The sequence below is a fragment of the Salipiger sp. PrR007 genome (genome assembly GCF_010499845.1).
In the GTDB taxonomy this organism is placed as follows: Bacteria; Pseudomonadota; Alphaproteobacteria; order Rhodobacterales; family Rhodobacteraceae; genus Salipiger; species Salipiger pacificus_A.
In genome coordinates this window covers 1-109942 of the sequence record NZ_JAAGOZ010000008.1, presented here as the reverse complement: position 1 = coordinate 109942, position 109942 = coordinate 1, and the positions used below count along the sequence as shown (strand labels likewise).

Here is a 109942-nt window from a genome sequence, read left to right as displayed (position 1 = left end):
CGTGCAGTCCACCGAGATTCTGCGCGGGCTGCCAGTGCGCACGGCGGTCGCTGGCGCCCCCCTGCGCATCGGCCTCAACGTCACCGGCTTCGACCTGCACAACCCGCGTTTCACGGGCGATTTCGGAAGGCTGCTCTCGGACCTCGGGCTGCCTTGGCAGGCGATCGTGATCGAGGTGCCCGAGACGGTGATCCTGGGAGAGACAGGGGGGCGCGTCTTCGAGTCATTGAGTGAGTTGCGCGCCTGCGGGGCAAAAATCGCGCTCGACGACTTCGGCACGGGCTACGGCAGTCTGCGCCATCTCGGCGCTTGGCCGATCGACATGCTGAAAATAGACCGTCAGTTCGTACAGGGCCTCAGCGCGCATCCGCGCGACCGCGCCGTGGTCGAGGCGATCCTCGGCATGGCGCGCCGCTTCGGCTTCCGCGTCGTGGCCGAGGGGATCGAGACGCCCGGCCAGCTCAGCTACCTCAGGGCCATGGGCTGCGACGCCGGGCAGGGGCATATGATTTCTCCCCCGCTCTGCGGCGAAGTGCTGGCGCAGGCGCCGCTGATCTACCCGATCGGCGAATGGGCTCCGGACGAGGGCTAGTCGCGCAAGAACCGGCGCCGGGCCTCCTCGGCCATGGATTGCTTCATCTGCAGAACGGCAAGCTCGGCCATGGCCGCTTTGCGCGCCTCGGGGTCGGTCAGTCGGGCCAGACGCTGCTGCTGCGCGGCGACCTGCTTCTTGAGGGTGATTTCCTCGGGCAGGGCGCCGGCCTCGGCCATCAGTCGGAACCCCATGGCCTCGCCGGGGTCGAGATGCGCCTCGCCGCTGCGATCGGGCAGGGGACGCCCCTCACCCTCCAAGCCCTGCAGCTTGCCCTCGACCAGCGATTTCAGGATCCGGCGTTCCGTGAGCCGGTTCAGCCAGGACATGACAAGGCCCACCCTTTCATAAAAAAGGATGGGCCCTTGGATTGCCTGAAGCAAGAGGGGTGCGGCGATCAGTAGCCGCGCCAGATCCAGCCGCCACCGAAGATGCGGCTGCCTTCGGGAGCATAGAACACGCAGGCCTGGCCCGGGCTGACGCCTTCCTCGGGGGTCAGAAGTTCGACCTCGGCCGTGGTGTCGCTGAGCGGGCGGATGATCGCGTCGCGCGGCGGGCGGGTGGAGCGGACCTTGACCTTCAGGTGCCATTCGTCGCGGCTGGTGAAGAGCTCATCGCCGAGCCAGTTGATCTCGCGGACCGGGATGACGCGGGTTGCCAGCATCTCCTTAGGGCCGACCACGACCTGTTTGGCGTCGACGTCAAGTTTCACCACGTAGAGCGGCTCGTCGAGCCCGCCGATGCCGAGGCCGCGGCGCTGGCCGATGGTGTAGTGGATGACGCCCTTGTGGGTGCCGAGCTTGCGCCCGTCTGCATGCACGATCTCGCCCGCCTCCGCGGCACCGGGGCGGAGCTTCTCGATCACCGAGGCGTAGTTGCCGTCGGGCACGAAGCAGATGTCCTGGCTGTCGGGCTTGTCGGCCACCGAAAGCCCGTACTTGGCGGCCAGCGCACGGGTCTCGGCCTTGCTCTTGAGGTGCCCCAGCGGGAAGCGCAGGTAAGAGAGCTGCTCGGGGGTGGTCGAGAAGAGAAAATAGCTCTGGTCCCGGTTCGCATCGGCAGCCGAGTGCAGCTCGGCACCGTTCGCACCATCCATGCGCTGAATGTAGTGACCAGTGGCCATGCAGTCTGCATCGAGATCCTTGGCGGTCTCCAGCAGGTCCTTGAACTTCACCCGCTCGTTGCAGCGGATGCAGGGCACTGGGGTGGCCCCGCCAAGGTAGCTCTCGGCAAACTCGTCGATCACCGCGTCCTTGAAGATGTTCTCGTAGTCCAGCACGTAGTGCGGGAAACCCATCTGCTCGGCCACCCGGCGCGCGTCGTGGATGTCGACGCCGGCGCAGCAGGCGCCCTTCTTGGCCAGCGCCGCGCCGTGATCGTAGAGCTGCAGCGTCACGCCGACCACGTCGTAGCCTTCCTCGGCCAGCATGGCGGCGACGACGGAGCTGTCCACGCCGCCAGACATGGCGACGACCACCCGCGTGTCGGCGGGGGATTTCGCAAAGCCAAGCGAGTTCAAGGTCTGGGTATCGAGGGCCATCATCAATCTCCGGGAGTCCGGGGGAATATAGGAAAATGCGTCATACTAACAAGGGCGCGTTTTAGACAGCGTTAAATCGCGCAAGGCCATTATGCGTCACCCCCATAGCTGGGTCGCGCTGCGAAGGGGGGCGGTGGAGGTGCTGGAATCCTCCCGACGGGAGGCGCCGAAGAGACCCGCAAAAACCCGGCATCCTGCGCGACAGCAGTATGGCCGAAGCGCCGCCCCGATGAAACTGGTGCGGCAATGGCCGGGCCATGGGAAAGCCCACGATGAAGGGCCACGATAGAGGGCCATGGACGCAGGCATGGGACGTGAGAACAGGGGACACTCGCACGAGGGTGGCGACCGAATGGGGGGCCACCAGCCGGAGCGATGACGACGAGGGGCGAGGACCACCCGAGGAGACGACCTCACGGTGCGATCATACCGGACGAGCACACGGGACGACGACCATGTACCTCAAGAAGATCGATGGCCCGCGCGCGGTGACGTTGCCTGATGGTTCGATCATGACACGGGCCGATCTCCCACCGCCAGAGACGCGGCGCTGGGTGGCCTCCCGCAAGGCCGCCGTGGTGCGCGCCGTGCGTCACGGGCTCCTGACGGACCAGCAGGCGATGGAGCGCTATGCGCTCAGCGCCGAGGAACTGGCCGAATGGGTTAAGGCCGTCTCCAGCCACGGAGAGGAGGCGCTCAAGGCCACGCAGGTGCAGCGGTTCCGCTGAGGGGCGAATGGCGACCCATGGGGCTCATGGAGCTCATGGGGCTTTGGGGGGCTCGCGAAACGCCCGGCATCGCTGGCTTTACCTTGGGGACGGTGGACGTCCTGCCTGGCACGCAAGGTCAGGATCACCTCGGGGCGGAAATAGGCGCGACCTATCCTTATGAGATTCTTTCGAAAGTTGATTGCCCACTCAAGTTCTCTAGACTGATCTCGGCTGGGGTAAAGAACCATTAACTAAATTGGGACAGGCTCGGCGCAGGGGTAGAGATTAGCGGAGACGGCCATGCGCATCCTTTTGGTTGAAGACGATCCGACCACGTCGAAGAGCATCGAGCTGATGCTTAACCACGCGAACCTGAACGTCTACGCCACAGATCTCGGGGAAGAGGGCATCGATCTTGCGAAGCTCTACGACTATGATCTGATCCTGCTCGACCTGAATCTGCCGGATATTCACGGGCACGAGGTGCTGCGCCAGCTGCGCATGGCGCGAATCAATACGCCGATTCTGATTCTGTCCGGAGCTGACGACACCGAGAACAAGATCAAGGGATTCGGCTTTGGCGCCGACGACTACCTCACCAAGCCCTTCCACCGCGACGAGCTGGTAGCACGCATCCATGCGATCATCCGCCGCTCCAAGGGACACTCGCAGTCGATCATCCGTACCGGCAAGGTGTCGGTGAACCTCGACGCCAAGACCGTCACTGTCGGCGAGCGCTCCGTGCATCTGACCGGAAAGGAATACCAGATGCTCGAGCTGCTCTCGCTGCGCAAGGGCACGACGCTGACCAAGGAGATGTTTCTCAACCATCTCTACGGCGGGATGGATGAGCCCGAGCTCAAGATCATCGATGTCTTCATCTGCAAGCTGCGCAAGAAGCTCTCGGAAGCCACGGGGGACGAGAATTACATCGAGACCGTCTGGGGGCGCGGATACGTGCTGCGCGATCCCGAGCCGCCGGTTGGCGCCTTGGCGGTGAACGCCTGACTCTGGACGTGCTCCGCCGCGCGCCCTATCACGTCTGCTAAAAGGCGTGAGCAAGGAATGCGGCAATGGCCCAGAACGTGGCGGAGAAACCGGTAGAGGCACTGACCGAAACGGAGGCACGGGACGAGCTTGCCCGGCTCGCCGATCTGCTCGCACAGGCCAACGTCGCCTACCACACCGAGGACGCGCCCGAGATCTCGGACGCCGACTATGACGCGCTGAAGCGCCGCAACTTCGAGATCGAAGAGCGGTTTCCCGAGCTCAAGCGCAAAGACAGTCCCAGCGAACAGGTCGGCGCTCCGCTGGCCGAGGGATTCTCCAAGGTTCGCCATGCGGTTGCCATGCTGTCGCTCGGAAATGCCTTCGAGCCGGAGGAGGTCGAGGAGTTCGACGCCCGCATCCGCCGCTACCTTGCTCTCGAGGGCGGCGCTGGGCTGGCCTATACCGCCGAGCCGAAAATCGACGGGCTCTCGCTCTCCCTGCGCTATGAACAGGGCGAACTGGTGCAGGCCGCCACCCGCGGCGACGGCACCGTGGGGGAGAACGTCACCGCCAACGCCCGCACCATCGCCGATATCCCGCAGAGCTTGACCGGCGCGCCCGACGTTCTGGAGGTGCGCGGCGAGGTCTACATGAGCCACGAGGATTTCGCCGCTCTGAACGAACGGCAGGAGGCTCGCGGCGGAAAGCTCTTCGCCAACCCGCGCAACGCCGCCGCCGGCTCGCTGCGCCAGCTCGACGCCGAGATCACCCGCGCCCGCCCGCTGCGCTTCTTCGCCTATGCCTGGGGCGAGCTTTCGGGACCGCTGGCTGAAACACAAATGGGCTCCATTGAACGGCTGCAGGCGCTGGGCTTCCAGACCAACCCGCTCACGCGGCTTTGCGACGGCCCGCGCGAGATGATCGCGCACTACCGCAGGATCGAGGAACAGCGCGCCACGCTCGGCTATGACATCGACGGCGTGGTCTACAAGGTCAACGATCTGGCTCTGCAGGGGCGGCTGGGCTTCCGCTCGACAACCCCGCGTTGGGCGATCGCGCATAAGTTTCCGGCCGAGCTGGCCTGGACCCGGCTCGAGGCGATCGACATCCAGGTCGGCCGCACCGGCGCGCTCAGCCCGGTGGCGCGGCTGACCCCGGTCACCGTGGGCGGTGTCGTGGTGTCGAACGCCACGCTGCACAATGAGGATTACATCGCCGGGCGCGACGCCAAGGGCGAGGTGATCCGCCCCGACCCCGACGGGGGCGCCAAGGATATCCGCGTCGGCGACTGGGTGCAGGTCTACCGCGCCGGCGACGTGATCCCCAAGGTGGCGGACGTCGACCTCGGCAAACGCCCCGAGGGCGCGCAGCCCTACGTCTTCCCCGCGACTTGCCCGGAATGCGGCTCCGAGGCGATCCGAGAAGAGGGCGACGCCGTGCGCCGCTGCACGGGCGGGCTCGTCTGCCCGGCGCAGGCGGTGGAGAAGCTCAAGCACTTCGTCTCGCGCGCTGCCTTCGACATCGAAGGGCTCGGCGCCAAGCAGGTCGAGCAGTTCTATCGCGACGGCTGGATCAAGGAGCCGGCGGACATCTTCGAGCTGAAGACACGCTACGGCTCGGGCATGCAGCAGCTCAAGAACCGCGAGGGCTGGGGCGAGAAAAGCGCCTCGAACCTTTTCGACGCCATCGACGAGAAGCGGAAGATCGAGCTCAACCGGGTGATCTTTGCGCTTGGCATGCGCCACGTCGGCGAGGTGGTCGCCAAGGACCTGGCGAAACACTACCTCGGCTGGGCCGCGATGATCTCTGCCGTCGACGAGGCGGTCCCGGCGGTCGAGCGCTACCGCAAGGCCGAGGCCGCCGTCGAGGCCGAGCGCAAGGCCGCCGCCGCAGAAGGCCGCCGCGCCCGCATCAAGGAGACGCAGGACGCGGTCTGGGCCGAGGAGCCGAAGGTGCCGCAGGAGGCGCGCGCCGCCTGGGATGACCTCGTCGGTATCGACGGCATCGGTGCCATTGTCGCGGTCTCGCTGGTGACCTCGCTGCACCAGGAGGCCGAGCGCGCCTCGGTCAACCGGCTGGTTGCGCATCTCGACATCCAGGACGCCGAGCGCCCGGCGACGGAGGGCAGCCCGGTCGCCGGGCTCACCGTGGTGTTCACCGGGTCGCTGGAAAAGATGACCCGGGCCGAGGCCAAGGCCCGCGCCGAGGCGCTGGGGGCCAAGGTCTCGGGCTCGGTGTCCAAGAAGACCGACATCGTCGTCGCCGGGCCCGGCGCGGGCAGCAAGGAGGCCAAGGCCAAGGAACTCGGCGTGCGGCTCATGGATGAGGACGCATGGCTTGCGCTGATCGGCGGATGAGCGCGGCATGAGCCAGCGCCCCGAGGCCCTCTGGCCGCTCTTTGCCGAGCTCAAGACGCTGGACGGCGTCGGTCCCAAGACCGCGCAGGCGATGGAGGGGCTGGAGGTTGTCGCGCCGCGCGACCTGCTGCTGACGCTGCCGCATTCGGTGATCGACCGCCGCCCGCGGCCTTCGGTGCAGGGGGCCGACCTTCCCGGCACGGTGACGGTCGAGGTGCAGGTGCTGCGTCACATGCCGCCCGCGGTGAAGGGGCGGCCCTACCGCATCCAGGTCGAGGACGCCGAGACGACGTTTCAGCTGGTGTTCTTCCACGGTCGCGCCGACTACCTGACCCGCGTGCTGCCCGAGGGATCGCGGCGACTGGTCTCTGGCAAGGTCGAGTTTTTCGACGGCTTGGCGCAGATGGTCCACCCCGACCACATGCTGCCGCCCGAGGAGGCGCACATGCTGCCGCTCTTCGAACCGGTCTACCCGCTGACAGCCGGGGTCACGCAGAAACTCATGGCCCGCGCCGTGGCCGGGGCGCTCAGCCGCGCGCCCGAGCTGGCGGAATGGATCGACGGGCCGTTGAAGGACCGTGAGGGCTGGCCCGATTGGCACGCCGCGCTCGAGGCGGCCCATGCCCCCGACGGTATGTCTGCGCTCAGCCCCAGCGCGCCGGCCCGCGCCCGGCTTGCCTATGACGAGCTGCTGGCGCATCAGCTGACCCTGGGCCTCGCGCGGATCAACCGCCGCAAGGGCAAGGGGTATCCCACCATGGGCGACGGGCGCCTGCGCCGCCGCGTGCTCTCGGCGCTGCCCTACCGGCCCACCGGCGCGCAGCTGAGGGCGATGGACGAGATCGCCGAGGACATGGCCGCCGAGACCCGGATGAACCGTCTGCTGCAGGGCGACGTGGGGGCGGGCAAGACGCTGGTCGCTTTCATGGCGCTGCTCGTCGCGGTGGAATCCGGGGGGCAGGGCGTGATGATGGCGCCGACCGAGATTCTTGCACGCCAGCACCTTGAGGGGCTGCAGCCACTGGCCGAGAGCGCCGGGGTGGTGGTGGAAATCCTTACCGGCCGCGACAAGGGCGCCGAACGCAAGGCCAAGCTCGCGGCGCTGGCGGAGGGGAATATCCACATCCTCGTCGGCACCCACGCGGTGTTTCAGGATGATGTAGTGTTCAAGGCGCTGCGCCTTGCCATCGTCGACGAGCAGCACCGCTTCGGCGTGCGCCAGCGGCTCGAGCTGGGCCGCAAGGGGCAGGGCGCCGACGTGCTGGTGATGACGGCCACTCCGATCCCGCGCAGCCTCGCGCTGGCGCAATACGGCGACATGGACGTCTCGGTGCTCGACGAAAAGCCGCCGGGGCGCAAGCCGGTGCAGACCGCGCTGGTTTCGACCGAGCGCATGGGCGAGGTCTTGGAGCATCTGCGCAAGGCCGTTGCCGAGGGGCGGCAGGCCTATTGGGTCTGCCCGCTGGTCGAAGAGAGCGAGGTCTCGGACCTCACCGCCGCCGAGGAACGCTTCAAGCGCTTGCGCGCTGAGCTTGGCGAGGGGGTGGTGGGGCTGGTGCACGGCCAGATGCCGCCCGCCGAGAAGGACGCCGCCATGGCGCGCTTCGTCGCCGGCGAGACAAAGGTGCTGGTCGCCACCACGGTGATCGAGGTCGGGGTGAACGTGCCCAATGCTTCGATCATGGTGATCGAGCGGGCCGAGATCTTCGGGCTGGCGCAGCTGCACCAGCTGCGCGGGAGGGTCGGGCGCGGCGAGGCGGCCTCCACCTGCCTGCTGATGTACCAGCCGCCGCTCGGCGAGAGCGGCTCGAAGCGGCTCACGACGCTGCGCGAGACCGAGGACGGCTTCCGCATCTCCGAGGTCGACCTGCAGATGCGCGGCGCGGGGGACCTCATCGGCACCGCGCAATCGGGCCTGCCACGTTTCAAGGTGGCGGACCTCGAAAGCCAGGCCTCGCTGATGGCGATGGCGCAGAGCGATGCCCGGCGGCTGCTGGCCGAGGATCCGGAGCTGCAGAGCGACCGGGGCAAGGCGGCGCGCATGCTGCTCTGGCTGATGCGGCAGGACGAGGCGATCAAGCTGATCAGCGTCGGGTAATCGATGCGTCAACCGTGTAACTCTCTGTAAATTAGAGAAAATATAAAAGACCCGGCGCGCAGCGGCACGCGCCGGGTCTTTGTGTTCCTGCCTTATGTTCTCAGGTGTTCGCAAATGTTCTTAAAAAGTTCTTTACTCGACTCGCATCACGTGAGAACAAAAGGGCAACAAGAGAACACGCACAGCACGCACACAGGGAACGCCAAGATGATTGAGACCATCCGCACCACCATGAGCCGCGCCGACAACAGCTCGCTGGTCACCGACATGATCGGGGCCGTCTCGCTGATCGTGATCCTTGTCGGGGCGCTGCATTTGCCACTTCTCTGAGCCTTCGAATTTCTGCCTGCGGTCTTGCTCCGGGTGCCGCCGCATCACTGTCCCGATGCGCTGCATTGTTTCCCCAACTCCGGGTCGCCTGATCCCCGGATACGCAAAGCGGCTCTTCCGGAGTCCACAAGACACGCCACTGCCGCCGCCTCCCATCCCCGGAGTGCGGCGGTTTTTTTGTCGGGTGTTCTGATCTCTGGGCTCGACCGGGGCCGGGGTGCCGTCAGGCGCGGCGCGCCGCGACGATTTCCTCGGCGGCTTCGGTCGCCGCCTCCAGCGCCAGCATGATCGAGGCGTGGCGGTTCTTGTAGGCCGCCGCCGGGCGCAGCACCTCGAGCCCGTCGAAGGGGGCAGGCGGGGTCGGCCCGTCCTCCTTGAGCATGGCGCGCAGCGCATCGCGCGCCTGTGCCAATTGCTCGGGGGTGCAGCCGATGATCGCCTCGCCGACGACCGAGGCCGCCGCCTGGCCAAGCGCGCAGGCCTTCACGTCCTGGCCGAAGTCGCTGACCCGCCCGTCCTGCAGCGCGAGATCGACGGTCACCGTCGAGCCGCAGAGCGGCGAGCGCTTCTTCACCGTCGCATCGGGATGCTCCAGCCGCTCGGTCCGGGGAATATCCGCCGCCAGCGCAAGAATGCGCGAGGAGTAGAGCTTGATCAGGTCGGTTTCGGCAGAGGTGGTGGCGGACATGGGTTTCCCTTTCGGCTCGCCCCCCATAGATAGGGTGCGCGCCCGGCACCTGCAAAAGGGAATTTCACCATGAGCTTCGATCCCGCCACCTTGGTCTATGACGCAAACGGCCTGATCCCCTGCATCGCGCAGGAGGAGGCGACGGGCGAGGTGCTGATGATGGCCTGGATGAACGCCGAGTCGGTGGCCCGCACGCTCGAGACCGGCCGTGTCACCTACTGGTCGCGCTCGCGTCAGAGCTTTTGGGTGAAGGGTGAAAGCTCGGGCCACGTGCAGGAACTGGTCGAGCTGCGCGTCGACTGTGACCGTGACTGCCTGCTGGCCCTCGTGCGCCAAACCGGCCCGGCCTGCCACACCAACCGCCGCAGCTGCTTCTACACCGCGCTGCGCGATGGCGAGGAAGTCGAAATCCTGCAGCCCATGGCGGGCTGACGCCGCCGTACGGCGCCGTCTTCTCTCTTCCAATATGCCGGGTTGAGGCGTGCGGCGCCGAGGGGCGGAACCCCTTATCTCTGGATGCCGACTATCCGCCTTATGTCCTCGGGGCTGGCCCCTTCTGCGCGGTAAGTCACGATGGCCCGCGCGTCGTCGCGCTTGGCGAGCCGCTTGCCTTCCTCGTCGCGGATCAACTCATGGTGGTGGTAGACCGGCGTCGCCAGCCCCAAGACGCGCTGCAGCACCACATGGATCGCCGTCGCCTCGAAAAGATCGCGCCCCCGCACCACGTGGGTGATCGCCTGCGCCGCATCGTCCAAAACCACCGATAGGTGGTACGAGCCGGGGAAGTCGCGGCGTGACAGAACCACGTCGCCCACTTGGCGGAGCAGTTGATCGTGGGAGAGCGCGATGCGCCCGGTGTCGCCGTCCGGACCCGCGCCGCTTTCTTCAAAGCACAGCTCCGGCCCGGCCTCGTCCAGCGCCCGCGCCATGTCGAGGCGCAGCGCGGCGCCGCGCGGTCGCGGCGTCGCGCCGTAGCCGGGGGCGAGCAGGTGCCGGCAGGTGCCGGGATAGACCAGCCCGTCGGGGCCATAGGCGGGCTCGGTGCCTTCCTGCGGCGCCGAGGCGGCGGCCTGGATATCGCGGCGGGTGCAGTGGCAGGGGTAGATCAGCTCTCGGGCCCAGAGCGCGTCGAGCGCCGCCTCATAGGCGGGCAGCCGGTCCGACTGGCGCATCGGCGTCTCGTCCCATTTGAGGCCGAGCCAGCGCAGATCGTCGTAGATCTGCGCCTCCCAATGGGCGCGCGAGCGGGTGCTGTCGATGTCCTCGATGCGCAACAGGAACGCGCCGCCCGCCGCCCGTGCCATGCCCTCGGCCAGCAGCGCTGAATAGGCATGGCCCAGGTGCAGCGGGCCGGTGGGCGAAGGGGCAAAGCGCGTGCGCACCTCAGTCCTCGCGGCGATAGGCTTTCTCGATCCGCCGGGTGCGCCGCTCCTCGCCGGACTGGTAGATCAGCACCCAGGCCAGAAGGATGAACATCGGATGGGTGAGCCCGCCCGAGAAGATGATCGCCGGCACCCAGATCACGAAGACCACGATGCCAAGGATCGGCCTGCCGGTCAGCAGGATCGAGAGCGGCGGCAGCAGCAGGGCGAGGACGTAGTTCACGCGGGCACCTCCTGTGCGGCGAGCCACTCCTGCCAGACGGTCTTGGCGCGGTCGGTGTAGCCCTTGTAGCGGTCCTTGCGACCGCGGCGGCCGCCGCGCAGCCCTTCGAGCGGGCGGAAGAGGCCGAAGTTCACGTTCATCGGCTGGAAGGTCTTGGCCTCGGCGCCGCCGGTGATGTGGTGGATGAGCGCGCCATGGGCAGTGTCCTGCGGCACCTGCGGCAGCTCATGCCCGAGGATCTCCGCCGCCGCCATCCGGCCCGCCAGCAGACCCATCGAGGCGCTCTCGACATAGCCCTCGACGCCGGTGATCTGCCCCGCAAAGCGCAGGTTGGGCCGCGAGCGCAGGCGCATCTGCGCATCGAGCAGGGTGGGCGAGTTGAGGAAGGTGTTGCGGTGGATGCCGCCGAGGCGTGCGAAGCTGGCGTTCTGCAGCCCCGGGATGCGGCGGAAGACCTCGGTCTGCGCGCCGTATTTCATCTTCGTCTGGAAGCCCACGATGTTGTAGAGCGTGCCGAGCGCGTTGTCGCGGCGCAGCTGCACCACGGCGTAGGCCTTTTCCTCGGGCTTGTGCGGGTTGGTCAGGCCGATCGGCTTCATCGGCCCGTGGCGCAGCGTCTCGCGGCCACGCTCGGCCATCACCTCGATCGGCAGGCAGCCGTCGAAATAGCCCGCTGTCTCGCCCTCGTGGAACTCGGTCTTCTCGGCGGCCAGCAGCGCGTCGATGAAACCCTCGTACTGCTCCTTGGTCATCGGGCAGTTGATGTAGGCCTTCTGCTCTTCCTCGGTCTCGCCCTTGTCGTAGCGGCTCTGCAGCCAGGCCGTGTCCATGTCGATCGTGTCGAAATAGACGATGGGGGCGATAGCGTCGAAGAAGGCCAGCGCCTCGGCGCCGGTCTCGGCTTGCAGCGCCTTGCCGAGCGTGCCCGAGGTCAGCGGACCGGTGGCAAAGATCCAATGCCCGTCCGAGGGCAACTCGCAAATCTCCTCGGCGCTCACCGACACGTTCGGCAGCGCGAGGAGCTTGGCGGTCACTGCCTCGGAGAAGGGATCGCGGTCAACCGCCAGCGCGCCGCCCGCGGGCAGCCGGTGTTCGCCCGCCGTCTGCATGATCAGCGAGCCCGCCTGCCGCATCTCCCAATGCAGGAGACCAACGGCATTCTGCTCGTGATCGTCCGAGCGGAAGGAGTTCGAGCAGACCATCTCGGCGAGGTTGCCGGTGCGATGGGCGAAGGTTTCCACCTTGGGCCGCATCTCGTGGATCACCACGTCGACACCCAGCCGCGCCGCCTGCCAGGCAGCCTCGGACCCGGCCATGCCGCCGCCCACGATATGAAGAGTTTTGTCCATGTCGGGCAGATAGGCGATCCGTGCGCCGGTGTTAAGGGGGCGCGGGGCTGGAGCGGTCGAAAAGCGGGCGGCTGACCCGCTTGCCCATGGCGGAGTCCTGCAGGAGCCTTGTTCCGAGACATCAGCCACGGAGCTGGCAACTTCTTCTCTTTTCAAACAGGCAAATCCCGCCGTTGCCCGCGGCGCGGCGCCGGATCAGTCGGCGGCGGGTGCAGGCAGCGCCTTGACGTAGGTGGCGACGGCGAGGCGGTCCTCGGGCGAAAGCTGCGCGAAATTGGCGATCACCTCGACCATGTGGCCACCAGCGCTGTCATACTCGGGGGTGAAGCCGGTCTCGAGGTAATAGGCCACATCCTCGGCGCTCCAGCTCAGCTTGTCCGGGGTGAGGGCGGGGATGCTGCCATTGCCGCCCTGTGCAGGGGCGCCGGCGAGCCACGCGGTCCGCTCGAGCCCGCCGAAGCCGTCGCGCGGGGTATGGCATTCGCCGCAATGGGCCAGCGCCTCGACCAGGTAGCGGCCGCGGCGCATCTCGCCAGGTTCCGCGCCGGGCACGATCCAGGCGGGGTCGAGGTAGACCTGCTTCCAAAGGCCGAGGCCGCGCCGCAGGTTGAAGGGAAAGCTGACCTCATGCGGCTGGCTCGGCGTGCTGGCGGCGGGCAGGGTGCGCAGGTAGCTCCAGAGGTCCACCACGTCCTGCGGCTCCATGCGGATGTAGGAGGTATAGGGGAAGGCGGGGTAATAATGCCGGCCCTCGGGCGAAACGCCACGCAGCAGGGCATTGGCAAAGTCGTGCAGGCTCCAGGCGCCGATGCCGTCCTGCGGGTCGGGCGAGATATTGGGAGCAATGAACGTGCCGAAGTCGGAGGGAAACCGTTGCCCGCCGGCCAGCACCAGCTTGTCCTCGCTTTCCGGGGCATGGTGGCAGGAGGCGCAGCCCGCGGCGGTGAAGACCGCCTGGCCGCGGACGGGATCGCCCCCCGTGTCATCGGCGAATTCACCTGCAGGCAGCGGATCCGGGGCGCTGATCATCCACAGCGCCCCGGCAGCGAACAGCGCCACCAGGGCCAGGAAGCCGAGCAGGCGGCGCATGGGTTACTCGGGTGCCCGATAGGTGTCGTGGCAGGCCTTGCAGGCGCCGCCAAGCTGGCCGACCGCCGGACCAAGTGCCTCCTGCCCGGTGGCCGCGACCTGCTGCAGGCTGGCGGCGGCCTGGCCGAGACCGGACCACTTCTCGGCAAAGCCGTCCCAATCGTCCCAGATCTCGGCTTTGGCGCGGGTGCCGTCGATGTCCATTTCCGAAGTGCCCTCTGGGAAGAGCGGCGCCTCGTTGATCATCGAGACGGCGACGATCGTGTCGGCGGCGCCCTGCGCGGCCTCGGCGTCATAGGGGGCCTTGCCACGGGCCATGTCGCCGAGAATGCCGAGGTTGATGGCAAGGATGTTGAACTGGCCCTGCCGTGCCTTGACCGGTGCGGGCAGGTCTTGCGCGAAGGCGGCAGTGCCAAGAGCGGCGACGGCGGTGGCCATCGCGAAACTGGTTGCGGTGAACTTCATAAGAAACTCCCTTTCCTCCCGAAATCGGGGTTTTCGAAAACCGTATCCCGGGGCGGAGGGTACCCGAGGTCGGATTTCGATCAAGAGGGCTATTGGTACGGGTTTGCGGACCGCCGCCGTGCGCCCCCTGGCAGGGATCCTCAAGAATACGTAATTTTGATCAGTGAATTACGAGGTAAACGTGAGGCGATGGATCACGCTGCCCAACGCGGGGCATCACGGAAAATCTCACGCAGCCTGACGGAGATGGGAAGGGCCTCTCGCGCGTCGTAGACCCCTGTGCCCGGTCCTGCGGACGCGCATCCCTTGTCGCGAGCGCCAGCATTTTCGGCTGCGGATGGCGCAAGCTCCACGCCATCCGCCTCGCAGGTGCGCGGCTCAGCCGGCCGCGGCGTCCTCCGGGAAGCGCACCTTGCCGATGAATGGCAGGTTCCTGTTGCGCTGCGCGAAGTCGATACCGTAACCCACGACAAACTCGTCCGGAATTTCGAATCCGATCCAGTCTGCCTTGAGCGGGACTTCGCGCCGCACGGGCTTGTCGAGCAGCGCGATGGTACGCAGCTTACGCGGCTTGCGGCTCTCCAGCAGGTGGATGACGTGGCTGAGGGTGAAGCCGGTGTCGACGATGTCTTCCACCAGCAGCACGTCGCGGCCCTCGATCGGCGAGCGCAGGTCCTTGAGGATGCGCACCTCGCGGCTCGATTCCATGCCGTCGCCGTAGGAGGAGGCCTCGAGGAAATCCACTTCCACCGCGAGGTCGAGTTCGCGCACCAGATCGGCGATGAAGACGAAGCTGCCGCGCAGCAGGCCCACCACCACCAGCTTCTCGGTGTCGGCGAATTCTTGCTCGATCGCGTGCGCGAGGTCCTCGATCCGGGCGGCGATCGCCTTGGCCGAAATCATCTGGTCTACCACATATGGCTTTTCTGCCATGGTTCTCCCCTTGAAAATCCGCGCGCAGCATAGGAAATGTCCCGGCATTGTCACGCGATAAAGGGGCGACATGCCGACCCACTCCGAGACGAAGCGCCTGCCGTACACGGCGCAGCAGATGTATGACCTCGTGGCGGATGTCGCGAATTACCCGAAGTTCCTGCCGTGGACGGCAGCGGCGCGGATTCGTTCGCGCGACGACATGGGCGATCACGAGGTGATGCTGGCCGACCTGGTGATCAGCTTCAAGGTGTTCCGCGAGCGCTTCGGCAGCCGCGTGACGCTCTGGCCCGAAGAGAAGAAGATCGACACCGAGTATCTCGACGGCCCGTTCAAGCACATGATCTCGAAATGGCACTTCGAAGATGCGCCCGAGGGCGGCGTCGACGTGCATTTCTTCGTGGATTTCGAGTTCAAGAACCGCCTGCTGCAGAGCGCGGCGGGGATGTTCTTCTACGAGGCGATGCAGCGCATCGTGCGCGCCTTCGAGCGGCGGGCGGCAGAGCTCTACGGCTGAGCCGCCGGGCCTCGAGGCGCGTTTCAGCCCAGGGCGTCGCGCAGCAGCGTGAGCGCGTGGCGGGTTGCCGCCGTGCGGACCTCTGCGCGGCCGAGCGCGCCGAATTCCACGGTTTCGGTCCGCGTGCCACCGACCGTGGCAAGGCCGAAGCAGACGCGGCCCTCGGGCTTGTGCTCGGAACCGCCTGGCCCGGCGATGCCCGAGACCGACACCGCCAGATCGGCCCCGGCGCGCGCCCGCGCCCCCTCGGCCATCTCGGCGGCGACCTCTTCCGAGACCGCCCCATGCGCCTCCAGCGTGGCGGGGCGCACGCCCAGCAGGTCGACCTTTGCGGCGTTGGAGTAGGTGACCACGCCGCGCTCGAAGATGGTCGACGAGCCGGCGATGTCGGTGATCGCGGCGGCGACCATGCCCCCGGTGCAGCTCTCGGCGGTGGTGACGGTGACGCCCGCCGCCATGGCGCGGGTCAGGATGTCTTGCGCAAGCTCTTCAGTCATCTCGTGCCTCACATCAGGAAGCCATGCGCGATCCCGGCGAGCACGATGCTCACCAGCGCCGCGAAGACACCCGCGATGACGTCGTCGAGCATCACGCCCATCGCGTCGCCGCGGCGGTCGGCCCAGCCCACCAGCCAGGGCTTCCAGATGTCGAAGAGCCGGAACAGCACGAAGCCCGAGACCCAGCCCGGCCAGAGCCGCCAGACGTCTACGCCCATCATCATGGCGCCGTAGCCGACTGGGAAGAGCGCGATCCACATGCCCACCACCTCGTCGATGACGATCCATGACGGATCCTCGTCTTCGCCGCTCGCGGTCAGGGCCTTGGTGGCGATATAGCCCAGCACGAAGGCGACGATGCTGGCGGCCAGCAGCAGCCAGAAACCGCCCAGCACCAGCAGCAGGTAGGCGGCGGGCAGGGCAGCCAGAGAGCCCCAGGTGCCCGGCGCGGGGCGCAGCAGCCCCACGTAGAAGAAGGTCGCGATCAGTCTCATGGCTTCACCAGCGTTGCGGTTGCGATGGCGGCGATGCCCTCTTCGCGGCCGGTGAAGCCGAGCCGTTCCGAGGTGGTCGCCTTGACCGAGACGCGGTCGCTCGCCAGCCCCATGATCCGGCCCAGCTCGGCCATCATCGCCTCGGCATGGGGGCCGATCTTGGGCTGCTCGCAGACCAGCGTCACGTCGACATTGGAGATGGTGTAGCCCTTCGAGGTGGCAAGCTCGACCGCGTGGCGCAGGAAGATCTCCGAGGCGGCGCCCTTCCACTGTGGATCGCTCGGCGGGAAGTGGCGGCCGATGTCGCCTTCCGCCAGCGCGCCGTAGAGCGCGTCGGTGACGGCGTGCATGCCGACGTCGGCGTCGGAATGGCCTTGGAGGGCGCGTCCGTGCGGCACCTTCACGCCGCAGAGCACCACGTGGTCTCCGGGGCCGAAACGGTGCACGTCGTAGCCATTGCCGAGGCGGATATCCATGGCGGTCTCCTGCATGGGGTTGGTCAGGTAGCTGGCGGCCCGTTCGAAATCCTCGGGGCCGGTGATCTTGAGATTGCGCTCGTCGCCGGGAACGATGGTGACGGCAAGCCCCGCGGCGCGGGCGACCTCGACGTCATCGGCGGCGCCGCCGGGGTGGGCGGCATGGGCGGCGCGGATGTCTGCGTAGCGGAAGCCCTGCGGCGTCTGCGCGCGGTAGAGGCCGGTGCGGTCCTGCGTGCCGGTCACCTGTGCCTCGGCTCCGGTCCAAAGCGCATCGGTCACCGCCAGCGCGGGCGCGGCGCCGGGGGCGGCGTCGAGCGCGGCGATCACCGCCTCGATGGTGCGGCGCGTGACGCAGGGCCGGGCGACATCGTGGATCAGCACCTTGGCGGGCGGAGCGCCAGCCAGAGCGTCGAGCCCGGCGCGGACCGAGCCGGCGCGGTCAGCGGCGCCGGTCACCAGCGTCACCGGCAGGCCCTCGGCCACCGACTCGGCGATGGCGCGATCCTCGGGGTGAATCACCAGCACGATGGGGCAGTGCGGGGCGAAGGCTTCGAGCGTCCAGCGCGCCACAGGCCGCGCCGCGATGTCGCGCCATTGTTTCGGGAGCCCGCCACCCGCGCGGGTGCCGCGCCCCGCGGCGACGATGATGGCGGCTGTTTCCGCGGCTGTTTCCATGGTGTTGACCTCCGGCGCCCCTCTCTAGGCGCTGCCGCGGGGCGGTGCAATCACCGGGGGCATTGTGCTCAATTTTTCATCACTCGCGTATGGCGTGCGCCTGTAGCGCTCCCAAATGATTGAACACGCGCCGCGCGCACGTTAACTCCCAAGCATCTGCACAAGGAATAGGCGCTTGAACTTCTCGCTGGGCGACAGACTCATCGACCCTCCGGTCTTGCTGGCCCCGCTCGCGGGAATCACGGATTTGCCCTTCCGCAGCCTTGTGTCGCGCTTTGGTGCGGGGCTGGTGGTGTCCGAGATGATCGCCAGTGGAGAGTTTCTCACCGCGCGGCCCGGCACGCGCGAGAAGGCGGAGTTGGGCGCCGGAATCGAGAACACCTCGGTGCAACTGGCGGGCCGCGCGCCCGAGCCCATGGCCGAGACGGCGCGGCATGTGGCGGGCATGGGCGCGAAGGTCATCGATATCAACATGGGCTGCCCGGCCAAGAAGGTCACCGGCGGCTGGTCGGGCTCGGCGCTGATGCGCGAGCCGGATCATGCGCTGCGGCTGATCGAGGCGGTTGTCGAGGCGGTCGATCTGCCGGTGACACTGAAGACGCGGCTCGGCTGGGACAGTGACTGCCTCAACGCCGCGCAGATCGCCAAACGGGCGGAGGCGGCCGGGGTGCGAATGATTGTCATCCACGGACGCACCCGCTGCCAGTTCTACAAGGGGGCCGCCGATTGGGCGGCGATCCGCGAGGTGGTCGAGGCCGTGTCGATCCCGGTGGTCGCCAATGGCGACATCGTGGATGCGGCCAGCGCGCGGGCGGCCCTCGGGGCCTCTGGTGCGGCGGGGATCATGGTGGGCCGGGGGGCACAGGGCGCGCCCTGGAGGTTGGCCCAGATCGCGGCCGAGCTTTACGGAACACCGGCACCTGACGTGCCGACAGGAAAGGCGTTTTATCAAATGGTCGCAGAGCATTACGAGGCAATGCTTTCGTTTTATGGCAAGGAGCTGGGTGGCCGTGTCTCGCGCAAGCACCTGGGGTGGTACATGGATCACGCCGCGCCCTCGGCGGATCTGCGCAAGCGCGTGCTGACCGCCCGCGAACCGGCCGAGACGCTGCACCTTCTCGACGCCGCGCTGGCCTGCGATCTGAAGGTCGCCGCATGAGCACCAACACCGAGCTCCTGACCCAGCTGTGGTCGTCGCTGCCGGTGCCCGCCGTCCTGCTCGATGCAGAGGAACGTATCGCCGACATGAACCCCGCCGCCGAGGGCTTCATGAACAACTCGGCGAAATGGCTCGTCGGCCAGCCGATCTGGGACCGTCTCGCGGTGGATGCGCCGATCGAGGAAAGCCTCGCCCGGGCGCGTGAGCATGGCACGCCGCTCTTCGTCAACGACGTCGATGTGGGTACCGGCAACCGCCCGCCGCTGGTGTGCAACCTGCAGCTCGCGCCGGTACAGAACTACCCGGGCTGGTTTATCATGCTGATCAGCCCGCGCGAGCTGGCCGGGCGGATGACCCAGAGCCATTCGGTGAAATCCGCCGCGAAATCCGCCATCGGCATGGCCGAGATGCTGGCGCATGAGATCAAGAACCCGCTTGCAGGGATCACCGGCGCGGCCCAGCTTCTGTCGATGAACCTGACCAAGGACGATCTCGAGCTGACCGATCTCATCGTCGCCGAGACCCGCCGCATCGTGAAGCTGCTGGAGCAGGTCGAGCAGTTCGGCAATCTCTCGGCGCCCGAGCGCAAGCCGGTGAACCTGCACGACGTGCTGGACCGCGCGCGCCGCTCGACCCAGCTCGGCGCTGGCGCGCACATGAAGTTCATCGAGGATTACGACCCCTCTCTGCCGCTGGCCTATGGCGATCCGGACCAGCTGCTGCAGGTGGTGCTGAACCTGCTGAAGAACGCCGCAGAGGCGGCCGACCCCAAGGAGGGCGGCACGATCCGTCTGCACACCTTCTTCGAGCACAGCTTCCGCATGCGCCGCCCGGACGGCTCGACCCAGAAGCTGCCGCTGCAGATCGAGGTCATCGACGACGGCCCCGGCCTGCCCGAGGACATCAAGGGCGACGTCTTCGACCCCTTCGTGTCGGGCCGCGAGAACGGCACCGGGCTGGGGCTTGCGCTGGTGTCAAAGATCATCTCCGACCACGACGGCTGGATCTCGGTGGATTCCGTCCCCGGCCGCACGGTCTTCCGCATTTCGTTGCCACGCGCCCCGCGCGAGATTGAGGAGAACAGGTAAATGGACGGCACCGTACTTGTCGCCGACGACGACCGCACCATCCGCACCGTGCTGACCCAGGCGCTGACCCGCGCTGGCTGCAAGGTGCACGCCACCTCTTCGCTGACCACGCTGATGCGCTGGGTCGGCGAGGGCAAGGGCGACGTGGTGATCTCCGACGTCGTCATGCCCGATGGCAACGGGCTGGAAATGCTGCCGAAGATCCACCAGGACAGGCCCGACCTGCCGGTCATCGTGATCTCGGCGCAGAACACCATCATGACCGCGATCCAGGCCGCCGAGGCCGAGGCCTACGACTACCTGCCCAAGCCCTTCGACCTGCCGGACCTGATGAAGCGCACCGCCAAGGCGCTCGACAACCGCAACCGCTCGGCCAAGCGCGAGGAAGTCTCCACGATCGGCGCCGACGGGCCGGACGAGCTGCCGCTGGTCGGCAAGACCCCGGCGATGCAGGCGCTCTACCGCCTTGTCGCCAAGGTGATGAACACCGACCTGCCGGTGCTGATCTCGGGCGAGAGCGGCACGGGCAAATCGCTGATCGCGCGCGCCATCCACGATTTCTCGGACCGTCGCACGCTGCCCTTCATCACGGTGACCGGCGCCGACCTGTCGGATCTCGAAGGCCCGGCGCGGGTGCTGGCGCGGGTCAAGGGCGGCACGCTGCTGATCGACGAGATCACCGACATCCCCGACGAGATCCAGGCGCGCGTCGTGCGCATGATGGACATCCCCGGCGAGCACGTGCCCCGCTTCATGGCCACCAGCCAGGGCGATCTGGCGCAGGCGATGGAGGAGGGCGCGGTGCGTCAGGACCTCTACTACCGCCTGTCGGGCGCGACCATCAATGTGCCGAGCCTGCGCGAGCGGGTCGAGGACATCGCCCTGCTGACCGAGCATTTCCTGCAGCGTGCCGAGCGCGAGGGGGCCTCCAAGCGGTGGCTGTCGAAGGATGCCGCCGAGCTCTTCCGCGCCTACAGCTGGCCCGGCAACGTGCGGCAGCTGGAAAACGCCGTGCGCCGCCTGAGCCTGACCTCTCGGGCCGAGGAAATCAGCCGCGCCGAAGTCGAGGCGGTTCTGGGCAATCAGCCCGACACCGGCCCGATCCTGCGCGGCGGCGACAGCGAGAAACTCAGCACCTCGGTGGCCCGCCACCTGCGCCGCTATTTCGACCTGCATGGCAACATGCTGCCGGCACCGGGGCTCTACACCCGCATCCTCAAGGAAGTGGAAGCGCCGCTCATCGAGATCGCGCTGGAAGCCACCGGCGGGAATCAGGCGAAATGTGCCGACCTGCTTGGCATCAACCGCAATACCTTGCGCAAGAAGATCACCGATCTTGATATTCGCGTGACACGGCGCCGCAAACTGATGTAAAACCGTCACAGGCATGTGGCCGCGATGCGCCGCCCTCGGGGCGGCGCATTCATTAGAAGCCACAGCACATGGCGACGCTGCCTCGAGCAGCCAATCAGTATGAGGTGAATCTGTGGCCACCCGGGCACGGAGCACGACTTGGGCGCGCATGAACAGGCTGCGCCGACAACGGCGCGTTCAGAACGTGGCGACGCTCGGGCTGGTTCTGCTCGGGCCGGTTCTGGCGGTGTTGACGTTTCTGGTGCTTGGCCCGCTCGGCAGCGGCGAGCGTGCGACGCAGCTGAGCCTGCGGCTCGTGCTGCTGGCCGACATGGTCTACGTGCTGCTGATCGCCACGTTGGTGCTGGCGCGGCTGGTGCGGATGATCTCGGAGCGCCGGGCGCAATCGGCAGGCTCGCGGCTGCACCTGCGCCTGACCGGGCTTTTTGCGCTTATGGCGCTGTTGCCCACGGTTACCGTCGCGGTCTTTGCCGTTCTCACCATCAACATCGGCCTCGAGACATGGTTCTCCAGCCGCGTGCAGAACGTGGTGGGAGCCTCGATGGCCGCCGCCGAGGCCTATGAAGAAGAGCAGCGCGTCGGGCTGATCGAGGATGTGCAGGCGCTGGCGCGTTTCGTCGACGGTGCGCGCCGGGCAAATTTCGCGCTCGATGACGGTGACGTGCGGCAGGTTCTGGGGCAGGGACAGGCGCAAATCCAGCGCGGCCTGCGCGAGGCCTACGTGATCGATGGTGGGGGCGAGATCCGCGCCCGCGGCGAGCGCTCCTATCTGTTCTACTACGAGCAGCCCACGGTCGCGCAGTTCGACCGCGCCCGGGCCGAGGGGCTGGTGCTGATCCCGGACTGGGACAACCACGAGCTGCGCGCGCTGGTGCCGCTCTCGGCCTTCGCGGACCGCTTCCTCTACGTCAGCCGCGTCGTCGACGGCAACCTGCTGAACCTGCTCGACGAGACGCAGGAGACCGCGCGTTTCTACCAGCAGCAGGAGACCGAGCGCGGCCGGAGGCTCTTTGATTTCGCGCTGCTCTATCTTGGCTTTGCGCTGCTGCTGATCCTCGCGGCGGTCTGGTTGGGTCTTTGGTTCGCCGAGCGCATGGCGCAGCCCGTGGGGCGGCTCACCGGCGCCGCGCAGCGGGTCGGGGCGGGGGACCTCGACGTGCAGGTGATCGAGGGCGATGGCGACGACGAGATCGCCATGCTCGGTCGCTATTTCAACCAGATGACCCGCCAGCTCAAGGGCCAGCGCGAGACCCTGCTCGAGAACACTCGCCAGATCGAGCGTCGCCAGCGGCTGTTCGATTCCGTGCTGTCGTCGATCACCTCCGGGGTGGTTGGGCTGGATGCCGAGGGCAGGGTGACCTTCGTCAACCGCCCCGCCGAGCGGCTGCTCGGCTGGCGCGAACCCCGCGCCGACGTGCCGCTGACCGTGGCTGTGCCCGAGTTCGGCCCGCTCTACGAGCGGCTGCGCGACAGCGGGCTCGAGACCGCGCAGGAAGAGGTGAAGGTCAGCCGCGAGGGGCGGCTCGAGCATCTTCTGGTGCGGTTTTCGGTGCGGCGGCGGCAGGACGGCGCGCTCGAGGGGTACGTTGTGGCTTTCGACGATGTGACCGATCTGGTCAGCGCGCAACGCATGGCCGCCTGGGGCGACGTGGCGCGGCGCATCGCGCATGAGATCAAGAACCCGCTGACCCCGATCCGGCTCTCGGCCGAACGCATCACCCGCAAGTTCTCGCGCCAGCTCGAGGCGGCGGACGCCGAGAAGCTGGCGCAGATGACCGAGGTCATCGTGCGCCAGACCGAGGATTTGCGCCGCATCGTCGACGAGTTCAGCAAGTTCGCCCGCATGCCGGAGCCGCAGCGCAAGCCCGAGGACGTGGTGGCGCTGCTGCGCGGCGCAGTGCTTTTGCAGGAGACAGGCCAGCCGGCGATCCGTTTCGTCAGCGACCTGCCGGCGCACGCCATGGCTGCCGAACTCGACGCCACCATGGTCGGCCAGGCGCTGACCAACCTGATCAAGAACGCCGGCGAGGCGATCGAGAGCCTCGGCGAGCAGGGTGCCCCCGAGGGTCACAGCCCCGAGATCCGCGTCAGCCTGACCGAAGAGGACGGGCGCGCGGTGATCCGCATCATGGACAATGGCATCGGCCTGCCCGAGGATCGCGCGCGGCTCTTCGAGCCCTATGTCACCACCCGCGACAAGGGCACCGGCCTTGGCCTGCCCATCGTCAAGAAGATCATCGAGGAGCACGGCGGAACGCTGGCGCTCGAGGACGCACCGCCGTTTGGCGGCGCGGACCATGCCGGGGCGATGGCGGTCATCCGCCTGCCGCTCGGCACAACCGGCGACGTGCCGGAGACGTCTGACAAGAGCATTTCGGAACTGGAGAGGCAGACATGAGCGACATCCTGATCGTCGACGACGAGCGCGACATCCGCGAGCTGATCGGGGATATTCTCGAGGATGAAGGCTACACCACCCGATTGGCCGGCAACTCCTCCGAGGCGATGAACGAGGTCAACTCCGAACCGCCCGCGCTGATGATCCTCGATATCTGGCTGAAGGACAGCAAGATGGACGGGATCGACATCCTCAAGACCGTCAAGCGCGACAATCCCGACATCCCGATCATCATCATCTCGGGCCACGGCAACATCGAGATCGCCGTCGCCGCGATCAAGCAGGGCGCCTATGACTTCATCGAGAAGCCCTTCAACATCGATCAGCTGCTGGTGGTGATCCGCCGCGCGATGGAAACCTCGCGCCTGCGCCGCGAGAACAGCCAGCTGCGCCGCCGCGAGACCGAGGTCGCGCAGATGATCGGTGAAAGCGCCATGTTCCGCGGTCTTGTCAGCCAGATCGACAAGGTCACCAAGTCCAACGGCCGGGTGATGCTCACCGGCCCCGCGGGCTGCGGCAAGGAAGTGGCGGCGCGCTTCATCCACGCCAATTCCGGCCGTGCCTCGGCGCCCTTCGTCACCGTCAATTGCGCCGGGGTGGCACCGGACAACATGGAGCAGATGCTGTTCGGCCGCGAGAGCGCCGAACGCGGCGTCGAGCCGGGTTTGCTCGAGCAAGCGCACGGCGGGGTGGTCTACTTCGACGAGGTCGCCGACATGCCGCTCGGCACCCAGTCGAAAATCCTGCGGGTGCTGGTCGACCAGAGCTTCACCCGCGTCGGCGGCGCCGACAAGGTGCGGGTGGACCTGCGGGTGATCTCCTCGACCAACCGTGACCTCGAAGCCGAGATCGCCGCGGGCACCTTCCGGCAGGAGCTCTACCACCGGCTCAACGTGGTGCCGATCGCCGTGCCCTCGCTCGAGGACCGGCGCGAGGACATCCCGCTGCTGGCGCGCCACTTCATCGAGAGCTTCAACCGCACCCAGGGCCTGCCGCTGCGCGAGCTTTCGGACGACGCGGTGGCGCTCTTGCAGACGATGATCTGGCCGGGCAACGTGCGCCAGCTCAAGAACCTGATCGAGCGCGTGCTGATCCTCGGCGACGGAAGTGGCCCGATCGAGGCGCGCGAGCTGCCGCAGGATGGCCCGGCGGGCGAGGACGAGGAGGGCCGCGTCGTGCTTTCGGGCACGCTGGCGACCCTGCCGCTGCGCGAGGCGCGCGAGGCTTTCGAGCGGGAGTACCTGCTGACGCAGATCAATCGCTTCGGCGGGAACATCTCGCGCACCGCGGCTTTCGTTGGCATGGAGCGTTCGGCGCTGCACCGCAAGCTGAAGTCGCTGGGCGTGGTCACCGGGGCGAAATCCGGCGGGCGCATCGCCTATATCGAGGAAGACCAGGTGACCCCCGCCTCCTGAGAGCGGCGCCGGATAAAGGGTTTAATTCCGGGACAGTTCCGCCTCGTGGGCGGGGCTGGAAACGCCCTGGGGGCGCCCGTGCATTGACCGCTCGCACCGGGCATGTCATGCCGGGCACACTCGGGGCCTCGGGCCAGCAATTTGGGCAGACGACATGAAAGTCATCATTTGCGGCGCGGGCCAGGTCGGCTGGCAGATCGCCCGTCATCTCTCGGGCGAGCGCAACGACGTCACCGTGGTGGACAGCAACCCCGACCTGGTGCGGCGGGCGACCGACACGCTCGATGTGCAGGGGATCGCAGGCTTCGCCTCCTATCCCGATGTGCTCGACAAGGCCGGCGCGCGCGACGCCGACATGATCATCGCCGCCACTTATTCGGACGAGGTCAACATGGTCACCTGCCAGGTGGCCCATTCGATCTTTGCCATTCCGCGCAAGATTGCCCGCCTGCGCTCGCAGAGCTACCTGACGGCGATCTACTCGGACCTCTATCGCCGCGACCACCTGCCGATCGACGTGGTGATCTCGCCCGAAAAGGAGGTCGCCGAGGCCGCGCTGCAGCGCCTCTCGGCCCCTGCGGCCTTTGACACCGAGCGCTTTCTCGAGGGCGGGGCGCAGCTTCTCGGCCTGACCATCGACGAGCATTGCCCGATCATCAACACGCCGCTGCGGCAGCTCTCGGACCTCTTCTCGACGCTGCGTTCGGTGGTGGTGGGCGTCCGCCGCGAGGGCACGCTGTTTGCCCCCGAGCCGCGCGACCAGATTTTCGTCGGGGATGCCTGCTACGTGCTGGTCCACGCCGACGACATCCAGCGCACGCTCGAGATCTTCGGCAAGGCGCAGCGCAAGCAAGAGCGGATCGTGGTGCTGGGCGGGGGCAACGTCGGCCTTGCGGTGGCGCGCGCGCTGGAAAGCCGTGCCGAGCGCATCCGCGCCAAGGTGATCGAGAAGGACCGCGCCGCCGCCGAACGCGCTGCCGACGCGCTGGAGCGCACCATCGTGCTGCATGGCGACGCGCTCGACACCGCGCTTCTGCGCGAGGCAGGCATCAGCCGCGCCGACGCCGTGCTGTGCGTGACCGACGACGAAAAGACCAATCTGCTGGCCGCCGTGCGCGCCAAGGCCGAGGGCTGCCCCATGGCCATCGCGCTGATCAACGACCCCACGCTGGTGCCGCTGATGGAGCCGATGGGGGTCGACGCCCACATCAACCCGCGCGCCACCACCGTCAGCTCGATCCTGCGCCACATCCGCCACGGCCGCGTGCGTTCGGTCTACTCGATCGGTGACGCCGAGGCCGAGGTGATCGAGGCCGAGGTGCTTTCGACCTCGTCCATCGCCGGGCGGATGATCCGCGAGATCGAATTCCCCGAAGGCGTGCTGGTCGGCGCGGTGATGAAGGACGGCGAGGTGATCAAGATCACCGGCGAGCTGCGCATCGAAGAGGGCGACCGCATCGTCATGTTCGCGCTGGCCAAGGACGTGCCGGAGGTCGAGCGGCTCCTGCAGGTCTCGATCGACTTCTTCTGAACGATGCGCACGCTCAGCCGCACGCCCCTTCTGATCCTGCTCGCGGGCATCGCCAGTGCTTCGATGATCGCCCCCGCCGCCGTGGCGCTGGCGCATGAGGAGTTCCACGACGCCCGCAGCTTCTTCTACGCGGGCATCGTCGGGCTGGTGCTGACCACGCTGATCGGCATCGCCCAAGCGACCCGGACCCATTACCGCTCGGCGCCGCGGCAGCTGCTGGCACTGCTCGCGACCTTCCTGCTGCTGCCTGCCATGCTCGCCGTGCCATTCCACGAGGCGGTGCGGACCACCAGTTTTCTCAACGCCTATGTCGAGATGGTCTCGAGCCTGACGACCACCGGGGCCACGCTCTTTGCCCCCGAGCGCCTTTCGGCGGCCGAGCACCTTTGGCGCGCGCAGGTGGGCTGGATGGGCGGGCTGCTGATCTGGGTCAGCTCGGCGGCGCTGCTGGCGCCGCTGACGCTGGGGGGCTTCGAGGTCACCGCCTCGGGTGAGCCCGGCCAGAGCGTTGACGCGGGCGCAGCGCGGCGCGACGTGACCGACCCGGCGCTGCGGCTTGCCGCCTCGGCGCGGGTGCTGGCGCCGATCTACGTCGGCCTGACGGTGGCGCTCTGGGTGATGCTGCTGATGGCGGGCGACCAACCGCTGGTGGCGCTCAGCCATGCCATGTCGACGCTCTCGACTTCGGGAATTTCTCCCATCGGCGGGCCGCAGACGGCGCAGAGCGGCATGGGGGGCGAGATGATCATCTTCCTCTTCCTGTTCTTCGCGCTCTCGCGGCTGACCTTCTCTGGTGACACGAAGGGTCTTGCGGGGTCGAAGCTGAGCCATGATCCCGAGTTCCGCCTGGGGCTGCTGATCGTGCTTGTTCTGCCCGCCGCGCTTTTCCTGCGGCACTGGATTGCCTCTTTCGAGATCGGCACAGAGACCAATCTCGCAGCCGGTCTGCGCTCGCTCTGGGGTGGGCTTTTCACGGCGCTTTCATTCCTGTCGACCACCGGATTCCAGAGCGCCGACTGGGGCGCGGTGCGCGGCTGGTCGGGGTTGCAGACGCCGGGGGTGATTCTGCTTGGGCTGGCGATCATGGGGGGCGGGGTGGCAACCACGGCCGGCGGCGTGAAGCTGCTGCGGATCTACGCGCTTTACCTTGCCGGCGTGCGCGAGATGGAACGCCTGGTGCACCCGCATTCGCTGGGCCGCTCCGGCGTCATGGCGCGGCGCATCCGCCGCCAGGGGGCCTTTGTCGCCTGGGTGTTCTTCATGCTCTTTGCCATGACGATCGCGGTTTTCTCGCTGCTCTTCGCCCTCTCGGGGCTGGATTTCGAGAACGCCATGGTCACCACCGTCGCGGCGCTTACCAACTGCGGCCCGCTGATCCGCGCAGCCGCCGAGCAGCCGATCCCGCTGAGCGAGATGGGCGACGCGGCAAAGGGGCTTTTCGTGGCGGCCATGGTGCTCGGACGGCTCGAGGTGCTGGGCATCATCGTGCTGCTAACGCCTGACATTTGGCGCGATTGAGCAGGGGCTTGCGGCGCCTTTGCGCTGAGCCCCGGCCGACCCGCCGCGGGATCGGTATTTTTGCTCTGGAAGTTCCGCAACTTGCGATACATACTCGCCAAGAACGAGGGAGCGCCTGAGAACGGCTGCAGCAAGAAAAAAAGGCTAAATTAATGGCTTCAGACAGACAAAATCTACAGGACGCATTTCTTAACCATGTTCGGAAAACCAAGGTTCCGGTTACGGTTTTCCTGATCAACGGTGTAAAATTGCAGGGTGTCATCACCTGGTTCGACAATTTTTGCGTTCTCCTCCGCCGCGACGGTCAGTCGCAGCTCGTGTACAAACACGCGATCTCGACCATCATGCCGTCGCAGCCGATCAACCTTTATGACGGCGACGATACCGCTTGAACGAACATGATCCGCATGTGACCCGCGCCTGGGTCCTGCACCCCGATATCAAGGCAGACCGTGATCGCCGCGATGCGGAGATGGCGCTTGAAGAAGGCGTGGCCCTGGCCGCCGCTCTCCCCGACCTCGAGGTCGTGGGGAGCGAGGTTGTGCCGCTGCGCGACCCGCATCCCGGCACGCTCTTCGGCTCCGGCAAGATTGCCGAGCTGAAGGAGCGTCTCAAGGAGGCCGAGGTCGAGCTGGTGCTCGTCGATGGCCCGGTGACGCCGGTGCAGCAGCGCAACCTCGAAAAAGAGTGGAAGGTGAAACTTCTCGACCGGACCGGGCTGATCCTCGAGATCTTCTCGGACCGCGCCGCGACCCGCGAGGGTGTGCTGCAGGTCGAGATGGCGGCACTGAGCTACCAGCGCACGCGCCTTGTGCGGGCCTGGACCCACCTCGAACGCCAGAGGGGCGGGCTCGGCTTCGTCGGCGGCCCCGGCGAGACCCAGATCGAGGCCGACCGCCGTGCCATCGACGAGCAACTCGTGCGGCTGCGCCGTCAGCTCGACAAGGTGGTCAAGACCCGCGCCCTGCACCGCAAGGCGCGCGCCAAGGTGCCCTATCCGATCGTCGCGCTGGTCGGCTACACCAACGCCGGCAAGTCGACCATCTTCAACCGGCTGACCGGGGCCGAGGTGCTGGCAAAGGACATGCTCTTTGCCACGCTCGACCCGACGATGCGGGCGGTGCAACTGCCGACGGGCATGGATGTGATCCTGTCCGACACGGTGGGCTTCATCTCCGATCTGCCGACCGAGCTGGTTGCTGCCTTCCGCGCCACGCTCGAAGAGGTGCTGGCCGCCGACCTCGTGCTGCACGTGCGCGACATCTCGCACCCGGGCACGATGGAACAGGCCGAAGACGTCTATGCCATCCTGCGCTCTCTGGGTGTCAACGAGGACGTGTCGCAGATCGAGGTCTGGAACAAGATCGACCAGCTTGATCCGGAGGATCGCGAGGCGGCGCTCGCCCGTGCAGCGCGCGACGAAGGCATCTTCGCGGTCAGCGCGATCACCGGCGAGGGGCTCGACGGGCTGCTCGAGGCGGTGACCGAACGGCTGCAGGGGGCCTCGATCGACGAGGACGTGCGGCTCGGCTTCGGCGAGGGCAAGCGCCGGGCGTGGCTCTTCCAGAAAGGGCTGGTGCTGTCCGAGGAGCAGGACGAGGAGGGCTACCTCCTGCACCTGCGCTGGACCGCAAAGGACCGCGCTCAGTTCGAGACGGTGTGACGCCTCTCCCTCAGGAAAGACGTGCCCCTAGAACAGGGGTTTGTCGGCGGCGAGGATCATCTTCGCCGCCTTCAGCCGTGCGCGCTGGCGCAGCGACGGATCGGCCGGCGTGCGCGCCCAGGTGCCGAGCGCATAGGCGCGCTGCGCGAAGAGCCGGGCGGCGGGAGCGGTGATCTCGTCGCCGTAGCCGCGCGCGAGAGCGGCGGCGAAGCGCGGGGCATCGGGCTCGGGCGCAGAGGCCAGCGCGTCGATCAGCAGGGCAACCAGATCGCGATAGGGGGCGTCGGGCGCATCGTTCTCGAAATCGAGGCCCCAGAGCGCGCCCTCGGCGCTGACCAGATTGGCAAGGTGCAGGTCGCGGTGGGTGACGGCGCGGGGGGCGGGCAGGCCACGGGCTTCTGAAAAGAGCGCTTCGAGCCCTGCAAGGGCGTGGGAAAAATTCTCGATGTCGGGAAAGGCGTCACCGCCCCTTTGTGCCCGCCGCAGCCGTCCGGCGAGCCAGTCAAGCTGTCCGCGCGGGCGCAGCTTGCCCGGCTCCAGCGTCGGGCGGTGCAGCGCGGCGAGCCAACTGCCCGCGGCCTCCAGATGCAGCTCGCACTTTTCGGCAGGCAGTTGCGGCCAGAGCTCGGCGAAGCTCGGGCCCGGCGCATAGGCCATGCCCAGCACCAGCCGCACGTCGTCGAAGAACAGCACCTCGGGTGCGCGCCACGGTCCTTCGTGCATCTGTGCGGCAACGGCGCGCTGCCGCGCGGCCTGCGCGCGGGCCTTCTCGGCAGAGGCAGGGGCGAAGACCTTGACCACCAGGTGTTCGCCGGGGTGGGCGGCGCAGAAGACCTGCGCGCGCATCGGACGGTCGAGGTTCTTAAGGCAGCCAAGTCCATAGGCGCGGCCGGGACGGTGGTGTGCCAGGACCTCGCGCGCCAGCACCTTAGCCTCAAGCCGGGTCAGGCGCGCGGGGTCGGTCACGGTTTCACCAGATGCGTCACGCCGACCGAGGCGGCGCGGGCGAGGTTCTCGTCCAGCGACATGGGGATGTATTCGCCGCGGCGCCAGAGCGTGCCCATGTCGTCGTAATGGCGCGACAGCAGGTGGCCCGACTCGCCGGTCGAGATGACGAAGACCGAGCTGTCGGGATCGGCGAAATCATAGACCCCGCGGTAGGTGGCGCCATGCACGTTGGCAAAGGGGTCGGGGCCGCTCCCTGCGGTCACGCCGCGCTGCAGGGTGAAATCGCCGCCCGAGGTGGTCTGGCGGATGTTGACGAAATAGTTCAGCAGCGGCACGTCGCCCAGCACGCTGTGCTTGTGCGTGACCTGGTGCGCATCGCCCCAGCGCAGGCTCTCGAGCTGCGTGCCGTAGCGCTCGCCGACCCAGACCAGCGCGTCGTCCAGCGCCATGCGGGCGATGTCGGTGCAGGTCTCCTTGGGGGCCGAGCGCAGCACGTCGCACCATTTTCCGGCACCGCCGATGTTGCGGAAGACGCGCTCGATGAAAAGCGGGTCGACATGGGTGTATTCATCCGCCAGCGGGCCGATCTCGTCGCGGATCAGCCGGTCCTGCAGGGCGCGCAGCCAGGCGGCGTAGATCAGTGGCTCGGGCATGTGCTCGTTCATTTCGCCGTTCCACTCGGCCAGCAGGTCGAGCGCCCGCTCGCGCTGGCGCAGCGGGGTGCCCTCGGGGGCGGCCTCGCCGGTGAACCAAAGGTCGCGGCCGATGAGCGGCAGCAGCGTGCGCGCGGCGGGCGAGACGGTGTCGAGCTGTGCCTCGATGAAGCTGTCGCGGGTGTGCACCTCGCGGCCCTGCATCAGCGCGCTCCAGCGCATGATCCGCTGGCTGTCGCCCCAGTCGAAGCTGACGTGATGGGGGAAGGGGCGGTCGACGATCTTGTTGTTGGTATTGCCCAGAATGCCGCCCTTGGGGTCCTTGAACACCGGGTTGTCGCTGTCCGGCAGAATGCCCTGCCAGCGGTTGGCGGCGATCCAGCCGGGGCTCGGCATGCGGCCCTGCGTCTGGCTCTGCGGGTCGCGCTCTGGCATGGCGCCGATCAGCTTCATCGCGATATGCGCATCGTCGACCAGGGTCAGCATTTGCGAGGGGGCGACGAAGGCCTTGCTGGCCTCGAGCGCCTCATCGACGTTCTGCGCCTTCATCAGGCCGATGGCGGCGGTCATCGAGCTGTCGCGGTCGCTGAGCGCGGTCCAGGCAAGCGAAACCACGTCGCCCTGCGGGGTGATCCGGTCAAGGTCGAACGCCTTGCGCGGCAGCACCGGGCCATTGTCGGTCCAGCGCAAGGTGAGCGTGACCGGCGGCGCGCCCTTGATGTCGACGATCGAGCGCCGGGTGCGGAAATTCTTGAACCCGTCGGGCGTGCGGTAGCGCTCGGGGTTCTCGGGGTCCAGCTCCTCGATATAGAGGTCCTGGTCGTCGAGGTAGGACGAGGTGAGGCCCCAGGCGATATGCTCGGAGCGGCCGAGCATGACCGCGGGCACGCCGGGGATGGTGCCGCCAATGACGCCGCCGGTCGAAAGCTGCAGGCGTGCGAGATACCAGGTCGATGGCGCGGTGAAGCCGAGATGCGGATCGTTGGCCAGCAGCGTACCGCCTCCCGCGGAGCGGTCCGGCGCCGCGGCCCAGGCGTTGGAGGCGCCGGCCATGCCGCGCGGCGCGACGGGCATCATCGCGGGGGAGGGGCGGCTTGCCTCGGCGAAGCGCGGCAGCCGCTTCTCCGGAAAGAGCGCGGCGTATTCCGGCAGCTCGGCGATGGCCGGGCCGGGGATGTCGGGCAGGATGTCCTGGATCATCTCGGGCTCGGGCAGGGCAAGCGAGGTGCGGGCGCGCAGAATTTCGTCGCGGAACTGCCCCGAGAGCTGCAGGGCCATCAGCTTGACGATGGCCAGTGAATCCGCTGGCTGCCAGGGCGCGATCGGGGCGTTGAAGAGGAAGAACTCGGGCGCGCCACGGCCAAGGCTGTCGGAGTTGATCTCGTCGATACGCGCGTTGACCCCGGCGGCATAGGCTTCGAGCGCGTCGCGTGTCTCACCGTCCTGCGCTTCCACCGAGAGGCGCGCCTGGGTGTAGAGGTCGAGCCGGCGCATCAGCGTGTCGGTGTCGACGGTGCGGCGGCCAAAGAGCTCGGACAGGCGGCCCTGCGCGGTGCGACGCAGCAGGGTCATCTGCCACAGGCGGTCCTGCGCGTGCACGTAACCAAGGCCGAAGAAGACGTCGCGGTCGACTGGCGCGAAGATATGCGGCACCCCGGCGTTGTCGCGGACGATCTCGATGTCGCCGGCGGTGCCCGAGACCTCAAGCGTCTTGTCGTAGTCGGGCAGCGAGCGCGAGGCCAGGTAATAGGCCAGCGAGACGCCGACGACGGCCAGCAGGATCGCCACGCTGACGAGCCTGAGAAGCCAGCGGAAGAGTGTTGCCATGTTCTGCCCCGAGTTTGCCCGCTTGGATTGCCCGCTCTTGACGGGCTTACCCAAGACCCGCCCCCTTGCCAAGGGGCGGGCGAGGCGCGACAACTCCCGCAACGACAAACGTAACAGGAGGTTGATCCATGGCGAAATGCGCATTTCTGGGGCTTGGCGTGATGGGGTACCCCATGGCGGGGCATATGGCCAAGGCCGGTCACGAGGTGACCGTCTACAACCGCACCGCCGCGAAAGCCGACAAATGGGTCACCGAATTCGGGGGCAATATGGCCCCGACGCCGCGCGAGGCGGCGGAGGGCGCCGATTTTGTCATGGCCTGCGTCGGCAATGACGACGACCTGCGCGGGGTCTGCCTCGGCAAGGACGGGGCCTTTGCCGGCATGGACGAGGGCGCGGTCTTTGTGGATCACACTACGGTGTCGTCGATGGTCACCCGCGAGCTCTGGCACGTGGCCAAGGACAACGGCTTCGGTTTCGTCGACGCGCCGGTCTCAGGTGGCCAGGCGGGCGCCGAAAACGGCCAGCTGGTGGTGATGTGCGGGGGCGACCAGGGCGACTATGACGCCGCCGAGCCGGTGATCGACGCCTATGCCAAGATGTGCAAGCGCCTCGGCGACAGCGGCGCGGGCCAGCTGTGCAAGATGGTCAACCAGATCTGCATCGCCGGGCTGGTGCAGGGGCTCTCGGAGGGCCTGGCCTTCGCCGAGAAGGCGGGGATCGACGGGCGCGCGGTGGTCGAGGTGATCGGCGGCGGCGCGGCGGGCTCGTGGCAGATGGTGAACCGGTTCGAGACGATGCTCGACGACAAGTTCGAGCATGGCTTCGCGGTGGACTGGATGCGCAAGGACCTTGGCATCTGCCTTGCCACCGGCAACGAGATCGGCGCCTCGCTGCCGGTGACGGCGCTGGTGGACCAGTTCTACAAGGACGTGCAGTCCATGGGCGGCGGCCGCTGGGACACGTCCTCGCTGATCAAGCGTCTCAAGGCCTTCGACTGAGCCTCAGTAGCTCGCGTGCGGGGCGGTCTCTGGTGCCGCCTCGCCAAGCGCGTCGGCGGCCTGCGCCTTTGCGGCACGGGCAGCCCCGGCCAGAAGGCCAACGTCGTTGGGGCCGACGATGAAGCGATACCCCGCCTCGCGCAGCTCGCCGTAGCCTCGGCCCGGACCAGCGACGCCGGTGATCGTGCCGAGCAGAAGCCCGCCGTCGAGCGCCGCCTTTTCCGCCTCGGCGATCTTGGCGCGGACGTCGGGGTGCTCGGTCTGCTCGAGCAGGCCCATGGAGGCGGCAAAATCGTTCGGGCCGACGAAGGCCATGTCGATGCCCTCGACCTTGGCGATCTCGGCGACTTCCGCGACCGTGTCCACATGCTCGACCTGCGCCATCAGAAGCAGCTCTTCATGCGCGTTGGCGCCATAGCCGGGCAGGTTGCCCCAGTTGGTGGCCCGTACGATGGGGGCGGCGTAGCCCCGCCGTCCGCGCGGCGCGTAGAGGCAGTAGGACGCGATCTCGCGCGCCATCTCGGCGGTATGCACCATCGGCACCATGATCGAGCGGGCGCCGCGGTCGAGCGCGCGCTTCAGCGTCGCCTCGGATGCGTCGGGCACGCGGATCACCGCCTCGCCGCCGGCCCCCTCGACCGCGCGCAGCAGGTTCAACCCCGCCTCGAGCCCCGCCGAGCCATGCTCGCAATCGATCACCAGCACGTCCCAGCCGCTGTAGACCAGCAGCTCGGCCACCTCGGGCGAGCCCAGCTCGAACCAGGCCGCGGTGACCGTTTCTCCGGCCCTGAGCCGCGCCTTGAGCCTGTTTCTTCCGGTCATGAAGTTCTCCTCGTCTGTGCCGCGGCGATGTGTCCGGGGCAGGTCGGGCCGAGTTGAATACGCAGCGCGACGCAAGGTCAATAGATGTGGTATACCAAAAATGCGCGGGCGGGATCACCGGGGTCCGCGGCGGGCACGGCGGGTGTCTAACGCGGGGCGCCGCGACCGCGCGAGATGGCGGCAGCCCTGTGGATGAAATCATGCGGCCGTCACATTCCATATTGTCATTGGGGCGGCGATGCCCCTATGGTACCCATTAGGCCAGTGGGTTTTGCGCCCTCCGCGTGACACTGTGCCAAAGAGTTTCGCTGCTTCGGAGCCGTCCGCCACAGGACCCCGGGCAGACCGATCAGGCCGCAAGGCCAAGCACATTGCCCGGACCGCCCAAGGCGACGGGCCGCAACAAGGCACCGCGAGGCGTTTCGCCCTGACGGTGTCGGAGAAGAACCGCGATGAAGCGCGCGACGCAGATCAGGCACCTGGGCGAAGACAGATTGTCTTCCCGTGCCTGCGCGCCGCTCACCGCCCAGACAAGCCACGCCACATCACCTCGCAGCCCGGCTCCGCCCGGGTGTCTGGCGCATGTGCCGTGCACACGGAAAACATGGCAAAGAAAATGCTCATCGATGCCACCCACGCGGAAGAGACCCGCGTTGTGGTGGTCGACGGAAACAAGGTCGAGGAATTCGATTTTGAATCGGAAAACAAGCGCCAGCTAGCAGGCAATATCTACCTGGCGAAAGTCACCAGGGTCGAGCCCTCGCTGCAGGCAGCCTTCGTGGATTACGGCGGAAACCGCCACGGCTTCCTCGCCTTCTCGGAAATCCATCCCGATTATTACCAGATCCCCGTTGCCGACCGTCAAGCGCTGATGGAGGAAGAGGCTGCGCTGGCGGCCGAAGAGGACGAGGACGACAAGGAAAAGTCGCGCTCGAAGAACGCGCGGTCCCGCACCCGCCGCTCGCGCTCGCGCAGCAAGGCGGAGCAGGCGAGCACCGGCGACAAGCTGGTCACCGGCGAAGTCTCGGAAGAGGTCACGGGCGACGTGTCCGAGGGCATCTCGGGCATGGAAACCATCGACCTCGGGGATGATGTTCTCGACACGCGCGACGACGAAGGTCTGTCGCCGATGGAAACCGTAGCCGAAACACCGGTCGAGGAGCCCGTCGCCGAAGAGACCGATCTGAAGGCGCCGGACGAAGCCCCCGAGGCCGACGATCAGGACGATGACCACGAGCTCGACGCGGCGAAGTCGGATGACAGCATCGAGTCCGTCGCCGATGACGACACCGAGGAAGACATCCGCCCGGCGCGCAAGCCGCGGGCGCGGAAGTACAAGATCCAGGAAGTCATCAAGGTCCGCCAGATCCTGCTGGTGCAGGTCGTCAAGGAAGAGCGCGGCAACAAGGGCGCGGCGCTGACCACCTATCTGTCGCTCGCCGGTCGCTACTGCGTGCTGATGCCGAACACCGCCCGTGGCGGTGGCATCTCGCGCAAGATCACCAATGCTGCCGACCGCTCGAAGCTGAAGGAGATCGCGCAGAGCATCGACGTGCCGAAAGGCGCGGGGCTGATCATCCGGACCGCTGGCGCCAAGCGCACCAAGACCGAGATCAAGCGCGACTACGAATACCTGCAACGCCTCTGGGAGCAGATCCGCGAGCTGACGCTGCAATCGGTGGCGCCCGCGAAGATCTACGAAGAGGGCGATCTCATCAAGCGCTCGATCCGCGACCTCTACAACCGCGAGATCGACGAGGTGCACGTGGAAGGCGAGCGCGGGTACCGCAACGCCAAGGACTTCATGAAGATGATCATGCCGTCCCACGCGAAGAACGTGAAGCACTACCTCGACCCGATGCCGCTCTTCGCGCGCTACCAGGTCGAGACCTACCTCGGCGGCATGTTCAACCCGACCGTGCAGCTGAAGTCCGGCGGCTACATCGTGATCGGCGTCACCGAGGCGCTGGTGGCGATCGACGTGAACTCGGGCCGGGCCACCAAGGAAGGCTCGATCGAGGAGACCGCGCTGAAGACCAACCTGGAGGCCGCCGAAGAAGTGGCGCGCCAGCTGCGTCTGCGTGACCTTGCCGGGCTCATCGTCATCGACTTCATCGACATGGAAGAGCGCAAGAACAACGCCGCCGTCGAGAAGAAGCTGAAGGACAAGCTCAAGACCGACCGCGCCCGCATCCAGGTCGGCCGCATCTCGGGCTTCGGCCTTCTCGAGATGTCGCGCCAGCGCCTGCGCCCGGGCATGATCGAGGCCACCACGCAGCCCTGCGCGGCTTGCCACGGCACCGGGCTGATCCGCTCGGATGACAACATGGCGCTGAACATCCTGCGCCAGATCGAGGAAGAGGGCGTGCGCCGCCGCTCCCGGGAGGTGCTGGTGAAATGCCCGGTGGGCATTGCCAACTACCTGATGAACCAGAAGCGCGAACACGTCGCCCAGATCGAGGCGCGCTACGGCATGGCCGTGCGCATCGAGGGGGACACGCATCTTGTCAGCCCCGACTTCTCCATGGAGAAGTTCAAGACCGCGACGCGCAACGTGCCCGAAGTGGTTGCGCCGGTCGTCTCGGCGACCGCCTCGCTCATGGACCAAGTCGACGAGGATTACCCCGGCGAGGAAGACGAGGACGAGGAACTGATCGAAGCGGAGGCAGAGGCCAAGGCACAGTCCGAGGCCGACAGCGACAATGGGTCCGGCGACAATGGGTCCAGCGACGAGGATTCCGACGGCAAGCCCAAGAAGCGCCGCCGCCGCCGCCGCCGCTCGCGGTCGAAGAACCGGGATGGCCAGAACGGCGACGAGACCGGTGCTGACGACGAGGGCAACGGCGAGGCCAAGCCCGAGGCGGACGGCGAAGCGGTGCGCCAAGTGGCCGCCGCGGAGATCGCCGAGGCTGCGGCAGAAACTCCGGCAGAAGCTCCGGCAGAGGCTCCGGCTCAAGCCGAAGCCGCGGATTCTCCCGCCGCCGAGGAGGCGCCCGCCGAGAAGCCCAAGCGCACCCGCCGCTCGCGCAGCCGAAAGAAGGCCGAGCCCGAGGTGACCGAGGTCGCCACCGAGGAAGCGCCGGCTGAAACCCCGGTCGAAGCCCAGCCCGAACCGGGTGTGGTCGAAGCTGCGGGTGAAGCGCCGGTCGAAGCCGAGGCCCCCGCAGAGACACCGGTGGAACAGCCGGTTGCCGAAGAAGCGGCTGCGCCCGCAGAGGTGACCGAAACCGCCGTCAATGCACCGGTCGCTGAGGCGCCTGCAGAGGCCGCCGGGGAAACGTCCAAGGACACCCCGGTCGAAACCGAGGTCGAAGCCCCGGTTGCCGACGAGGTGGCTGAAGAGGTCGCTGAAGTGCCCGTCGCCGAGGAGGCCAAGGCCGAGCCCGAGCCCGAGCGCACCCCGGAGCCCGTCGCCGCCGAGGCGGACGACGCGTCCAAGCCCAAGCGCAGGGGCTGGTGGAGCCGCTGAGGCCGCGCCGACAGAGCTAGAGAAAACGCCCCGGCCCGAGCGCCGGGGCGTTTTGCGTTTCGGAACCGTCGCTCGCGGGGCAGGCGGCGCGGGCGGGGCGTGGCCCGCGCACATCATTTCAGACGGGGAACGCAGACGTGAGGCGCTGCCGGGTGACGAGGCGCGCCTGATCGCCTATTCGGAGGGCATGTTCGGAATCGAGATCATCGACGCAAGCCTGCTCCCTGCCATGATCGTGGCGCTTTTCGGGGGGGTTATCTCGTTCCTGAGCCCCTGCGTTCTGCCCATCGTGCCGCCCTATCTCGCCTTCATGTCGGGCGTGTCGCTGCAGGAGATGCAGGCCGGAGGCAGCGCCCGCTGGCGCGCCTTCATAGCGGCGCTCTTTTTCGTGCTGGGGCTGTCGACGGTCTTTATCCTGCTGGGCTTCACCGCCTCCTGGCTCGGCACCTTCTTCTTGCAGAACCAGATCCTTCTGGCGCGGATCTCGGGTGTGGTGGTGATCGTCTTCGGACTGCATTTCCTGCATGTCTTCCGCATTCCCTTCCTCGACCGCGAGGCGCGGCTGGACGCGGGCGAGGCGGGCGGCTCGGCTTTTGGCGCCTACCTGCTGGGCCTCGCCTTCGCCTTCGGCTGGACGCCCTGCATCGGCCCGCAGCTCGGCGCGATCCTGTCGCTCGCCGCGACCGAGGCCTCGGTCGCCCGGGGCACGCTGCTGCTGGGTGTCTACGCGCTCGGTCTGGGGCTGCCGTTCCTGCTGGCGGCGATTTTCCTGAGCCGTGCCATGGGGCTGATGAACCGGCTCAAGCGCCACATGAAGACCATCGAGCGGGTCATGGGCGTGCTGCTCATCGTTGTCGGCCTCGCGCTGCTGACCGGCGCCTTCTCGGCCTTCTCCTTCTGGCTTCTCGAGACCTTCCCGGCGCTCGGCCAGCTCGGCTGATCCCGAGCCACACCCGCCCCGCCTCGTTTCACCACCATCTTGCCCTTGGCGCCCGCCGCGGGCATCGTCCGGGCAGGGGAACGAGGGCACCGGTATGAGGGACAGCGACAGGGTTGCGCGCAGGCGGGTGTTCTACATCCCCGGCTACGATCCCATTCACCCGCGCCGCTACCGCGAGCTCTACCGCAAGGAGGGCGCGGCGCAGGCAGCGATCTCGGGCTATGCGCTGTCCCTGAGCCCCAAGACCGGCGGCGGCGCCTATGGCTGGCACGTCGAGGCCGAGATGGACGGGGCGCAGGTCGCGGCGGATGTCGAGGTGCTCGTCTGGTCCGACATCGTCCGGTCGAGCATGTCGAATTCCGTGCCCGCGACTTACCTGCAACTTCTGTTCACGGCGTGGGAGTATATCTCTACCGGTGCGCTCTTCCGGTTGATGCGGCTGCGCAAGGGGCCGGTGATCGCGGCGCTCTACCCGGTGGGGATGCTGCTGCTGCAACTGGCATTGGCGCTCTGCGCGGGATGGGCGGTATACGCGCTGGCGGTGCGCGGCGCGCCCTGGATCGGTCCTGCGGCGCGGCCGCTCGGTGGCGGCTTGGCGCTGGCGGCGATCTGGGGGCTGCTGCGCTGGTTCCAGCGCAAGGACGGCAAGCTCTTCGCCTATTACCTCATGCACGATTATGCCTATTCCGCCCGTCACCGGGGGGCGATCCCGCCCGAGCTCGAAGCCCGCATGGCGCAGTTCGGCAAGACCATCGCCATGGCGCTGCGCGAGAATGTCGATGAGGTTCTGGTGGTCGGCCACAGCTCGGGCGCGCATCTGGCGGTGTCGGTCCTTGCCGATCTGATCCGATCGGGCAGGGTGTCCGACGAGGGGCCGAAGCTGGCCTTCCTCAGCCTCGGGCAGGTGGTGCCGATGGTCTCCTTCCTGCGCGGGGCGTGGCGGCTGCGGGCGGACCTTGCCTATCTTTCGACCCGGGCCGAACTGACATGGGTCGATGTCACCGCGCCCGGAGATGGCTGCGCCTTTGCGCTCTGCGATCCGGTGGCGGTCTCGGGTGTGGCGCCCGAGGGCAAGCACTGGCCGCTGGTCTTCTCGGCGCAGTTCACCCGCTCGCTCAGCCCGGCGCGCTGGAAGGAGTTGCGCTGGCGCTTCTTCCGGCTGCACTTCCAGTATCTCTGCGCCTTCGACGCGCCGCTGGACTACGACTATTTCCGCGTCACCGCCGGGCCGATGACGCTGGCGGCGCGCTACGCGCAGCGCCCGCCCTCGGCGAGCCGACTGGAGACACCGGTCAATCGGTTTGCGTCCACCGAGCCCGCCGGCTCCGGAACCCGCGCCTCATGATCCCCCCCAAGCCAAAGTCCCGTCCCGACAAGGTCTCGCTGCTGCGCTATCTGAAACTCTTTCGGGCCGACCTTCTGTCGGCGCAGCCCGCCCGACTCTACCGGGCATGGATGGCCGAGTTCCGCACGCCCTTCTTCCGCTCCTACATGATCAACCAGCCCGAGCTGGTGAGGACCGTGCTGAGGGACCGGCCCATGGACTTCCCCAAGTCCGGGCGCATCGCCGAGGGGCTGAAGCCGCTGCTCGGCAATTCAGTGTTCCTCACCAACGGCGAGACCTGGCAGCGGCAGCGCCGGATCATCGACCCGGCCTTCGAGGGCGGACGGCTGAAGGAGACCTATCCGGCCATGTGGCAGGCGGCGCAGGCGGCGCTGGCGCGGCTCAAGACAGAGGTCGGCGCGGGGGCCGAGGTCGAGATCGAGGAACACACCAGCCACGCCGCCGCCGACGTGATCTTCCGCACGCTTTTCTCGCTGCCGATCGAGCACGCGGTGGCGCAGGAGGTTTTCCACGAGTTTCGCGCCTACCAGCGCACGCAGCCGATCCTGAACCTTGCCGCCTTCCTGCCGCTGCCGCGCTGGATGCCGCGGTATCATCGCCGCTCGACGCGATCGGCGGCGCGGCGCATCCGGGGGCTGATCACCGGGTTGACCGCCGCGCGGCAGGCCGAGATCGCCGCGGGCCGCGCGCCAGATGATCTTGCGACCAAGATCATGACCACCGCCGACCCGCAGACCGGCGCGCGCTTCAACACCTCGGAGATGGTCGACCAGGTGGCGATCTTCTTTCTTGCCGGGCACGAGACCTCGGCCTCGGCGCTGGCCTGGGCGCTCTGGCTGGTGGCGGCGCATCCCGACTGGCAGGAGCGGCTCGCTTCGGAGGCGCAGGCGCTCGGCGACACGCCGGACTTTGCCGATATCGCCAAGCTCCGCCTCTCGCGCGACGTCTTCCGCGAGGCACTGCGGCTCTACCCGCCGGTGCCGATGATGGTGCGCGAAACCACCTGTCCCGAGCGATTTCGAGATCGCGATTTGCCAACGGGCGCGCAGGTGGTGCTCAGCCCCTGGCACCAGCACCGGCACGAAAGGCTCTGGGACAATCCCCACGGCTTCGACCCGGCCCGCTGGGGCACCGCCAATGGCAAGCACTGCGCGCGCGAGGCCTACATGCCGTTTTCCGCGGGGCCGCGGGTCTGCACCGGGGCGGGATTTGCCATGGTCGAGGGGGTGCTGCTGCTCTCGCTGATCCTGCGCGACCTGAAGCTGGAGATCGTGCCCGGGAAGACCCCGGAGCCGGTCGCCTTTCTCACGGTGCGGGCGCGCGACGGCATATGGCTGCGCATCTCGCCCCGCTAGCGCTAATGGTAGCGTTAAAGCTCGGCTTCGATCTATCCAACGTCCGCGGCTTGGGCTAAGCCTTTGGTAACCCGATTTTAACGATCTTACAGAGGATCCTCCATGGCACAGGACAAGGCCGTTTTTGCAAAGCAAAAAGACCAGATGGCGCACGGCAAAGGCTTCATCGCCGCGCTCGACCAGTCCGGCGGCTCGACCCCCAAAGCGCTGCTTCAGTACGGCGTCGAGGAGAGCGAATACAACGGCGAAGCCGAGATGTACGGCGAGATCCACAAGATGCGCACGCGCATCATCACTGCCCCCGACTTTACCAATGACAAGGTGCTCGGCGCGATCCTCTTCGAGCGCACCATGCGCGGCGAGATCGAGGGGCTCCCGACCGCCCAGTACCTTTGGGAAAAGCGCGGCGTCGTGCCCTTCCTGAAGATCGACAAGGGTCTGGCGGATCAGGAAAACGGCGTGCAGGTGATGAAGCCGATGCCCGGGCTTGAAGAGCTGCTGAGCGACGCGGCGCAAAACTTCGGCATCTTCGGCACCAAGGAGCGCTCGGTGATCCACGAGGCGAATGCCGAAGGGATCGAGGCCGTGGTTGCGCAGCAGTTCGAAGTCGGCCGCGCGGTCATCGCCGCGGGCATGGTGCCGATCCTCGAGCCGGAGGTGAACATTCACTCCGAAAGCAAGGAAGAGGCAGAGAAGATGCTCGAGGCGGCGCTCAAGGTGCACCTCGACACGCTGGACGAGGGTGAGGACGTGATGATCAAGCTGACCATCCCTTCGATCGCCGGTCTCTACGACGGTCTCGCCGATCATCCGCGCGTGGTGCGCGTGGTGGCGCTCTCGGGCGGCTACACCACCGACGATGCCTGCGAGCGCCTGTCGAAGAACAGCAAGATGATCGCCTCCTTCAGCCGCGCGCTCGCCGAGGGCCTGTCGAAGAAGCAGTCGGACGATGAGTTCAACGCGCTTCTGGGCAGCAACATCGACAAGATCTACCAGGCGTCGCTCTGAGCTGCTGAGCGCCCGATCGCGAGCGGCCCGGACGGGCCAAGCACACCCGGCCTCTTCCAGAGGGGCCGGGTGTTGTCGTTTGGCCCCCCGCGGGCGTGACCGGGTGTGAGCCCTGCCGGGTGCTGCGGGTGGAACGCGGACGCACATCCTTGCGTTGTGGATACAGATGCAAAGGAGAACCCCATGTCTGAACGCAAGAGATCGCAGGACGGGCGCAGCGAAACCGCAGAACTCCTCGACGGCCAGCCGGTCACGCCGGGCGCCACCGCGCAGCAGGGCCGCAAGGGCGGCGAGATCGCCCGCAAGGTCGGCACGCGCGACGAGGAAAAGCGCGTGGATGAGACCTCTGCCGGCGCAACGCGCGCACTGGCGCAGGATCAGGACAAAAGCGGCGACAAGGAAAAGGTCTGAAGAGACCCCAAGGAGGAAACACGATGGCGATTCTCACCAATGGCACCTGGGTTCTGGTCGCGGACGGCGAAAAAGCGCTGTTCTTGCGCAACGACGTGGACGAGCAGGATCCCGACCTGAACGTCGTGCGCATCGAGACCCAGGAGAACCCCTCGGATCGAGAGCAATCGGCCAATCGGCCCGGCAGGATGAACGACGGCGGGCCGGGCCAGAAGTCGGCGCTGGATGACACCGACTGGCACGAACTGGCCAAGGAACGCTTCGCCGACGAATTGGCGGACATCCTCTATAAGCTGGCCCACAAAGGCCGTTTCGAGCGCATCGTTGTGGTCGCTCCGCCCGCCACGCTGGGCGAGTTGCGTGCCAAGCTGCACAAGGAAGTCGCCGACAAGGTCGTGGCCGAAGTCGACAAGACGTTGACCAACCATCCGCTCGACAAGATCGAGAAATTGCTCCGCGATGAATTTGCGCCGGCCTGATCGCGCCGCTAGATCGACTGCGAAACGCTGCTCCAATGGGGCGGCGTTTCCTTTTTTGTCAGAGCTTTAAGCGCCTTTTCTCACGTGCCGCCTCAGGCCAGCTCGCGCGCGAGGATCTCCATCACCCCCTCTGGGCTCTCCGCGCAGTGCACGAAGTCCAGAAGCGAGGCATCGGCGAAGCCCTGCGCGACGACGTGGTCGAGCAGCGCCTTCAGCGGCCGCCAGAAACCCTCGGTGTCGAGCATCACGATCGGCTTGTCGTGCAACCCGAGCTGGCGCCATGTCAGCGCCTCGAAGAACTCGTCGAGGCTGCCCGCGCCGCCGGGCATCAGCACCACCGCGTCGGCGTTCATCAGCATGACCTTCTTGCGCTCGTGCATGGTCTCGGTGATCACGAAGCGGGTGAGGTCGGTCTTGCCCACCTCGCGCGACAGAAGGTGCGTCGGGATGACCCCGAACGTGTCCCCGTTAGCCTCCTGCGCGGCGCGCGCGACCTCTCCCATCAGCCCGACGTCGCCGGCGCCATAGACAAGTCGCCATCCTTGTTGTGCAATGGATGTGCCGAGCAATTTGGCATCGGCGGCGTAGCTGGATGCAGTACCGTGGCGCGAGCCGCAATAAATGCAGACAGATCTGGCGGTCATGTGGATAATCCAAAAAAATGCTGTTTTGACGGGTGATAACGGGATTGTTATAGGTTCTCAACCGCGCTCATGTGGATGGGTGGAGCGCCGTGTGTGGGATAACGAGATGAACGAGAAACTCTGGGTCTGGATCGGCGTGGGTGCGGCGGCTGTTGCCGGTGCGCTCTACCTAAGCGGGGTGATCGGACCGAAACCCACCAAATGGAGCCTTCCGGCCGTGATGCCGGTGACCGAACAGCCCGCCGTGTCTCAAACCAAGGATACCGCCCCGGCAACTGGCGCACCAGCCGGAGCGCCGGAGCAAACCGCAGAGGCTCCTGCATCCGGTCCGGAGGAGGTCGCCGAGGCCGCCGCACCCTCCGTTACCGAACAGGGCAAGCCCGCGGACCCAAATGCCGATGGCGCAGAGCCCACTGCTCTTGAGCCGGGGGTTGAGCCAGAGATCGCGATGGTCGCGCCTGCCGAGGGCGAGACGCGCGTGACGGAGCCGCCGAGCACCGAGGTCACCGCTGGCAGCGCCGATGCGCCAGCCGGACCGGCCGTGCCCAGCTTCGACCTCGTCCGCGCCGAGCCCGGCGGGCTGGTGACCGTGGCGGGCCGCGCCGAGCCGGGCAGCGAGGTCGTCCTGCTGCTCGACGGCAAGGAGGAGCTCACGAGCCCCGTCGGAAGCGACGGGCGTTTCGCCGCCTTCTTCGATCTTCCCGCCGCGACCGATCCGCAGGTGCTGCGTCTGCTCATGCGCCTCAATGGCCAGGAGATAGAGTCGGGGCAGGAAGTGATCCTCACCCCGCCCGCACCGCCGCTTGTGGCGGAGGAGGGCACCGAGGCCGGTGAGGGCACCGAGCTTGCCTCGGTTGAAACCGGCGGCCGTCAGGAGCAGGCTGCGCCTACCGTGCTGCTTCAGGATGCGGGCGGTGTCGAGGTGATGCAGAGCGCCCAGGCCATGGCGCCGGGCGGCGTGGCCATAGACGCGATCACCTACGACGACGAGGGCGGCGTCGCGCTCTCGGGCCGCGGCAGCGGCGAGGCCTTCCTGCGGGTTTACCTCGACAACAGCGAGGTCACCACGCTGCAGGTTGCCGCGGACGGACGCTGGCAGGTGGCGCTGCCGCAGATCGCGGCGGGCACCTACACGCTGCGCGTGGACCAGATCGACGCGGGCGGCAAGGTCTCGGCCCGCGCCGAGAGCCCGTTCCGCCGCGAACCGCCCGAGAAGCTTGCCGCAGCCGCCGCCGAGCTGCCGGGAGCCGAGGAGGTCACCGCGGTGACCGTCCAGCCCGGCAACACGCTCTGGGCCATCGCGCGCGAACGCTACGGCGACGGCACGGCCTACGTGCGGCTCTTCGAGGCCAACAAGACGCAGATACGCGACCCCGACCTGATTTACCCGGGGCAGGTCTTTGCCTTTCCCGAGTGATCGCGGCCGCTGAGCTCGGTTGTGGAAAGCGCGGCAGCCGGGTTTCCTCAAAGGGGTTCCGACGCTGCCCTCGAAACCACAGCCGGGCGCGCACAGGAGCCTGTGCGCTCCGGTCCTATGGCCTTCGGCCGGTGGCCGCGATAAGGGCATGATCCGCCAAGCCAAGAGAGCCGAGCCATGCCTCCCGAGACTGATCAGACCGCCGTCGAAGACGCCGAACGCCGTTCCGCGTTGCGGACCATGCGCCGCGTCGCGCCCTATCTCTGGCCCGAGGGCGAACCTTGGGTAAAGCGCCGGGTGGTGATCGCGCTGCTGATGCTGGTCGCCGCCAAGCTGATCGCCGTGGGCACGCCGATGCTCTATAAGCAGGCGGTGGACCGGCTGGGCGGCGAGGCCCCGACGCTGCTTCTGGGCGCGGTCGGGCTGACGCTCGCCTATGGCATGGCCCGCATCCTCAACGCCGCGTTCCAGCAAGCGCGGGACGGGGTTTTCGCCAAGGTCGGCCAGCGCGCGCTGCGCAAGCTGGCGCTCGAAACCTTCACCCACATCCACAAGCTCTCGCTGCGCTATCACATCACCCGCAAGACCGGCGGGCTGAGCCGGATCATCGAGCGCGGGGTCAAGGGCGTCGACTTCCTGCTGCGCTTCATGCTCTTCTCGGTCGGCCCTCTGGTGCTCGAGCTTCTGCTTGTCGGCATCGTGCTCTTCTGGCTCTTCGACGTGTGGTATCTAGCGGTGGTGGCGGTGACCATCGCGCTCTACGTCTGGTTCACCTTCGCGGTGACCGAATGGCGCGTGCGCCTGCGCCGCAAGATGAACGCGCAGGACACCGACGCCAACCAGAAGGCGATCGACAGCCTGCTCAACTTCGAGACGGTGAAGTACTTCAACGCCGAGCATCGCGAGGCGGCGCGCTATGACCATGCCATGGAGGGCTACGAGGATGCCGCGGTGAAGACCGCGACCTCGCTCGCCATGCTGAACTTCGGCCAGGCGCTGATCATCAACCTCGGGCTGGTGGCGGTCATGGTGATGGCGGCGATGGGGGTGCAGAACGGCAGCCTGACTGTGGGCGATTTCGTCATGGTCAACGCCTACATGATCCAGATCACCATGCCGCTCAACTTCCTCGGCACGGTCTACCGCGAGATCCGCCAGAGCCTCGTCGACATGGGCCAGATGTTCGACCTGCTCGACCAGCCCGCCGAGGTCTCGGACAAGCCCGGTGCCGCGGCACTTCACGTTGGCGGCGGCGCGGTGCAGTTCGACAAGGTGCGTTTCGGCTACGACCGCGAGCGGGAAATCCTCAAGGGCATCTCGCTCAGCGTCGGCGCGGGCGAGAGCGTGGCGCTGGTCGGACCCTCGGGCTCGGGCAAGTCCACCATCGGGCGGCTCATGTTCCGCTTCTACGACGTCTCGGGCGGGGCGATCCGCATCGACGGGCAGGACCTGCGCGACGTGACGCAGGACAGCCTGCACGCCTCGATCGGCGTGGTGCCGCAGGACACGGTGCTGTTCAACGACACGATCCGCTACAACATTGCCTACGGCAAGGACAACGCCACCGAGGCCGAGGTCATCGCCGCGGCGAAGTCGGCGCAGATCCACGAGTTCATCAGCTCGCTCCCCGAGGGCTACGACACGATGGTCGGGGAACGCGGCCTGAAGCTCTCGGGCGGCGAGAAGCAGCGCGTCGGCATTGCCCGCACGCTGCTCAAGGACCCGCCGATCCTGCTGCTCGACGAGGCGACCTCGGCGCTCGACACCGAGACCGAGGCCTCGATCCAGACCGCGCTGCGCCGGGCAGGCGAGGGGCGGACGGTCCTGACCATCGCGCACCGCCTGTCGACCATCGCCGATGCCGACCGCATCGTCGTGCTGGAAAAGGGCGAGGTGGTCGAGGAGGGCACCCACGAGGCGCTGCTCGCCCGCGCCGGGCGCTACGCGCAACTCTGGGCACTGCAGCAGGCCGAGGAGCGCGCGGCCTGAGCGCAGCGGGCCTGCCGGACGGATCAAACAAGGGGCGTATGCGGCAAGCATACGCCCCTTTTCATTTTCTGGCGCCCGGTGATTTCCGTATTGGACTTGGCGGTTGCGCCGGCCCTTGCCTATCCTTTGCACCCAGAGAAATGGGCACCGGAGGCATGGTGGGGGGCCGAGGTCTGGCCCACCGAAGGGTGAGCTGCGTATTTTGGTTAGAATTTTTGACCACCCTTGTTGCCTATCGGAAACTTGTTTCCTAAACGTGACATGACCAAGATTCCGAAGGAGGAGTTCCCATGACTGCCAGCACGTCCGCCCGCATCGATCGCCAGGGCCTGCAGATCGACCCGGTGCTCTGCACATTCGTCGAGGAAAAGGCCCTGCCGGGCTCCGGCGTCGAGGCGGATGCCTTCTGGGCGGCGCTGTCGCAGCTGGCGCATGATTTTGGCCCGCGCAACGCGGCGCTGCTGGCAAAGCGCGACGATCTGCAGTCGCAGATCGACGCCTGGCACAAGGCCAACCCCGGGGTGCCCGACCTGCCGAGCTACACCGCCTTCCTCGAGGAGATCGGCTACCTGCTGCCCGAGGGGCCGGACTTCGATATCGAGACCGAGAACACCGATCCCGAGTTCGCCTCAGTGCCCGGCCCGCAGCTGGTGGTGCCGATCACCAACGCGCGCTATGCGCTCAACGCCGCCAACGCGCGCTGGGGCTCGCTCTATGATGCCTTCTACGGCACCGACGCCATGGGCTCGCTGCCGCCGAAGGGTGGTTTCGATGCGGCGCGGGGCAAGGAGGTCGTCGCCAAGGCCAAGGCCTTCCTCGACGAGAACTTCCCGGTCGCGGGCGGCAGCCACGCCGAGGCGGCGGGCTACGCCGTCGAGGGCGGCGCGCTGCTGGTGGGGGGCAAGCCGCTTGCCAAGCCCGAGCAATTCGCCGGCTACCGTGGCGAGGTGGCCTCCCCGGAAGCAGTGCTGCTGGTCAACAACGCGCTGCACGTCGAACTGATCATCGACCGCACCCATTTCATCGGCAAGGACGACGCCGCGGGGCTGGCGGACGTGCTGATGGAATCCGCGGTCTCGGCGATCATGGACTGCGAGGACTCGGTCGCCTGCGTCGATGGTGAAGACAAGACGCTGGCCTATACCAACTGGCTCGGCCTGATGAAGGGCGACCTGTCGGACACCTTCGAGAAGGGCGGCAAACAGGTCACCCGCACGCTCAACGCAGACCGCAGCTACACCGCGCCGGACGGCTCGGAGCTGGTGCTGAAGGGCCGCGCCCTCATGCTGGTGCGCAACGTCGGTCACCTGATGACCAACCCGGCGATCCTGCTCAAGGACGGTTCGGAGATCTTCGAGGGGCTGATGGACGCGATGATCACCACGCTCATCGCCAAGCACGATCTGGCCAAGGACAGCGGTCCGCGCAACTCGATCGAAGGCTCGGTCTACGTGGTGAAGCCGAAGATGCACGGGCCGGAAGAAGTGGCTTTCGCCGATGAGATCTTCAGCTTCGTCGAAACATCGCTCGGCCTGCCGCAATACACCGTGAAGCTCGGGATCATGGACGAGGAGCGCCGCACCTCGGCCAACCTCAAGGAGTGCATCCGCGCCGCGAAGAACCGCGTCGCCTTCATCAACACCGGCTTCCTCGACCGCACCGGCGACGAGATGCACACCGCGATGGAAGCGGGCCCGATGCTGCGCAAGGGCGACATCAAGGGCACCAAGTGGATCGCCGCCTACGAGGATCGCAATGTCGATATCGGTCTCGCCTGCGGGCTGCGCGGAAAGGCCCAGATCGGCAAGGGCATGTGGGCCATGCCCGACCTGATGGAGGCCATGCTCGAGGCGAAGATCGGCCATCCCAAGGCGGGGGCCAATTGCGCCTGGGTGCCGTCGCCCACCGCCGCCACGCTGCACGCGCTGCACTACCATCAGGTCGACGTGCTTGCCCGCCAGGCCGAGATCGCCGCGGGCGGTCCGCGCGGCACGCTCGAGGACCTGCTGACCATCCCGGTCGCCGCCGGGGCGAACTGGTCGGACGAGGAGATCCGCGAGGAGATCGAGAACAACGCGCAGGGCATCCTTGGCTACGTGGTGCGTTGGGTCGACCAGGGTGTCGGCTGCTCCAAGGTACCGGACATCCACGACGTCGGGCTGATGGAGGACCGCGCCACCTGCCGCATCTCCTCGCAGCATCTGGCGAACTGGCTGCACCACGGCGTGGTTTCCACCGACGAAGTGCGCGGCGTTATGGAGAAGATGGCCGCCGTGGTGGACCGTCAGAACGCCGGGGATGCGGCCTATATCCCGATGGCGCCGGGGTTCGACTCCGTGGCCTACAAGGCCGCCTGCGACCTGGTCTTCGAAGGCCGGGTACAGCCCTCGGGCTACACCGAGCCGGTGCTGCACAAGCGCCGGCTGGAGCTGAAGGCGGGCTGATCAGGGCATGGCGCCTGTGATGTGCGCCAGCGCGAGGGGGCGGTCTGCCCTCTCGCGGGTCCCCGAGGATATCGTCACCTAGAAGACAGGGCGGACGCGGCACGTCTGCCGGAAGACAGGGAGAGAGAAGATGGCTGGAATTTCGCTGAGCCGGGCGCGGACGATCATCCGCAAGGCGCTCGAGGCCGGGAAAGAGGCGGGCATGGCGCCGCTGTCGGTGGTTGTATTGGACGAGGGCGGCCACGTGCAGGCCTTCGAGCGGCAGGACGGCGCCTCGCCGGGGCGCTTCGAGATCGCCTTCGGCAAGGCCTATGGCGCGGTGATGCTGGGGATGCCCGGTTCGGCGCAGATGGCGCGGGCCGAAAGCCAGGCCTATTTCATCGCCGCCGCCAACGGCGCGTTCGGCGGCAAGCTGATCCCGGTGCCGGGCGGCGTATTGGTCAAGGATTCCAAGGGCCGCACTCTGGGCGCGGTGGGTGTCACCGGCGACAGCTCGGACAATGATGCGGCTGCCGCAAAAGCGGGCATCGAGGCGGTGGGGCTGACGGCACTCATCTGAGCCATCTTTCTAAGCGCCTCTCCGTGCCTTATGTTTGACCGAAACAGGCAAGGAGAGGCATGGAGATGACCCGCCCCGTCGTCGGTATCATCGGCAATCAGCACCTGATCAACGAGACCTATCCCGCCCATGCGGGCGGGGTGATGAACACCGAAGCGGTGTCCTGCGTCTCGGGCTGCCTGCCATTGCTGGTCGCGGCGGATCCGCGGTTCGTCTCGGTCGAGGAGTTGATGGAGACCTGCGACGGCTTCCTGCTCACCGGCGGGCGGCCCAACGTGCACCCCGAGGAATACGGCGAGGAGGCGACCGAGGCGCATGGCGCCTTCGACCGCGCCCGCGACGCCATCGTGCTGCCGCTGGTGCGCGCCTGTGTCGAGCGGGGCCAGCCGTTCCTCGGCATCTGCCGCGGCTTTCAGGAGGTCAACGTGGCGATGGGCGGAACGCTCTACCCCGAGATCCGCGACCTGCCGGGGCGGATGAACCACCGGATGCCCCCCGATGGCACGCTCGAGGAGAAGTTCGCCCTGCGCCACAAGGTGAGTTTGAGCGAGGGCGGGCGGTTCCACAAGCTCTTCGGTGCCACCGAGGTGATGACCAACACGCTGCACGGGCAGGGCATCAACCGCCCCGGCGCGCGCATCGAGATCGAGGGACACGCCCCCGACGGCACCCCCGAGGCGCTCTACGTGAAGGGCGCGCCGGGCTTCACCATGGCGGTGCAATGGCACCCCGAGTGGGATGCCGCCAACGATCCGGTCTCGCGGCCGCTGTTCACCGCCTTCGGCGATGCGGTGCGCGCCTGGGCCGGCCGGGCCGAGGGGCACCAGGCCCCCCGGGTGGCGTCTGCCTGATCAGGTGACCCGCTTGCGCTGCTGGTACTTGGGCTGGTCCCAGAGCGCGCCGCGCAGGATGCGGGCGAGGATTTCGACCGCCTCGCGCACCTCGTCCTCGCCGATGTAGAGCGGGGTGATGCCGAAGCGCATGATGTCGGGGGCGCGGAAGTCGCCGATCACGCCCTGGTCGATCAGCGCCTGCATCGCCGCGTAGCCATGCTCGAAGCGGAAGCTGACCTGGCTTCCGCGCATGTCGTTGTCGCGCGGGGTGGCCAGTTTCAGGCCCGGGCAGTGGGTTTCAACCTCCTCGATCATCAGCCCGGTCAGCGCCAGCGAGCGCTTGCGGACCTCGTCCATGTCGAGCCTGTCCCAGACGTCGAGCGCCGCGTCGAGCGCCGCCATCTGCATCACCGGCGGGGTGCCGACGCGCATCCGCTCGATGCCGGGGGCGGGGCGGTAGCTGCGCTCGAAGGCGAAGGGCGTGTCATGGCCGAGCCAGCCCGAGAGCGCCGGCTCGGCGTGTTCGGCGTGGCGCGGGGCGACGTAGATGAAGGCGGGCGCACCAGGGCCGGCGTTGAGGTACTTGTAGGTGCAGCCGACGGCGAAGTCAGCCTTGCCGCCCGCCACGTCGACCGGCACGGCGCCGGCCGAATGCGCCAGATCCCAGATCGCCAGCGCGCCCATCTCGTGTGCCTTGGCGGTGAGCGCGGCGACATCGTGGCGGCGGCCGGTGCGGTAGTCGACCTCGGTCACCAAGAGCACGGCGACCTCCTCGGTGATTTCCTCTTCCAGCCGATGTGGCTCGGCGAGGCGCAGCTCGTAGTCCTCGCCCAGCAGCTCGATCAGCCCCTCGGCCATGTAGAGGTCCGACGGGAAGTTGCCGGTGTCGGACAGGATCACCTTGCGCCCGGGGTTCAGCGCAACGGCGGCGGCCAGCGCCTGGAAGACCTTGATCGAGAGCGTGTCGCCGACCACCGTGTGGCCGGTCTCCGCCCCGATCAGTCGGCCGATTCGGTCGCCAAGCCGGGTCGGCATCTCCATCCAGCTGCAGGCGTTCCATCCGGTGATGAGGTGCTCGCCCCATTCCTCGGTGAGCATCTTCTGGATGCGGGCCGGGGTCGCCTTGGGCAGCGGCCCCAGCGAATTGCCGTCGAGATAGATCATCCCGAGCGGTAGGTGGAACTGCTCCTTGGTCCAGTCGAAGATGGAGCCTGTGGGGGTGGTCAAGATGCGCCTCCTGCAATGCGGGGCCGGTCTGCGCAGCGGGCCCGGAGCCCCGGGTGTCCGCGCGGTGCCTCCTGCGGCCCCTTGAGTGTTGGCGGGGAAAGTGGCCGGGATTTGCCGGGGAGGCAAGATCGGGCTGCGGCATATCGCCTGCGCGACGTCGCGGCAACACCGCGCTAGACATCGAAAAGCTCTATTGGAACCGCGCGTTGGACAAGCGCAGACACACCAGCGCGGGCACAGGAGGCGAGACGGGATGCTCAGGAAAGTCGATCTGCCGCCGCTCTGGCTTCTGGGCTGCCTCTGCCTCGCCTGGGTGCAAAAGAGCCTGCTGCCGTTGGGGCTTGGCTTCGGCCCGGTTTGGGCCGACCTGCTGGGCGGGCTGCTGGTCGGGGGCGGCGTGCTGCTGTCGCTGCTGGCGCTGCTGGACCTGCGGCGCGCCCGAACTACCTTCATGCCGCACCAGGAGCCGGAGCGGCTTGTCACCTCGGGCGTGTTCCGCCTGTCGCGCAATCCTATCTATCTGGGAGACGTGATGATTCTGGCCGGCTTCCTCCTCTTCTGGGACGCGGTGCCATCGCTTGTGCTGCTGCCGATTTACGTCTGGCTGCTCGAAAAGCGCTTCATCGAGCCCGAGGAGGCGCGTTTGCGACGAAATTTTGTTGCGGAATTCCACAAGTATGAGACACAAACCAGAAGGTGGCTTTGAATTTTCTTCGCCATGTGTTTAACCGGATCGTTCCGGTTGTGAGCATGGCACCGCGCGGGTAGACCATACGTCAACCGAACAGCAACCAAGACACCAGGAAGGGTCGGACACTCGGCCTAAAAGGGGGACGAACTAAGTGAAGATCGGAACGCCGACAGAGATTTTCGAGGGAGAGGCGCGCGTCGCCATGACCCCGGACTCGGCGCTGCAACTGCAGAAGCTGGGATATGATTGCCTGATCCAGTCAGGCGCCGGCGCGAAGGCAGGCTTTGCCGACGCGGCCTATGAGGCCGCTGGCGTGACCGTGGTTCAGGATGCCGCCGCCCTTTGGGCGCAGGCGGATATCGTCGCCAAGGTCCGCCCGCCGAGCGAAGAGGAAGTGGCGCATCTGACGCCCGAGAAACTGCTGATCTCGTTCTTCTATCCTGCCTCGAACGAGGCACTGATGAAGCAGGCCGCCGATGTGGGCGCCAGCGTGATCGCGATGGACATGGTCCCGCGCATCAGCCGCGCGCAGAAGATGGACGCCCTGTCGTCCATGGCCAATATCGCCGGCTACCGCGCGGTGATCGAGGCGGGCAACAACTTCGGCCGCTTCTTCACCGGTCAGGTGACCGCCGCCGGCAAGGTGCCGCCCGCCAAGGTGCTGATCGTCGGCGCAGGCGTGGCCGGTCTTGCGGCCATCGGCACCTCGACCTCGCTCGGCGCGATCACCTACGCCTTCGACGTGCGGCCCGAAGTGGCCGAGCAGGTCGAGAGCATGGGCGCCGAATTCGTCTACCTCGACTTCGAGGAAGAGCAGGCCGACGGCTCTGCGTCGGGCGGCTATGCCTCGGTCTCCAGCCCCGAGTTCCGCGAAGCCCAGCTCGCCAAGTTCCGTGAACTTGCGCCTGAGATGGACATCGTCATCACCACCGCCCTGATCCCCAACCGGGAAGCCCCGGAACTGTGGACAGAGGACATGGTCAAGGCGATGAAGCCCGGCTCGGTGATCGTTGACCTCGCGGCCGAACGCGGTGGCAACTGCAAGCTGACGGTGATGGACGAGAAGATCGTCACCGACAACGGCGTGACCATCATCGGCTACACCGACTTCCCCAGCCGCATGGCGACGCAGAGCTCGACGCTCTACGCCACCAACATCCGGCACATGATGTCCGACCTGACGCCCGGCAAGACCGACGGCACCGTCGTGCACAACATGGAAGACGACGTGATCCGCGGCGCGACCATCGCGCACGCCAAGGACGTCACCTTCCCGCCGCCGCCGCCGAAGACCAAGGCGATCGCGGCGCAGAAGCCGAAGGAAAAGGCGCCCGAGCTGACGCCGGAACAGAAGCGCGCGCAGGAAGTGGCCGCCTTCAAGGCGCAGACCAAGCAGCAGGTCACCCTGCTGACCGTCGGTGCGGTGCTGCTGCTCGCCGTGGGCCTCGTTGCTCCCGCCAGCTTCATGCAGCACTTCATCGTTTTCGTGCTCTCGGTCTTCGTCGGCTTCCAGGTGATCTGGAACGTCTCGCATTCGCTGCACACCCCGCTGATGGCCGTCACCAACGCCATCTCCTCGATCATCATTCTTGGTGCCCTGATGCAGATCGGCTCGGGCAACTGGCTGGTGATTATCCTTGCCGCGCTCTCGGTCTTCATGGCCGGGATCAACATCTTCGGCGGCTTCCTCGTGACACGGCGCATGCTCGCCATGTTCCAGAAATCGTAAGGAGAGGTGGGGACTATGGAATTCGGATTCACGACGGCGGCCTATGTGGTCGCGGCCGTTCTGTTCATCCTGTCGCTGGGTGGCCTCTCGGGGCAGGAAAGCGCCAAGCGCGCCGTGTGGTACGGCATCGTCGGCATGGGCCTTGCGGTCTTTGCCACGCTGATCGGCCCGGGCTCGGGCCTGTGGCTGCTGTCGGTCATCCTGATCGCGGCGGGTGGCATCATCGGCACCTATGTGGCCAAGAAGGTCGAGATGACCGAGATGCCGCAGTTGGTGGCCGCAATGCACTCGCTCGTCGGCCTCGCGGCGGTCTTCGTCGGCTTCAACGCGCATCTCACCATGCGCACGGTCGAAAAGGCGCGTGCCGCCGGTGAGGCGGTGCACGGCACCTTCGCCGAACTGGTCGCACACAAGACGCCGGTCGAGTTGAGCATCCTGCAGGTCGAGCTGTTCCTCGGCATCTTCATCGGTGCGGTGACCTTCACCGGCTCGGTGATCGCCTATGGCAAGCTGGCCGGCAAGGTGACCTCCAAGGCCGAGAAGCTGCCGGGCGGGCATCTGCTCAACGCGGGCGCCGCGGCGCTCTCGGTGATCTGCCTGATCTGGTACATGAACACCGGCGGGCTCTTCCCCGTGCTGATCATGACGCTCTGCGCGCTCTTCATCGGCTACCACCTGATCATGGGCATCGGCGGCGCCGACATGCCGGTGGTGGTCTCGATGCTGAACAGCTACTCGGGCTGGGCCGCGGCGGCCATCGGCTTCTCGCTGTCGAACGATCTGCTGATCGTCGTCGGCGCGCTGGTGGGCTCCTCGGGTGCGATCCTGTCGTACATCATGTGCAAGGCGATGAACCGCTCCTTCGTGTCGGTGATCCTGGGCGGCTTCGGCGGCACCTCGGGGCCCGCGATGGAGGTCGAGGGCGAGCAGGTGTCGATCGACGTCGACGGCGTGGCCTCGGCGCTCGAGGAAGCCGACAGCGTCATCATCGTGCCGGGCTACGGCATGGCCGTGGCGCAGGCGCAGCAGAACGTCGCGGAACTCACCCGCAAGCTGCGTGCCAAGGGCAAGGAGGTGCGTTTCGCCATCCACCCCGTTGCAGGCCGCCTGCCGGGCCACATGAACGTTCTGCTGGCCGAGGCGAAGGTGCCTTATGACATCGTTCTCGAAATGGACGAGATCAACGAGGACTTCCCCGAGACCGACGTTGTCATCGTCATCGGCTCGAACGACATCGTGAACCCCGCGGCGCAGGAAGACCCGAACTCGCCCATCGCCGGCATGCCGGTGCTGGAAGTGTGGAAGGCCAAGCAGGTCTTCGTGTCGAAGCGCGGTCAGGGCACCGGCTACTCGGGCATCGAGAACCCGCTGTTCTACAAGGACAACACGCGGATGTACTACGGTGACGCGAAACAGTCGATCGGCGAGCTGCTGAACAAGATCAGCTGACCCGTTTGATCGCCTGAGACAGGGGGCCCCGTCAGCGATGGCGGGGCCCTTTGCGTTGCCGCGGCGCGGCATCGGGGCAGGGCGCCGCGCCGCCGGCCCGCGGCTTTTTCGCGAAATCGAAGGTTTACCCGCTTCGCGGCGCCTTGGCCTGTCATACAGAGCGTTTCCGCCTTGCATGGACCCTCCGGGACGCATAGAAGACCGCAAATTCGAATTTCGCGGTGGGCCGGAGTCCGTGCCCCCGTATCACGACCACAAGGGAATTGGCATGCAGGTCAACGAGACGCTGAACGAAGGTCTGAAGCGCGCCTACGAACTCATCCTCACCGCGGAAGAGCTCGATGCGAAGGTGAACGAAAAGCTCGTCGAGGCGCAGCCGGAAATCGAGATGAAGGGCTTCCGCAAGGGCAAGGTCCCCATGCCGCTGCTGAAGAAGCAGTTCGGTCAGCGCGTGCTGGGCGAAAGCATGCAGGAAGCCATCGACGGTGCGATGAACGAGCACTTCGAGAAGACCGGCGACCGTCCGGCGCTCCAGCCGCAGGTCAAGATGACCAACGACGACTGGAAAGAAGGCGACGACGTCACCGTCGAGATGAGCTACGAGAAGCTGCCGGAAGTTCCGGAAATCGACGCGTCGAAACTGTCGCTCGAGAGGCTCGTGGTGAAGGCAGATGACGCCGCCGTCGACGAGGCGCTGGCGCAGCTCGCCGAGAACGCGCAGGACTTCAAGGACCGCCGCAAGGGCTCCAAGGCGAAAGACGGCGACCAGGTGGTCATCGACTTCGTCGGCAAGGTCGACGGTGAGGCCTTCGAAGGCGGTTCCGCCGAGGACTACCCGCTGGTGCTGGGCTCGAACTCCTTCATCCCCGGCTTCGAAGAGCAGCTGGTCGGCCTGAAAGCCGAGGAAGAGAAGGCCGTCGAGGTTTCCTTCCCCGAGGAGTACGGTGCAGAGCACCTCGCCGGCAAGGCTGCCGTCTTCGACGTGACCGTTAAGGCCGTGAAAGAGCCGGTTGCCGCCGAGATCGATGACGAGCTGGCCAAGAAGTTCGGTGCCGAGGACCTCGAAGCGCTGAAGGGCCAGATCCGCGAGCGTCTCGAAGCCGAATACGCCGGTGCCTCGCGCCAGGTGCTGAAGCGCGCCATGCTCGACGCCCTGGACGAGCAGGTCTCCTTCGACCTGCCGCCGAGCCTCGTTGAAGCCGAAGCCAAGCAGATCGCGCACCAGCTCTACCACGAAGAGCACCCGGACGATCACGGCCACGACCACGGCGAGATCGAACCCACCGACGAGCACAACAAGCTCGCCGAGCGCCGTGTGCGCCTTGGCCTGCTGCTCGCCGAGATCGGCCAGAAAGCCGAGATCGAGGTGACCGATCAGGAAATGACCCAGGCGATCATGATGCAGGCGCGTCAGTACCCGGGCCAAGAACGTGCCTTCTTCGACTTCGTGCGCCAGAACGCCCAGATGCAGCAGCAGCTGCGCGCGCCGATCTTCGAAGACAAGGTCATCGACCACATTGCCGAAGGCGCGACCGTGACCGAGAAAGAGGTCTCCAAGGACGACCTCATGAAGGCCGTCGAAGCGCTCGACGAAGAGTAATTCCGCGCCTCAGCGCCGGAACGAAGGGCCGCCCTCCGGGGCGGCCCTTTTGCATGCGCGGCATGCCGCCGGGCGAACAGGCTGCATCTGCGGCGGGGAATTTCCTTGCCGGATCGCGCGCTTGCATGTGATCCTGCGGTCAGGGAGGGCGCCCGATGAAGTCAACGCACGCTGGTGATGCGCGCCGCAAGGTGCTGGATGCGGCGGAGATCGGCGCGCTGGCGCATCTCTATCGCGGCGAGGTTTACCGCTCGACGATCTGGCGCACCCGGCTTGACACAACGACGAACTGGGCGGTGGTCACGCTCGGCATCGCGCTCTCGATCTCCTACAGCTCGCCCGCCGCCTCGCCGCTGCCACTGATCCTCGTCGGCATCCTGATCCTCTTTTTCCTGATGCTCGAGGCGCGGCGCTACCGCTACTTCAACGTCTGGCGCGCCCGCTGCCGCTGGATGGAGACCCACTTCTTCGCGCCCATGCTGCACGATGGCGATCTGCACATGGAGGAGGGATGGCAGGAGGTGCTGGCGCAGGACTACTGGAAGCCGCGCTACCATGTCTCGGTCAGCGTTGCGATCGGCCGACGGATAAGGCGCAACTACGTGTGGATTCTGCTGATCCAGAGCATCGCCTACATCGGCAAGCTGCTGGTCCATCCCGAGCCGCTGACCTCGGCCGGGGACTTCGTGGCGCGTGCCTCGGTGGGGCCCATCCACGGTGGCTTCGTACTGGCTGCGAGGCTGCTCTACTGTCTGGTCTGGGGCGCTGCGGCGCTCTGGAGCTGGCGCGACGACATGCGCCGCGCCGGAATGCGTCACGACAAGACCAGCATGGGCTGAGCGCGCCAATTCCGGGCAAAGAAAAAGCCGCGCCGGGGGGACCGGCGCGGCTTTCCATGTTTCAAGCGGCGATCCGAAAGCGGATCAGGCCTCTTCGTCGTCCGACGCCGGAGCGGCTTCGTCCTCGTCCGACGCGGCGCTGCCGAGTTCGTCGAAGAGTTCCGAGATCTCGAATTCGGCCTGGGCCTCTTCCTCGGCGGCCAGTTCCTGGATCGACTTGCCCGATGCCTGGAGCTCTGCCTCTTCGGGCGAACGTGCGACGTTGAGGTTTATGGTGACCATCACCTCGGGGTGCAGGTGCACCTCGACTTCGTGCACGCCGAGTTCCTTGATCGGCTGGCGGATGACCACCTGCTTGCGGTCCAGCGAGAAGCCTTCGGCGGTGGCGACGTCTGCGGCGTCACGGGTGGTGACCGAGCCGTAGAGGTTGCCGCCGTCCGACGCCTGGCGAATCACGACGAACTGCTGGCCGTCGAGCTTCGCGCCAAGCGCTTCGGCTTCTTGCTTGGTCTCGAGGTTGCGCGCCTCGAGCTGGGCTTTCTGCGCTTCGAAGGAGGCGATGTTCTCTTTCGAGGCGGTCAGCGCCTTGCCCTGCAGCAGCAGGTAGTTGCGTGCATAGCCGGGTTTGACGTCGACGACATCGCCCATCTGGCCGAGCTTGGCCACGCGCTCCAGAAGAATGACTTGCATGGGTCTCTCTCCTTATTTCACGACGTAGGGCAGCAGGGCGAGGAAGCGGGCGCGCTTGATGGCACGGGCCAGTTCACGCTGCTTCTTTGCCGACACTGCGGTGATGCGGGACGGGACGATCTTGCCGCGCTCAGAGATGTAGCGCTGCAGCAGACGGGTGTCCTTGTAGTCGATCTTGGGTGCATTGTCGCCCGAGAAGGGGCAGACCTTGCGGCGGCGGAAAAACGGTTTTGCAGCCATGGTTTTAGCTCCTCTCGTTCAGATCAGTTACGGGGACGGCGGTCGCCGCGGCCCTCGCGCTCGTCGCGCTTCTGCATCTGCACCGAGGGGCCCTCGGCATGCTCATCGACCTTGATGGTCAGAACGCGCATGACGTCGTCATGCAGGCGCATCAGACGCTCCATTTCCTGCACGGCCGATGCGGGGGCATCGGTCTTGAGGAAGGCGTAGTGGCCTTTGCGGTTCTTGTTGATCTTGTAGGCCATGGTCTTCACGCCCCAGTACTCGGATTCGACGACCTTGCCGCCGTTGTCCGAGAGGACGGTGCCGAAATGTTCGACGAGACCTTCAGCCTGCGCGTTGGAAAGGTCCTGACGCGCAATGAAAACATGCTCATAAAGCGGCATGTGTGCTCCATTTCTATCCGGGCGCATTTCATAGGGCAGGCAATCCACTCCGCTCCTGCCCACGAGAGTCTGCGCGGTTCACATCATCTTGCAGAGGGATGGTGCTCTATACACGCTCAGCCCGGGGATACAAGCCTCCATCGGGGGCGGACAGGTTGATTAATGGTTTCTCAAGAGTTCGGCCGGATAACCTTGCGGCAGTGCTGAAAAACGCCGGCATAGCTTCGCGGAATTGCCCCAATGCTGTCGCGATTGGGCGTCAGTTCTGGGGGCGTACGGCGTGACGAGTGAAGGAGGCGGGCAGGATGTCCCTTGGCAGTTTTCATAACCCCGAACGGGAGGCCACGGCCCATCTGCTTCGCCTCGGCGGCCAGTTCGTGGGATTTGCCCTGGCGCTTTCGGCCTTCGCGCTGTGGCTGGTGCCCGAGGCGGAGCAGGGGCTCTCCCTTGGGCGGCTGCTGCTCTCGCTGACGTTGCTGCTCACCGGGGTGAGTGCCGTTCTGCTCTGTGCCGACCGGCGCTAGGACGCGGATTTCGTCGGGCCGGTATCTGGACCGATAGGCGGATAGATCAAAAGCGAGGATCGGCGGACGGGAAGGGCTCGGGGTATCCCGGGCCTTCTTGGGGTTTCGCGGCTTGGCTCTCGCGGGGCTGTTCTCGTGTGGCCGGAGAGGGTGCCGGCTCGAGCCCCGGTCCGACCTGTGCGCGGGGGCGCGCCGACAACTGTTCGATTTTCCACAGACCCTGTGGACGCAGGCCGGATTGCCGCGGCGCGGCGAATGACGACATGGTCGGGCATCGCAACGCAATCCTCCCGGAGATATCCGATATGAAATCCCTACTTCTCGCCGGCGCCGTCGCGCTCGCCCCGATCGCAGCCTTTGCCGCCCCCGAGACCTATGTCTTCGACGCAAGCCACACGCAGATTGTCTTCTCCTACAACCACCTCGGCTTCTCGACCGGCTATGGCATGTTCGGCGGCTTCGAGGGTGAGATCCAGTACGACGCCGAAGACCCGGCCGCGTCCAGCGTCACCACCTCATGGGACGTGACCACCATGCTTACCGGCTGGGAAGGCCGCTACGAGCACTTCATGAGCGACGATTTCTTCGGCGCCTCGGACGACAAGACCGTCTCCTTCACCTCGAAGTCCATCGAAGTGACCGGCGATGACACCGGCCTGATCACCGGCGATCTGACCCTCAACGGCGTGACCAAGGAGGTCGTGCTCGACGCGGTCCTGACCCAGGCGGGCGAACACCCGATGGAAGGCAAGCCCTGGCTCGGCTTCCACGCCACCACCACGCTGATCCGCTCGGACTACAACCTCGGCATGTTCGCGCCCTACGTCAGCGACGAGGTCGAGGTGGAGATCTCGATCGAGGCGATGAAGGCCGAGTAAGGCCGTTTGACCCTGTCCCCGCGGGGACAGGGTGTCTTTGGTAACGAGTAGACGCGTCAAGAGCTTTACCAGTGCCCCCCGGAGCCCATGGCTTCGGGGGTTGGTTTTTCTATGGGCAGCCCTGCAAAGCTGCAGGCGCGCGAACGGGTGATTGTCAAAGCGGCGCGGCCTGCGCTCTACTCGGGGTGGGCGGTGCCAACCGCCCTTCGACGCCACGCCCGGAGAACCGGGCAGAAAGGAGCGACCCCGATGACCCTCGACCCCGAGACAGACCTGACCTTCAGCCGCGACATTGACGCGCGCCCCGAGGTGCTCTTCGCGTGCTGGACCACCCCCGAGCACATCAAGCACTTCTTCGTGCCGAAACCACATAAGGTCACCTTCTGCGATATCGACCTAAAGGTCGGCGGGCGCTTCAACACGACCTTCGAGGTCGAGGGGAATGAGATGCAGAACACCGGGGTCTGGCTCGAGGTGGTGCCGAACCGCCGCCTGGTCTTCACCGACAGCTATTCCGAGGGCTGGAAGCCGGCGCCCGATCCTTTCATGACCGCCATCATCGACTTCGAGGACAACGGCAAGGGCGGCACGCTCTACACCGCGACCGCCCGCCATCGCAGCGCGGAGTCGCGCCAGACGCATGAGCAGATGGGCTTCCACGACGGCTGGGGCGCCGTGGCGACCCAGCTCGAGGCCTACGCCAAGACCCTGCGCTGAGCGCGCTCAGCCGCGTCCGGCGCGGAAGTCGGCAAGGCTCTTGCCCGGCTCATCGACGAAAAGCCCGGGCAGGGGTGTCACGCCGGTCACCTGGTCGATGCGGAGCGTTTCAAAGCCGCGCGCGGTCTCGTTCCAGGTGATGCAGGTCCAGATGCGGCCCCAGTAATCCATGTGCAATGGGCGCAGGTCCTGCGGGCCGGCGCGATCCTTGAGCGTGACCCGCAGCTTCTGCCGGGCGCGGATGGCGGCGCGGAAGTCGGGCATGAAGCGGAATCCCTCGGCGGCCTCGCGAAAGGGGTAGGTGGCAAAACCGAAGGCGCCGCCCGTGGTGCCATCCTCGGGCAGCAGAGCGTCGATCCGGGCCGAGAGCGCCTCGGCGGCTTCGGCGAGGTCGGCCATGCCGCCCTGTCCGACGGCGGCGAGGCCAAGGTGCAGCGCCTCCAGTTCCAGCTCGCTCAGGTTCAGCGGCGGCAGGGTGAAGGCGGCGCGGGCGGTGTAGCCGCGCCCGCGCTCGCCCTCGATCGGCACGCCAGAGGCCGCCAGCGTGTCCATGTCGCGGTAAATGGTGCGCACCGAGACGCCCAGTTCCTCGGCCAGCGCCTCGGCAGTGTGCAGCGCTCCATCCTTGAGGCGGGTCATCAGCGTGTAGAGGCGGTCGGACTTCTTCATCTGTGGCGTTCCGGGGGCAGGGCATCCAGGGCGGGTCGATTCGCGCAAGCGGCGGAGCGCGGCAGCGCCCCAACTGACATATTATTGTCACCTGACAGAATACTGTCATAAAGCGGAAAGAAAACCCCCTCCGACGGGGGAGGCAGCCGGGCTTTGCGCCTTCCGCGCCGCCGGGAAGGATCCTACAACCCGGGAACAGATTTCGACGCGCCGCTTCGGGGACGCCCGCACAGGGTTGGAGCGGCCTAAGGGAGACTAAGGACATGCTCAACAACATCGGCCTTCCGGGCCTTCTGCTCATCGCCGTCGTGGTGCTGGTTCTTTTCGGCCGCGGCAAGATTTCGAACCTCATGGGCGAGGTCGGCAAGGGCATCACCGCCTTCAAGAAGGGCGTGAGCGAGGGCTCGAAGGAACTCGAGGACGAAAAAGCCGACGGGGCTAAGGACGTGACCCCGGAGAGCGAGAAGGACAAGGTCTGATCCCATGTTCGATCTTGGCTGGTCGGAACTCATGGTCATCGGGATCGTGGCGCTCATTGTCGTGGGCCCCAAGGATCTGCCGGTGCTGTTCCGCAATGTAGGTCGCTTCATGGGCAAGGCGCGCGGCATGGCGCGCGAGTTCAGCCGCGCGATGAACGACGCGGCGGACGAGGCGGGCGTGCGCGACGTGGCCAAGACCCTCAAGACGGCGACCAACCCAATGAGCTCGGCCATGGACGGGGTGCGCGATGCCGCCAAGTCGATGACCGACCCCACGCCCCCGAAGAAGACCGAGGGGCTGAAAGAGGATCCCGGCGCGCTCGAGACCGAGCGGGCCGCGAACAAGCAGAAGATCGAGGCTGGCGCCGCCCGCGCCGCCGCCGAGCGCCAGAAGCGCGAGGCGGAAGCGGCGATGAAGCGCGCAGAAGAGTCCGCGAAGAAGGCCGAGGAGCTGGAATCGCACCTTAAGAAAGACGGTGACGCATGAGCCAGCTGGACCATGACGAAATCGACGACAGCTCGGCGCCGCTGATCGAGCACCTGGCTGAGCTGCGCACGCGGCTCATCCGGGCTGTTCTGGCGTTCATCGTGGGCATCGTGCTGGCCTTCACCGTGGCCGAGCCGCTGCTGCAATTTCTGCTGGGCCCGATCGAGGAGACGCTGCGCGCGCTTGGCGATCCGTCGCCCACCATGCAGTACACCTCGCCGCAGGAATACCTGTTCACGCTGTTCCGCATCTCGATGGTCTTCGGCTTCGGCCTGGCCTTCCCGGTGATCTCGTTCCAGCTCTGGCGCTTCGTCGCGCCGGGGCTCTACAAATCCGAGAAGAACGCCTTCCTGCCGTTCATGATCGCCTCGCCGATCATGTTCCTGCTTGGCGCGAGCTTTGCCCATTTCATCGTGACGCCGCTGGCGATGCAGTTCTTCCTCGGTTTTGCCGACGTGAGCTCGATCTTCGCCGACCTGCTGCAGCGCGCGACCGACGGCATGCCCGCCGATCTGCCTGCGGACACCGCCGTCGTGCCCGAGACCGCCGAGGGCATGAAGATCACCTTCTTCGGCAAGGTGAATGAAAGCCTCGACATCACGCTGAAGTTCATCGTCGCCTTTGGCCTGTGCTTCCAGTTGCCGGTGCTGCTGACGCTGATGGGCAAGGCCGGGCTGGTTTCGGCCGCGGGCCTGGGCTCGGTGCGCAAATACGCCGTGGTCGCGATCCTCGTGCTGGCCGCGCTGGTCACCCCGCCGGATGTGACCACGCAGGTGATCCTCTTCGTGGTGGTCTACGGGCTTTACGAGATCTCGATCTTCCTCGTCCGACTGGTCGAGAAGAAGCGCGAGAAGGAGCTGCGTGCCCAGGGCCTGTGGTTCGAAGATGACGAGGAAGAGGTCGAGGAGGACCGCACCACGTGAAGAAGAACGCGTTGAAACGCATCGCGGAGGCGCTGGAGCGAATGGCTCCGGCGCCTCTTGCCGCACCGGAGTTCGGTGCGGCGGATGCCTTTGTCTGGCACACCGAGCCGGACCGGCTCGAGCCGGTTCCGCAGGTGAACCGGATCGACCTCAAACTGCTTGTCGGCATCGACCGCTCGCGCGACACGCTGCTGTCCAACACGCTGCAGTTCGCCCGCGGGCTGCCCGCCAACAACGCCCTTCTGTGGGGCGCGCGCGGGATGGGAAAATCGAGCATTGTCAAGGCAGTGCACGCCGAGGTTCGTGCGAAGGGGCAGCCGCTGAAACTGGTCGAGCTGCAGCGCGAGGACCTGCCCTCGGTGGGCCGGTTGCTGAACCTTCTGCGCGGCGCGCCGTACCGCTTCGTGCTCTTCTGCGATGACCTGTCTTTCAGCCATGACGACCAGCATTACAAGAGCCTCAAGGCGGTGCTGGACGGCGGCATCGAGGGGCGGCCCGAGAACGTGCTCTTCTACGCCACCTCGAACCGCAGGCACCTGATGCCGCGCGACATGATCGAGAACGAGCGCAGCACCTCGATCAACCCCTCCGAGGCGGTCGAGGAGAAGGTCTCGCTGTCGGACCGTTTCGGGCTCTGGCTGGGCTTCCATCCCTGCACGCAGGACGAGTACCTGGCGATGATCCGTGGCTACTGCACCGAGCACGGCGTCGAGATCGACGACGAGACGCTGCGCGCCGAGGCGATCGAATGGCAGGCGACGCGCGGCGCCCGCTCGGGCCGGGTGGCCTGGCAGTATTTCCTCGATCTCGCGGGGCGCAAGGGCGTGACGATCGGCTGAGGCCGGGATCGGGTATTCGACGAGAAAGCAAAGGGCCGGGGATCTTCCCCGGCCTTTTTTCCGGCCCTCTTTGCCATCGCGCGCCCTCTCGTCTTTTCGGAAATGCGCGACTCCGAGGTTGCAGCCGGGTGCGCCTTTGGGCGAAATGCGCAAGACTTTTTGGGGGCCTAGGCATGTCGCAGCCGATAGAGCTGGTGCTGTTTGATTTCGACGGTGTCGTCGTGGACAGCGAGATCATCTCGCTGCGCATGCTGGTGACCGAACTGGCGCAGCAGGGCGTCACGGTAGACATCCCCTATGTCGCGCGGCATTTCCTTGGCCGCAGCTACCCCACGGTGATCGCGCAGATCCGCGAGGAATTCGGCATCACGCTGCCCGCTGGCTTCGAGGCCGACTACCGCGCCCGGCTCATCGCCGCCTTCGAGGCCGAGGGGCTGAAAGTCATGCCGCACCTGCGCGAGGTCCTCGGGGCGCTCGCGGTGCCCTATTGCCTTGCCACCAGTTCGAGCCCGGCGCGGGTTGCCGCGAGCCTTGCGATGACCGGGCTGACGGCGGCCTTCGAGGGGCGGATCACCACGGCCTCTGAGGTCAAACGCGGCAAGCCCGCGCCCGACCTGCCGCTGCGCGCCGCCGAAAAGGCAGGCGTGCCCCCGGAGCGCTGCCTGCTGATCGAGGATTCCTTGGCCGGCATCGGCGCGGGGCTGGCGGCGGGCATGGCGGTCTGGCAGTTCACCGGCGGCAGCCACCTTGCGAACGGGGCGGTGCCGCAGGACCCCCAGACGCTGCCGCACCGTCAATTTGCAAGTTTCGCGGAACTCCCGCATCTTGCCCCTGATCTCTTTCTCACAGGCACGTGACCATGGCCCTGCGCACCCTCGACAGCGATGACGCCTCTCCCGACGATCTGGCGGCGCGCGCGGCCTGGCTCTACTACGTGGGGGGGCTGCGGCAAGACCAGATCGCCGATGAGCTTGGCATCTCGCGCCAGCGCGCGCAGCGCCTGGTGGCCCGGGCCGTGGCCGAGGGTCTGGTGAAGGTCCGCATCGACCATCCGATCGCCGACTGTCTCGAGCTCGAACGCGGGCTGCGCCAGCGCTTCGGGCTGTCGCGCGCGCGCGTCGCACCGCGGGCGGATTCGGGGCAGGACGCGCTGCGCGCCATCGCGCCCTTTGCCGCCGCCGAGATGGAACGGATCTTCGCGCAGGAGACGCCGCAGCTCATCGCGCTCGGCACCGGGCGGACGCTGCGGGCGATGATCGACCAGATGCAGACCATTTCGGCCGGGCACCACCGCATGGTCTCGCTGATCGGCAACGTGGCGCCCGACGGCTCGGCCTCCTTCTACGAGGTCATCATGCGCATCGCCGACAAGACCGGCGCGCCGCACTACCCGATGTCGGTGCCGGTGATGGCCCGCGACGCCGAGGAATTCGCGACCTACCGCAGCTTGCCGCATGTGGTGAGCTCGCGCGCGCTGGCCAAGGAGGCGGATGTGACGATCGTCGGAATCGGCCAGATGGCGGATGATGCACCGCTCCTCGTCGACGGGTTTATCACCGCCGAAGAGCTCTCTAGCCTGCTCGCGGCAGGGGCCGCCGGGGAACTTGGGGGGCATGTCTTTGACGCCGAAGGGCGTTACCTCGATCATCCTGTCAATGAATTCATGGTTGGCGTGCGCGTGCCGCAGAACCAGAATCCGGTGATCTGCGTTGCCGGAGGTGTCAGCAAGATCAAGGCCTTGCGGGCCGCTCTTAAGGGGCATTTGATCCAGGGCCTGATCACCGACGAACTCACCGCCGCGGAAATCCTCAGCACTTCTTAAAGGCTCTGCGTCCAAAATGGGCTTGACTCGACTCATGGCTTTGAGTGAGCATTTGTCCATCACGCGGGCAGTTGCTCACCAAAGGGAGAGCGAGCGCAAGCCCAGTGTCGGAATTCAGGGAGGATTTCTCATGTCAGTTACCATCCGCGCTCTCATGGGCGCGTGCGCTTTGGGTGCCCTCGGCACTGCGGCGCTTGCAGAGACCACGATCACCGTCGCGACGGTGAACAACGGCGATATGATCCGCATGCAGGGTCTGATGGACGCCTTCTACGAGGCGCACCCCGACATCAAAGTCCAATGGGTGACGCTGGAAGAGAACGTGCTGCGCCAGCGCGTGACCCAGGACGTGGCCACCAAGGGCGGTCAGTTCGACGTGATGACCATCGGCACCTACGAGGTTCCGATCTGGGGCGAGCGCGGCTGGCTGGTCAGCCTCGATGACCTGCCCGAAAGCTACGATGCCGATGACATCCTGCCCGCCATCCGCGGCGGTCTGACGGTTGACGGCAATCTCTATGCCGCGCCCTTCTACGGCGAAAGCTCGATGGTCATGTACCGCAAGGACCTGATGGAGGCTGCCGGGCTCGAGATGCCCGAGGCGCCGACCTGGGACTTCATCAAGGAAGCCGCGGCGGCGATGACCGACAAGGAAGGCGAAGTCTATGGCATCTGCCTGCGCGGCAAGGCCGGCTGGGGCGAGAACATGGCCTTCCTGACCGCCATGTCCAACTCCTATGGCGCGCGCTGGTTCGACATGGACTGGAAGCCGCAGTTCGACAGCCCCGAGTGGAAGGCGACGCTGACCGACTATCTCGACCTGATGAACAACTACGGCCCGCCGGGTGCCTCGTCTAACGGCTTCAACGAAAACCTCGCGCTGTTCCAGTCGGGCAAATGCGGCATGTGGATCGACGCCACCGTGGCGGCCTCCTTCGTGACCAATGCCGAGGATTCCTCGGTGGCCGACCAGGTCGGTTTCGCTCTGGCGCCCGACAACGGTCTCGGCAAGCGCGGCAACTGGCTCTGGGCCTGGAACCTCGGCATCCCCGCCGGCACCCAGAAGGAAGACGCGGCCAAGGCCTTCGTCGAATGGGCGACCTCGAAAGAGTACCTCGCGCTCGTGGCCGAGAAAGAGGGCTGGGCGAACGTGCCGCCGGGCACCCGCACCTCGCTCTACGAGAACCCCGAGTATCTCGAAGCCGCGCCTTTCGCCGAGATGACGCTGGAGTCGATCAACGCGGCCGATCCGCAGAACCCGACCGTCGACGAAGTGCCCTACGTGGGTGTCCAGTTCGTCGCCATCCCCGAATTCCAGGGGCTCGGCACCGCGGTCGGCCAGCAGTTCTCTGCCGCGCTCGCGGGGCAGGTGACGGCCGAACAGGCGCTGCAGTCGGCGCAGATGCTCACCGAGCGTGAGATGATGAAGGCCGGCTACATCAAGTAAGCCGCGCCTCGCGGACAGCCACGGACCGGCGGGCCCTCCGGGGATCGACGGGCCCGCCTCCTCCAGGTCCGATGGCACACCCGGCCCGGCCGACCCCGGAAACGCGGCGCAAGACCGCGCCCTGGGGCTCCGCGCCTCCCGTGCTCACCCGGGCGGCGGCGGTCGGTCGGTGTCCACTGCTTCCGGGGCAACGCGCGCAGGCCCACCCCAGCGCGGGCGCCCCGGAAGCACCCATTCCCCACCCCAAAGACCCGATACCCAAGCCCCAAGTCCCAGGGAGACAGGCCATGGCCACCAAAGCTTCCCGCGCCGCTGCCCGGCTCATGATCTCGCCCGCGGTCCTGCTGCTGCTCGGCTGGATGATCGTGCCGCTGTCGATGACGCTCTATTTCTCCTTCCTGCGCTACAACCTGCTGATGCCGGGGATGGAAGAGTTCACCGGTTGGACCAACTACAAGTTCTTCCTGACCGATCCCGCCTTCACCGCGGCGCTGTGGAACACGCTGCTGCTGGTCGGCGGGGTGCTGCTGATCACCACGATCGGCGGCACGCTGCTGGCGCTGCTGATGGACCAGCCGTTCTGGGGGCAGGGCATCGTGCGCATCCTGGTGATCGCGCCCTTCTTCGTCATGCCTACCGTCTCGGCGCTGGTGTGGAAGAACATGTTCATGAACCCGGTGAACGGGCTCTTCGCCCATCTGGCGAAATTCTTCGGCCTGCAGCCCTATGACTTCCTCGCGCAGGCGCCGCTTGGCTCGATCATCTTTATTGTCAGCTGGCAATGGCTGCCCTTCGCGACGCTGATCCTGCTGACCGCGCTGCAGTCGCTCGACCAGGAACAGCTCGAGGCCGCCGAGATGGACGGGGCGGGACCGCTGTCGCGCTTCTTCTACATCATGCTGCCGCACCTGGCGCGGGCGATCACCGTGGTCATCCTGATCCAGACCATCTTCCTGCTGTCGGTCTTCGCCGAAATCCTCGTGACCACCAACGGTGGGCCGGGCGTGGCCTCCACCAACCTCACCTACCTCATCTACATGCAGTCGCTGCTGCAGTTCGACGTGGGCGGCGGCTCGGCCGGGGGCGTGGTGGCGATCATTCTCGCCAATATCGTGGCGATCTTCCTGATGCGGATGATCGGCAAGAACCTGGAGACCTGAGCGATGCCGGTACCTGCAAATCCGCGCGCGGGCAGTGCCGCCAAGGCCCTGCAAATTATCGACAAACTGAGTGGGAGGGGATGACATGGCACGCAAAGTGACAAACCGGCGCAAGGCCGTGGTGACCGTGCTGGCCTGGCTCGTGGGGCTCGCGATCTTCTTCCCGATCCTGTGGATATTCATCCTCTCGTTCAAATCCGAGGGTGACGCGATCAAGACGCCCTTCGAGGTGCTGAGCTCGGCCTGGACCTTCGAGAGCTACGCCACGGTGCAGGAGCGGTCGAACTACTTCCGGCACTTCTGGAACTCGGTGGTGATCTCTCTGGGCTCGACGTTGATCGGCCTCGCCATCGCCATCCCGGCGGCCTGGGCCATGGCCTTCGTGCCCGGCAAGCGCACCAAGGACGTGCTGATGTGGATGCTGAGCACCAAGATGCTGCCCCCCGTCGGTGTGCTGGTGCCGATCTACCTGATCTTCCGCAACCTCGGGCTGCTCGACACACGCCTTGGTCTGGTCATCGTGCTGACGCTGATCAACCTGCCGATCATCGTGTGGATGCTCTACACCTACTTCAAGGAGATCCCCGGCGAGATCCTCGAGGCCGCGCGGATGGACGGCGCTTCGCTGAAGAACGAGCTGATCCACGTTCTGACGCCGATGGCGGTGCCCGGGATCGCCTCGACCCTGCTGCTCAACATCATCCTGGCGTGGAACGAGGCCTTCTGGACGCTGAACCTGACAGCGGCCAGGGCGGCGCCGCTCACCGCCTTCATCGCCAGCTACTCGTCCCCCGAGGGCCTGTTCTACGCCAAGCTCTCGGCGGCCTCGACCATGGCCATCGCGCCGATCCTCATCATGGGCTGGTTCAGCCAGAAGCAACTTGTCCGCGGCCTGACCTTCGGCGCGGTGAAATAAGATAGGAGCCAGACATGGGACGCATCACCCTCGACAAGGTGACCAAGAGCTTCGGTGACGTGAACGTCATCCCGCCTCTGGATCTGACCATCGACGACGGCGAATTCGTGGTCTTCGTCGGCCCCTCGGGCTGCGGCAAGTCCACGCTGCTGCGGCTGATCGCCGGGCTCGAAGACGTGACCTCGGGCCAGATCCGCATCGACGGCGCGGACGCCACCAACATGCCCCCCGCGAAGCGCGGACTGGCCATGGTGTTCCAGAGCTACGCGCTCTACCCGCACATGTCGGTGCGCAAGAACATCGCCTTTCCGATGAAGATGGCCGGGATGCCGCAGGACGAGCAGAACCGCCGTATCGACGCGGCGGCGAAATCGCTCAACCTGACCGACTACCTCGACCGGCGCCCCGGCCAGCTCTCGGGCGGTCAGCGTCAGCGCGTTGCCATCGGGCGGGCCATCGTGCGCGAGCCTTCGGCCTTTCTCTTCGACGAGCCGCTGTCGAACCTCGACGCGGCGCTGCGGGTGAACATGCGGCTCGAGATCTCGGAGCTGCACAACGCGCTCAAGACAACGATGATCTACGTGACCCACGACCAGGTCGAAGCCATGACCATGGCCGACAAGATCGTCGTGCTGCGCGCCGGCAACATCGAGCAGGTCGGCTCGCCGCTGGACCTCTACCACAGGCCGCAGAACGAGTTCGTCGCGGGCTTCATCGGCTCGCCGAAGATGAACCTGATCCGCGGCGCGGAGGCCGAGAAGCACGGCGTCGCGACCATCGGCATCCGCCCCGAGCATCTTGCGGCGTCGACCGAGGGTGGCCTCTGGCAGGGCACCGTGGGCGTGGCCGAGCATATCGGGTCCGACACCTTCCTGCATGTGCATGACCACGGGCTGGGCGACGAGCCGCTGACCGTGCGGGTGGACGGCGAAATGCCCGTGCGTCATGGCGACCGCATCTTCCTGACCCCGGACGAAAGCAAGCTGCACCGCTTCGACAAGCAGGGGCTGCGGGCATGACAACGCGCCTGCAGGGCAAATGCGCCTTGATCACCGGCGCGGCCCGCGGCATCGGCGCGGCCTTCGCCGAGGCTTACCTGCGCGAGGGGGCGAAGGTGGCGATTGCCGACATCGACCTTGCGCGGGCCGAGGCCACGGCGGCAGCGCTCGGCGAGGGGGTGGTCGCGGTGCACATGGATGTCACCGATCAGGCCAGCATCGACAGCGCGGTCGCCGAGACCGTCGCCCGGCTTGGTCGCATCGACATCCTGGTCAACAACGCCGCGCTCTTTAGCGCCGCTCCGCTGGTCGAGATCACCCGCGCCGAGTACGCCCGGGTCTTCGACATCAACGTCGCCGGCGTGCTTTTCACCATGCAGGCCGTGGCGAAACACATGATTGAGCGCGGCGGCGGGGGGCGGATCATCAACATGGCAAGCCAGGCCGGACGCCGTGGCGAGCCCTTGGTAGCGGTCTACTGCGCGTCCAAGGCGGCGGTGATCAGCCTGACGCAATCGGCGGCGCTGAACCTCATCGAGCACGGCATCAACGTCAACGCCATCGCCCCCGGCGTGGTCGATGGCGAGCATTGGGACGGTGTCGATGCCTTTTTCGCCAAGTACGAGAACAAGCCGCTCGGCCAGAAGAAGCGCGAGGTCGGCGCGGCCGTGCCCTACGGCCGCATGGGCCGTGCCGAGGATCTCACCGGCATGGCCGTCTTTCTTGCCTCGGACGAGGCCGACTACATCGTCGCCCAGACCTACAACGTCGACGGCGGCCAATGGATGAGCTGACGGAGAGTCTCATGAAACTCCACACCGGCGCGCTTGACGCGCTTGATCCCCGCATCTCCCGCCCGGCTTACGACCGGTCCTCCCTGACGCCGGGCATCGTGCACGTCGGCCTTGGAAATTTCCACCGCGCGCATCAGGCCGTCTACCTCGACGACCTCTTCGCCAAGGGGCTGGACCATGACTGGGCGATCTGCGGCGCCGGCGTGCGCGCGCCAGATGGCAAGATGCGCGATGCGCTGGCGGCGCAGGACTACCTCTCGACGGTGATCGAACTCGACCCCTCGGGTCCGCGCCCGCGGATCATCGGCGCCATGGTGGACTTCTGCCCGGTCGACCCCGAGAACGGCCCGCTCATCGACCGCATGGCTGATCCCGCGACCCGGATCGTCTCGCTGACGGTGACCGAGGGCGGCTACTACGTCGATGCCACCACCGGCACCTTCGATCCCAGCCATCCCGACATCCTTGCCGATGGCGCCGCGCCCGAACGCCCGAAGACCGTCTTCGGCGCCATCGTCGCCGCGCTCAAGGCGCGCCGCACGGCGGGACTGCCACCCTTTACCGTGATGAGCTGCGACAATATCCCCGGCAATGGCGAGGTGACCCGCGACGCGGTGGCGGGCACGGCGCGGCTGTCGGACCCCGACTTCGCGCTGTGGATCGAGACCAATGTCGCCTTTCCGAACTCCATGGTCGACCGCATCACACCCGCGACCGGCGAAGGCGAGCGCGCGCTGGCGCGTGACTTCGACCTCGACGATCCGGTGCCGGTGACCTGCGAGCCCTTCCGGCAATGGGTGCTCGAGGACCATTTCCCGCAAGGCCGCCCGCGGCTCGAGGAGGTGGGGGTGACCTTCACCGCGGATGTGCATGACTACGAGCGGATGAAGATCCGCATCCTCAACGGCGGGCATGCGATCATCGCCTATGCCGGCGCGCTGCTCGGCTGCGAATTCGCCGATGACGCCATGGCGCACCCGCTGGTCAGCGCCTACTTGCGGAAGGTCGAGACCGAGGAAATCCTGCCGCATGTTGCGCCGGTGCCCGAGTTCGCGCCGCCAGCCTACCTTGAACTGATCGAGGGGCGCTTTGCCAACCCGGCGGTCAAGGACACGATCCGCAGGCTTTGCCTCGACGGGTCGAACCGCCAGCCGAAGTTCATCGTGCCCTCGATTGCCGACGGGCTGCGCAAGGGCACGCCGATCGAGGGGCTGGCGCTGGAAAGCGCGCTCTGGTGCCGCTACTGCGCGGGCAGCTTCGAGGACGGCACCGAGATCGCGCCGAACGATCCCAACTGGGAGTCCCTGACCGCCCTGGCGGCGCAGGCCCGCGAGACCCCCGCGGTCTGGCTGACGCAGCGCGCGGTCTACGGCGAGGTCCAGGGGGATGCGCGCTTCGAAGAGAGTTTCTCGAAGTGGCTGCATCTGCTCTGGTCCGATGGCGCTCGGCGCAGCATCGAAACCTATTTGAACGGCTGATCTCATGTCCTATCTCGGCATCGACCTCGGGACCTCCGGCCTCCGGGCGCTGCTCTGCGACGCGGCCGGGGTGCCCGTCGCCAGCGCCGAGCGCCATTATGAGGCGCGCCACCCGCATCCCGGCTGGTCCGAGCAAGACCCTTCCGACTGGATTGCCGCGCTCGAGGGGGCGTTGAGCGAGCTGCGCGATCACCCGGCCTGGGCAGGGCTGCGCGGCATCGGCGTCGCGGGGCACATGCACGGCGCGGTCCTGTTGGGGCCAGATGACGCGGTGCTGCGCCCCTGCATCCTCTGGAACGACACCCGCGCCTTTGCCGAGGCCGCGCAGCTCGATGCCATCCCGGCGTTCCGCGCGCTCTCGGGCAATATCGTCTTTCCCGGCTTCACCGCGCCCAAGCTCGAATGGGTGCGCGCGCATGAGCCCGAGATCTTTTCGCAGGTCGCCAAGGTGCTGCTGCCGGCGGCCTATCTCAACCTCTACCTGACCGGCGATCACGTGGCCGACATGTCCGACAGCGCCGGCAGTGCCTGGCTCGACACCGGCGCGCGCGACTGGTCCGAGACGTTGCTCGAGGCCGGGCACATGGCACGCGCGCAGATGCCCCGGCTGGTCGAGGGGTGCGCGGCGGCCGGCCGCCTGCGCCCGGCGCTGGCGCAGGCCTGGGGGCTCGGCCCGCAGGTCACCGTCGCTGGCGGGGCAGGCGACAATGCGGCCGCGGCCTGCGGCACCGGCGCGCTCGACGAGGGGCAGGGGTTCGTTTCGCTGGGCACCTCGGGCGTGCTGCTCGCGGCGCGCAGCGGCTACCACCCGCTGCCCGGCAGTGCGCTGCACACCTTCTGCCATGCGGTGCCGGGGCGCTGGTACCAGATGGGGGTGATGCTCTCCTGCACCGACAGCCTCAACTGGCTCGCCCGCATTGCGGGGATGCGGCCCGCCGAGTTGACCGCGCCCCTGGGCGAGGCGCTGCAGCCGCCGGGCCGGGTGCGCTTCCTGCCGTATCTGTCGGGGGAGCGCACGCCGCACAACGATGCCATGATCCGCGGCGCCTTTACCGGGCTCGGCGCCGAGACCGGGCGAGACGACATGACCCGTGCGGTGCTCGAGGGCGTCGCCTTCGGATTGCGCGACAGCGCCGAGGCGTTGCGCGGTGCCAAGGCGGAGCTCGGCCACCTGCTGGCGATCGGCGGCGGCAGCCGCTCTCGGTACTGGCTGCGACTCATCGCGACGGTTCTGAACATGCCGCTGCACCTGCCGGCTTCGGGAGAGTTCGGCGCCGCACTCGGCGCCGCCCGGCTCGGCCAGCTCGCCGCCACCGGCGCCGCGCCCGAAGAGGTGATCACCCCGCCCGCCACCGCCGAGGTGATCGAGCCCGTGGCCGAGCTGGTGGACGCCTATGAGGCCGCATACCGTCGCTTCGGCCCGGCCTATCGGGTGATCCGCGAGATCCAGTGACCGCCCGGTCAGGCGTTTCCTTCCGCGCAAGACGATCCCCGCCGGAGCCGCAAGGGGCGGCGGGGACGGGTACTGCACCTCTGGAAGCGGAGCCTCAGATCACCCGCACCTGTGTGCCCACCGGGCAGAGCTGGAACAGCTCGGCGATCTTCTCGTTGTAGAGCCCGATGCAGCCGTCCGACGAGGGGCGGCCGATCTTGCGGGTGTCATGGGTGCCGTGGATGATGTAGGCGGGCCAGCTGAGGTACATGGCATGCGTGCCGAGCGGGTTCTCGGGGCCGGGGCCGATCGGCTTCCAATCCGGGTAGCGTTCCATCTGCGAGGCGGTCGGGGTCCAGGACGGGCCGACCTTCTTGCGCACGATCGATGTGTAGCCGCGCTTGGTCAGCTCCTCGGTCAGGGGCACCGAGGTTGGGTAGGCGCGGTAATCGCCGCCGTCCGAATTCCAGTAGTGCAGGGTGCGCGAGGCGGTATCGGCAACGAGCGTGGCCTTGCCCAGCGTGTCGAAATGGTCGCGCCAGTCCTGCCGCACCCAGCTCGAGGCGTTGCGGCGCGAGGCGCCCTGCGCGTGCAGCAGCGCGGGGGTGGCCAGCAGCGAGGCGGCGGCGAAGGAGCCGCGCAGGGCGGCGCGGCGGGTCAGCGAGGGGCTCATCTTGGTCTCCTGTCTTGTGGCGGGGGTATGCCCCGTCCTTGCCGCGTGAGACCGGCCCCTGCTTAACCGAAGCTTAAGCTTTCACCGCCGCCTGCCGCGCCTCACGCGAATGCGATCCCGCGTGGGCACTTGTCGCGGATCAGGCGCCGCTGTCCACGACATCGCCGCTCATCGACAGCATGTCAGAGGGCGGCACGGTCCCTTCGCCGGAGCGCTCCGCGGGCAGGACCACGACCTTGGTGCCCTTGGGGGTGTTCTCGTAGAGGTGGAGCGAATCCTGGTTGAACATGCGGATACAGCCCGAGGAGGTGGCATGGCCGACGGTCCAGGGCGAGGGGGTGCCGTGGATCCGGTAGAGCGTGTCGCGGCCGCCCTTGTAAAGGTAGAGCGCGCGCGCGCCGAGCGGGTTCTCGAGCCCGCCCGGAAGCCCGTTTGCCAGCGGCTTGTAGGTCTCGGGCTCACGTCGGATCATGTTGGCGGTCGGCGTCCAGTTGGGCCAGTGACGTTTCAGCGCCACATTGGCATTGCCGGAAAAGGCCAGGCCCTCGGCGCCCACGGCGACCGAGTAGCGCATGGCCGTGTTGCCCTCCTGGACCTGGTACAGCCAGCGCGCGCCGGGATCGACGATGATCGTGCCGGGCTTCTCGTCGGACCAGTAGTCGACCACCTGGCGCTTCTTCTCCTCGGTCAGGTACTTGTCTTCGATCGCCGGGATGGTGATGTCGCCGTCCTGGACTTCGGCATACATCATCCGGGTCTCGTCGGTGATCGCGCCGGGCGTGTTGGGCGGCAGGGCAGAGGTGGTGGCGCAGGCCGACAGCAGGCCGAAGAGGCTCAGCGAAAGGGCGGCGAGGGGGAGGCGTCGTGTAAGGCGGCCGGAGAGGGTGTCTGTCATCTGGCGGGTCCGTTGCTCTTGGAATTGGGGCGCAGGGCGGCTGCGCGCCGGGGTGCGTGTGGCGCAGCGAGGGGCGCGGCGTCACGTCGATGGGACGGAAGTAGGGTGAATTCGGCGGTTGTCCGCTGGCCGGTGCCAGCCTGTGGCGGGCGGGCAACAGGAAAAGCGTCTGCGCGCGCGGCGCGCTGCTGGGGAAAGGCTCTGGGACACATCGGAGGCAACTAGGAATTGGTGCTTAAGTAAGTCTTAAGGTTGACCAGCGAGCCCGCCCGCGCAAGGAGGTTTCATGCGCATCTTGATCGTCGAGGATGACCCTGTGCTTTCCGAGGGACTCTCGGTCGGCCTCGGCCTGTCCGGTTTCACCGCCGACGCCGTGGCCACGCTGGGCGACGCGCGCGCGGCGCTAGCGGACTCGGACTTCGCCGGTCTGGTGCTCGACCTGATGCTGCCCGATGGCTCGGGTCTGGAGCTGCTCTCGGAGATCCGCCGGGGCGGCTCGGAGTTGCCGGTGCTGCTGCTCACCGCCCGCGACCAGGTGCGCGACCGGATCGAGGGGCTGGATGCCGGGGCCGACGACTACCTCGGAAAGCCCTTCGACCTGCACGAGCTGGCGGCGCGGCTGCGCGCCATCCTGCGCCGCGCCGAGGGTCGCGCGGCGTCGGTTCTGCGCTGGAACGGGCTCGAGCTCGACCCCTCGCGGATGCGCGGTGAGTTCAACGGCGCGCCGCTCAGCTTCTCGCGCCGCGAGTTCGCCGTGCTGCACGCGCTGATGGAACGCCCTGGGCAGATCCTGTCGAAGTCGGCACTGGAAGAGCGGCTCTACGGCTGGCAGGAGGAGATCGAAAGCAACACCGTCGAGGTCCATGTCCACCACCTGCGCGCCAAGCTCGGGCGCAGGTTCATCGAGACGGTGCGGGGCCTTGGCTACCGCGTCGCCGCCGAGGGATGAGCCGCATGTCGCTGCGCCTTCGCCTTTTCCTGATCCTCGCCCTGGCGACCGGCGCGATCTGGTTCTCGGCGGTGATCTGGATCGAGCATTCCACCCGCGCGCAGGTGACCCGCGTGCTCGACGCGCGGCTGGCCGAGGCGGCGCGGATGGTCTCGTCGCTGCTCGAGGATCGGCGCATTGCCATGGCCGGAGACGGCGCGCCGGTGGCGATTCCGCTCGATCCGCACGGTGATTACGCCCATCAGCTGTCGTGCCAGATCTGGTCGCTGCAGGGCACGCTGGTCGGCCAGTCCGAGGGCGCGCCGCAGGTCCAGCTCACCGGGGCGCAGGGCACGGGCTATTCGCAGAGCACCGTCGGCGGCGAGACCTGGCGCGTCTACACCGTCGAGAACCCCGCGCTCGGGGTTCGGGTCATGGTGGGCGACAGCCTCGGGGTGCGCGATCGTCTGGTCTCGGGGGTGATCGAGGGACTGCTGCTGCCCATGGCGCTGATCCTGCCGCTGCTGGCGGCGGCGCTCTGGGTGAGCCTGGGGCGCGGGCTGGCGCCGATGCACCGGCTGGCCGAGGCGCTGCGTCTGCGCAGCCCTTCCGATCTTTCGCCGTTGCCAGCCGGACCGGTGCCCGCCGAGATGCGCCCGATGCGCGGCGCGCTCGACGATCTCTTCGCCCGGCTCGCCAAGGCGCGCGAGGCCGAGCGCGACTTCACCGCCTTTGCCGCGCACGAGCTGAAGACGCCTCTGGCGGGCCTGCGGACGCAGGCGCAGATCGCCCGCATTGCCCCCGACGAGGCCACGCGCAGCCGCGCGCTGCGGAGCATCGAGCGCTCGGTGGACCGCACCGACCGGCTGGTGCGGCAGCTGCTGGAACTCTCGGCGGTCGAGCGCGAGGGCGCGGCGGCGGAGCGAGTGGATCTCGGGCAGCTCAGCGCCGAGATCTGCGCCGATCTTGCCCCCCTGGCCGAGACGCGCGGCGTTGCGCTGATCTGTGACATTCCCCAAGGCAGCGAGCAGACGCTGCCTGCCAGCGGCTTCCTGCTGCACACCGCCCTGCGCAACCTTGTGGAGAACGCCCTGCAGGCGTCGTCCGAGGGCGGCAAGGTTCGGATATCGCGGCGCGGCGCGGTGCTCTTGGTCGAGGACGACGGTCCGGGCATCCCCGAGACCCTGCGCGCCCGCGCCTGCGAGCGCTTCGTGCGCGGCACCCAGGGCGGCGACGGCAGCGGCCTGGGGCTCGCCATTGCCCGCGCGGCGATGGAGCGGCTCGGCGGAGGGCTCGAGCTGCCGCCGAGCGCCGGGCAGGGCCAGCGGGCCGAGCTGCACCTGCCGAGCGCCTGATCTTCCTTGCCGCACATGGCATGTGCGCGGCAGGGGGCTGTCGCGCCGCCGCCGGGCGCCCTAGATTGCGCTCCAAGACAAGGAGAGTGCAATGGAACTCGGACTTTACACATTCGGCGACGTGGGCAAGAACCCGGTCACCGGCGAGACGGTGGACGCGGCAAAACGGCTGCAGAACCTGATGGAAGAGATCGAGCTCGCCGACCAGGTCGGGCTCGATGTCTTCGGCCTCGGCGAGCATCACCGCCCGAATTACGCCATCTCGTCGCCCGCCACGGTGCTGGCCGGCGCGGCGCGCACCACGAAGACCATCAAGCTCAGCTCGGCGGTCACGGTGCTCAGTTCGGACGATCCGATCCGCGTCTACCAGCAGTATGCGACGCTCGACAACCTGACCGGCGGGCGGGCCGAGATCATGGTCGGACGGGGCAGTTTCATCGAGAGCTTCCCGCTCTTTGGCTATGATCTCGACGACTACAACGAGCTGTTCGAGGAAAAGCTGCAGATGCTGCTCGCCATCAACGAGCAGGAACGGCTGGCCTGGCCGGGCACCGCGCATACGCCCAAAGTCGAGGGGCTCGGGGTCTACCCGCGTTCCGCGCAGGACAAGCTGCCGATCTGGATTGCGGCGGGGGGCACACCGCAGAGCATGGTGCGCGCCGGCGCGCTGGGGGCGCCGCTGGCCCTGGCGATCATCGGCGGTCAGCCGCGCCGCTTCAAGCCGCTGGCCGACCTCTATCGCAAGGCCGCCGCGCAGACCGGTCACGCCGAGCAGGCGCGTGTCTCGCTCAACGTGCATGGCTTCGTTGGCGAGGACAGCAAGAAGGCCGCCGACCTGTTCTTCCCGGCGCAGAAGCAGGTGATGGACCAACTCGGCCGCGAGCGCGGATGGCCGCCGCAGAGCCGCGCGCAATACGACGAGAGCATGAGCGCAGAGGGGTCGATGTTCGTCGGCAGCCCGGCGCAGCTGGTCGACAAGATCCTCGGGCTGCGCGAGGACCTCGGGTTCGACCGGGTGACCATCCAGATGGCCATCGGTGTCATCGAACACGCCGAGATGCTGAAGGCGATCGAGGTGCTGGGCACGAAGGTCGCCCCCGAGTTGCGCAAGGCGGGCTGACCGCTGCGACCCCGGCACCGGTGGCGTGATTTGCTGCCGGTGCAACACCGCCCTGCCTTCGGCGCGCTTGATTTGCCGCGCCGGGGCCTCTAGGTAACTTGCCCGAGAGAGGACGACCTCCCCCATACCGGGACAGCAGACGGGACGGCCCGACGCCATGGAGAGTGTCATGCGCAGCCGGTCCGATCGTATTCGTCACGCCCTCAGCTTCGAGCTGCTCGGCCTTGCCCTCGTCACCCCGCTTGGAGCCTGGGCCTTTGATCGCGACATGCACGAGATCGGTCTCGTCGCGCTGGTCTGCGCCACCGTGGCGACGGGGTGGAACTACGTCTACAACCTGCTCTTTGATCTGTGGATGAGCCGCCGTTATGGCCACACGCGGAAGAGCGTTCTTCTGCGCGTCGGGCACGCGGTGCTGTTCGAGCTTGGCCTGCTGGTGGCGCTGGCGCCCTATATCGCCTGGGAACTGGGGGTGAGCCTTGGCCATGCCCTGGTCATGGACATGGGCTTTGCTGGCTTTTACCTGGTCTATGCCTTCGTCTTCAACTGGCTCTACGATCTCGTCTTCCCGATCCCGCAGGCCCGGGCCGAGGCGCGCGGCTGAGGCGGTCGCCGTCGTGCCGCTCCAAGCCTTCCTCTCCGCAAGACTACTCTAGAGCGCCGCGCATCACGCGGCGGGGCGGCCCGCCTCGACCCGGCGGGGAGGACGCTACTTCGACCTACAGCGCGCAGCTGTCCTCTGCTTCGGTACAAAGCGGCGCGGGCGCGGGTGCGGGGTTTTGCGCGCGGGCGCCCTGGTAGGCACCAAAGACGGCAAGGGCCACCAGCGCCCCCAACTGGATAAGGGTTGTTCGTTTCATTTTTCTGCCTCGTCCGGGAAAGTCGGGGTCGTTGCCCCAGTCCCTTTGTTGCTCCCTCAGATGGAGAGCTTTCCGCCAGAATACAGCAGGGTGCGGACAGGCCGGTGTCGCGATTGCGACGTGAGCGCAGAGTTTTGCTCAAATCCTGAGTATTTGCGCGAAAATCCGGCAGAGTGTGGCTTTGATGTCACGTATTTGCGCCTGACGTTGCGCCAGAACACCAAAAACCGCCCGGAGCGCGGAGCTCCGGGCGGTCAATTTGCGACAGGTTGTCCAAGCGGCGTGGCCCGGGGGCGGGCCGCCGCGACGATATCAGGAGGCGGCGAGGTCGCGCAGCACGTAGTGCAGCACGCCGCCGTGCTCGACGTATTCCTTCTCGATCGCCGTATCGATGCGGCACTTGAGCTGGATGGTCTTGGTCGAGCCGTCCTTGAAGGTGATGGTGCAGGGCACCTCGGCCAGCGGGGTCACCGTGTCGAGCCCCTCGATGCTCACCGTTTCCTCGCCGGTCAGGCCCAGCGACTTGCGGGTGTCGCCGCCGGTGAACTCGAAGGGGATGACCCCCATGCCGACGAGGTTGGAGCGATGGATACGCTCGAAGCTCTCGGCGATCACTGCCTTGACGCCCAGAAGGGCCGTGCCCTTGGCTGCCCAGTCCCGCGAGGAGCCGGCGCCGTAGAGCTCGCCGCCGAAGATCACCAGCGGCGTGCCCTGATCCTGATAGGCCATGGCCGCCTCGTAGATCGAGGTCTGCTGGCCATCGGGGCCCTTGGTGTAGCCGCCTTCGACGCCGTCGAGCATCTCGTTCTTGATGCGGATGTTGGCGAAGGTGCCGCGCATCATCACCTCGTGGTTGCCGCGGCGCGAGCCATAGGAGTTGAACTCGCGCACGGGCACCTGGTGCTCGACAAGGTACTGGCCGGCCGGGGTGCTTTCCTTGAACGAACCGGCGGGCGAGATGTGGTCGGTGGTGATCATGTCGCCAAGCACGGCAAGGATGCGCGCGCCCTCGATGTTGGTGATCACGCCCGGATCCTTGGACATGCCCTGGAAGTAGGGCGGGTTCTGCACGTAGGTCGAGGTCGGCGGCCAGTCATAGGTCTCGCCGCCCTTCACCTCCACGCCTTGCCACCTTTCGTCGCCCTTGAAGACGTCGGCGTATTTCTCCTGGAACGCCTTGCGGGTCACGGTTTTCTCGACCAGTTCGGCGATCTCGGCATTCGAGGGCCAGATGTCTTTGAGGTAGACGTCGTTGCCGTCCTTGTCCTGGCCGATCACATCGGTCGCGATGTTGACGTTCATGTCGCCCACCAGCGCGTAGGCCACGACCAGCGGCGGCGAGGCGAGGTAGTTGGCGCGCACGTCGGGCGAAATGCGGCCCTCGAAGTTGCGGTTGCCCGAGAGCACCGAGGTGGCGATCAGGTCGTAGTCGTTGATCGCCTTGGAGATCGGCGCAGCGAGCGGACCGGAGTTGCCGATACAGGTCGTGCAGCCGTAGCCGACAAGGTTGAAGCCCACGGCGTCGAGATCTTCCTGCAGCCCCGCGGCCTCGAGGTATTCCGAGACGACCTGCGAGCCCGGGGCCAGCGAGGTTTTCACCCAGGGCTTGCGATTGAGCCCCAGTTCTCGTGCCTTGCGCGCGACGAGACCGGCGCCGATCATCACGTAGGGGTTCGAAGTGTTGGTGCAGGAGGTGATCGAGGCGATCACGATCGAGCCGTCGTGCAGCTGGTAGGCATTGTCGTCGGACTTGTACCAGCCTTTCTTATGGTGGCCCTCGTCACCGGGGACGTCGCGCGGCTCGGGAGCGCCGCCTTCGCCTTCCCAGCGCACTTCGGCATTGGCCGAGGCATCCTTGCCGTCGCGCACGCCCTTCACATACTCGCCGAAGGCGGTCGCCGCGCTGTCGAGCGCAATGTAATCCTGCGGGCGTTTCGGCCCGGAGATGGCGGGCACGATGGTGCCCATGTCGAGCTCGAGCGTGTCGGTGTAGATCGGATCGTAGTCCGCGCCGCGCCAGAAGCCGTTCTCCTTGGCATAGGCTTCGACCAGCGCGATGCGGTCCTTGTCGCGGCCGGTCTGCTCGAGGTAGCGCAGGGTCTCGGCGTCGATCGGGAAGAAGCCGCAGGTGGCGCCGTATTCGGGCGCCATGTTGGCGATGGTGGCGCGCTGCGCCAGCGGCAAGTTGTCGAGCCCGTCGCCGTAGAATTCCACGAACTTGCTGACCACGCCCTTGGCGCGCAGCATCTCGACGACCTTAAGCACGAGGTCGGTGCCGGTGGTGCCTTCCATCATCTCGCCGGTCAGCTTGAAGCCGACGACCTCGGGGATGAGCATGGAAATGGGCTGACCCAGCATCGCGGCCTCGGCCTCGATGCCGCCAACGCCCCAGCCCAGAACGGCGGCGCCGTTGACCATGGTGGTGTGGCTGTCGGTGCCGACCAGCGTGTCGGGGTAGGCGACCTCGGTGCCGGTCTGGTCTTCATCGGTCCAGACGGTCTGCGCAAGGTACTCGAGGTTCACCTGGTGGCAGATGCCCGTGCCCGGCGGCACCACGCGGAAGTTGTTGAAGGCGGATTGCCCCCACTTGAGAAACTCGTAGCGCTCGATGTTGCGCTCATACTCGCGGTCGACGTTCATCTGGAAGGCGCGCGGATTGCCGAACTCGTCGATCATCACCGAGTGGTCGATGACCAGATCCACCGGGTTCAGCGGGTTGATCTTCTGCGGATCGCCCCCCAGCGCCTTGATGCCATCGCGCATGGCGGCCAGATCGACCACCGCCGGAACGCCGGTGAAATCCTGCATCAGCACGCGGGCCGGACGGTAGGCGATCTCGCGGGGGTTCTTGCCGCCCTGCTTGCCCCATTCGGAAAAGGCCTTGATGTCGTCCACCGAGACGGTCTTGCCGTCTTCGAAGCGGAGCATGTTTTCGAGCACCACCTTGAGCGCTGCGGGAAGATTTGCGAAGTCGCCGAGCCCGGCAGCCTCTGCCGCGGGGATCGAGTAATAGGCGATGGTCTTGCCATTCACCTCGAGCGTCTTGCGCGTCTTGGATGTATCCTGACCAACCGTGATGGGCATGTGTGGCTCCCTCTTCTTGGGTGGAGAAAAACTGGGTCGCTACCGGGTAGATGGCGCAGAGACCATGTTGGATCAAGTCCGTAGGGATATAAATTGTATTCGATGGTATACATCTGCCGAAAAACCACCATCACCCGCTCTCGCAAAACCTTGATTGGTTATTTCAATGAGGGTTTTGTACCCCAATTGGGGAAAAGCTACGGGGAAAGCTGGCCAGATGATCCGACTCACGACTTGGATGGCGCCCATAGCCATGCTGCTTTCCGTCAGCGTGGCGCAGGCGCAGCAGGACACGCCGGTCCTCGTCGAGCTCTTCACTTCGCAGGGCTGCGCCGCCTGTCCGCCCGCCGATGCCGTGCTCTCGGAGCTGAGCGGGCGCGACGATGTCATCCCGCTCGCGCTGCATGTGGACTACTGGGATTACATCGGCTGGAAGGACGATTTCGCCGATCCGGCCTTTACCAAGCGCCAGAAGGGATATGCCCGCGCCGCCGGCCGCCGCTCGCTCTACACGCCGCAGATGATCGTGGCGGGCCGCTACGACGTCGTCGGCTCGCGCCCGATGAAGGTGGTGGATGCGATCCGCGCCGCCGCCAAGACCCCGCCTCCGGTGAAGCTGCTGCTGGCGCGCGACGGTGACACGCTGGTGATCCGCGCCGAGCCGCTGGCTCCCTTGCCGCCCGAGACGGTGGTGCATCTGGTGCGCTACGCGCCGGAAAAGACGGTGGACATCGAGGATGGCGAGAACGCCGGGCTCGAGATGACCTACACCAATATCGCGCATGGCTGGCAGGTGATCGGCAGCTGGGACGGGCAAGGCGCCTACGAGACCTCGGTGCCGCTGGAGGGCGACGATCCGGCGGTGGTGCTGGTGCAGGAGCCGCCCTTCGGCCCGGTGCTGGCCGCCGCGCGCTGGCGCGACTGAGCCGCGCCAGCAAAGGCACCGTCCGCGACCTCAGGCCGCGCCTTCACTTCCCATGAACATCAGGTCCGGTCCGCTGCCGTCCGGCGCGACGAGGCAGCGCCAGGGGGCGCCGTTTGTGCCGACCCGCATGTAGATCGCGGTGGCCGCCTCGGAGGTTTCGCTGCCCACGACCATGACACCGCCCTCGGTCTGCGCCTCGAGCGCGGACTGGCATGACGACACCGCGGCGTTGGTCACCTCGGGGGCCATGGTTTCGATGAAGGGCGGTCCGCCCGGAGCGGCGGGCATCGGCGCGCTGGCAGAGGGGGTGGCGGTACCGTCGCAGGCGGCGACGAGCGTGATCGCGGCAAGCACGGCTGCTGACCTGATGAATGGCATGTAAGGGGTCCTCGAAATTTTCTGAACAATGGCAGTGCCGAAGCTTAGGGCTTGCCTTGTTCGGCGATCAAGAGGCCGCTGGGAGCTTCACCTGCCGTCCTGCTGTCGCGCGCGTTTTTCCGCTCGCTTGCGCTGGCGCTTCGGCTTCCAGCGGCGGTGAATCCAGAACCATTGACCGGGGTCCGCCTCGATCCGCGCCTCGAGCCTCCGGGTGACCTCGCGCATCATCTCGACCGGATCTCCATGCGGGATCGGTGCCTCGAAGACCGCTTCGAAGTTCACCCCGTCGGGTTTGCGGATGCCGAAAAACGGCACGAAAAGCGCGCCGGTCTTCACCGCGATTTCGGCGGCAGAGGTCAGCGTGGGGGCGGGCTGGCCGAGGAAATCGATGGGCACGCCCGCGCTGTCGTAGACGTCGAAGAGCAGCACGCCCATGCCGCCGCCGCGGATGTGTTTGAGCAGCCCCATGGTGCCGCGCCGGCCCTGCTCGAAGACCGGATCGCTGAGCGCGTGCATGTTGGCGGCGTAATGCTCGTTGAAAAAAGGATTGGCCATGGGCCGGTAGAGCCCGCCGATGCGCCAGCCGCGGGCGACCAGCGCGGCGCGCGGCGCCTCGAAGTTGCCGTAGTGGCCGGTGACGAAGAGGATCGGCTTGCCCTCGGCTTGCGCGGCCTCGATGGCTGCAACGCCCTCGCCGGTGACCGGCGTGTGCTTCATGCGCTCGAGCAGCCCCGCAACGTCGTAATTCTCGATCATCGTGCGCCCGGCGTTCTGCGCCACCTCGCGGGCGATGCGGCGGCGCTCGTCCTCGGGCATCTCGGGCCAGACGTGGGCGAGGTTTGCCATGGCGCGGTCCCGGTAGCCGGTCAGCGGGGCGAGCACGCGCGAGACCAATGTTGCCATCATCCGGCCGCGGAGCGTGGCGGGCAGCAGCAGCGCGAGCCGGATCATCGCCCGCAGCGCCTTGTCGGACAGGAAATCGCCCATGCCGCCGCGGTCCTGCACGGTCGCCTTGGCCGGGGTCGCGCCATCGTCTTTTGCTGGCCTATGTGTCGTGCCCTTGGTCACATCCCGCTCCGCTGGTCTGAGCGGCAGACTTAAGCCGAGGATGCGCGCGGCACAAGTTCCGGGACTAGTCCTCGTCGTCCTCGTCCGACTTCAGCTCGATCTCTCCGACGCTGACCAGCTCGCGGATGGCGCTGACCACGGCGTTCATCGCGGCCTCTCCCTTCTTGCCCTTGACGCTCATGCCAGCCGCGTCCTCGCGGAGCGCGGAAGCCATGCGTTTTGACATGTTTTCAAGCAGGTATTCGGCGGCGGGCAGATCGGCCTCGGAGCTGGCGGCGGCGATGGCGACGGTGAGATCTTCGGGGGCCACGTCGCGAGTGATCTTCGGCACGTCCTGCTTGCGCAGCCGCGAGGGGATGTCGGCGAAAGTAAAGATCGCGCGGCGCACCGCTTCGGCGAAATCCCTGTCGGTCTCTTCCAGCCCCTCGAGCACCTCGTCACGCTTGGCCGAGGCGGCGTAGTTGAGGATCGCGCCCACCCGCTCGTCGGCGCGCTTGGCGAAGGCCCGGGGTGGCTCGGCGTCGAGCTGGGCGGCGAGGCTCAGGCCAATGCGGTCCACCGCCTCGGGCGAGATGCCCGCGGTCATCGATACGGCATAGGTGATGCGCCGGGCGCGGTCGCCGGGCATCTGCGCAAGCACGGCGGCGGCCTTGGCGGTGTTGATCTTCGAGAGCATGACCGCGGCCACCTCGATCGCCTCGGCGCCGGCGATGGCGGCGATGCGCTCCTCTGGCAGGGCACCGATGCGCTCCCAGGGATCGCCGCTCTGGCGCACGCCCGCTTCCTTGCGCAGCCGTGCGGCGGTGCGGGCGCTGATCTTGCCCTCGAGCGCGGAAAGCGCCCCCGCCATGTCGCCGGGAAAGGAGAGGCCAACGCCGTCGAGTTCCTCGGAGAACTCCTCGACCACGGCGTTGAGCGTGGCGCGGTCGATGTAGCGCATGCGCCCGAGCTGCAGCGTCAGCTCGGCCTGCAGATCCTCGGGCAGGGCGGAGAGCGGCACATCCGCCCCCTCGTTGAGCAGGAACTGCACGATGATCGCCGCCTTGGCGCGTCGCGACAGCGGACGCCGCCCGCCGGCAGGCGCGAGATCGGACGGGGAAGGCAGCTGCGACATGGCGGGACATCCGGGCTCTTGCTGCTGCCAGAGCTAGCGCAGCGAGGTTAATGATCCCTCATTCCCACACGGAAAAGGGCAACCTCGGCGGGCTGCCCTTCGACGTGGGATCGGATGTGCGGGCTCTGCGGTCAGCCCGAGACGACCTTGCAGGTGCCGGTGGCGGAATCGTATTCCGATCCGGCTGCGCAGGTCATCTTGGCCTCGTTGTGATAGCTGCAGTCCGCCCAGGCAACGAGCGGGGCGGCGACGAGAGCCGCGGCAGTCAGCAGGGTCTTGATCGTCATGCGTCGTCCTCCGTGGTGACTGGGCAGAAGGCTACCACGGCTTGCCTCATCGGCCAAAACGAAACGGGCCGGCGCCTTTGCTCACGTTTCCGCGAGCGTGGCGCCGGCCCTTGCGTTCAGGTCCAGATATCCCGGTCCGGGGCAGAAGCCCCGCACGCCTTGGCAGGATCAGCTCTCGCCGAAGACCCGGCGGAAGATCGTGTCAACGTGCTTGGTGTGATAGCCCATGTCGAATTTCTCGTTGATCTGCTCGACGCCGAGCGCCTTGACCACATCCTCGTCCGCCAGCAGTTGCTCGCGGAAATCGACGCGCTCTTCCCAGACCTTCAGCGCGTTGCGCTGGACCATGGAATAGGCATCCTCGCGGCTCACGCCTGCCTGTGTCAGCGCCAGCAGCACGCGCTGGCTCATCACGAGGCCGGGGAACTTGTTCATGTTGTCGAGCATGTTCTGCGGGTAGATGATCATCTTGTCGACCACGCCCGCGAGGCGGTTCAGCGCGAAGTCGAGGGTGATGGTCGCATCCGGGCCAATGCCGCGCTCGACCGAGCTGTGCGAGATGTCGCGCTCGTGCCAGAGGGCAACATTCTCCATCGCCGGGATGACGGTCATCCGCACGAGACGGGCGAGGCCGGTCAGGTTCTCGGTCAGCACCGGGTTCTTCTTGTGCGGCATCGCCGAGGAGCCCTTTTGGCCCATCGAGAAGAACTCTGCGCCTTCGAGCACCTCGGTGCGCTGCATGTGGCGGATCTCGATGGCGACGTTCTCGATCGAGCTGGCGATGACGCCGAGCGTGGCGAAGAACATGGCGTGGCGGTCGCGGGGGATCACCTGGGTCGAGATCGGCTCGGGGCGCAGGCCCAGCTTTTCGCAGACGTGCTCTTCAACCGCCGGGTCGATGTTGGCGAAGGTGCCGACTGCGCCCGAGATCGCTCCGGTGGCGATCTCGTACCGGGCTTTCTCGAGGCGGTTCTTGTTGCGGTCCATCTCGGCGTAGAAGCGCGCGAAGGTCAGGCCCATGGTGGTCGGTTCGGCATGGATGCCGTGGCTGCGGCCGACGCGGACGGTCATCTTGTGCTCGAAGGCACGCTTCTTGAGCGCGGCCAGCACCTTGTCCATGCCGGTCAGCAGGATGTCGGCGGCGCGCACCAGCTGCACGTTGAGGCAGGTGTCGAGCACGTCCGAGGAGGTCATGCCCTGGTGTACGAAGCGCGCTTCTTCACTGCCGACATGCTCGGCGAGGTGGGTCAGGAAGGCGATGACGTCATGCTTGGTGACGGCCTCGATCTCGTCGATGCGGGCGACGTCGAATTCCACGTCCTTGGCCTTCCAGACGGCCTCGGCGTTTTCCTTGGGGATCACCCCCAGCTCGGCCATGGCGTCGCAGGCATGCGCCTCGATCTCGTACCAGATGCGGAACTTGGTGGCAGGTTCCCAGATGGCGGTCATCTCGGGGCGGGCGTAGCGGGGGATCATCGGCTAACCTTCCGTCTTGTGCAGGGCAGACGCGGGCGTCATAGGGCGGAAGTCGCGCGGCGGCAAGACCGGTGACGGCGCCGCGGGGTCGGGGCGTGGCGCCGGTGCCCTTCGGGACTGTCGGGTGATGGCGCCCCGGCGGGCTCTGCCCCCTCGGCAGCGCAAACTCCCCGAGGGTATTTCTCGTCTGGAAGAAGCGCGGGCGTGCGGGCCGCGACGGGGGTCAACTCAGCTGGTCTAGGCGCGCGCGCAGGTGTTCGAGCACATGCACGCGGATCGCCGAGGCAAGGCCCGCCTCGACACCACGTCCGGCGTCTATCTCGGTGGCGAGCGCGTTCAGGGTCTTGCCCTCGGCCTCGGCAAGGCGTCGGAACTCGTCCCAGAACGGCGTCTCCAGCGACACAGATGTGCGGTGACCACGGATGGTGAGAGAGTGCTTGACCGGGCGGCCCGTCATGTCTCGGGCTTCTCGTCGCCCGGAGCGTCCAGCCGGTGACCCTCGAGCGCGCGCGCGGATTTCGCGGCCTCGGCGGCCTCGTGCTGCTTCTCGGCCTTGCTGCGTCCGTGGCGCGCGGAATTCTCGTCGGCCTGCGCGCGTTTCTCGGCGCGGGCGCGGTCCTTGCGGAAGCGGTTGAGGTTGATCACGTTGGTCATGGCTGGGAAGAATAGCGTGGCGCCGCAGAGCGGCAATGGCCAAGGCGGAAAAGCCGGGCAGGGTGGAGCGGCTTGGCGCGGCGCGCAGAAAAACGGGGCCACGCGGGCCCCGTTCTCGATCTCGTTCAGGGAGGGATCAGCCCTTCGGGCCGATCATGTCCTCGGGGCGCACGATGCGGTCGAAGGTTTCCTCGTCGACGAAGCCGAGGGCGATCGCCTCTTCCTTCAGCGTGGTGCCGTTCTTATGCGCGGTCTTGGCGACCTTGGTGGCATTGTCGTAGCCAATGGTCGGCGCCAGCGCCGTCACCAGCATCAGCGATTCCTTCATCAGCTTTTCGATGCGCGCGGTGTTGGCCTGCGTGCCGACCACCATGTTGTCGGTGAAGGCCGAGGCGCTGTCGCCGAGCAGCTGCATGGACTGCAGCACGTTGTAGCTCATCATCGGGTTGTAGACGTTGAGCTCGAAGTGACCCTGGCTGCCGGCGAAGCCGACGGCGGCGTCATTGCCCATGACATGGGCGCAGACCATGGTCAGCGCTTCTGCCTGGGTCGGGTTGACCTTACCGGGCATGATCGACGAGCCGGGCTCGTTTTCCGGCAGGATCAGCTCGCCCAGACCCGAGCGCGGGCCGGAGCCCAGCAGGCGCATGTCGTTGGCGATCTTGAACAGCGAGGCCGCCACGGTCTTCAGCGCGCCCGAGAACATCACCATCGCGTCATGCGCGGCGAGCGCCTCGAACTTGTTGGGGGCGGTGACGAAGGGCAGGTCGGTGATCTCGGCCATGTTCTTCGCGACCATCTCGGCCCAGCCCTTCTGGGTGTTGAGCCCGGTGCCCACGGCGGTGCCGCCCTGCGCCAGCTCGTAGATGTCGCCGAGGCAGGCCTCGACCCGCTCGATGCCCTTTTTCACCTGATGCGCATAGCCGCCGAATTCCTGGCCCAGCGTCAGCGGGGTGGCATCCTGCGTGTGGGTGCGGCCGATCTTGATGATGTCCTTGAACTCTTCGGACTTCGCCTCGAGCGCGGCGTGCAGCTTGCGCAGGCCGGGCAGAAGCACGTCACGTGCCTGCATGGCGATGCCCACGTGCATTGCGGTCGGGAAGGTGTCGTTGGACGACTGGCCCATGTTGCAGTGATCGTTCGGGTGCACAGGCTTTTTAGAGCCCATCTCGCCGCCCAGCATCTCGATGGCGCGGTTGCTGATCACCTCGTTGGCGTTCATGTTCGACTGGGTGCCCGAGCCGGTCTGCCAGACCACCAGCGGGAAGTTGTCGTCGAACTTGCCCTCGATGACCTCACCGGCGGCGGCAATGATCGCGTCGGCGACCTCGGCCTCCATGGTCCCCAGTTCCTTGTTGGCCATGGCGCAGGCCTTTTTCACCACGCCGAGCGCGCGGATGATCGGAACCGGCTGCTTCTCCCAGCCGATGGGAAAGTTCATGATCGACCGCTGGGTCTGTGCGCCCCAGTACTTGTCGGCGGGAACCTCGAGCGGGCCGAAGCTGTCGGTCTCGGTGCGGGTGTTGGCCATCTGTGCCTCCTGCAAAGCATACCATTGTGTGCCGTTTAGCCGCCTCCCGGTCCGGGGGCAACGGGCAAGCGGCGGGCAATCCGGCTGTTAGCGCCACGAAAACGCGGGTTTGGGGCCTCCCGGACCTGGAGGCAGAAATGCCAACGCGCCGGGACCCGTGGGCACCGGCGCGCTGGACTTGGACCTAGGCAGGGGCAGCGGCAGGGGCGCAGAGGGCCCCGCCGGCTCACTTGCGGAAAGAATCGAGGCGCACGACCTCGGCATCCTGCTTGACCGTTTCGCGCGGTCCGTCGTCCGGGCCACCCTCGGGCGGGGTCGGCTCGTCGTCGTCGTCATCCTCTTCCTCGTGGGTCTCGAAGCGCAGACCGAATTCCACCGACGGATCGACAAAGGTCTTGATCGCGTCATAGGGGATATAGAGCCGCTCGGGCGCATCGCCGAAGTTCAGCGTGACGGTAAAGCCGTCCTCGGTGACCTCGAGGTCTTCGTACCAATGCTGCATGACCACGGTCATCTCGCCCGGGTAGCGGTCCGAGAGCCAGTCGGCCAGTTCCACGTCGGGGTGCTGGGTGTCGAAGGTGATGAAGAAGTGGTGATCGCCCGGAAGACCGGTCTCCTGGACCCCTGCGAGCACGTCGTTGATGAGCCCGCGCATGGCGCGGTGCATGAGATTGCCATAGTCGATGCCGCCGGGCATTGGCTGCTCCTCGTCGCTTTCTTTTCACCATATTAGATTTGGCGGCGAGGAAAAGGGGACATGATGGAAAAATACCATGGGTGCGCTATTTCATGAAAATTGTAATTTTAATAATTGGTTAGCGCGTAGGATGCGGTTGCCGTGAGGGCAAGGGTCAGCGGCACCGAGCGGCGCAGCGGGCCTAGCAGCAGCGCCGCCAGAAGCGTCAGGCCGAGCGCGGCGGGTTGCAGGCTTTGCAGCACGGGCAGCTCCGGGGCGAGCGGGCCGAGGTGCGGGATCCGGGTCTCGGCAAAGAGCACGTGCAGCGCGAACCACAGCGCCAGATTCGCCACCACGCCGAGCACCGCGGCGGTGATCGCCTCAAGCGCCGCCTGGAGCCGGGGGCGTGCGAGCAGCCGCTCGAGATGCGGGGCAAAGGCGAAGATCCACAGGAAGCAGGGGATGAAGGTGACCCAAAGCACCATGCCGCCCGCCGCCAGTGCCATGGGCCAGCCCCCCGCGGCGAAGCCGGTGATCATGCCGACGAACTGCGTCACCAGGATCAGCGGACCGGGGGTGGTCTCGGCCAGACCCAGCGCATCGGCCATCTGCGCGGCCTCGAGCCAGCCGCGGGCGGTCACCGCCTCCTGCGCCAGCCAAGCCAGCACCGCGTAGGCGCCGCCGAAAGAGAAGACCGCCAGCTTGGAAAAGAGCATGCCGATGTCATAGAGGAGCGTCTGCCCGGCCAGCGCCGCGGCGATCATCGGCGCGAACCAGAGCGTCACCCAGAGCGGCCAGACCCAGAGCCGGTCGGTCACCGGGGCGGGAACGGGCTGCACCTCTAGGGCCGGTCCGGCGGGCTGGCCGAACCAGCCTGTCAGCGCGGCGCAGGCGATCACCACCGGAAAGGGCAGGTGCAGCACGTAGAGCGCAGCAAAGGCGGCGAGCGAGATCAGCAGCGCGCCGCGACGCCGCAGCACCTTGCGCCCGAGCTTGAGCAGCGCCTGTGCGACAAGCGCGATCACCGTGGCCTTGACGCCGAGCATCAGCCCGGCGACCTCGGGGCGGGTGCCGTAGCTGGAATAGGCCAGCGCCAGAACCGCGATCAGCACCGCGCCGGGCAGCACGAAGAGCCCGCCCGCCATCAGCCCGCCGAGGGTGCCGCGCAGCCGCCAGCCGATCCAGGTGGCAAGCTGCATGGCCTCGGGGCCGGGCAGCAGCATGCAGAACGAGAGGGCCTGCAGGTATTGCCGCTCGTTGAGCCACTGACGCTCCTCGACGATTTCGCGGTGCAGCAGGGCGATCTGCGCGGCGGGGCCGCCGAAGCTGAGCAGCCCGATCCGCAGGAAGGTCATGAATATCTGGGAAAAAGTTGCCATAGCAGGCATGTGCACCGGCACCCGTGACGTTTTCATGACGCGCTCAGCCGAGGATCTGCGCGATCTCGCGCAGGATTTTTCGGCGCAGGGTCTCGGCATATGCGCGGTGGCTGCGCGCGGTCATCACGAAGCCGTCGCGGGTGATCAGCACTTGCCGGTAGTAGTTGCTGACTGGCAGGCCGCTGCCCGGACCCTCGATGGCCAGCCCGTTGATCGTCACCCCCATGCGCTCGGCCCGCACCCGCGCCGCCGACGCCGGGGGGCCGGAATTCGGAGTGCCGTCGCCCGACACGTCGATCACCCGCCGCTTGCAGGGCGGGGCGCGCTCGATGGCGTCGAGCGCCGCGCCGAGGGCCGCGCCGGGCGCGGTGTCCGACAAGACAAAAGCGCGCTCCATGGCGCCGGCGGCAGCGGCGAATCCCGCAAGATCGGCGGGCTCGGCAATCTCGGTCCAGCCCAGCATGAGCGCCTGGTCGCCGGGGCCGGACCATTGCAGGACGGCGAGGGCGACGCGGTCCTCGACCATGATCGCGGCGATCTCTGGGTCGGCCAGGGCAAGGGCAAGACCCTCGGTCTGGATGGCGTATTCGGAAGGATCGATGGAGTTGGAGACATCCATGGCCAGCAGCAGCGCGGTCTCGCAGGCGTGGAGCCTCGGCGCGCAAAGCGCTGCGAGCAGGGCGATACTGACAACGGACACCGGGGCCATGCCGGTCATGCTGACAGGCGGTCACCCTTCGGTCAATCACGCCGAAATGCGCTGGCCGAATGTCGCGGATAGAGGGGGGAGAGAAGTGCAGGTTTCTGTTGCCAGGTACCTGCGAACCCCGCCTTAAGCTGCTAGGCCCAAGGGCTTAATTTTCGGTTTTTCGGACTGCTTACGCAGCCAGAGCAACCGGAGCACGATTGTTGTTGGCAACTATGCTTTATGAACCGATAACGGTGGTATCTCACCGGGACAAAGCTACATCTTTACGCGTTCGTCGATCCTATTTCGGCCCCATGAACCCCCAACAAGGGTTTATTGGTGGAGCCGCCGGGTACCGCCCCCGGGTCCGATCCGTTTATTACATGCGCGTTTATGCCCATAGTCCCTTGCGGAACAAGACTGATATAGGACGGGGCCGCGCGGCTTTCAATGGGGGATCTGCGCAGCGGTGCCTAGGTTGGCTCCGGCGGGCGCAGGGGCCGGGTCAGGCGAAGGTGGAACACTTGGCGAGGTCCGTCCCTTCTAGGCCGAGCTTGGCCAGCGCCGGGCCCGCATCGCGATAGACATGGATCCGGAAGGGAAAGCGCGGGCCGAGCACCTGCTGGGCCATCCAGGCGATGCCGAAGGAGAGATCGGAGGGGGCGTAGTACACGATATCCATGCGCGGGTTCTCGAAGGCGCCGGTTTCCGAGAGGTAACCGCTAAAGCGCTGCAGGTCCTCGAAATCGCCCGTGTAGGTCGTGACCCCGGAATTGTCGACGAGTATCGCATATTCGGAGCACCACTCGGGCGAAGCAATGAGCGCCGATACTATTTCGAAGCAGTCGTCGATGTGGGCGGCGCCGGAAAATTTCAAAAATGCCAAGCGGTGCTCGGCATAAACCTTGAAATGTCCTGGCATATTGTCTCTCCCGAAGACGAGGAAAAAGGGGGTGAGCCTTTGAGTCGTTTCCTATGTCCGGAAGCCGGTGTCAAATGGTATGTCGCCTATGCGACACTTGCGGCAGCATGACCCAACGGAAGCGGAATCACTCCGTGTTTTCCAGCAATTGAGCGAAGCTGCGTTCGGCCAGGCCCAAAAGCGTCAGGCAGCCGATTTCGCTCTGCTGCACCCGCGCCACGACGCTGTCGAGCCCGTCCCACGAATTGATGGCCAGCTTGCTGAGTTGGAAACTCAGCGGAGTGGGGGCGAAATAGAGCAGGAGCGTGGCATTCTCGCCTCCAAAGAATGCCTCGGCCTTCAGGGCTTGCACTTTCATCAGCTCGAGATAGTCGCTGTCCCAGCCGGTCAGCCGGGACAGGTCCACGAGCTGCTTTTGTCCGCGGCGGTAATCGGGATGCGACAGGTAGTCTCCGAGAGCCCGGGTCGTGTCGGTCAAGCTGGCGCGACCTTCATATCGCACATAGACAAGACCGTGAGTCCTAAGAATGCGGAAGCTGACGGACATTTCCCACCGATAGACATGAGGCTTGGGGGATGGTTGCGGTGAGGTTTCGTTAACGTCAATGGTAAATTTTGAATGTATATTTTAGCGGTGAACCCTCCGCCCGCGCGTGCAGATGGGCCGCCCGGAAGAGTCCGGACGGCCCGCGTTTCAACCAAAGGTCTCGCTCTTTTAGGCCGGACCAGGCGCCGGGGTCAGTCCATGGCCTTGAAGTTGAACTCGCCGCCTTCCTTGATGCCCGAGAACCAGCGCGCCGTGACGGTCTTGGTCTTGGTGTAGAAGCGGAAGGCGTCGGGGCCGTACTGGTTGAGATCGCCGAAGGCCGATTTCTTCCAGCCGCCGAAGGTGTGGTAGCTCAGCGGCACCGGGATCGGGAAGTTGATGCCGACCATGCCGACGTTGACCCGGTGCGCGAAGTCGCGCGCGGTGTCACCATCGGCGGTGTAGATCGCCGTGCCGTTGCCATAGGGGTTGTCGATCACCAGCTCGAGCGCTTCCTCGTAGGAGTCCGCGCGGACCGTGCTCAGCACCGGGCCGAAGATCTCTTCGCGATAGATGTCCATGTCGGGCGTGACGTTGTCAAAGAGCGACGGGCCGACGAAGAAACCGTCCTCGTATCCCTGCAGCGAGAAGTCGCGGCCGTCGATGACTAGCTTGGCGCCCTGTTCGACACCCGACGTCACGAGGCCGTTGATCCGCTCCTTCGCGGCGGCGGTGATGACCGGGCCGTAGTCCACGTCTTCGCCGGCGGTGTAGGGGCCGACCTTCAGTTTCTCCACGCGCGGCACCAGCTTCTCGATCAGCGCATCGGCGGTTTCCGCGCCGACCGGCACGGCCACCGAGATCGCCATGCAGCGCTCGCCCGCGGCGCCGTAACCGGCACCCACCAGCGCGTCGGCGGCCTTGTCGAGGTCGGCGTCGGGCATGATGATCATGTGGTTCTTTGCGCCGCCGAAGCACTGCGCGCGCTTGCCGTTGGTGGCGGCGCGGCCGTAGATGTACTGTGCGATCGGGGTCGAGCCGACAAAGCCCACGGCCTGCACGGTCTCGTTGTCGAGGATTGCGTCGACCACTTCCTTGTCGCCGTTGATCACCTGCAGCACGCCCTCGGGCAGGCCGGCCTCGGTGATCAGCTCGGCCAGACGCAGCGAGGTCGAAGGGCAGCGCTCGGAGGGCTTGAGGATCATCGCGTTGCCGGAGGCCAACGCCGGGGCCATCTTCCACAGCGGGATCATCGCCGGGAAGTTGAACGGGGTGATGCCCGCGACCACGCCGAGCGGCTGGCGCATGGAGTAGAGGTCGATGCCCGGGCCACCATCATCGGTGAACTCACCCTTGAGCATGTGCGGCGCGCCCATGCAGACCTCGACCACCTCGAGACCGCGCTGCACGTCGCCGCGCCCGTCGGGCAGGGTCTTGCCGTGTTCGCGCGAAACCAGCTCGGCGAGCTCGTCCATGTGCTCGTTGATCAGCTGGCCGAACTTCATCATGACGCGGGCGCGGCGCTGCGGGTTGGTCGCGCCCCAGGCCTTCTGCGCCTCGGCGGCCTTGGCCACCGCGGCGTTCAGCTCTTCGACGGTCGCCAGCGGCACCTTGGCCTGAACCTCGCCGGTGGCGGGGTTGAAGATGTCGGTGAAGCGGCCCGAGGTGCCCTTCACATGCGTGCCGTTGATGAAATGGGTCAGTTCCTGCATTGCAGCCTCCTATATGTTGAGCAGCACAGTAGCCTTGCGGAAATGCAGGCGACAGGGGTAATTCAACAAAGAGGTTTTGCAAAAATATAGGTGCGCGATGCGCGAGAACTGGGACGACCTGCGGATTTTTCTTGCCGTGGCGCGGGGCGAGAGCCTCTCGGCGGCGGGGCGGGTGCTGCGCATGGACCCGGCCACGGTCGGGCGGCGCGTCGCACGGCTCGAGCAGGCGCTGGGGCATCCGCTCTTCGCCAAGTCGCCGCAGGGCTACACGCTCTCCGAGGCAGGCGCTCGGCTGCTGGTCCACGCCGAGAGCGCCGAGCAGGCGCTGGGGCAGGGCGCGCAGGCGCTCATGGGCTCGTCCGAGGGGTTTGCCGGGCAGATTCGTATTGGTGCGCCCGACGGCTGCGCCAACTTCCTGCTGCCACAGGTCTGCGCCAAGATCGCCGAGGCCAACCCCGGGCTCGACCTGCAGATCGTCTCGCTGCCGCGCGTGGTGAACCTGTCGCGGCGCGAGGCGGACATGGCGATCGCCGTTTCGGCGCCCACGGCGGGGCGGCTGGTGGTGCAGAAGATCTCGGACTACCGTCTGCATCTCGCGGCCTCGGAGCAGTATCTCGCGCAGCACCCGCCGATCCGCTCCCGCGCTGACCTGCAGCGGCACCGCATCGTCGGCTACATCCCCGACATGATTTTCGACCGCGAGCTCGACTATCTTGCCGATCTCGGCCTCGACCGTGTGCGTCTCGCCTCTAACTCGGTGGCCGTGCAGTTCCACTGGCTGCGGCTCGGCGCGGGGCTGGGGATCGTGCACGATTTCGCGTTGCCCGCGGCGCGGGGCCTGTGCCGGGTGCTGCCCGAAGAGGTCTCGCTCACCCGCAGTTTCTACCTGGTACGCCATGCCGACGACCGGCGTCACGCGCGGCTTAACGGACTCGCAGCGCTTCTCGCCGACTCTGTCCGGCGCGAACTCGCGGCGCTCGAAGCGGCGGCCTGATGCCGGGCAGTCTTCGGTTGGGCGTCAAACGGCGGGGTGCGGGATCGACCGGATGTCGGTGTTGACAGAAGTTCGCGCGGGGCGGACGCTAGGGAATGTGAGCAGCGCTTAGGAGGAAAGCCGCATGCAGGTACAACAGATTCTCAAGGACAAGTCCGACGACGGCGTGGTCACCGTCACCCCCGGCAGCAGCGTTGGTGACGCCGCGCAGGTGCTGGCCGAACGCCGGATCGGCGGGGTGGTGATCTCGGAAGACGGGCAAACTCCGCTGGGGATCCTTTCAGAGCGCGACATCGTGCGCGCGCTGGCCGCGCAGGGCGCAAGCGTTCTGTCGCTGACCTGCGAGGATCTGATGACCCGCAAGCTGCAGGTCTGCACCCGCGACGAGGATACCAACGTCGTGCTCGCCCGGATGACCGAGGGCCGGTTCCGCCACATGCCCGTGGTTGAAGATGGCATGCTGGTCGGCATCATTTCGATCGGCGACGTGGTCAAGGCGCAGATCGCCGAACTCGCCATGGAGAAGGACGCCCTGCAGGGCATGATCATGGGGTTCTGAGCGGGGGCTGCGCTCGGGAACTGCCGGTTTCGGGGTTGCATTCCGGCACGCAATATCGTTGCGTGCGCCGGACCGCCCCGGCTGGCACTCCTGGAGGACCCTCATGCGCATCGGCCTTTATCCCGGCACCTTTGATCCGATCACGCTGGGCCATATGGACATCATTCGCCGCGCAGCGGCCTTGGTCGACAGGCTGGTGATCGGGGTCGCGATCAACCGCGACAAGGGGCCGCTCTTCACCCTCGAAGAGCGCGTGGCGATGATCGAGATGGAATGCGCGGAACTCTCGAAGGAGACGGGGACCGAAATCGTCCCGCATCCTTTCGAGAACCTGCTGATCGATTGCGCCCGCGACGTGGGGGCTCAGATCATCATCCGCGGGCTGCGCGCCGTGGCGGATTTCGAATACGAGTTCCAGATGGTGGGAATGAACCGCGCGCTCGACACCAGCATCGAGACGGTCTTCCTGATGGCCGAGGCCAAGCACCAGGCGATTGCTTCCAAGTTGGTGAAGGAGATCGCGCGGCTTGACGGTGACGTGAGCAAATTCGTCACGCCCACCGTCAACGAAGCGCTTAAGATGCGCTTCGCGAAGGGCTGATCCGGGCGGATCAGCGGCCGTAGACGGCGGCGCGTGCGGTTTCTTCTTCGCGGCCGAGCAGGTCACAGTCGATGCGGGTGCGCATCGGCAGCGACATCAGCGCCTGATGGGTGCGGCGATAGGCGAAGCGGCGGGCGAAGCTGTCACGGACGGCATTGATGGCTTTGGTCATGGCTCTGTTCCATCTCATCGGGGGCACCTCCATCGGGAAGGCGCTGCGTTTGCGGTTGGCACTGGTTGAAAACTCTGGCGGACGTTTCCGTCTGCGTTGGCGCTAACCTAGGTCTTGCCGCGCTGCAGAACAATTGTCGGTTTCCCACACCCGCCTTGCGCTTTGTGCATGGCGACATGCAGCGCCACGGAAGGTGCAGGGCAAGCCTTTGTAAAGGATTGCCGATTAACCTTACCCCCAGATGAAAGGGGCGTGCCGCGCCCCGACGCAGCGCTGGAAAAGCCCGGCGCAAGCTGTGCCAGAAGGGAAACAGGCGATGGAAATCCCGCGTGACAGCGCCGGCTATGCCCGGCCCAATTTTCCAAGAAAATCCTCCGCACGGGCCGCGCCCTCGACCGGCTCGGCGGCGGCGGCGCACCGCCCGCTGCCGCCGCCGGTCCCGGTGACCACGCAGGTGTTGCCGCTCTCGATGCTGTCTGAGGTCCGGCCCCGCGGCCGGCCGGCGGGGCTGCTTGCGGAACGCGGATACGGCGCGGCGTTGGGAATCGTCCGGGAATGACGTCCACCGGCGCGTCGGCGCGCCACCGCTGCGCAAGCAAAAGGGCGGGGCCCGAAAGCCCCGCCCTGCAGTCTGGGATATTTCTGTCGGCTCCGGGCCGCGTCGCGTGGTCAGATGAGCTTGCCCATCGCCACGGCAGTGTCGGACATGCGGTTCGAGAAACCCCATTCGTTGTCGTACCACGACAGGATGCGCACCATCGTGCCCTCCATGACCTTGGTCTGATCGGTGTGGAAGATCGAGCTGTGCGGGTCGTGGTTGAAGTCGATCGAGACGTTCTTCTTGTCGGTGTATCCCAGGATACCGCTGAGCTTGCCATTGGCGGCGACGCGGATCGCGTCGTTGATCTCTTCGACGGTGGTCTCGCGCTCGGCTTCGAACACCAGATCGACAACCGAGACATTGGGCGTCGGCACGCGGATCGCCACGCCGTCGAGCTTGCCGTTGAGCTCGGGCAGAACCAGCCCCACGGCCTTGGCCGCGCCGGTCGAGGTCGGGATCATCGACATGGCCGCGGCGCGCGCGCGGTAGAGATCCTTGTGCATCGTGTCCAGCGTCGGCTGGTCGCCGGTGTAGCTGTGGATCGTGGTCATGAAGCCCTTCTTGATGCCAACGGTGTCGTTCAGAACCTTGGCGACGGGCGACAGGCAGTTGGTGGTGCAGGACGCGTTCGAGACGACGAGGTCATCCTTGGTCAGCGTGTCATCGTTCACCCCGTAGACGATGGTCTTGTCGGCCCCGGCCGAGGGGGCAGAGACCAGCACGCGGCTGGCGCCGTTCGCGAGGTGCGCGGCGGCCTTCTCGCGGTCGGTGAAGATGCCGGTGCATTCCATCACCACGTCCACATGCGCCCAGGGCAGGTCGGCGGGGTTGCGCTCGGCGCTCACCTTGATCGGGCCGCGGCCAACGTCGATCGTGTCGCCGGAGACGCTGACCTGGTGCGGGAAGCGTCCGTGCACGCTGTCGAACTGCAGCAGATGCGCGTTGGTTTCGACCGGGCCAAGGTCGTTGATCGCCACGACCTCGATGTCGGTGCGGCCGGATTCGATGATTGCGCGCAGCACGTTGCGCCCGATGCGGCCGAAGCCGTTGATCGCTACCTTGACGGTCATGATGTCTCCTCGCTGTCCGAGAGTCTGGGGTTGCCCAGAGGTCAACAGGATACGTCAGGCAAGTCAATACTTGGACTGTTAGCGCTCACCGCCAAAACGCCATCCAATCGAGCAGAATGAAAACCTTCCGGCCCAGGAACAGCAGGTGGCGGCTGTCGAAGAGCGTCACATCCAGCGCAATTGCAAGGATCAGAAGGGCTGCGAGCCAGACGGCGATGCGGTTGGTCATTTTGTCGTGATGCCAGAGACTTGACGCGATGTCATCTGCATTCTTGCGGGGGCGCGGCGGGGGGATCGGAACGCTCTGCGCCACTCATCAACTCCTCGATGAAGTGGCTCAGAAGCGCGCCGCGGCCCGACACGCCCGCCTTGCGGTAGATTGCATTGAGGTGCGATTTCACCGTCCCCTCTGCCGATCCGCGCAGCGCGGCGATCTCGGGGATGGTCAGACCCTTGAGCGTGAACATCGCCACGTCGCGTTCCGCGCCGGTCAGTTCCCAGGCCGAGAATTGCGCCTCGACGATTTCGTGGAAGGCGCCGGTGGCCAGCGAGACCTGCCGCGCGAGATGTGCATTGTGACGCAGCAGCCGCAGCAGGAAACGCAGCTCGACCCAGATCGCGGCGGCGAGACAGAGCACCATGCTGCCCTCGAGAAACGCCTCGGGGTCGGTCACCGGATTCCACCCGGCCTCGGAAGCGTCGAAGATCACGTCGACCACGAAGAAGGCCGTGCAGATCATCTGCACGGCGATCAACAGGGTGAGGATGAGCGGGCGTTCGGAGCTTTGCGGCGTCATGCCTCGATCTTTGCGTCATCCGGGACGCATTTGACACCCGTAACCATGGCCTTGGGCAGATTTACCCCGGTGCGGCGGCTTTCCCACAGCACTGCGCCGAGGTGCAGCATCACCGAGACCTCGGCCCAGGTTACCAGCGCTTCATGCAGGGTTTCGACCCATGCGATTCCCCAATAGGCGTCGGTGGTCATCATCACCCCGGTGGCGATGATGCCGCAGAGGGTGAGCAGCAGGTTGAAGATCATCAGCGCCCCAAGCGGCGTGTGCATGAGATGCACGCGGCGCCGTCCGGTGGCCATGTCGGTGATCTGCCGGATGAGGCCGGCGCGGGTGGGAAAGAAACTCGAGAAACGGGCCGAACGAGGGCCGGTGAAGCCCCAGATCAGCCGCAGCAGAATCAGCCCTCCGATGGTGTAGCCAACCCAGCGGTGCAGGGAGGATTCGGGGTCGTCGAAGAGCGCGTTGGCGGCAAAGAGGGTCACCAGGCTCCAATGGAAGATCCGCAGCAGCGGGTCCCAGACGAAATGTCGTGTCATGCGCTCGGGCATCGGGGCGGTCCTTGACGGGAAGGGTGGACAGATCAGGCGGCGCGGCCCCGCGCGGTGGCGGGGCCGGGCGGGCGTCAGTCGGTATTGCTGCGCACGATCTGCAGGGTCTGGTCGAGGTAGAGCTCGACCTTCTTGCCGTCCTTCATGGCATAGACCTCGATCATCCCGTCCTCGCTGTCGATGCGGCGGACCTCGTAGCCCTCGGCGGTGAGCTTCTCGCGCACCTGGGCCTGGGTCTGTTCGGGGATCTCGGGGGAGGCGAAGGCGGTGCCGGCGGTGAGAAGGGCGGCGACGAGGCCGGAGGTCAGAAGGCGGTAGGTCATCTATGGGTCTCCTGTAGGAAGGACGCGGGGCATCCGCGCCTCGAAGACCGATCTGACGTGGCCTTAGCGCCTCCGCCATGCCACTCGGGGGGCAGAAACCGCCCCCTGCAACTTTGGTTCAGATGAGTTTTCCGGTGGGGGACCTCAGGCGGTCCGGCGCCAGACGGCAACCCAGACCAGCGCAAGACCAAAGGAAATCAAGGCGTTCCAACTGGCCATCGACAGGCCCAAGAGCTGCCAGGCGACCTCGTCGCAGCGCACCAGCGGCGCGTTCATGATCTGGTTCAGAAGATCGTCCGTGGACATGCCGCCAACCGGCCCCGAGGTGCAGGTGGTCGGACCTTCCCACCAGCCGCGCTCGACGCCGGTGTGATAGACGCCGATGCCCGAGGTGGTCAGCGCCGCGAGCGCGCCGAGCAGCGGCAGGATGCGGGCGCGGAAGGCCAGCGCCAGGGCGCCGATCAGCACGGCCGCGGCGTGGGGCCAGCGCTGCAGGATGCACAGGTGGCAGGGCGCCAGCCCGCCGATGTACTGCGAGCCGATCGCGGCGAGCAGCACGGCGGCCGATCCGCCGGCGGCGATCAGGATGAGGAACTTGCGCAGGTCAGTCATGGCTCAGAGGTATTTCACCAAGAAGAAGCCGCCGGCGAGCAGCAGCACGAAAACAGTAAACACCAGGCCGAGCCGCTTTTCGATGAAATCGCGGATCGGCGCGCCAAAGGCCCGCAGCAGCCCCGCGACGATAAAGAATCGGAAGGCCCGGGCGATGACGGCGGTGGTGACGAAGACGCCCAGCGGCATCGCGGTCCAGCCCGACATGATGGTGATCACCTTGAACGGGAAGGGGGTGATTCCGGCGATCAGCACCGCCCAGAAGCCGACGCCGTTGAAGCGGGCGTTGAACGCCTCCATCGAGTCGGCTTTGCCGAGGGTCTCGAGGATCGGCCGGCCGATGCTGTCGAAGAAGAAGTGCCCGATGGCATAGCCGAAGAGCCCGCCGACCACCGAGGCAAGCGTGGCCACCAGCGCGATCAGCCAGGCCCGGCGCGGCGCCGCGAGGATCATCGGGATCATCAACACGTCAGGCGGGATCGGGAAGACCGAAGCTTCGATGAAGGAGACTGCCGCCAGGCCCCAGAGCGCCTTGGGGTGATCGGCAAGCGACATCGTCCAGTCGTAGAGGCGGCGCAGCATCGAAGGGCAGGTCTCCGGCGGTTGTTTGTATCGCAGGAAGCACGCGGGGCGGCGGTGTGCAACCCATTGAAGCGGCATTGGCTGTGACAGTTCCGTCAGTGCGGCATCACAGGTGACGATTGCCGCTTTACGCGGCGCGGCGTGGCGGATAAATCGGGGTCAGTGCCCAAGTGGCGGAATGGTAGACGCAGGGGATTCAAAATCCCCCGCCGCAAGGCGTGCCGGTTCGAGTCCGGCCTTGGGTACCAAGCTGAAATCACTCAGCTTTCCGCGATTTCCTTCTGCCAGAGCAGTCCACCAGAAATCGCCCGTTCACACACCCCGTTCACACATTCTCGTTTCGTTTTCGTTCTGTTCCGCATCACTCGCGGCGCTCCTGCGCCGTGCGCGAAAGCTTTTTGCGGTTCGCTCTGGCACGGTAATAGGCGACCATCTGAGCGCTCTGCCCGGTGACCGCTTGTATCTCGGCGTCGGAGGCGCCCGCCTCTGCGAGCTCGATGATCGCGAGCTTCCTCAGGCCGTGGAGAGTGTACTTCTGCGCCTGCTCGCCAAGCCCGTTCCTCCAGGTGCGGAATGATTTCTCGATCGCGTCATAGCCCACGGGCTCACGGATGTTTTTGGCCAGGATGTGTGCGCCGCGTTTTCGAATCCCGCCGACGAACGACCGGAGGCGGGGCGGGCAGAATACCGGGAACATCTCGTCCGCCTTCTCGTCCAGAACTTCCATCCAGTCTCCGCTGAACTGTTGATGCCGCATGCTGATGGCGGCGCTCGGTCGCTGGCCGGTGCCCCGGATGAGCTCCGCGGCGATCTGCACGTTCTCAGGAGCTGTCGCGAGCTTCTTCACCATCCAGTCGGGCCAAGCCTCATACTCCCGGGCGGGCTTGTACTTCGCGAGACCTGATGCCGGGTTCTTCCCGAGCGGCCAGTCGAGTTCCTTGTCGGCGTAGTTCCACAGCAGCGAAATCGTCTGAGCGTATCGCGCGGCCTTCCTCGGCGTGTCGGCCAGCTTTCCGAGCGCGACCCTGACCTGCTGCCGTGTGGTGTTCCGCATGTCCTTCCCGCCATTCTTCTCGAGGATCGCGTCCATCGGAAGCCGGTAGCTGCGCTTGGTGCCGTCCGCGAGCTTCTGTTGGATGGTGGGGTCGCTGCGCCAAGCGATGATGCATTCCCTCCAGGAGAACTGTGTGGGGCGCGCCTGCGCCTGATGCTGGCCCGCCTGCGCCAGCCAATAGAGGCGGTCGAGCTCCTGCGGATCTTCCTTCCAATCGAGCTTAATTTCCCGGCTCCGGCGCTTGCCGTCATCGGTCCACGTAACCCGGTGGTAGGGTTCCCACTTCCCGCGAACCCACCGCCATGTGAGGCGAGGTTTCGAGATGCGGGGCTTCGGCGTCTTCACAGTTCGAATTCCTCCTTTGGAAGGGCGGCGTTGCCCTTCAAGATGGCTTCGATCTGGTCGACGCGCCATCGCTTCATATCGCCAATGACGACTGGCGGGGGCAGTGCGCCCGCGTCGACCAAGGCGCGGAACTTGGCGGCGGGCATGTCGAGCATGCGTGCCGCATTGGTGTCCTTCACAGCAAGCTGAACGCTCATTCCTACGGATCCTCGCTGGTGGATTTGTTGGACTGGTAGAACCGCTGGATCGCGCGGCGGCGCGCTTTGGCGGCGGGGAGCCTCATCAGCATGTGGACCGGGCGGATCGCGGAGCAGATGATGACGAAGGCGGTTAGGAGGTCAGTCATGGTGACGAAGAGGCGACGGGCCGCTCTTGAGTAAGCGGCGCTTTAGTATTCATCGGCCTCAATGCTGCCACAGCCACAACAAGTTGTAGCTCCGCTTTCCGCAAGTTGTTGTCTGCAGGAATCTCGGCAACCGGAGGATGAGTCTTGTGGATTGCGATGACAAGTTGTCGCAGCCTGCGTGGAGTCCGTGAGTGGACTGACGCGCCCGCAGAGCTCTTGGTGCAGAAAGCCGGAATTGTCCCGGTATCGAGAGGGAGGGTAATAATATGAAACCATTGATTATGTTTTACCAGTTGCCCCGGTTTGGACATTTGCCCCATTCCGGGGCTTTTGGTGGCGAAGACGCTCAAGCCGCGACCTCCTGAACTTCGATCAGGTGCGCGCAGTTTGACCGTACCAGCGCTTCGGCCAAAGGTGGGCACACACTGTTCCCGACGCAGGAGACCTGCACGTCCTTCGGGAAGCTATTGAAGTCCCACTCGCCCTTGCTCTCGTGCCAGACGCCCTCGATCACGTAGTCGGCGGGGAAGCCCTGCGCGTTGAAGAGCTCGCGGGGGGTCAGCATCCGCATGCCCACGTCGACGATGATGAAGGGTGTGCCATCGATCTCGAGGGTGACGAACTCGCGGTCATCCCAGAGCCCGTGCTGGCGCAGCAGCTCGACCACCTGGCGGGCGCGGGGCGCGTGCGCCTCGTCGAAGGGCGGGGCGGCTAGCTCGGCCTGCACCGGGCCCATGCGGTCTTTGGTGGTGACCGTGTGCATCGGCTCATGTGCCGGGGCGCCGTCGCCGGTGCCGTAGTACTTGGCCAGCCATGCGGCGACAGGTGTCTGATGGCTGCCGGAACTTGTGACGGTCGAGATCGGCTCGCTGGCGGGACGGCCCGGGTGCACGCCCCGCAGGTCGTTGTTCTGCTGGGCGAGGTAGGCGGCGACCGGGTATTGCTTCACGCCGCCGGCGACGACGGTGTTCAGCGGCGCCGTGATGTCGAGCGCGCGGGGTGCCTGGCCTTTCCGCTCGCCGTTCCCGACGTGAATCATGGTCGCGGCGATCATGCTGTTCTGGTCTTTCTTGCTCGCGCAGATGGTGTGGTGTGGATCCTCGATCGACCGGCAGCGTCCGCCCTGCTGCGCATAGGTCAGCACAGGCGCCACGATGGCGCTGTGGTTGCCTTCGGCGCAGATGGTGGGGTGAGGCTGCGCGACGGGACCCATGCGGCGCGTCGTGCCCTTCAGGCTGGCCAGCAGGGGTGCTTGTTGATTTCCACCCAGAACTGACCCGGGAGAGCGCGTAATTTCCATTGAGATTTGACCCATGTGACCCTCCCCGCGACGCAGCTTGCAGCGGGGGATTCCGGAGTGATCCACATGGGACTTTTGAACGTCATCCGCCGCATGGCCTTGCGGGAAAAGCTACCGATCCGAGAGATCGCACGCCGAACCGGCCTGTCGCGGAACACCATCAAGAAATATCTGAGAGCAGGCACGATCGAGCCGAAGTTCAACGTTCCGGCTCGGTCGAGCAAGCTTGATCCCTACGCTGAAAAGCTCGCTGCGTGGCTGAAGACGGAGGCTGCAAAGTCACGCAAGCAGCGCCGAACCCTGAAGCAGTTGCATGGCGACCTCGTGGCACTCGGCTACACGGGGTCCTACAACCGGGTTGCGGCCTTCGCCCGAAAATGGCGGGTAGAACGCCAGCGCGAACAGCATACCACCGGGCGCGGCATCTTCGTCCCCTTGTCGTTCCGGCCCGGGGAGGCCTTCCAGTTCGACTGGAGCGAAGACTATGCGGTGCTTGGCGGAGAGCGCACGAAGTTGCAGGTCGCGCATATCAAGCTGTCTCACAGCCGCGCCTTCCTCGTCCGAGCCTATTTGCTGCAGACCCACGAGATGCTGTTCGATGCCCACTGGCACGGCTTCCGCGTCTTTGGCGGCGTTCCGGAGCGTGGGATCTACGACAACATGAAGACGGCGGTGGACCGGGTTGGCCGTGGCAAAGAGCGTCAGGTGAACATGCGCTTCCTGGCCATGGCAAACCACTACGTGTTCGAGCCGGAGTTCTGCAATCCGGCGGCGGGCTGGGAAAAGGGTCAGGTCGAAAAGAACGTCCAGGACGCCCGCCCGCGCTTATGGAACCCCATGCCGAACTTCCCCGACCTTGCTTCGCTGAACGCATGGCTGGAACGACGCTGCATGGAGTTCTGGCGCGACACCCCCCATGGCACCCTCGCGGGCAGCATCGCGGATGCCTGGGGCTCGGAGCAAGCGGCGCTCATGCAGCTGCCACCTGCCTTCGACGGCTTTGTCGAGCAGAGCAAGCGCGTGTCCCCGACCTGCTTGATCAGCTTCGAGCGCAATCGCTACAGCGTCCCCGCCTCCTTTGCCAATAGACCAGTCAGCCTCCGGATCTACCCCGATCGCCTCGTAGTCGCCGCGGAAGGGCAAATTCTGTGCGAGCACGATCGGCTGATCCAGAGGTCTCACCATCTGCCCGGCAGAACGATCTACGACTGGCGCCACTACCTGGCCGTCATCCAGCGAAAGCCCGGAGCCCTGCGCAATGGCGCCCCCTTCGTGGATCTGCCGCCCGCCTTCCGGCAATTGCAGAGCCAATTGCTACGACGGCCCGGGGGAGACCGGGAGATGGTCGATATCCTTGCCCTGGTCTTGCATCACGACGAGCAAGTGGTGCTGAACGCGGTCGAGCTGGCGCTCTCCGAGGGCGTCGCGACCAAGACCCACGTCCTGAATCTTCTGCACCGCCTGATCGACGGGAAGTCGACCGACGCTCCCTCCATCGACCCGCCGGGTGCCTTGGCCCTCAAGCGAGAGCCCCGGGCCAATGTGGAGCGCTATGACGAGCTGCGGCCTCGCGATGCTGGAGGCCGCCATGCGTCATGACCCAGCCAGCGGTGCCATCGTGATCATGCTGCGCAGCCTCAAGATGCACGGGATGGCTCAAGCCGTGACCGACCTG

Annotated in this window: 112 protein-coding genes, 1 tRNA gene, 1 other RNA gene and 1 pseudogene (1 of these 115 cut by a window edge); 63 read left to right on the top strand and 52 right to left on the bottom strand. The window is 66.5% G+C overall.

From position 1 onward, the window contains the following. A protein-coding gene (locus tag G0Q01_RS01350; protein WP_164196915.1) for a bifunctional diguanylate cyclase/phosphodiesterase crosses the window boundary here: on the top strand, positions 1-592 show its end. Its footprint begins 1247 nt before the window's first position; the window shows 592 of its 1839 coding nt (coding positions 1248-1839); the start codon falls outside the window, past its left edge; the stop codon is at positions 590-592. Here the strand turns inward: G0Q01_RS01350 and G0Q01_RS01345 are convergent. Together G0Q01_RS01345 and mnmA are read right to left on the bottom strand one after the other, a co-directional pair. After that, the gene (locus G0Q01_RS01345; RefSeq protein ID WP_108965840.1) at positions 589-921 is read right to left on the bottom strand and encodes a DUF1992 domain-containing protein; all 333 of its coding nucleotides are present in this window, start codon (positions 919-921) and stop codon (positions 589-591) included. The two genes, G0Q01_RS01350 and G0Q01_RS01345, sit on opposite strands and share 4 nt — an antisense overlap. A gap of 68 nt (positions 922-989) precedes the next feature. Continuing rightward, entirely contained in the window at positions 990-2132 is a 1143-nt protein-coding gene (mnmA, locus tag G0Q01_RS01340) for a tRNA 2-thiouridine(34) synthase MnmA (protein WP_164196916.1), read from the bottom strand. 455 nt (positions 2133-2587) lie between these two features. Here mnmA and G0Q01_RS01335 point away from each other — a divergent pair, with 455 nt between their 5' ends. From G0Q01_RS01335 to G0Q01_RS27015, 5 genes are all read left to right on the top strand, one after another. Continuing rightward, the gene (locus G0Q01_RS01335; protein WP_164196917.1) at positions 2588-2860 is read left to right on the top strand and encodes a DUF1153 domain-containing protein; all 273 of its coding nucleotides are present in this window, start codon (positions 2588-2590) and stop codon (positions 2858-2860) included. Between the two features lie 282 nt (positions 2861-3142). After that, positions 3143-3850 carry a response regulator transcription factor CtrA gene (gene ctrA / locus G0Q01_RS01330; RefSeq protein ID WP_108965835.1) on the top strand — a complete coding sequence of 236 codons (708 nt, stop codon included), beginning with the start codon at positions 3143-3145 and terminating at the stop codon, positions 3848-3850. A 65-nt stretch (positions 3851-3915) separates the two neighbouring features. Then, complete coding sequence (gene ligA / locus G0Q01_RS01325) at positions 3916-6189, top strand: NAD-dependent DNA ligase LigA (protein ID WP_164196918.1); 2274 nt, start codon at positions 3916-3918, stop codon at positions 6187-6189. Between the two features lie 7 nt (positions 6190-6196). Beyond that, positions 6197-8287 carry an ATP-dependent DNA helicase RecG gene (gene recG, locus G0Q01_RS01320; RefSeq protein WP_164196919.1) on the top strand — a complete coding sequence of 697 codons (2091 nt, stop codon included), beginning with the start codon at positions 6197-6199 and terminating at the stop codon, positions 8285-8287. A 207-nt stretch (positions 8288-8494) separates the two neighbouring features. Then, positions 8495-8617, top strand: a complete 123-nt coding sequence (locus G0Q01_RS27015; RefSeq protein WP_255455521.1) for a hypothetical protein — start codon at positions 8495-8497, stop codon at positions 8615-8617. Between the two features lie 223 nt (positions 8618-8840). On the opposite strand, the gene G0Q01_RS01315 is transcribed toward G0Q01_RS27015, so the two are convergent. Next, the gene (locus G0Q01_RS01315) at positions 8841-9305 is read right to left on the bottom strand and encodes an iron-sulfur cluster assembly scaffold protein (RefSeq protein WP_164196920.1); all 465 of its coding nucleotides are present in this window, start codon (positions 9303-9305) and stop codon (positions 8841-8843) included. A gap of 69 nt (positions 9306-9374) precedes the next feature. Between G0Q01_RS01315 and hisI the strand changes: the two genes are divergently transcribed. Next, positions 9375-9737, top strand: coding sequence for a phosphoribosyl-AMP cyclohydrolase (hisI, locus tag G0Q01_RS01310; protein ID WP_164196921.1), 363 nt, complete (start codon positions 9375-9377; stop codon positions 9735-9737). Positions 9738-9811: 74 nt separating this feature from the next. Here hisI and gluQRS read toward each other — a convergent pair whose 3' ends face one another. The 6 genes from gluQRS to hpt all read right to left on the bottom strand — a co-directional run bounded on the left by gluQRS (position 9812) and on the right by hpt (position 14746). Beyond that, positions 9812-10687, bottom strand: a complete 876-nt coding sequence (gluQRS, locus tag G0Q01_RS01305; RefSeq protein WP_164196922.1) for a tRNA glutamyl-Q(34) synthetase GluQRS — start codon at positions 10685-10687, stop codon at positions 9812-9814. Between the two features lies 1 nt (position 10688). Continuing rightward, positions 10689-10910, bottom strand: a complete 222-nt coding sequence (locus tag G0Q01_RS01300) for a hypothetical protein (protein ID WP_092420792.1) — start codon at positions 10908-10910, stop codon at positions 10689-10691. Beyond that, the gene (trmFO, locus tag G0Q01_RS01295; protein WP_164196923.1) at positions 10907-12259 is read right to left on the bottom strand and encodes a methylenetetrahydrofolate--tRNA-(uracil(54)-C(5))-methyltransferase (FADH(2)-oxidizing) TrmFO; all 1353 of its coding nucleotides are present in this window, start codon (positions 12257-12259) and stop codon (positions 10907-10909) included. Before trmFO ends, G0Q01_RS01300 begins: the two co-directional genes overlap by 4 nt. 195 nt (positions 12260-12454) lie before the next feature. Next, positions 12455-13348, bottom strand: a complete 894-nt coding sequence (locus G0Q01_RS01290; protein ID WP_164196924.1) for a cytochrome c — start codon at positions 13346-13348, stop codon at positions 12455-12457. Between the two features lie 3 nt (positions 13349-13351). Further along, positions 13352-13813 (bottom strand): cytochrome c, encoded by a 462-nt coding sequence (locus G0Q01_RS01285; RefSeq protein ID WP_164196925.1) that lies wholly within the window; start codon positions 13811-13813, stop codon positions 13352-13354. 378 nt (positions 13814-14191) lie between these two features. Then, positions 14192-14746 carry a hypoxanthine phosphoribosyltransferase gene (gene hpt / locus G0Q01_RS01280; RefSeq protein WP_164196926.1) on the bottom strand — a complete coding sequence of 185 codons (555 nt, stop codon included), beginning with the start codon at positions 14744-14746 and terminating at the stop codon, positions 14192-14194. Positions 14747-14816: 70 nt separating this feature from the next. On the opposite strand from hpt, the gene G0Q01_RS01275 reads away from it, so the two are divergent. Continuing rightward, complete coding sequence (locus tag G0Q01_RS01275) at positions 14817-15263, top strand: type II toxin-antitoxin system RatA family toxin (RefSeq protein ID WP_108965815.1); 447 nt, start codon at positions 14817-14819, stop codon at positions 15261-15263. Between the two features lie 23 nt (positions 15264-15286). Here the strand turns inward: G0Q01_RS01275 and G0Q01_RS01270 are convergent, their stop codons facing one another. The 3 genes from G0Q01_RS01270 to G0Q01_RS01260 are packed head-to-tail and all read right to left on the bottom strand — an operon-like array spanning position 15287 to position 17408. After that, entirely contained in the window at positions 15287-15760 is a 474-nt protein-coding gene (locus G0Q01_RS01270) for a CinA family protein (protein ID WP_164196927.1), read from the bottom strand. An 8-nt stretch (positions 15761-15768) separates the two neighbouring features. Next, the gene (locus G0Q01_RS01265; protein ID WP_164196928.1) at positions 15769-16254 is read right to left on the bottom strand and encodes a phosphatidylglycerophosphatase A; all 486 of its coding nucleotides are present in this window, start codon (positions 16252-16254) and stop codon (positions 15769-15771) included. Next, positions 16251-17408 (bottom strand): bifunctional 2-C-methyl-D-erythritol 4-phosphate cytidylyltransferase/2-C-methyl-D-erythritol 2,4-cyclodiphosphate synthase, encoded by a 1158-nt coding sequence (locus tag G0Q01_RS01260; protein ID WP_164196929.1) that lies wholly within the window; start codon positions 17406-17408, stop codon positions 16251-16253. Before G0Q01_RS01260 ends, G0Q01_RS01265 begins: the two co-directional genes overlap by 4 nt. A 175-nt stretch (positions 17409-17583) precedes the next feature. On the opposite strand from G0Q01_RS01260, the gene dusB reads away from it, so the two are divergent. From dusB to hflX, 9 genes are all read left to right on the top strand, one after another. Beyond that, a complete protein-coding gene (gene dusB, locus G0Q01_RS01255) occupies positions 17584-18567 on the top strand; it encodes a tRNA dihydrouridine synthase DusB (protein ID WP_108965808.1) in 984 nt (327 codons plus the stop codon). After that, positions 18564-19655 (top strand): nitrogen regulation protein NR(II), encoded by a 1092-nt coding sequence (locus tag G0Q01_RS01250; RefSeq protein WP_108965806.1) that lies wholly within the window; start codon positions 18564-18566, stop codon positions 19653-19655. The genes dusB and G0Q01_RS01250 overlap by 4 nt, the downstream gene beginning before the upstream one ends. Beyond that, entirely contained in the window at positions 19656-21029 is a 1374-nt protein-coding gene (locus G0Q01_RS01245) for a sigma-54 dependent transcriptional regulator (protein ID WP_108965804.1), read from the top strand. A 148-nt stretch (positions 21030-21177) separates the two neighbouring features. Continuing rightward, positions 21178-23427: a PAS domain-containing sensor histidine kinase gene (locus G0Q01_RS01240; RefSeq protein ID WP_164196930.1), complete on the top strand. Its 2250-nt coding sequence runs from the start codon at positions 21178-21180 to the stop codon at positions 23425-23427. Further along, entirely contained in the window at positions 23424-24842 is a 1419-nt protein-coding gene (locus tag G0Q01_RS01235; protein WP_164196931.1) for a sigma-54 dependent transcriptional regulator, read from the top strand. Before G0Q01_RS01240 ends, G0Q01_RS01235 begins: the two co-directional genes overlap by 4 nt. Positions 24843-24996: 154 nt before the next feature. Then, positions 24997-26373 (top strand): Trk system potassium transporter TrkA, encoded by a 1377-nt coding sequence (gene trkA / locus G0Q01_RS01230; RefSeq protein ID WP_108965798.1) that lies wholly within the window; start codon positions 24997-24999, stop codon positions 26371-26373. Positions 26374-26376: 3 nt separating this feature from the next. Beyond that, positions 26377-27891, top strand: a complete 1515-nt coding sequence (locus G0Q01_RS01225) for a TrkH family potassium uptake protein (protein ID WP_164196932.1) — start codon at positions 26377-26379, stop codon at positions 27889-27891. Between the two features lie 152 nt (positions 27892-28043). Next, positions 28044-28283 (top strand): RNA chaperone Hfq, encoded by a 240-nt coding sequence (hfq, locus tag G0Q01_RS01220; RefSeq protein WP_092420842.1) that lies wholly within the window; start codon positions 28044-28046, stop codon positions 28281-28283. A gap of 17 nt (positions 28284-28300) precedes the next feature. Continuing rightward, on the top strand, positions 28301-29554 hold the full coding sequence (gene hflX / locus G0Q01_RS01215) for a GTPase HflX (protein ID WP_164197049.1): 1254 nt from the start codon (positions 28301-28303) through the stop codon (positions 29552-29554). A gap of 27 nt (positions 29555-29581) precedes the next feature. Here the strand turns inward: hflX and G0Q01_RS01210 are convergent, their stop codons facing one another. Next, complete coding sequence (locus tag G0Q01_RS01210) at positions 29582-30520, bottom strand: phosphotransferase (RefSeq protein WP_164196933.1); 939 nt, start codon at positions 30518-30520, stop codon at positions 29582-29584. Then, positions 30517-32982: a penicillin acylase family protein gene (locus G0Q01_RS01205; protein ID WP_164196934.1), complete on the bottom strand. Its 2466-nt coding sequence runs from the start codon at positions 32980-32982 to the stop codon at positions 30517-30519. Before G0Q01_RS01205 ends, G0Q01_RS01210 begins: the two co-directional genes overlap by 4 nt. A 128-nt stretch (positions 32983-33110) precedes the next feature. Here G0Q01_RS01205 and G0Q01_RS01200 point away from each other — a divergent pair, with 128 nt between their 5' ends. Then, positions 33111-33983, top strand: a complete 873-nt coding sequence (locus G0Q01_RS01200; RefSeq protein ID WP_164196935.1) for an NAD(P)-dependent oxidoreductase — start codon at positions 33111-33113, stop codon at positions 33981-33983. Positions 33984-33986: 3 nt separating this feature from the next. On the opposite strand, the gene G0Q01_RS01195 is transcribed toward G0Q01_RS01200, so the two are convergent. Then, positions 33987-34805, bottom strand: a complete 819-nt coding sequence (locus G0Q01_RS01195) for an HpcH/HpaI aldolase/citrate lyase family protein (protein ID WP_164196936.1) — start codon at positions 34803-34805, stop codon at positions 33987-33989. Positions 34806-35409: 604 nt separating this feature from the next. On the opposite strand from G0Q01_RS01195, the gene G0Q01_RS01190 reads away from it, so the two are divergent. The 7 genes from G0Q01_RS01190 (at position 35410) to G0Q01_RS01160 (ending at position 43812) form a co-directional block, all read left to right on the top strand. After that, entirely contained in the window at positions 35410-38274 is a 2865-nt protein-coding gene (locus G0Q01_RS01190) for a ribonuclease E/G (RefSeq protein WP_164196937.1), read from the top strand. Positions 38275-38461: 187 nt separating this feature from the next. Further along, entirely contained in the window at positions 38462-39214 is a 753-nt protein-coding gene (locus tag G0Q01_RS01185) for a cytochrome c biogenesis CcdA family protein (protein WP_164196938.1), read from the top strand. 94 nt (positions 39215-39308) lie between these two features. After that, the gene (locus tag G0Q01_RS01180) at positions 39309-40559 is read left to right on the top strand and encodes a hypothetical protein (protein ID WP_164196939.1); all 1251 of its coding nucleotides are present in this window, start codon (positions 39309-39311) and stop codon (positions 40557-40559) included. Continuing rightward, complete coding sequence (locus G0Q01_RS01175) at positions 40556-41914, top strand: cytochrome P450 (protein WP_164196940.1); 1359 nt, start codon at positions 40556-40558, stop codon at positions 41912-41914. Before G0Q01_RS01180 ends, G0Q01_RS01175 begins: the two co-directional genes overlap by 4 nt. A gap of 102 nt (positions 41915-42016) precedes the next feature. Continuing rightward, positions 42017-42922, top strand: coding sequence for a fructose bisphosphate aldolase (locus tag G0Q01_RS01170; protein WP_164196941.1), 906 nt, complete (start codon positions 42017-42019; stop codon positions 42920-42922). A gap of 183 nt (positions 42923-43105) precedes the next feature. Next, positions 43106-43333, top strand: a complete 228-nt coding sequence (locus G0Q01_RS01165) for a hypothetical protein (protein ID WP_164196942.1) — start codon at positions 43106-43108, stop codon at positions 43331-43333. A gap of 23 nt (positions 43334-43356) precedes the next feature. After that, positions 43357-43812 (top strand): host attachment protein, encoded by a 456-nt coding sequence (locus tag G0Q01_RS01160; protein ID WP_164196943.1) that lies wholly within the window; start codon positions 43357-43359, stop codon positions 43810-43812. A 92-nt stretch (positions 43813-43904) separates the two neighbouring features. Here the strand turns inward: G0Q01_RS01160 and G0Q01_RS01155 are convergent, their stop codons facing one another. Then, positions 43905-44456 carry a TIGR00730 family Rossman fold protein gene (locus G0Q01_RS01155; protein WP_164196944.1) on the bottom strand — a complete coding sequence of 184 codons (552 nt, stop codon included), beginning with the start codon at positions 44454-44456 and terminating at the stop codon, positions 43905-43907. A 106-nt stretch (positions 44457-44562) separates the two neighbouring features. Here G0Q01_RS01155 and G0Q01_RS01150 point away from each other — a divergent pair, with 106 nt between their 5' ends. From G0Q01_RS01150 to G0Q01_RS01130, 5 genes are all read left to right on the top strand, one after another. Then, on the top strand, positions 44563-45873 hold the full coding sequence (locus G0Q01_RS01150; RefSeq protein WP_164212945.1) for a LysM peptidoglycan-binding domain-containing protein: 1311 nt from the start codon (positions 44563-44565) through the stop codon (positions 45871-45873). A gap of 177 nt (positions 45874-46050) precedes the next feature. Beyond that, complete coding sequence (locus G0Q01_RS01145) at positions 46051-47862, top strand: ABC transporter ATP-binding protein/permease (RefSeq protein ID WP_164196946.1); 1812 nt, start codon at positions 46051-46053, stop codon at positions 47860-47862. 290 nt (positions 47863-48152) lie between these two features. Next, a complete protein-coding gene (locus tag G0Q01_RS01140; RefSeq protein ID WP_164196947.1) occupies positions 48153-50306 on the top strand; it encodes a malate synthase G in 2154 nt (717 codons plus the stop codon). Positions 50307-50436: 130 nt separating this feature from the next. After that, entirely contained in the window at positions 50437-50865 is a 429-nt protein-coding gene (locus tag G0Q01_RS01135; RefSeq protein ID WP_108965765.1) for a heme-binding protein, read from the top strand. A gap of 65 nt (positions 50866-50930) precedes the next feature. After that, positions 50931-51716: a gamma-glutamyl-gamma-aminobutyrate hydrolase family protein gene (locus G0Q01_RS01130; protein ID WP_164196948.1), complete on the top strand. Its 786-nt coding sequence runs from the start codon at positions 50931-50933 to the stop codon at positions 51714-51716. On the opposite strand, the gene kynU is transcribed toward G0Q01_RS01130, so the two are convergent. After that, positions 51717-52925 (bottom strand): kynureninase, encoded by a 1209-nt coding sequence (gene kynU, locus G0Q01_RS01125; protein ID WP_255455519.1) that lies wholly within the window; start codon positions 52923-52925, stop codon positions 51717-51719. Positions 52926-53178: 253 nt separating this feature from the next. On the opposite strand from kynU, the gene G0Q01_RS01120 reads away from it, so the two are divergent. From G0Q01_RS01120 to G0Q01_RS01100, 5 genes are all read left to right on the top strand, one after another. Further along, positions 53179-53631: an isoprenylcysteine carboxylmethyltransferase family protein gene (locus G0Q01_RS01120; protein WP_164196949.1), complete on the top strand. Its 453-nt coding sequence runs from the start codon at positions 53179-53181 to the stop codon at positions 53629-53631. 136 nt (positions 53632-53767) lie between these two features. Beyond that, positions 53768-55345 (top strand): Re/Si-specific NAD(P)(+) transhydrogenase subunit alpha, encoded by a 1578-nt coding sequence (locus G0Q01_RS01115; protein ID WP_164196950.1) that lies wholly within the window; start codon positions 53768-53770, stop codon positions 55343-55345. A 15-nt stretch (positions 55346-55360) separates the two neighbouring features. Next, positions 55361-56794: an NAD(P)(+) transhydrogenase (Re/Si-specific) subunit beta gene (locus tag G0Q01_RS01110; RefSeq protein ID WP_164196951.1), complete on the top strand. Its 1434-nt coding sequence runs from the start codon at positions 55361-55363 to the stop codon at positions 56792-56794. Between the two features lie 268 nt (positions 56795-57062). Next, positions 57063-58394 (top strand): trigger factor, encoded by a 1332-nt coding sequence (gene tig, locus G0Q01_RS01105; RefSeq protein ID WP_164196952.1) that lies wholly within the window; start codon positions 57063-57065, stop codon positions 58392-58394. 155 nt (positions 58395-58549) lie between these two features. Next, on the top strand, positions 58550-59233 hold the full coding sequence (locus G0Q01_RS01100) for a DUF2270 domain-containing protein (RefSeq protein ID WP_164196953.1): 684 nt from the start codon (positions 58550-58552) through the stop codon (positions 59231-59233). A gap of 84 nt (positions 59234-59317) precedes the next feature. On the opposite strand, the gene rplI is transcribed toward G0Q01_RS01100, so the two are convergent. From rplI to rpsF, 3 genes are read right to left on the bottom strand one after another with little or no spacing between them, the layout of a single operon-like run. Continuing rightward, positions 59318-59923: a 50S ribosomal protein L9 gene (gene rplI / locus G0Q01_RS01095; RefSeq protein WP_108965753.1), complete on the bottom strand. Its 606-nt coding sequence runs from the start codon at positions 59921-59923 to the stop codon at positions 59318-59320. A 12-nt stretch (positions 59924-59935) separates the two neighbouring features. Continuing rightward, complete coding sequence (gene rpsR / locus G0Q01_RS01090) at positions 59936-60163, bottom strand: 30S ribosomal protein S18 (RefSeq protein WP_089844216.1); 228 nt, start codon at positions 60161-60163, stop codon at positions 59936-59938. Positions 60164-60186: 23 nt separating this feature from the next. Beyond that, positions 60187-60549 carry a 30S ribosomal protein S6 gene (gene rpsF / locus G0Q01_RS01085; protein ID WP_108965751.1) on the bottom strand — a complete coding sequence of 121 codons (363 nt, stop codon included), beginning with the start codon at positions 60547-60549 and terminating at the stop codon, positions 60187-60189. Positions 60550-60854: 305 nt separating this feature from the next. Between rpsF and G0Q01_RS01080 the strand changes: the two genes are divergently transcribed. From G0Q01_RS01080 to G0Q01_RS01070, 3 genes are all read left to right on the top strand, one after another. Then, positions 60855-61073, top strand: a complete 219-nt coding sequence (locus G0Q01_RS01080) for a hypothetical protein (protein WP_108965750.1) — start codon at positions 60855-60857, stop codon at positions 61071-61073. Between the two features lie 305 nt (positions 61074-61378). After that, positions 61379-61951: a YceI family protein gene (locus G0Q01_RS01075; RefSeq protein ID WP_108967640.1), complete on the top strand. Its 573-nt coding sequence runs from the start codon at positions 61379-61381 to the stop codon at positions 61949-61951. A gap of 249 nt (positions 61952-62200) precedes the next feature. After that, positions 62201-62668: an SRPBCC family protein gene (locus G0Q01_RS01070; RefSeq protein WP_164196954.1), complete on the top strand. Its 468-nt coding sequence runs from the start codon at positions 62201-62203 to the stop codon at positions 62666-62668. A 6-nt stretch (positions 62669-62674) separates the two neighbouring features. Here the strand turns inward: G0Q01_RS01070 and G0Q01_RS01065 are convergent, their stop codons facing one another. After that, positions 62675-63337: a YafY family protein gene (locus tag G0Q01_RS01065; protein WP_164212944.1), complete on the bottom strand. Its 663-nt coding sequence runs from the start codon at positions 63335-63337 to the stop codon at positions 62675-62677. A gap of 263 nt (positions 63338-63600) precedes the next feature. Between G0Q01_RS01065 and G0Q01_RS01060 the strand changes: the two genes are divergently transcribed. From G0Q01_RS01060 to xylB, 13 genes are all read left to right on the top strand, one after another. Continuing rightward, entirely contained in the window at positions 63601-63816 is a 216-nt protein-coding gene (locus tag G0Q01_RS01060; protein WP_108965744.1) for a twin-arginine translocase TatA/TatE family subunit, read from the top strand. A 4-nt stretch (positions 63817-63820) separates the two neighbouring features. Next, complete coding sequence (gene tatB / locus G0Q01_RS01055; protein ID WP_164196956.1) at positions 63821-64303, top strand: Sec-independent protein translocase protein TatB; 483 nt, start codon at positions 63821-63823, stop codon at positions 64301-64303. Continuing rightward, a complete protein-coding gene (locus G0Q01_RS01050) occupies positions 64300-65226 on the top strand; it encodes a twin-arginine translocase subunit TatC (RefSeq protein ID WP_164196957.1) in 927 nt (308 codons plus the stop codon). Before tatB ends, G0Q01_RS01050 begins: the two co-directional genes overlap by 4 nt. Before the next feature lie 41 nt (positions 65227-65267). After that, the gene (locus G0Q01_RS01045) at positions 65268-66065 is read left to right on the top strand and encodes an ATP-binding protein (RefSeq protein WP_108967637.1); all 798 of its coding nucleotides are present in this window, start codon (positions 65268-65270) and stop codon (positions 66063-66065) included. A gap of 173 nt (positions 66066-66238) precedes the next feature. Then, entirely contained in the window at positions 66239-66922 is a 684-nt protein-coding gene (locus G0Q01_RS01040) for an HAD family phosphatase (protein WP_164196958.1), read from the top strand. A gap of 2 nt (positions 66923-66924) precedes the next feature. Then, the gene (locus tag G0Q01_RS01035; RefSeq protein ID WP_164196959.1) at positions 66925-67887 is read left to right on the top strand and encodes a sugar-binding transcriptional regulator; all 963 of its coding nucleotides are present in this window, start codon (positions 66925-66927) and stop codon (positions 67885-67887) included. A gap of 130 nt (positions 67888-68017) precedes the next feature. Then, positions 68018-69334, top strand: coding sequence for a sugar ABC transporter substrate-binding protein (locus G0Q01_RS01030; protein ID WP_164212943.1), 1317 nt, complete (start codon positions 68018-68020; stop codon positions 69332-69334). Positions 69335-69621: 287 nt separating this feature from the next. Continuing rightward, complete coding sequence (locus G0Q01_RS01025; protein WP_108965735.1) at positions 69622-70494, top strand: carbohydrate ABC transporter permease; 873 nt, start codon at positions 69622-69624, stop codon at positions 70492-70494. Between the two features lie 85 nt (positions 70495-70579). Further along, positions 70580-71410, top strand: coding sequence for a carbohydrate ABC transporter permease (locus G0Q01_RS01020; RefSeq protein WP_164196961.1), 831 nt, complete (start codon positions 70580-70582; stop codon positions 71408-71410). A gap of 14 nt (positions 71411-71424) precedes the next feature. Beyond that, positions 71425-72429 carry an ABC transporter ATP-binding protein gene (locus G0Q01_RS01015; protein ID WP_164212942.1) on the top strand — a complete coding sequence of 335 codons (1005 nt, stop codon included), beginning with the start codon at positions 71425-71427 and terminating at the stop codon, positions 72427-72429. Then, a complete protein-coding gene (locus tag G0Q01_RS01010; RefSeq protein WP_164196963.1) occupies positions 72426-73202 on the top strand; it encodes an L-iditol 2-dehydrogenase in 777 nt (258 codons plus the stop codon). Before G0Q01_RS01015 ends, G0Q01_RS01010 begins: the two co-directional genes overlap by 4 nt. 11 nt (positions 73203-73213) lie before the next feature. Continuing rightward, positions 73214-74680 (top strand): mannitol dehydrogenase family protein, encoded by a 1467-nt coding sequence (locus G0Q01_RS01005; protein WP_164196964.1) that lies wholly within the window; start codon positions 73214-73216, stop codon positions 74678-74680. A gap of 4 nt (positions 74681-74684) precedes the next feature. Beyond that, entirely contained in the window at positions 74685-76133 is a 1449-nt protein-coding gene (gene xylB / locus G0Q01_RS01000; RefSeq protein WP_164196965.1) for a xylulokinase, read from the top strand. A gap of 94 nt (positions 76134-76227) precedes the next feature. On the opposite strand, the gene G0Q01_RS00995 is transcribed toward xylB, so the two are convergent. Together G0Q01_RS00995 and G0Q01_RS00990 are read right to left on the bottom strand one after the other, a co-directional pair. Beyond that, positions 76228-76785: a L,D-transpeptidase gene (locus tag G0Q01_RS00995; RefSeq protein ID WP_108965725.1), complete on the bottom strand. Its 558-nt coding sequence runs from the start codon at positions 76783-76785 to the stop codon at positions 76228-76230. Between the two features lie 139 nt (positions 76786-76924). Further along, positions 76925-77680 carry a L,D-transpeptidase gene (locus tag G0Q01_RS00990; RefSeq protein WP_164196966.1) on the bottom strand — a complete coding sequence of 252 codons (756 nt, stop codon included), beginning with the start codon at positions 77678-77680 and terminating at the stop codon, positions 76925-76927. A gap of 286 nt (positions 77681-77966) precedes the next feature. Between G0Q01_RS00990 and G0Q01_RS00985 the strand changes: the two genes are divergently transcribed. The 4 genes from G0Q01_RS00985 to G0Q01_RS00970 all read left to right on the top strand — a co-directional run bounded on the left by G0Q01_RS00985 (position 77967) and on the right by G0Q01_RS00970 (position 81687). Then, positions 77967-78629 (top strand): response regulator transcription factor, encoded by a 663-nt coding sequence (locus G0Q01_RS00985; RefSeq protein WP_164196967.1) that lies wholly within the window; start codon positions 77967-77969, stop codon positions 78627-78629. Positions 78630-78634: 5 nt separating this feature from the next. Then, positions 78635-79963 (top strand): ATP-binding protein, encoded by a 1329-nt coding sequence (locus G0Q01_RS00980; RefSeq protein WP_164196968.1) that lies wholly within the window; start codon positions 78635-78637, stop codon positions 79961-79963. Between the two features lie 91 nt (positions 79964-80054). Then, complete coding sequence (locus tag G0Q01_RS00975; protein WP_164196969.1) at positions 80055-81083, top strand: LLM class flavin-dependent oxidoreductase; 1029 nt, start codon at positions 80055-80057, stop codon at positions 81081-81083. A gap of 169 nt (positions 81084-81252) precedes the next feature. Next, entirely contained in the window at positions 81253-81687 is a 435-nt protein-coding gene (locus tag G0Q01_RS00970; RefSeq protein WP_164196970.1) for a PACE efflux transporter, read from the top strand. A 115-nt stretch (positions 81688-81802) separates the two neighbouring features. On the opposite strand, the gene G0Q01_RS00965 is transcribed toward G0Q01_RS00970, so the two are convergent. Both G0Q01_RS00965 and acnA read right to left on the bottom strand, forming a co-directional pair. Then, the gene (locus G0Q01_RS00965) at positions 81803-81943 is read right to left on the bottom strand and encodes a hypothetical protein (protein WP_164196971.1); all 141 of its coding nucleotides are present in this window, start codon (positions 81941-81943) and stop codon (positions 81803-81805) included. A gap of 312 nt (positions 81944-82255) precedes the next feature. Next, a complete protein-coding gene (gene acnA / locus G0Q01_RS00960; RefSeq protein WP_164212941.1) occupies positions 82256-85027 on the bottom strand; it encodes an aconitate hydratase AcnA in 2772 nt (923 codons plus the stop codon). Between the two features lie 217 nt (positions 85028-85244). On the opposite strand from acnA, the gene G0Q01_RS00955 reads away from it, so the two are divergent. Continuing rightward, positions 85245-85952 (top strand): thioredoxin family protein, encoded by a 708-nt coding sequence (locus tag G0Q01_RS00955; RefSeq protein ID WP_164196973.1) that lies wholly within the window; start codon positions 85245-85247, stop codon positions 85950-85952. A 30-nt stretch (positions 85953-85982) separates the two neighbouring features. Here G0Q01_RS00955 and G0Q01_RS00950 read toward each other — a convergent pair whose 3' ends face one another. The 15 genes from G0Q01_RS00950 to G0Q01_RS00880 all read right to left on the bottom strand — a co-directional run bounded on the left by G0Q01_RS00950 (position 85983) and on the right by G0Q01_RS00880 (position 98363). Further along, positions 85983-86330 (bottom strand): hypothetical protein, encoded by a 348-nt coding sequence (locus G0Q01_RS00950; protein WP_108965712.1) that lies wholly within the window; start codon positions 86328-86330, stop codon positions 85983-85985. Positions 86331-86417: 87 nt separating this feature from the next. Then, a complete protein-coding gene (locus G0Q01_RS00945) occupies positions 86418-87317 on the bottom strand; it encodes a lysophospholipid acyltransferase family protein (protein ID WP_164197051.1) in 900 nt (299 codons plus the stop codon). 145 nt (positions 87318-87462) lie between these two features. Further along, positions 87463-88512, bottom strand: a complete 1050-nt coding sequence (locus G0Q01_RS00940; protein ID WP_164196974.1) for a flagellar motor switch protein FliG — start codon at positions 88510-88512, stop codon at positions 87463-87465. A gap of 131 nt (positions 88513-88643) precedes the next feature. After that, positions 88644-88799, bottom strand: a complete 156-nt coding sequence (locus G0Q01_RS00935) for an adenylosuccinate lyase (protein WP_164196975.1) — start codon at positions 88797-88799, stop codon at positions 88644-88646. 168 nt (positions 88800-88967) lie between these two features. Next, on the bottom strand, positions 88968-90275 hold the full coding sequence (purB, locus tag G0Q01_RS00930; protein ID WP_164196976.1) for an adenylosuccinate lyase: 1308 nt from the start codon (positions 90273-90275) through the stop codon (positions 88968-88970). A gap of 223 nt (positions 90276-90498) precedes the next feature. Beyond that, positions 90499-90732, bottom strand: a complete 234-nt coding sequence (locus G0Q01_RS00925; RefSeq protein ID WP_108965703.1) for a ribbon-helix-helix domain-containing protein — start codon at positions 90730-90732, stop codon at positions 90499-90501. Continuing rightward, complete coding sequence (locus tag G0Q01_RS00920) at positions 90729-90929, bottom strand: DUF4169 family protein (RefSeq protein WP_164196977.1); 201 nt, start codon at positions 90927-90929, stop codon at positions 90729-90731. Before G0Q01_RS00920 ends, G0Q01_RS00925 begins: the two co-directional genes overlap by 4 nt. A gap of 136 nt (positions 90930-91065) precedes the next feature. Continuing rightward, entirely contained in the window at positions 91066-92460 is a 1395-nt protein-coding gene (gene fumC / locus G0Q01_RS00915) for a class II fumarate hydratase (RefSeq protein ID WP_164196978.1), read from the bottom strand. A 226-nt stretch (positions 92461-92686) separates the two neighbouring features. After that, positions 92687-93157, bottom strand: a complete 471-nt coding sequence (locus G0Q01_RS00910) for an SspB family protein (RefSeq protein ID WP_095883724.1) — start codon at positions 93155-93157, stop codon at positions 92687-92689. Between the two features lie 107 nt (positions 93158-93264). Further along, positions 93265-94551, bottom strand: a complete 1287-nt coding sequence (chrA, locus tag G0Q01_RS00905; protein WP_235939436.1) for a chromate efflux transporter — start codon at positions 94549-94551, stop codon at positions 93265-93267. Between the two features lie 7 nt (positions 94552-94558). Further along, on the bottom strand, positions 94559-95224 hold the full coding sequence (locus tag G0Q01_RS00900) for a DUF1194 domain-containing protein (protein ID WP_164196979.1): 666 nt from the start codon (positions 95222-95224) through the stop codon (positions 94559-94561). 84 nt (positions 95225-95308) lie between these two features. Continuing rightward, positions 95309-95658, bottom strand: a transfer-messenger RNA (tmRNA) gene (gene ssrA, locus G0Q01_RS00895). Positions 95659-95708: 50 nt separating this feature from the next. Next, positions 95709-96125 (bottom strand): hypothetical protein, encoded by a 417-nt coding sequence (locus G0Q01_RS00890; RefSeq protein ID WP_164212940.1) that lies wholly within the window; start codon positions 96123-96125, stop codon positions 95709-95711. Between the two features lie 127 nt (positions 96126-96252). After that, positions 96253-96603, bottom strand: coding sequence for a hypothetical protein (locus tag G0Q01_RS00885; protein WP_235939434.1), 351 nt, complete (start codon positions 96601-96603; stop codon positions 96253-96255). Positions 96604-96863: 260 nt separating this feature from the next. Then, complete coding sequence (locus tag G0Q01_RS00880; RefSeq protein WP_164196982.1) at positions 96864-98363, bottom strand: CoA-acylating methylmalonate-semialdehyde dehydrogenase; 1500 nt, start codon at positions 98361-98363, stop codon at positions 96864-96866. Between the two features lie 97 nt (positions 98364-98460). Here G0Q01_RS00880 and G0Q01_RS00875 point away from each other — a divergent pair, with 97 nt between their 5' ends. The 3 genes from G0Q01_RS00875 (at position 98461) to coaD (ending at position 100517) form a co-directional block, all read left to right on the top strand. After that, a complete protein-coding gene (locus tag G0Q01_RS00875; RefSeq protein WP_164196983.1) occupies positions 98461-99357 on the top strand; it encodes a LysR family transcriptional regulator in 897 nt (298 codons plus the stop codon). Positions 99358-99481: 124 nt separating this feature from the next. Beyond that, positions 99482-99916: a CBS domain-containing protein gene (locus tag G0Q01_RS00870; protein ID WP_108965686.1), complete on the top strand. Its 435-nt coding sequence runs from the start codon at positions 99482-99484 to the stop codon at positions 99914-99916. Positions 99917-100019: 103 nt separating this feature from the next. Next, a complete protein-coding gene (gene coaD / locus G0Q01_RS00865; RefSeq protein WP_108965684.1) occupies positions 100020-100517 on the top strand; it encodes a pantetheine-phosphate adenylyltransferase in 498 nt (165 codons plus the stop codon). A 10-nt stretch (positions 100518-100527) separates the two neighbouring features. Here coaD and G0Q01_RS00860 read toward each other — a convergent pair whose 3' ends face one another. Beyond that, positions 100528-100689, bottom strand: coding sequence for a glyceraldehyde-3-phosphate dehydrogenase (locus G0Q01_RS00860; RefSeq protein WP_108965682.1), 162 nt, complete (start codon positions 100687-100689; stop codon positions 100528-100530). Between the two features lie 316 nt (positions 100690-101005). Here G0Q01_RS00860 and G0Q01_RS00855 point away from each other — a divergent pair, with 316 nt between their 5' ends. Further along, on the top strand, positions 101006-101248 hold the full coding sequence (locus tag G0Q01_RS00855; RefSeq protein WP_164196984.1) for a hypothetical protein: 243 nt from the start codon (positions 101006-101008) through the stop codon (positions 101246-101248). Positions 101249-101358: 110 nt separating this feature from the next. On the opposite strand, the gene gap is transcribed toward G0Q01_RS00855, so the two are convergent. From gap to G0Q01_RS00825, 7 genes are all read right to left on the bottom strand, one after another. After that, positions 101359-102360, bottom strand: a complete 1002-nt coding sequence (gene gap, locus G0Q01_RS00850) for a type I glyceraldehyde-3-phosphate dehydrogenase (protein WP_164212939.1) — start codon at positions 102358-102360, stop codon at positions 101359-101361. Between the two features lie 85 nt (positions 102361-102445). Beyond that, positions 102446-102589: a hypothetical protein gene (locus tag G0Q01_RS26525; protein WP_193989021.1), complete on the bottom strand. Its 144-nt coding sequence runs from the start codon at positions 102587-102589 to the stop codon at positions 102446-102448. A gap of 31 nt (positions 102590-102620) precedes the next feature. Continuing rightward, positions 102621-103157: a helix-turn-helix transcriptional regulator gene (locus tag G0Q01_RS00845; RefSeq protein WP_164196986.1), complete on the bottom strand. Its 537-nt coding sequence runs from the start codon at positions 103155-103157 to the stop codon at positions 102621-102623. Then, positions 103154-103705 carry a cytochrome b/b6 domain-containing protein gene (locus tag G0Q01_RS00840; RefSeq protein ID WP_370457303.1) on the bottom strand — a complete coding sequence of 184 codons (552 nt, stop codon included), beginning with the start codon at positions 103703-103705 and terminating at the stop codon, positions 103154-103156. The genes G0Q01_RS00845 and G0Q01_RS00840 overlap by 4 nt, the downstream gene beginning before the upstream one ends. A 74-nt stretch (positions 103706-103779) precedes the next feature. Continuing rightward, a complete protein-coding gene (locus G0Q01_RS00835; protein WP_164196987.1) occupies positions 103780-104028 on the bottom strand; it encodes a PepSY domain-containing protein in 249 nt (82 codons plus the stop codon). 144 nt (positions 104029-104172) lie between these two features. Next, on the bottom strand, positions 104173-104640 hold the full coding sequence (locus G0Q01_RS00830; RefSeq protein WP_164196988.1) for a disulfide bond formation protein B: 468 nt from the start codon (positions 104638-104640) through the stop codon (positions 104173-104175). Positions 104641-104643: 3 nt separating this feature from the next. After that, positions 104644-105222: a YqaA family protein gene (locus tag G0Q01_RS00825; protein ID WP_164196989.1), complete on the bottom strand. Its 579-nt coding sequence runs from the start codon at positions 105220-105222 to the stop codon at positions 104644-104646. 164 nt (positions 105223-105386) lie between these two features. On the opposite strand from G0Q01_RS00825, the gene G0Q01_RS00820 reads away from it, so the two are divergent. After that, positions 105387-105470, top strand: a tRNA-Leu gene (locus G0Q01_RS00820). 113 nt (positions 105471-105583) lie between these two features. Here the strand turns inward: G0Q01_RS00820 and G0Q01_RS00815 are convergent. The 4 genes from G0Q01_RS00815 to G0Q01_RS00800 form a co-directional block, all read right to left on the bottom strand. Continuing rightward, the gene (locus tag G0Q01_RS00815) at positions 105584-106621 is read right to left on the bottom strand and encodes a hypothetical protein (protein ID WP_164212938.1); all 1038 of its coding nucleotides are present in this window, start codon (positions 106619-106621) and stop codon (positions 105584-105586) included. Then, the gene (locus G0Q01_RS00810) at positions 106618-106818 is read right to left on the bottom strand and encodes a helix-turn-helix domain-containing protein (protein ID WP_164212937.1); all 201 of its coding nucleotides are present in this window, start codon (positions 106816-106818) and stop codon (positions 106618-106620) included. The genes G0Q01_RS00815 and G0Q01_RS00810 overlap by 4 nt, the downstream gene beginning before the upstream one ends. Before the next feature lie 2 nt (positions 106819-106820). Further along, the gene (locus G0Q01_RS00805) at positions 106821-106967 is read right to left on the bottom strand and encodes a hypothetical protein (RefSeq protein WP_164212936.1); all 147 of its coding nucleotides are present in this window, start codon (positions 106965-106967) and stop codon (positions 106821-106823) included. Positions 106968-107313: 346 nt separating this feature from the next. After that, on the bottom strand, positions 107314-108180 hold the full coding sequence (locus G0Q01_RS00800) for a DNA cytosine methyltransferase (protein ID WP_235939424.1): 867 nt from the start codon (positions 108178-108180) through the stop codon (positions 107314-107316). A gap of 153 nt (positions 108181-108333) precedes the next feature. Here G0Q01_RS00800 and istA point away from each other — a divergent pair, with 153 nt between their 5' ends. Then, the gene (gene istA / locus G0Q01_RS00795; protein ID WP_092431584.1) at positions 108334-109866 is read left to right on the top strand and encodes an IS21 family transposase; all 1533 of its coding nucleotides are present in this window, start codon (positions 108334-108336) and stop codon (positions 109864-109866) included. Beyond that, a pseudogene (locus tag G0Q01_RS00790) lies at positions 109856-109942 on the top strand (ATP-binding protein); the annotation flags it as partial. The gene istA and the pseudogene G0Q01_RS00790, both read left to right, overlap by 11 nt.

Excerpts from the sequence above, each read along its gene's own strand:
- G0Q01_RS01100 (WP_164196953.1), top strand. The coding sequence starts at position 58,550 with ATGAAGTCAACGCACGCTGGTGATGCGCGCCGCAAGGTGCTGGATGCG.
- G0Q01_RS01040 (WP_164196958.1), top strand. The coding sequence starts at position 66,239 with ATGTCGCAGCCGATAGAGCTGGTGCTGTTTGATTTCGACGGTGTCGTC.
- hpt (WP_164196926.1), bottom strand. The coding sequence starts at position 14,746 with ATGGCAGAAAAGCCATATGTGGTAGACCAGATGATTTCGGCCAAGGCG.
- G0Q01_RS01030 (WP_164212943.1), top strand. The coding sequence starts at position 68,018 with ATGTCAGTTACCATCCGCGCTCTCATGGGCGCGTGCGCTTTGGGTGCC.
- G0Q01_RS01195 (WP_164196936.1), bottom strand. The coding sequence starts at position 34,805 with ATGACCGGAAGAAACAGGCTCAAGGCGCGGCTCAGGGCCGGAGAAACG.
- G0Q01_RS01185 (WP_164196938.1), top strand. The coding sequence starts at position 38,462 with ATGTTCGGAATCGAGATCATCGACGCAAGCCTGCTCCCTGCCATGATC.
- chrA (WP_235939436.1), bottom strand. The coding sequence starts at position 94,551 with ATGAAAACGTCACGGGTGCCGGTGCACATGCCTGCTATGGCAACTTTT.
- fumC (WP_164196978.1), bottom strand. The coding sequence starts at position 92,460 with ATGGCCAACACCCGCACCGAGACCGACAGCTTCGGCCCGCTCGAGGTT.
- G0Q01_RS01080 (WP_108965750.1), top strand. The coding sequence starts at position 60,855 with ATGTCCCTTGGCAGTTTTCATAACCCCGAACGGGAGGCCACGGCCCAT.
- G0Q01_RS01160 (WP_164196943.1), top strand. The coding sequence starts at position 43,357 with ATGGCGATTCTCACCAATGGCACCTGGGTTCTGGTCGCGGACGGCGAA.
- G0Q01_RS00970 (WP_164196970.1), top strand. The coding sequence starts at position 81,253 with ATGCGCAGCCGGTCCGATCGTATTCGTCACGCCCTCAGCTTCGAGCTG.
- G0Q01_RS01130 (WP_164196948.1), top strand. The coding sequence starts at position 50,931 with ATGACCCGCCCCGTCGTCGGTATCATCGGCAATCAGCACCTGATCAAC.
- G0Q01_RS00940 (WP_164196974.1), bottom strand. The coding sequence starts at position 88,512 with ATGTCGCAGCTGCCTTCCCCGTCCGATCTCGCGCCTGCCGGCGGGCGG.
- rplI (WP_108965753.1), bottom strand. The coding sequence starts at position 59,923 with ATGCAAGTCATTCTTCTGGAGCGCGTGGCCAAGCTCGGCCAGATGGGC.
- G0Q01_RS01250 (WP_108965806.1), top strand. The coding sequence starts at position 18,564 with ATGAGCACCAACACCGAGCTCCTGACCCAGCTGTGGTCGTCGCTGCCG.
- G0Q01_RS00840 (WP_370457303.1), bottom strand. The coding sequence starts at position 103,705 with ATGCCCGAGCGCATGACACGACATTTCGTCTGGGACCCGCTGCTGCGG.
- G0Q01_RS00805 (WP_164212936.1), bottom strand. The coding sequence starts at position 106,967 with ATGACTGACCTCCTAACCGCCTTCGTCATCATCTGCTCCGCGATCCGC.
- G0Q01_RS01005 (WP_164196964.1), top strand. The coding sequence starts at position 73,214 with ATGAAACTCCACACCGGCGCGCTTGACGCGCTTGATCCCCGCATCTCC.
- G0Q01_RS00845 (WP_164196986.1), bottom strand. The coding sequence starts at position 103,157 with ATGACGCCGCAAAGCTCCGAACGCCCGCTCATCCTCACCCTGTTGATC.
- gap (WP_164212939.1), bottom strand. The coding sequence starts at position 102,360 with ATGACCGTCAAGGTAGCGATCAACGGCTTCGGCCGCATCGGGCGCAAC.
- purB (WP_164196976.1), bottom strand. The coding sequence starts at position 90,275 with ATGATCCCCCGCTACGCCCGCCCCGAGATGACCGCCATCTGGGAACCT.
- G0Q01_RS01290 (WP_164196924.1), bottom strand. The coding sequence starts at position 13,348 with ATGCGCCGCCTGCTCGGCTTCCTGGCCCTGGTGGCGCTGTTCGCTGCC.
- G0Q01_RS01110 (WP_164196951.1), top strand. The coding sequence starts at position 55,361 with ATGGAATTCGGATTCACGACGGCGGCCTATGTGGTCGCGGCCGTTCTG.
- G0Q01_RS27015 (WP_255455521.1), top strand. The coding sequence starts at position 8,495 with ATGATTGAGACCATCCGCACCACCATGAGCCGCGCCGACAACAGCTCG.
- G0Q01_RS00900 (WP_164196979.1), bottom strand. The coding sequence starts at position 95,224 with ATGGCCCCGGTGTCCGTTGTCAGTATCGCCCTGCTCGCAGCGCTTTGC.
- G0Q01_RS00925 (WP_108965703.1), bottom strand. The coding sequence starts at position 90,732 with ATGACGGGCCGCCCGGTCAAGCACTCTCTCACCATCCGTGGTCACCGC.
- G0Q01_RS01345 (WP_108965840.1), bottom strand. The coding sequence starts at position 921 with ATGTCCTGGCTGAACCGGCTCACGGAACGCCGGATCCTGAAATCGCTG.
- G0Q01_RS00995 (WP_108965725.1), bottom strand. The coding sequence starts at position 76,785 with ATGAGCCCCTCGCTGACCCGCCGCGCCGCCCTGCGCGGCTCCTTCGCC.
- G0Q01_RS01150 (WP_164212945.1), top strand. The coding sequence starts at position 44,563 with ATGAACGAGAAACTCTGGGTCTGGATCGGCGTGGGTGCGGCGGCTGTT.
- G0Q01_RS01260 (WP_164196929.1), bottom strand. The coding sequence starts at position 17,408 with ATGGAAACAGCCGCGGAAACAGCCGCCATCATCGTCGCCGCGGGGCGC.
- G0Q01_RS01335 (WP_164196917.1), top strand. The coding sequence starts at position 2,588 with ATGTACCTCAAGAAGATCGATGGCCCGCGCGCGGTGACGTTGCCTGAT.
- G0Q01_RS01225 (WP_164196932.1), top strand. The coding sequence starts at position 26,377 with ATGCGCACGCTCAGCCGCACGCCCCTTCTGATCCTGCTCGCGGGCATC.
- ligA (WP_164196918.1), top strand. The coding sequence starts at position 3,916 with ATGGCCCAGAACGTGGCGGAGAAACCGGTAGAGGCACTGACCGAAACG.
- rpsR (WP_089844216.1), bottom strand. The coding sequence starts at position 60,163 with ATGGCTGCAAAACCGTTTTTCCGCCGCCGCAAGGTCTGCCCCTTCTCG.
- G0Q01_RS01035 (WP_164196959.1), top strand. The coding sequence starts at position 66,925 with ATGGCCCTGCGCACCCTCGACAGCGATGACGCCTCTCCCGACGATCTG.
- G0Q01_RS01145 (WP_164196946.1), top strand. The coding sequence starts at position 46,051 with ATGCCTCCCGAGACTGATCAGACCGCCGTCGAAGACGCCGAACGCCGT.
- G0Q01_RS00880 (WP_164196982.1), bottom strand. The coding sequence starts at position 98,363 with ATGCAGGAACTGACCCATTTCATCAACGGCACGCATGTGAAGGGCACC.
- G0Q01_RS01135 (WP_108965765.1), top strand. The coding sequence starts at position 50,437 with ATGGCTGGAATTTCGCTGAGCCGGGCGCGGACGATCATCCGCAAGGCG.
- G0Q01_RS01285 (WP_164196925.1), bottom strand. The coding sequence starts at position 13,813 with ATGAAGTTCACCGCAACCAGTTTCGCGATGGCCACCGCCGTCGCCGCT.
- G0Q01_RS01025 (WP_108965735.1), top strand. The coding sequence starts at position 69,622 with ATGGCCACCAAAGCTTCCCGCGCCGCTGCCCGGCTCATGATCTCGCCC.
- G0Q01_RS01170 (WP_164196941.1), top strand. The coding sequence starts at position 42,017 with ATGGCACAGGACAAGGCCGTTTTTGCAAAGCAAAAAGACCAGATGGCG.
- G0Q01_RS00980 (WP_164196968.1), top strand. The coding sequence starts at position 78,635 with ATGTCGCTGCGCCTTCGCCTTTTCCTGATCCTCGCCCTGGCGACCGGC.
- G0Q01_RS01050 (WP_164196957.1), top strand. The coding sequence starts at position 64,300 with ATGAGCCAGCTGGACCATGACGAAATCGACGACAGCTCGGCGCCGCTG.
- G0Q01_RS00830 (WP_164196988.1), bottom strand. The coding sequence starts at position 104,640 with ATGACTGACCTGCGCAAGTTCCTCATCCTGATCGCCGCCGGCGGATCG.
- G0Q01_RS01235 (WP_164196931.1), top strand. The coding sequence starts at position 23,424 with ATGAGCGACATCCTGATCGTCGACGACGAGCGCGACATCCGCGAGCTG.
- G0Q01_RS01315 (WP_164196920.1), bottom strand. The coding sequence starts at position 9,305 with ATGTCCGCCACCACCTCTGCCGAAACCGACCTGATCAAGCTCTACTCC.
- G0Q01_RS01200 (WP_164196935.1), top strand. The coding sequence starts at position 33,111 with ATGGCGAAATGCGCATTTCTGGGGCTTGGCGTGATGGGGTACCCCATG.
- G0Q01_RS00935 (WP_164196975.1), bottom strand. The coding sequence starts at position 88,799 with ATGACGATCAAGACCCTGCTGACTGCCGCGGCTCTCGTCGCCGCCCCG.
- G0Q01_RS01205 (WP_164196934.1), bottom strand. The coding sequence starts at position 32,982 with ATGGCAACACTCTTCCGCTGGCTTCTCAGGCTCGTCAGCGTGGCGATC.
- mnmA (WP_164196916.1), bottom strand. The coding sequence starts at position 2,132 with ATGGCCCTCGATACCCAGACCTTGAACTCGCTTGGCTTTGCGAAATCC.
- recG (WP_164196919.1), top strand. The coding sequence starts at position 6,197 with ATGAGCCAGCGCCCCGAGGCCCTCTGGCCGCTCTTTGCCGAGCTCAAG.
- G0Q01_RS01020 (WP_164196961.1), top strand. The coding sequence starts at position 70,580 with ATGGCACGCAAAGTGACAAACCGGCGCAAGGCCGTGGTGACCGTGCTG.
- coaD (WP_108965684.1), top strand. The coding sequence starts at position 100,020 with ATGCGCATCGGCCTTTATCCCGGCACCTTTGATCCGATCACGCTGGGC.
- G0Q01_RS01265 (WP_164196928.1), bottom strand. The coding sequence starts at position 16,254 with ATGAGACTGATCGCGACCTTCTTCTACGTGGGGCTGCTGCGCCCCGCG.
- ctrA (WP_108965835.1), top strand. The coding sequence starts at position 3,143 with ATGCGCATCCTTTTGGTTGAAGACGATCCGACCACGTCGAAGAGCATC.
- G0Q01_RS00950 (WP_108965712.1), bottom strand. The coding sequence starts at position 86,330 with ATGCCATTCATCAGGTCAGCAGCCGTGCTTGCCGCGATCACGCTCGTC.
- G0Q01_RS00945 (WP_164197051.1), bottom strand. The coding sequence starts at position 87,317 with ATGGGCGATTTCCTGTCCGACAAGGCGCTGCGGGCGATGATCCGGCTC.
- G0Q01_RS01240 (WP_164196930.1), top strand. The coding sequence starts at position 21,178 with ATGAACAGGCTGCGCCGACAACGGCGCGTTCAGAACGTGGCGACGCTC.
- G0Q01_RS01270 (WP_164196927.1), bottom strand. The coding sequence starts at position 15,760 with ATGACTGAAGAGCTTGCGCAAGACATCCTGACCCGCGCCATGGCGGCG.
- G0Q01_RS01275 (WP_108965815.1), top strand. The coding sequence starts at position 14,817 with ATGCCGACCCACTCCGAGACGAAGCGCCTGCCGTACACGGCGCAGCAG.
- G0Q01_RS01175 (WP_164196940.1), top strand. The coding sequence starts at position 40,556 with ATGATCCCCCCCAAGCCAAAGTCCCGTCCCGACAAGGTCTCGCTGCTG.
- G0Q01_RS00990 (WP_164196966.1), bottom strand. The coding sequence starts at position 77,680 with ATGACAGACACCCTCTCCGGCCGCCTTACACGACGCCTCCCCCTCGCC.
- rpsF (WP_108965751.1), bottom strand. The coding sequence starts at position 60,549 with ATGCCGCTTTATGAGCATGTTTTCATTGCGCGTCAGGACCTTTCCAAC.
- G0Q01_RS00985 (WP_164196967.1), top strand. The coding sequence starts at position 77,967 with ATGCGCATCTTGATCGTCGAGGATGACCCTGTGCTTTCCGAGGGACTC.
- G0Q01_RS00870 (WP_108965686.1), top strand. The coding sequence starts at position 99,482 with ATGCAGGTACAACAGATTCTCAAGGACAAGTCCGACGACGGCGTGGTC.
- trmFO (WP_164196923.1), bottom strand. The coding sequence starts at position 12,259 with ATGGACAAAACTCTTCATATCGTGGGCGGCGGCATGGCCGGGTCCGAG.
- G0Q01_RS00975 (WP_164196969.1), top strand. The coding sequence starts at position 80,055 with ATGGAACTCGGACTTTACACATTCGGCGACGTGGGCAAGAACCCGGTC.
- G0Q01_RS01060 (WP_108965744.1), top strand. The coding sequence starts at position 63,601 with ATGCTCAACAACATCGGCCTTCCGGGCCTTCTGCTCATCGCCGTCGTG.
- xylB (WP_164196965.1), top strand. The coding sequence starts at position 74,685 with ATGTCCTATCTCGGCATCGACCTCGGGACCTCCGGCCTCCGGGCGCTG.
- G0Q01_RS00890 (WP_164212940.1), bottom strand. The coding sequence starts at position 96,125 with ATGCCAGGACATTTCAAGGTTTATGCCGAGCACCGCTTGGCATTTTTG.
- acnA (WP_164212941.1), bottom strand. The coding sequence starts at position 85,027 with ATGCCCATCACGGTTGGTCAGGATACATCCAAGACGCGCAAGACGCTC.
- G0Q01_RS01070 (WP_164196954.1), top strand. The coding sequence starts at position 62,201 with ATGACCCTCGACCCCGAGACAGACCTGACCTTCAGCCGCGACATTGAC.
- G0Q01_RS01245 (WP_108965804.1), top strand. The coding sequence starts at position 19,656 with ATGGACGGCACCGTACTTGTCGCCGACGACGACCGCACCATCCGCACC.
- trkA (WP_108965798.1), top strand. The coding sequence starts at position 24,997 with ATGAAAGTCATCATTTGCGGCGCGGGCCAGGTCGGCTGGCAGATCGCC.
- tig (WP_164196952.1), top strand. The coding sequence starts at position 57,063 with ATGCAGGTCAACGAGACGCTGAACGAAGGTCTGAAGCGCGCCTACGAA.
- G0Q01_RS01190 (WP_164196937.1), top strand. The coding sequence starts at position 35,410 with ATGGCAAAGAAAATGCTCATCGATGCCACCCACGCGGAAGAGACCCGC.
- G0Q01_RS00860 (WP_108965682.1), bottom strand. The coding sequence starts at position 100,689 with ATGACCAAAGCCATCAATGCCGTCCGTGACAGCTTCGCCCGCCGCTTC.
- G0Q01_RS01010 (WP_164196963.1), top strand. The coding sequence starts at position 72,426 with ATGACAACGCGCCTGCAGGGCAAATGCGCCTTGATCACCGGCGCGGCC.
- G0Q01_RS01075 (WP_108967640.1), top strand. The coding sequence starts at position 61,379 with ATGAAATCCCTACTTCTCGCCGGCGCCGTCGCGCTCGCCCCGATCGCA.
- G0Q01_RS26525 (WP_193989021.1), bottom strand. The coding sequence starts at position 102,589 with ATGACCAACCGCATCGCCGTCTGGCTCGCAGCCCTTCTGATCCTTGCA.
- G0Q01_RS01180 (WP_164196939.1), top strand. The coding sequence starts at position 39,309 with ATGAGGGACAGCGACAGGGTTGCGCGCAGGCGGGTGTTCTACATCCCC.
- G0Q01_RS00910 (WP_095883724.1), bottom strand. The coding sequence starts at position 93,157 with ATGCCCGGCGGCATCGACTATGGCAATCTCATGCACCGCGCCATGCGC.
- hfq (WP_092420842.1), top strand. The coding sequence starts at position 28,044 with ATGGCTTCAGACAGACAAAATCTACAGGACGCATTTCTTAACCATGTT.
- G0Q01_RS00825 (WP_164196989.1), bottom strand. The coding sequence starts at position 105,222 with ATGCTGCGCCGCCTCTACGACTGGACGATGTCGCTTGCCGATCACCCC.
- tatB (WP_164196956.1), top strand. The coding sequence starts at position 63,821 with ATGTTCGATCTTGGCTGGTCGGAACTCATGGTCATCGGGATCGTGGCG.
- G0Q01_RS00810 (WP_164212937.1), bottom strand. The coding sequence starts at position 106,818 with ATGAGCGTTCAGCTTGCTGTGAAGGACACCAATGCGGCACGCATGCTC.
- G0Q01_RS01120 (WP_164196949.1), top strand. The coding sequence starts at position 53,179 with ATGCTCAGGAAAGTCGATCTGCCGCCGCTCTGGCTTCTGGGCTGCCTC.
- G0Q01_RS00800 (WP_235939424.1), bottom strand. The coding sequence starts at position 108,180 with ATGGGTCCCGTCGCGCAGCCTCACCCCACCATCTGCGCCGAAGGCAAC.
- G0Q01_RS00875 (WP_164196983.1), top strand. The coding sequence starts at position 98,461 with ATGCGCGAGAACTGGGACGACCTGCGGATTTTTCTTGCCGTGGCGCGG.
- G0Q01_RS00855 (WP_164196984.1), top strand. The coding sequence starts at position 101,006 with ATGGAAATCCCGCGTGACAGCGCCGGCTATGCCCGGCCCAATTTTCCA.
- G0Q01_RS00955 (WP_164196973.1), top strand. The coding sequence starts at position 85,245 with ATGATCCGACTCACGACTTGGATGGCGCCCATAGCCATGCTGCTTTCC.
- G0Q01_RS00920 (WP_164196977.1), bottom strand. The coding sequence starts at position 90,929 with ATGACCAACGTGATCAACCTCAACCGCTTCCGCAAGGACCGCGCCCGC.
- G0Q01_RS01155 (WP_164196944.1), bottom strand. The coding sequence starts at position 44,456 with ATGACCGCCAGATCTGTCTGCATTTATTGCGGCTCGCGCCACGGTACT.
- istA (WP_092431584.1), top strand. The coding sequence starts at position 108,334 with ATGGGACTTTTGAACGTCATCCGCCGCATGGCCTTGCGGGAAAAGCTA.
- G0Q01_RS01045 (WP_108967637.1), top strand. The coding sequence starts at position 65,268 with ATGGCTCCGGCGCCTCTTGCCGCACCGGAGTTCGGTGCGGCGGATGCC.
- G0Q01_RS01165 (WP_164196942.1), top strand. The coding sequence starts at position 43,106 with ATGTCTGAACGCAAGAGATCGCAGGACGGGCGCAGCGAAACCGCAGAA.
- hisI (WP_164196921.1), top strand. The coding sequence starts at position 9,375 with ATGAGCTTCGATCCCGCCACCTTGGTCTATGACGCAAACGGCCTGATC.
- G0Q01_RS01065 (WP_164212944.1), bottom strand. The coding sequence starts at position 63,337 with ATGAAGAAGTCCGACCGCCTCTACACGCTGATGACCCGCCTCAAGGAT.
- G0Q01_RS01015 (WP_164212942.1), top strand. The coding sequence starts at position 71,425 with ATGGGACGCATCACCCTCGACAAGGTGACCAAGAGCTTCGGTGACGTG.
- G0Q01_RS00965 (WP_164196971.1), bottom strand. The coding sequence starts at position 81,943 with ATGAAACGAACAACCCTTATCCAGTTGGGGGCGCTGGTGGCCCTTGCC.
- G0Q01_RS00835 (WP_164196987.1), bottom strand. The coding sequence starts at position 104,028 with ATGACCTACCGCCTTCTGACCTCCGGCCTCGTCGCCGCCCTTCTCACC.
- G0Q01_RS01140 (WP_164196947.1), top strand. The coding sequence starts at position 48,153 with ATGACTGCCAGCACGTCCGCCCGCATCGATCGCCAGGGCCTGCAGATC.